This is a genomic window from Nonomuraea roseola, from assembly GCF_039535395.1.
In the GTDB taxonomy this organism is placed as follows: Bacteria; Actinomycetota; Actinomycetes; order Streptosporangiales; family Streptosporangiaceae; genus Nonomuraea; species Nonomuraea roseola.
Genome location: NZ_BAAAXC010000014.1, coordinates 165,512 through 280,357 on the forward strand (window position 1 = coordinate 165,512; position 114,846 = coordinate 280,357).

Sequence of the window (114,846 nt, forward strand, 5' to 3'; positions counted from 1 at the left end):
ACAACATCATGAACCCCGGCAAGTACCTCCTCGACCGCGCCTACCCCGACCAGGACGGCAGCCCATGACCCCCTCGCCCGGGCCTGCCGAGGTCCCTCCGCCGTACCGTGCCGAAACCGCAGCGATCGACGAGCCGTCAGACGAGGAGGAGTCGTGAGCTACCGCTACAGGGACGAGATGACCCCGCCGCCCCCCGAGCGCGCCTCCGAGGTGGCGGTGACCCGCTTCGAGCACGTCTACGAGGTGGATCCCGCGCTCATGACCGAGCACGTGACCCAGCAGACCTTCCCCAACTGGGACACTCTGCGCCTGGTCCGCTCCCGCGCCGGCCACCTGGCCTGGATGCACGCCCACTTCGCCGACAAGGTGGTCTCCGGCGAGGAGTTGCTCGATGACCTCGACCGATGACGGCAGGCTGGCCGACCTCGGCTACACCTCCGAGTTCCGCAGGGACATGAGCCTGTGGGCGAACTTCTCGCTCGGCTTCACCTACCTGTCCCCCGTCGTCGGGATCTACACGCTGTTCGCGGTCTCGCTGGCCACCGGCGGGCCGCCGATGATCTGGAGCCTGCTGATCGTCGGCGCCGGCCAGTTCCTGGTGGCGCTGGTGTTCGGGGAGATCGTCTCGCAGTACCCGCTGACCGGCGGCATCTACCCGTGGGCGCGGCGCCTGTGGGGGCGCAGGTGGGCGTGGATGACGGGCTGGGTCTACCTCGTCGCGCTGCTGGTGACCATCGCCAGCGTCGCGTACGGCGCCGGCCCCTACCTGTCGGCCTTCCTCGGCATCGAGGTGAGCACGACCAACACGATCATGTGCGCGCTGGTCATCCTGGCGGTCGCGGTGGCCGTCAACCTGGCGGGGACCAGGGTGCTGGCGATGGCGGCGATCATCGGGTTCACCGCCGAGCTGGTGGGGGCGCTGGCCGTGGGCGGCTGGCTGCTGCTGACCCAGCGCCGTCACGGGCTCGGCGTGCTGTTCGACTCGTTCGGGGCGGGCTCGGAGTCGGGCTACTTCGCCGCCTTCCTAGCCGCCGGACTGATCGGGATATTTCAGTACTACGGCTTCGAGGCCTGCGGGGACGTCGCCGAGGAGGTGCCCGACCCGACGCGGCGCATCCCGAAGGCCATGCGCATGACGATCTATGTGGGCGGGGCGGCTGCGACGTTCGTCTGCCTGGCCCTGCTGCTGGCCGTACCTGACTTCGGCGCGGTGATCTCCGGAGCGAGCGCCGACCCCGTCTCCGAGGTGCTCACCACCGCCTTCGGGCCCACCGGGCTGCGGGTGGTGCTCGGGGTGGTGCTGCTGTCGTTCCTGTCGTGCGCGCTGAGCCTGCAGGCGGCCGCCAGCCGGCTGCTCTACTCCTACGCGCGCGACGGCATGATCGTCGGCAGCGGGCCGCTGAGCAGGTTCTCGGCCGTACGGCACGTCCCGCCGTACGCGCTGCTGGTGGCCGCGGTCGTGCCCGCGCTCGTGGTCATGGGCTCCATCGTCTCGGAGGACGCCCTCGTAAAGATCATCTCGTTCGCGACGCTCGGCATCTACCTCGGCTTCCAGATGGTCGTGCTGGCCGCGCTGCGCGCGCGGCTGCGCGGCTGGCGCCCCTCGGGGCCCTTCACGCTGGGCGCCGCGGGCCTGGCGGTCAACGTCGGAGCGCTGGTGTACGGCGTGCTGGCCATCGTGAACATGATCTGGCCGAGGACCCCCGACGCTCCCTGGTACGACAACTGGCTGGTGGCGCTGTCCGGCCTGGTCGTCGTGGGCGTGGGAGCGCTGTACCTGTTCGCCGCCAGGCCCCACGAACACGGCGTGGCCCCCGCGGGCGACGCCATCCAGGAGGAGCGATGAAGTTCAGTTACGTGATGCTGCCGGACTATCCGCTGCAGGACTCTCTGTCGGCGATCAGGCTGGCCGACGAGCTCGGCTTCCACGCCTGCTACGCGGCGGACGAGACCTGGCACAAGGACCTGTGGCTGCTGTTCGCCGCGGCCTCGCAGCAGACCAGCAGGATCAGGTTCGGCCCGAGCGTCTCCTCCGTCGTGCTGCGCGAGCCCACGCTGATCGCGCAGGCCGCCGCCACCCTCGACGAGCTCAGCGGAGGACGCGCCGAGGTGGTCCTGTCCAGCGGCAACTTCGGGTTGCTGGCCCAGTACGGCATCGACTGGACGGTCACCAGGCCGCTGTCGCGCGTGAAGGAGGCCGCGCACGTCGTCCGCACGCTCCTGGACGAGGGCGCGATCACCTTCGAGGGCGAGTTCTTCAGGTACAACGGCCTGTTCACCTTCGCCAGGCCGGTGCAGGAGCACGTCCCTGTGAAGCTCGGCGCCATGCGCGGTCCCCGCTCCTTCCGCGCGGCCGGTGAGCTGTCGGACGGCGTGCACCACGCGCTCAGCTACACCCGCGAGGCCTACGACTACCTGGTCACGGAGTTCAGGGCGGGGGCGGAGAAGGCGGGCAAGGACTGGTCGTCGATGGACATCGGTGCCTGGGTCGTCTTCGCCACCGGGCCCGACTCGGCGGTGGCGAAGGAGGCCGCCCGCAGCATGGTCGGCCTGTACGCCTCCTCGATGCCGGACGAGCAGCTGGAGCGCAACGGGGTGGACCCGAGCGCGATGAAGCCGATCGTCGACGCGCTGGGGGCGGGCGATCTGGCGCGGGCGATCGAACTGACCACGCCCGAGCTGGGCGACCGCCTGTCGATCGCGGGCACGCCCGAGGAGTGCGTGGAGAAGATCAAGAGGGAGATCGAGCCTTCGGGAGTCAACCACATGATCCTGGCGGTGACGGACGCGACGCTGGTCAAGCAGTTCATGGGACGCGACCTGCCGGAGGTCTCCTCGGTGGAGACCCAGCTCCAGCTCATCCACGACCGCATCATGCCGTCGTTCACCTGAACAAGCACAGTCCGGCTTGAAGCCCGCCGCCGTGTGGGTGCGTTCCGAGCCCGCTCTGCGGTACGAGCACGTGGACGATCCGGGGCTTCGGCCAGGCCACAGAGGGTCCCTGCCGGGCGAGTGGGAGTGGACCAATGTGTGGGGCTCGAACGGCTTCTGTGGCGGGGCTTACAGCGCCTACCTCGACGAAATCGGCTGGCCATCTGTGTAGGGCCGCGCTGAGGGGGCAAGGACTCCGGATCCCGCAACCGAGAACGAGGAGGAGCCGTCGTGCTCACCTTGACACCCAATGCAGCTCAGGTCATCAAGGACCTGACCGCCCAGCAGGATGTGGAGGCCGCCGGCATCCGCATCTCCTCGCAGGGGGACGACCAGGGAGCCCTGGTGCTCAGCATGGCCACGGCGCCGGAGCCGACCGACGCGGTGGTGGAGGCCGAGGGAGCGAGGGTCTACCTCGACCCCGTGGCGGCCAGCGTGCTGGACGACAAGTCTCTCGACGCAGACACGGATGGGCAGGGTGGTGTCGCCTTCCACGTCACCGACTGACGCGCCTGTGAAAGAGTGCCCTCCTCCACGGGAGAGGCACTCTTTCCCTGCGCTCCCGGCTCGTTCCTGGCATCGAGCCGATGATCCACCCCGCGCCGACCCCTACGCGGGACGGCGTCGCCCACCGACCATCAACCTGACCCGCTGCCGCCCAGACCCGCTGACGCTTTGGACACCTGCCGCCCTGGACCGCTGACGCTCCGGACATCTGCCGCTCACCGATGCAGCCCTGGATATCTGGTGCCGTAGACGGCGGGCGACGGGATGGCTGGCGGCGAGACGATCGGGTGGGCTAGCGGTGGAGGAGGGCGGCGGCCTCGGCGGGCGAGGGCAGGCCCTCGACGTCGCCGTACACCTCGACGATGCGGCCCGCCAGCTCGCTTCCCACCCACGCGGCGCGCTCCGGACCCGCTCCGGCGAGTCGAGCGGCCAGATAGCCGCCCAGCAGCGCGTCGCCCGCGCCGACGGGGTCGCGCACCACCCGCGCGGCACTCGGCAGGTGGACGGGCGCTCCGTCCTCGCCCCGGCAGTGGACCCCGTCGGCCCCCGCCTTCACCACCACCTCGATCTCCTGCCCGGCCCCCGCCCCAGACCCGGTTCCGCCGGCCCGGGCGGCGGCGAAGACGGCGGCAGGGTCGGTGGTGCCGAAGAGGGGTTCGGCCTCGTCCTGTCCGAGAACCAGCAGATCGGTCAGCGGCAGCAGCTCGCGGACCGTCTCCAGCACCCGGTCCTGGTGACCGAGAGCCGGGCGGAGGTTCGGGTCGACGACCAGCATCGCCCCCGCCTCGCGCGCCCCCTCCGCCAGCGCCCGCACCAGCCGCTCGGGCCCCTCACCCAGCGCGATCGTGATGCCGCTGACCACGATCGCTCGGGGGCGGGTGGCCAGGATGGCGGCCGCGTCACCCTCGTCCATTCCCGCCGCCGCCGAACCGCTCCTGTAGTAGTGGACGCGCCTGGCCCCGTCCGGCCGTACCTCCTTGAAGAACACGCCCGTCGGACGTCCGGCGTCGCGGCCGACCAGGGAGGTGCCGACGCCGAGAGCGCGCGCGGCGTTCAGCACCCGCTCGCCGAACGGGTCGGCGCCCACGCGGGAGGCGAACCAGGCGGTGCCGCCGAGCCTGGCGACGGCCGCGCACACGTTCAGCTCGGCGCCGCCGACGTGCACGCCCATCCGCTCGGCGGTCGCCAGGTCCTCACCTTGGGCGGGCTGGAGCAGCACCATCGCCTCGCCGACCCCGACCACGTCCGGACGAATCACCAGGTTCTCCTTAGTTCGCGCTGACTTGATCGGCGACGATACCGCCTGCGTTTCCAATTGACAGTCTTGCAATATGTGCGAAAGCATCCCATATAGAGCAATCAAATCCCACGGAGGTGGCCCGGTGCGGGAGTTCAGATGGCGGCTGGCGGAGCGCGTGGTGGCCGACCGGGTGATCGGCATCATCCGCGCGCCGTCGGCCGACATGGCCATCTCGTATGGCGAGCGGCTCGCCTCCGCCGGGCTCGGGGCCATCGAGGTCTCCCTCTCGACGCCCTGCGCGCTGGGCGCGATCCGTACGCTCTCCTCCCGGGAGAGCGGCGCCCTGATCGGGGCGGGCACGGTGATCGACGCCCACCAGGCGGTGCTGGCCATCGAGGCGGGGGCGCGTTTCCTGGTGTGTCCCACTCTCAGCACCGAGGTGATCCGCGCGGGCAGCCGCCACGGAGTCCCCGTGGTGGCGGGCGCCGCGACCCCGACCGAGATCGTCGCCGCGCTGGAGGCAGGAGCCGACCTCGTGAAGCTGTTCCCCGCCTCTCAGAGCTCACCCAGGGCGCTGCGCGACCTGCTGCAGGCCCTGCCCCATGCCCCGGTCGTCCCCACGGGCGGGGTCACGGCCGCCACCGCGCCCGAGTGGATCGCGGCGGGGGCGGTGGCCGTGGGCATGGGCGGCGAGCTGACCAGGGGCGAGCCCGAGGACACCGAACCCCGCGTGCGGGCCCTGCTGGACTCACTCAAGTGACGAGGCGACGCCCCCGTCACCACCACCGAAGCCCTGCCCCCGCAAGACGCCCACTCGCAGCCGCCCGTGGAAGATCTGCACCTGAAAGCGGCGCCCGTGGAAGCTGCGCGGTCCGAAAGGCCGTTCGCTACCCCCAGGTGCAAGATCTACGCCCGGAAGGCGGCCGGTACGACGGGCCATACCGGCCTGACGATTCCTAGCCGAACAACTTGTTGACGTAACGCAGCTGCTCCTCACGCTGGAAGCCGCCGCCGCCCTCGTGGTTGTTCCACGGCCAGACGGTGATCTCCTTCGGCCCCTGCCAGTGGTTGTAGGCGGCGAACACCGTCGAGGGCGGGCACACGTCGTCCATCAACGCCACCGAGTACAGCGCGGACGTCTGCCCTCTGGCGGCGAAGTTCAGCCCGTCGAAGTACGACAGCGTGCGGAAGACGGCCTCCGCGCTGGGCCGCTGGCTGGCGAGGAAGCGGACGATCTCCTGGTAGGGGTCGCGTCCGGTGATCTCGACCGCCCTGCGGAAGTGGGTGAGGAACGGCACGTCGATCAGCGCGCCCTTCACCGAGGGACGCAGCGCCGCCACCGCCTGGGCGATGCCGCCGCCCTGGCTGCCGCCCGAGACCACGATCCTGTCGCCGTCGATGGCGGGGTGCCCTGCTGCGACCTCCACGGCCCTCACCGCGTCGGTGAAGACCCGGCGGTAGTAGTAGTCGTCGGGGTCGAGAATGCCCCTGGTCATCATGCCCGGCGCCTGCGGGGAGGCGCCGCCGTGCGGGTCGGCGGTGGCGCCGGGGCTGTGGAGGCTGTGCCCTCCCTGCCCGCGCGTGTCGACGACCAGCACCGCCAGGCCCGCCGACGGCCAGACCAGGTGATCGTGGACGAAGCCCCTGCCGCCCGAGTAGCCGATGTACTGCACCACGCACGGCACGGGGCCCTCGGCCGCACGTGGCACGAGCAGCCAGCCGTTGATCCGGTGGCCGCCCCATCCCGCGAAGGAGGTGTCATAGACGTCCACGGTGGCCAGCGGGATGTCGTGCGGCGTGAAGACAGGAGCGAGGTCGTGCTCGGCGGCCTCGGCCAGGGTGCGGCTCCAGAAGGCGTCGAAGTCGGCGGGCTCGTCCCTCTCGGGGCGGTATGCACGAAGCTGGTCGAGGGGGAGGTCGAACAGGGGCACAGGGTCTCCCAAAGGTCATATGACGGGCTCTGACATTTCACCCCATCCACCCGTGAAAGCGCTATCCCTCCCCTCCAGGATCCCGCCGTACGAGACAGGCGAAGCGCTACCCCGAGGTCAGGAACTGCGCCCCGGAGACGAAGACCTACGCATATGCCGCCATCCGGTCCTCCTCGCCCGCCGCCCCGCGATGGAGTCAGAGAACCCGGCCCACGGCGCCGTCGACGCGCAGCTTGGGCGCCTCGTCCAGCAGCGGCACCTGCGCTTCGTCCTCGTCGCCGAGGCGCCACTCCTGGACGGGCACGAGTCCTGGCCCGATCAGGTCGAAGCCCTCGAACAGCCTTTCCACCTGCTCCCGCGTCCGGAAGGTGGCCTGGGCAGGCGAGTTCGCCGTGGCCATGGTGAGCTGCGCGATCGCCTCGGGCGCGCTCTCGGCCATCGTGTGCGACAGCACCAGATGGCTGCCCGGCGACATCCGCTCCCTGAAGCTCGCCACGATCCCCGCGGGGTCCTCGCTGTCCAGGATGAAGTGCAGCACCGCCACCATCAGCACGCCGACCGGCTGGTCGAAGTCGATGAGACCGGTGACGTGCGGATCGTTCAGCACATCGTGAGGCTTGCGCACGTCGGCCTGGATGCTCGCCACGCCAGGTGTCCTGGCCAGCAGCACGTCGGCGTGCATCCGCACCACGGGGTCGTAGTCCACGTAGATCACCCGGCACGCGGGGCTCACCTGGCGGGCGATCTCATGAACGCTCGGAGAGGTCGGGATACCGGTGCCCAGGTCGATGAACTGCCGCACACCCTGCTCGGCCAGATGGCGCACCGCCCTGACCGTGAAAGCTCTGTTGGCCCTGGCGACCAGCCTGGTGTCGGGGGCGACGGAAAGAAGCCGGTCGGCGACGGCCCTGTCGACGGCGAGGTGGTCCTTGCCGCCGAGGAGGTAGTCGTACACCCGAGCGGAACTCGGCACCTTGGGATCAACACCTGGAGGAACCCGCTCCAGCTCGCTCAAGAGTGTCTCCTTACCTCATTCAACGTGATCGTCATGCTACCGGGCAGGGTCGGCGATCAGTCGGTGCCGCAGGGCCGTACGGCTAGCCGAAGGAGCGCACGAACGCGGTGACGGCCGGGCGGCGGTCGGCGGCGCGCCAGGCGATGGCCAGCCTGGCAGGCGACAGGCCTGAGACCGGACGGGCGACCAGCCCAGGGCGCCGGTACAGCTCCGCGTTGCCCTCCGAGAGCAGCACCAGCCCGAGCCCGGCCAGTACCGCCTCGAAGACGCCGTCGGGCGAGGCCGCCTCCGCCCCGACGATCGTTCCAGGACCACCGAGCCAGAACTCCCGCAGCGGCCCGGCCGTCTTGGGCAGCGCCACGAACGGCTCCCCGCGCAGCTCGGCGAAGTCGATCTCCTCCCTGGCGGCCAGCCGGTGGCTCTCCGGCATCGCGACGAAGCGCCGCTCGGTCGCCAGCACCCTGGTGGCCACCCCCTCGGGCGCGGGCAGCCACACGAAGGCGACGTCGGAGCTGCCGTCGGACAGTCCGGCGCTCGGGTCCTCCCAGCCGACCACGCGCAGCGACACCATCCAGCCCGGCATCTGCTCCCTGAACCGCCGCAGCGCCTCGGCCTGGATCCCGCGTCCGACGGCGGTCTGCAGGCCGATCACCAGGGTGCCGCTGGGGGCGGCCTGCCGTACCAGGTCGAGACCCTCGTCCCACCGGGCCAGCAGGTCGCGGGCGACAGGCAGCAGCGCCGTGCCCTGCCTGGTGAGCGCGAGGCCGCTCGGCACGCGGTCGAAGAGGACGAACCCGAGCTGCCGTTCCAGCGCTCTCAGCTGCTTGGACAGGGCGGGCTGCGACACGAAGAGCCGCTCGGCCGCCCTGGTGACGTTCAGCTCCTCGGCGGCCGCGACGAAGTACCGCAGCTCTCGCAGGTGGATCTCCATAACCACCGGTTATACCGACATGTCTTGGACGTGGCCACAGGGGGGCGCGCAGGATCGGGGGCATGAGAACTCTTGGCAAGCTCACCGTCCCCCCGATCGGGTTCGGCGCGATGGTGCTCTCTCCCGGCATCTACGGCGAGATCGACGACGACTGGGCGCTGGCCGCGCTGCGTCACGCTCTCGACGAGGGCGGCACCCACATCGACACCAGCGACGCCTACGGGCCGGACGGGCACAACGAGCGCCTGGTCGGTAGGGCGATCAAGGGCAGGAGGGACGAGGTCGTCGTGGCGACCAAGTTCGGCCTGGCCGTCCCTGAGGGGGTGGAGACCAGGTCCATCCCCGTGGGGTACGCCTTCGGCGAGCTGCGCGGCAACGCCGACCCCGCCCTGGTGCGCGGTTACGCCGAGCGCAGCCTGCGCAACCTCGACACCGACGTGATCGACCTGTACTACCTGCACTACCCCGACCCCGGCGTGCCGGTCGAGGACACCATGGGCGCGGTGGCCGAACTGGTGCGGGCGGGGTTGGTACGGCACGCGGGCCTGTCGAACGTGACAGCCGAGCAGTTGCGCAGCGCCCACGCCGTGCTGCCGATCGCGGCTGTGCAGGTGGAGTGGTCGATGTGGCGGCCGATCGATCCCGAGTTGCTGGCGGCGACGCGGGAGCTCGGCGTCGGTGTGGTGGCGTGGAGCCCGCTGGGCTCCGGCTTCCTCACGGGGAGCGTCTCGAAGCTGGAGGAGGGCGACTTCCGGCACCACGCGCCGCGCTTCGACGCCGCCAACCTGGCCGTGAACAACGACAGGTACGCGCCGATCAGGCGGCTGGCCACCGAGCTCGGCATCACCCCCGCCCAGCTGGCGCTGGCCTGGCTGCTGCACCAGGACGAGCACGTGGTGCCGATCCCCGGCAGCAGGACCCCCTCGCACATCAGCGAGAACCTGCAGACCTCGGGCATCGCGCTGCACCCCGACACGCTGAGGCGGCTGGACGAGGCGCTGTCCTCCTTCAAGGTGGAGGGAGGCACGCTGCTGTAGGCATGTAGGCATGCCCCCTCCCGAGAGGTGGCCACGCCCGCAGGGTCAACCCCCTGCGGGCGATGTCCATAGATATGCGGCACATCATCGGAAGTCGGATGGTGAGCGCCTGAACCTGGGCGTCATATCCCCCAAAAAGGGTCTTCGAGTAGGTTCGTGCGTGTGCTGTGGCCCGTGTGGCGTCGCCTCGCCCGGCGCGGCCTGCGTCTTGTGGGTCGCGCGCTGGCTGGCGCGGCCGTCCTGGTGCTCGCCCCCGTACTGGCCCTGGCCACCCTGGGCGGCCTCGCCAGCCTCACCGCCACGCCCGCCGTCCTGCTGGGCGCGGCCCTCGGCGTCTTCGCCTCGATCTTCTTCCTCGGGCTCCTGCTGCTCCTGCCCCGTCCCGCCTCCCGGCTCCCCCGCTGGCTGCGGGCGCTCGCCATCCTCGGCGTCGAGGCCCTGGTCGTCTGGCAGGTGGCCGCGGCCACCCTCGACCCTCTGCGGGACGCCCGGCCGCCACCGCCCGTCGCCGGCCAGCGGACCTGGGAGCTGTCCACGGGCTCCAGGCTCGCCTACGTCGTCAGGAAGCCGAAGCGGTCGCGAGGGCTGCCGCCCGTGGTGGTCCTGCACGGCGGCCCCGGCCGGGCCGACCTGGGCGGCGACTCGGCCTTCTTCGGCGCCCTCGCCGCCGACGGCCGTCCTGTCTATGTCTACGACCAGTTGGGGGCGGGCCGCTCGTCCCGGCTGGCCGACCCTGGCGGGTACGGCCTGACCAGGGACCTCGACGACCTCGAGGCGATCCGCCTGCGGCTGGGGGCCGACCGGCTCGTTCTGGTCGGCCACGCGGAGGGCGCGCTGCTGGCCGCCGCCTACCTGGCCCGCCACCCCGGCAACGTCGACAGGCTCGTCCTGTCGTCACCCGGGGGGCTGCGGCCTGCTCCGTCGGGCGCGGCGCTGGCCCGCCTGGACGCCGCCCAGAACCGGCGCCTGGCGCTGAGCCTGCTGCATCCGCGCGTTCTGGCGGCCTCCGCGCTCCTTCAGACGAACCCCGCCGCCGCCCACTCCGTCGTGGGCGACGCCGAGCTCGACGCCCGCCTGGCCGCCTACCACCGGCTGCTGGTTCCCGCCCGGCGCTGCGGATCGGGCGCCGCGTCCGCCGCCGCCACCGGCGCGTACGCCAACCTGGCGCGGCGCCCGATCCCCTCATGGATCGGTGAGGGCATCAGCGGCAGCCCGGCTCCCACCCTGATCGTCAAGGGCTCCTGCGACTACCAGAGCTGGTCGTCGGCCGCCGGCTACCGGGCGATCATGCCGGCCGCTCAGCTCGTGTACCTGCGCGGGGCGGGGCACGACGCCTACCGCGACCGGCCGGGACCGTACCTGGAGACCGTCCGCGCCTTCCTGGCCGGCCACCCCCTCAGGCCCCATACCGGCGAGCTCCCCCCTCCTGACTTCCAGGGCCCGCCCTGAGCCCCGCCGGCTCGTCACCTTCGCCGGCTTGGAGGGCGATCGGGCCCTGAACGCTACGCGTCTTGCACCGACCCCCAGCCGTTGTTCCAGATGTTGTCCCAGTCAGCCTTAACGATGATCTTGTACCGGTGAGTCAGCCCGCTGATGGTCTTGACGCAAGGCTTGGTCGTCTGGTCGCAGGAGAAGGACCCGACCGACACGTTGTTGATCGTGTCCCACACGGTGCCCTTAACATCCCCCGCGAGCTTGGCGATGATGTACCCCTTGGTGGCGGGGACGGAGCCGCTCGTGCAGGTGGCATCGCCATTGAGCCAGCAGGTGGAGCTTCCGGCGCTGGCCGGAGTCGCGGAGGCGGTCACGAGCGCCACCGCGATGGCTGCTGATGCGGCTGCGAAGTGTCTGAGCTTCATCGGGTCTCCTCACTCGAATGCGGCCAGTGGTGGCCGCACGGAAGTGAGCGCCAGGCTAGGAGCCGGCTGTTGAGTGGCCGTTGGGTGATCGTTGGGCGATCGGGTAACGCCCACTCGGGAACACGTGGACGGGCGGGGTGCGCTCCCTGCCAAGATCCACGAAAGCGAGTGCGCGGGCGTCCGGTTGGGCCCGAGGACAAAGAACGGCGGGCATCCGTCGTCCCGCAGGCCAAAGGGCGGCGCGGGTCGCATGGTGATACTGGCAGCATGGATCTCGAACGAGTCAAGCGCGAGGTATTCTCGCTGGTCAGCCCGCACACCCCCGGCCTGGCCGTCGGCGTGTACGTCGACGGCGCCGCGGTGCTGACGGTCGCCCAGGGGGCGGCGTGTGTGGAGTTCGGCGTGCCGGTCGACGAGCACACCCGGTTCGACATCGCCAGCGCGAGCAAGCAGTTCACGGCGGCGTGCGTGCTGCTGCTGGAGCGCGAAGGGAAATTGGGGCTCGACGACGACGTGCGGATGCACGTGCCTGAGCTGAGCCTGGAGACCCCGGTGACGCTGCGGCAGTGCCTGCAGCACACCGGCGGCCTGCCGGAGTGGTACTCGCTGCAGGCGCTGACGGGCGTGCCGCTGGCGGAGATGACCGAGCAGCGGCTGCTGGAGGTGCTCACGGGCATCCGCACGACGACGTTCGAGCCGGGCACGGCGTTCTCCTACTCCAACACCGGCTACGTGCTCGCGGCGGTCGTGATCAACCGCGTCACGAATTCGTCGCTGGCGGAGTTCGCGCGCAAGCGGCTCTTCGAGCCGCTGGGGATGGCGGATTCGCTGTTCCGTGACGACGCGTCGCTTCCGCTGGACAGGCTGGCGTACGGCTACGCCAACGCGCAGGGCGAGCCGCGCAGGGCCGACACCCAGGAGAGCGCGGTCGGCGACGGCGGACTGGTGACGAGCGTGGCGGGGCTGGCGCCGTGGTTCGGGTTCCTGGCCGACGGGCGGGTGCTCGGCACCGATCTGCGCGAGCGGCTGCTGGAGCGGGGGGTGCTGGCCGACGGCACGGTCCTGGCGTACGCGATGGGGATCTATCACGGCGAGGGCTGGTTCGCCCACGCGGGCGGCATGCACGGGTACCAGTCGAACCTGCTGTACCTGCCCGATCCGGGTGTCGGCATCGCGGTGCTGTCCAACCAGACGGCGATCAATCCGGTGAGGGTGTCGCACCGGCTGGCGCGGCTGCTGCTCGGCCAGGAGGAGCCGCCGAAGCCCGAGCCGAAGAGGCTGGCCGCGCCTGAGCGGCTGCACTGGCAGGATCCGGCCGAGGGCGGGACGCTCGTCCTCGCACCCGCTGACGAGGGCATCGTGATCGCCGGCCTGGGCGTGTTCACCGGCGGCGCCGACGGACGCTGGCACGGGACGGGCGACGCCGAGGGCGGCTGGGTGGAGATCGACGGCGACCGGCTGCTGCTCAGCGTCGGCCCCCTCTCGCGCCCCCCTGTCGTCTTCGACGCGGCCGAGCCGCCCTCGGACGCGCCGCTGCCCGACGGCGTCTACCGCAGCCGGGAGCTCGGCGTCGACGCCATCGTGAGCGACGGCGAGGTACGCATCGGCCGCGAGCTCAACCTGCCGGTGTCTGCCGCCCCTGGCGGAGCGTGGAAGGCCGGGCCGTTCACGCTCCGTATCCACGAGGGCGACCTGCTGGTGAGCGGCGGCGGCCTGCGCCGGACGCGCTTCGAGGGCTGATCGGCCCGCAGGACGAGACGGGGGCCGCCGGCTCTGGCTGCCGGGTTCTTGGCCTCCGTACCCGCCATGCCCTGATATTTCATACTTTCGTACCTAGCGCCCGCGATGGCGGGCAAGGGAGCCTAGCGCCATGCATGACCTGCTGCTTCGCGACGGGATCGTCCATGACGGGCTCGGAGGAGCGCCCCGGCACGCCGACGTCGCGATCGCCGACGGGCGCGTGGCCGCCGTCGGGCGCGACCTCGGCCCTGCCCGGCGCGTGATCGACGTCTCCGGCCTGCTCGTCAGCCCGGGCTTCGTCGACCCGCACAGCCACTCCGACACCGTTCCCTTCCTGGAGGAGCCACAGCCGTTCAAGCTCCTGCAGGGCGTGACCACCGAGATCGTGGGCAACTGCGGTTTCTCGTGCGGCCCTGTCGATCCTGAGTCAAGGAGCTTCCTGCCGGCCGAATTGGCCGGGGCGGCCTTCGCCACTCTCGGCGACTACCTGGACGCGGCCGAGGCGGCCGGGCCGAGCAACAACCTGGCCGTGCTGGCGGGGCACAACACGCTTCGCCTGGCCGCGGCCGGGATGAGCGCCGAGATCACGCCGGACCGGCTGGCGCGCATGTGCGAACTGGCCGCGCAGTCCTTCGAGGCGGGCGCGGTGGGGCTGTCGAGCGGCCTGGAGTACGTGCCTGGCGCCTACGCGGACCTGGAGGAGCTGGTCGCGCTCGCGCTGGTGGCCAAGCGCTGGGACCTGCCGTACGCCACGCACATGCGCAGCGAGAGCGAGGGCCTGGCCGACGCGCTCGACGAGGCGATCGCGGTGGCGAGGCGGGCGGGCGTCCGGCTGCAGGTCTCGCACTGCAAGGCCTCGGGGCGAGCGGTGCACGGCGCCTCCGCGATGGTGCTGGACAAGCTCGCCCAGGCCCGCCGCGCGGGCGTGGACGTGCGCGCGGACGTCTATCCCTACCTCGCCTTCGGCACCATGCTGGTCGCGGTGCTGCCCCCGATCGCGTGCGAGGGCGGCGAGCAGGCGCTGCTGGAGCGGCTGGGCGACCCGGCCGGGCGTGCGGCGCTGCGCGCACTCGCGGAAGACCCGGCCACCGGCACAGGCGTCGGCTTCTGGCGCGAGCTGCACCCCTCCGACGTGCAGATCCTCGTCCACAACGATCCAGGCATCGAGGGCAGGCGGCTGTCCGACCTCGGCGGCGACCCGTGGGAGGCGCTGTGCGACCTGGTCAGGCTGGACCCGCAGGCCTCGGGCGTCTTCCACACCATGCACGAGCGGGATCTGGCCGCCTTCCTGGCCGACCCGCTGATCTCCATCGGCTCCGACAACGGGCCTCCTGTCGGCCCCAACCATCCGCGCACGTTCGGGACCTTCCCCACCTATCTCGGCACCTACGTCGAGAAGGAGGACATGCCTGAGGCGATCCGCAAGCTCAGCTCCGCCGTCGCCGCCCAGTTCGGGCTGGCCGGGCGCGGCTGGCTGGGGCCGGGGGCGATCGCCGACCTCTGTGTCTTCGACCCCGTCACGATCGGCCACGCGGGCACCTACGAGAGCCCAGACGTGCGGCCCACCGGGGTCGAGCACGTCTTCATGGCGGGGCGCCAGGTGGTCGCGGGCGGGGAGTTCACCGGCGGCAGGCACGGCCGGATGCTCAGGCGGGGCGCCCGGTGACGGCGCGCGGACGGGTCACGCTCGGCGTGCTGATCGACAGCCTCGGCCCCGGCCTGGCGCGCCCGCTGGCGCTGCCGCACGGCAGGGAGCCGCTGGTGGGGACCCCGGTCATCTACGACCCCGAAGAGCCGCAGGCGGGGCTCGACGGTGCGGTCCTGCTGGTGACCGGCCGCCCGTCGGCCGAGATCCTGGCCCGCGCGGGCGAGAGCGGCGTGGCCGTCGTCGTGGTGAAGCCGGGCACCTGCGACGAGCAGGCGCTGGCCTCCGCGGCCAAGGCGGCGGGCACGGCGCTGCTCGCCGCGCCACCCGAACTGTCCTGGGGGCAGCTCTACACGCTCGTCGACGCCCTGCTCGCGGTGGTCGCCCCGGCCGGGGACCCGCGCGGCACCCGGGCGGCCGACCTGTTCGTGCTGGCCAACGAGGTGGCGGTCCGGGTGGGTGGCGCGGTGGCGATCGAGGATCTGGCGATGCGGGTGCTCGCCTACTCCACGGTCGAGGGCCAGCGCATCGACGAGCTGCGCAAGGAGGGCATCCTGGGCCGCCGGGTGCCCGAGCACCCGACCAACGCCGAGGAGTACGCGGCCGTGCTGCGCGCCGACGGGGTGGTCTGGAGCCACGAGCCGCGCGAGTACTACCCCCGTCTGGCCATCGCGGTCCGGGCGCACGGCGAGGTGCTCGGCACGATCTGGGCGGTGCAGGCGGAGGAGCCGCTGGCTCACGACGCCGCCGCGGTCCTCGAGGAGGCGGCCACCGCCGCGGCGCCGCACCTGGCGCGCATCAACCTGGCCGCCGACGAGGCGCGGCGCAGGCGCGACGAGTGCCTGGGCTGGCTGTTGCGCGGCATCGGCGCGGTCGACGAGCTGGCCACCTCCTTCGGCCTGCTGCCGCGCGAGCCGGTGACGGTCGTGACGCTGGGCCCCTACGCGGGCTCGGCCGACGCCTTCGCCGCGACGCACGCCGCCGACCTGCTGCGCACCGCGTTCGTGGCCTACCGGATCAGGGCCGCGACCGGCGTGGTCGACGGCCGCGCCCACGCGATCGTGGCGGCCGAGGCGTCCGCGACGTTGCTGCGCCGCATCATCGTGGACACGCTGGCCAGGGTGAGCGAGCGGCTGGGCGGCGGCTGGCGGGCCGGCATCGGCCGTACCGCCGCCTCCGTCGCCGCCGTGCCCGCCGGGGCGCGCCAGGCGGAGGAGGCGCTGCGCGCGGTCTGCGGGCCGTTCACCCAGGAGCTGGCCGGGTCGCACGAGGAGCTGTCGGCGGCGCTGTTCCTCATGGACGTGGAGGCCGCCCTGCGGCCCAAGCCCTCCCTGTCCGGTGAGCCTCTGGCGCTGGTCGCCGCGCACGACGCCAGGCACGGCACCCACTACGTGCACAGCCTGACCGTCTGGATCGGCGCCCACTACGACGTGCCCCGCGCGGCCGAACTGCTGTCGCTGCACCCCAACACACTGCGGTACCGGCTGCGCAGGATCGGCGAGCTGATCGCGCTGGACGATCCGGACACGCGGCTGGTGCTCGCCCTCCAGCTCAGGCTGAACGACGCCACAAAGCAGAGCGGATGAAGTTCGGCGTGGACGCCAACGCCCCGGACGGCGCGCGCCGCGATGCTGATGCCCATGGCCGAACACCTCACCATCCGTTCCCTCCACGGCACCGGGGCGCTGCGGCGTGCCGACCGACTGCTCCGCGAGATCTGGGGAACCAGACGCGGTGACGACCCGCCGATAGCCCTCGACCTGCTGTGCGCGTTCGCCCACACCGGCGGGTACGTGGGCGGCGCCTTCCTCGACGACGAACTCGTCGGGGTGGCGACGGGGTTCCTGGCGGCCGGCCACAGCCTGCACTCGCACGTCGCGGGCGTCGCCGAGAAGGCGCGCGGACGTGGCGTGGGCCGGGCGCTCAAGGAACACCAGCGGGACTGGGCGGCCGAGCACGGGCTCGTGGCCGTCTCGTGGACGTTCGACCCGCTGGTCCGGCGCAACGCCTTCTTCAACCTGACCCGTCTGGGCGCCGAGGTCGGCGCCTACCTGCCCGATTTCTACGGGCCGATGAGCGACGGCATCAACGACGGCGGGCCCTCCGACCGGCTCTTCGTCACCTGGCCGACCGCGCAGGCCGCTCCCCCGCCGGTCCAGGAGCGCGAGGGGGTGGTCGTGGTGGACGAGACGGGAGCCGTTAGGGACGCCGAGGGCGCGCCGCTACTGCGGTGCGCCACCCCTGCGGACGTCGAGGCGCTGCGCACGACGGACCCCGCCGCGGCCGGGAGGTGGCGGGCGGCGCTGGCGAGCGGGCTCGGCGGCGCGCTCGGCCGGGGATACCGGGTCACCGGGTTCACCCGCTCCGGCTGGTACCTGCTCGCCCGCGGGGGTGCCGCGTGAAGCTCGAAGCCGTCGAACTGCGCCAGGTCGCGCTGCCGCTGGTCAGCCCGTTCCGCACCTCGCTCGGCACGCAGACGGTTCGCACCGCGCTGCTCGTGCGGGTGCTCACCGACGAGGGCGAGGGCTGGGGCGAGTGCGCGGCCGAGGACGAGCCGACCTACAGCCCCGAACACCTAGCAGGGGCCGCCGACGTGATCAGGCGGTTCATGCTCCCCGCGCTGGCCCCGCTCGATCTGGATCCGGCGGCGGTCGGTACCGCGCTGCGGCACCTGCGCGGGCACCCGATGGCCAAGGCGGCCGTGGAGATGGCGGTGCTGGACTGCTGGCTGCGGGCCCGCCGCACGAGCCTGGCCGCCCACTTGGGAGGGGTACGGCAGCGCGTGCGCGTGGGCGTCTCCGTGGGCATCGCCGAGACCGTCGACGCGCTGCTGGACACGGTCGACCGGCATCTGACCGCCGGCTACGCCAGGATCAAGCTGAAGATCGAGCCCGGCTGGGACCTCGAGCCGGTCAGGGCGGTGCGCGAGACGTTCGGCGCCGGCGTGATGCTCACCGTCGACGCCAACACCGCCTACGAGCCGGGCGACCTCAGGCACCTGGCGAAACTCGACGCCTTCGGGCTCGCGCTGGTCGAGCAGCCCTTCGCCCCTGACGATCTGCACGCGCACGCGGCGCTCGCCGCCCGCATGGACACGCCGGTCTGCCTGGACGAGAGCATCACCAGCGCGCGCGACGCGGCCGAGGCCATCAGAAGGGGCGCCTGCTCGATCATCAACATCAAGCCCGGCCGGGTGGGCGGCTACCTGGAGGCGCGCCGCATCCATGACCTCGCCCAGGCGAACGGTGTGCCGGTCTGGTGCGGCGGCATGCTGGAGACAGGCCTGGGCCGGGCCGCCAACCTGGCGCTGGCCAGCCTTCCAGGATTCACGCTGCCGGGCGACATCTCCGCCACCGAGCGGTACTACCACCGCGACATCACCCGCCCGTTCGTGCTCGACGGCGGCGAACTGGCCGTTCCCGCCGAGCCCGGCCTCGGCGTGCTGCCCGAGGAAGCCGGCCTGGAGGCCTGCACGACGGTGGTGGACACGGTGAGCTGCGCCTTCTGAACGTGCCCTCGGCAGAGGGCGTGAAGAAGCGCAGGACCCGCACGGCGGTCGAGGTCGCCGTGCGGGTCCTGCGCTCCTTTGTGAGGACTAACGGCGGCCGTACAGGGCCATCCGGCTGATCATGGCGTCGGCGGCGAGGTGGTAGCAGACCGTCACGCAGCCCAGCACCTCCGTGGGCGTGGCGAAGGTGGCGGCGAGCGTCTTGTCGGCGATCCTGCGCACGCCGGGGATCTGCGCCCCCAGCTCGGCCGCGGGCGTGCTCGGCATGTCGATCTCCAGCTCGAGCACCTCGGGCAGTTGGAGCGGCGCCAGCTCCCCCGCCCCCCGTACGGTCTCCGCCGCCGCCTCCCTGATCAGCCGCCTGGCCTCGGCCGGCGAGAGGCTGTCCGCGGCGGTGTGCCCGTGCGCGACCTTGACGGCGACCGTACGCACCCCGGGGAAGGCCTTCTCCGCGACGCCGCAGATGACGTCGTCGCCGGTCAGCAACCCCACCGGGACGCCTACCGCGGCGGCCTGCAGCGCGTTGACCTCGGCCTCCGACACCGGACGCCCGTTGAGCCGCACCTCGTAGAAGTGCGAGGAGTAGGTGTGGGCGAGCACGCCTGGCGAGCCGGCCGCGGCGTGGTAGCCGAGGAACATGGCCACGTCGTGCTCGGCCGCGATGCCCTCGGCCATGCAGTCCAGCTTGGGGGTGCCGAAGATCAGCCGGGCGCGTGGGTCGAGCTCCTCGTGCAGCAGGTTGTCCATGGTGCCGTGGCTGTCGTTGACCAGGACGCTGTCGGCTCCGGCCGCGAAGGCGCCCTCGATGGCGGCGTTGGCCTCGGCGGTCATCAGCCGTTGCGATCGCGGATACCCGTGGCCGCCGCGGACGACCTGGTCCATGGTGGCGATGCCCGTGACGCCCTCCATGTCGATGGAGATGTAGACCCGCACCGGCTGCTCCCTTCCTTGGCTTTGCTTGGTCGCCGTCACAGGGTGTCACCCTGGGGGACGGCGGGCTTTGTCGTAGGGGCCGAAGCCGGGCGGCTGCCTTGGGCGTCCCGTACAGCGGAGGGGATCACGAGGGCGGCGCCGACGGCGAGCAGGCCGAGCAGTGCGGAGAGCAGGTAGGTCTCGACGAAGCTGCTCTCCGAGGGGACCCCGGCCACGGTGCCGGCCGCCAGCGCCATGCCGCCGAGCTGAGCCCCGAAGGTGCCGCCGATGCTCTTGGCGACGAAGACCACGCCGCTGACCCCGGCCGCCCGGTCGCCGGGGACGTCGGCGGCCACGACGTTGAGCCCGGAGGTGAGGCCGATGGAGCCGCCCAGCCCCAGGATCGTCACCCCGACCAGGATCTGCCACGGTGAGGAGTGCCAGAAGGCGAGCACGGCGGTGCCTGCCGAGACGAGCGCGCTGCCGAGCACCAGCACGGCGCGCCGTCCGAGCAGCCTGGTCATCGGCCCGACCAGTGGCGCGACCAGGGTGCCCGCGATGCCGAGCGGGAACATGTAGACCCCGATCCACAGGGTGTCGGCGCCCAGGCCGTACCCGGTCTCTACGGGCAGCGACAACATCATGGGCAGCGCGACCACCAGCCCGAAGGAGGCGAAGCCGAACGCGAACCCCATCGCGGTCACTCCCGCGGGTGAACGCCCCGCCAGCAGCCGCAGGTCCACGAGCGGGTCGGCGGTGCGGAGCTCGACGACCGTCCAGAGGCCCAGCGCCAGCGCCGCGCCCACGAACAGGGAGAGGGTGGCGGGAGCCGTCCAGCCCACGCTCGAGGAGGTGGTCAGGCCCAGCATGAGCAGGGTGAGCCCGACGCCGAGCAGCAGGCCACCTGCCCAGTCGACGCGTCCCGAGGCCGCGCGGGGCGTGGCGGGCACCGCCCGCCAGGCCCAGAGCGCGGCCACCAGCGCGCCGGCCAGCGTCAGGAAGAACAGCCACCGGTAGCCGAGCGCCGAGGTGAGCGGCCCCGCGAGGATAAGGCCGAGCGCGCTGGCCAGGGCGGCGACGCCGATGACCAAGCCGTTGCCGGTGGCGCCCCGCTCGGGTTCGAGGGTGTCGCGGAACAGCCCGACGGTCAGCGGCAGCATGCCCAGCCAGACGCCCTGCACCGCCTGGCCGGCGATCAGCACGAGCACATTGGGCGCCAGGCCGGAGACGAGGGCTCCTGCGCTGGTGATCGCCATCAGGGTGAGCAGCAGGGTGCGCTTGTCGTACATGTCGGCCAGGCGGCCGACGATCGGGGTGCTGACCGCCGAGCTGATCAGCCCGCCGGTGAAGATCCACGCGAGCTGGCCTGGCGAGGCGGACAGCTCCCGCTGAATGAGCGGAAGCGCTGGAGACAGCATGCTCTCCAGCAGCTGGAAGACGCCGATGAACAACACAGGCGCGCCGATGACGCCAAAGCCGGATCTAGGCATGGTGGGGCCTTTCGGGTGGGGGTGGTGTACGGTCGCGCGTTCCCCCGAACCCGCGACCTGGCTATGCCGGGCCGAGCACCCCTGGCGTGACCAGGGCCCGCGCGACGTCGGCGAAGTACTCCTCGGAGCTGCCGTGGACGCCGAGCACGACGGCCTGCCCGAGCCCGGACAGCAGCGCCTTGAGCGCGAGGGCCAGGCGCACGGCCTGCTCGCGCGTGACGGGCACGCCTGCGTGCTCCCTGCCGGTGAGGTGCTCGGCCAGCTGGGCCTGCGAGGCGTCGACCGCCGTGTTGAGCTTGGTCAGCAACTCGGCGTCGTTCAGCACGAGGTCCATCACGCGGATCTCGAACAGCAGCAGCGCGGCGGCCTCGGGGTCGGCCGACATCCGCCAGTACTGCCTGGCGATGGTGACGACGACCTCCTCCAGTGGCCGGCCAGGCGCGATCTCCTCGACCGGTCCGAGGTCGAGCGGGCCTGTGTAGTCGTCGATCATCGCGACCATCAGGCCGCTCTTGCCGCCGAACAGCGAGTAGACGGCCCCCGTGGTCAACCCGGCCAGTTCGGCGATGTCCTCCAGCTTCGCGTTCGCGCCCTCCCTTCCGACGACCTCGCGTGCCGCGTCGATCAGCGCGCGCTTGTTGGCGACCTTGCTTTCCGCCCTGGTCAGTCGCATGGCGTCGGGGTCTCCCTGTTCGAGGTTGGCGCAACGATAATCTAGATTATTAGAATAATCTAGATTATCTTTCCGGGCATGGACGTTGACCAGCACATGAACCGGGTCCCCGACTACGCCGCCTTCCCGACCGTGGACCAGATGCACGCCGAGCTCGACGAGCTCGCCGCCGCCCATCCCCACCTGGTACGGCTGCGCCGCATCGGCACCTCGCGCCTGGGCGAACCGCTGCGCGTGGCCACGATCGGCGCCGGCCCCCACGACGCGGTGATCATCGGCGGCCCCCACCCCAACGAGCCGATCGGCGCGCTCACCGTGAGCAGCCTGCTGCGCCGGCTCATCGACGACGCCTGGCTCCGCGAGGAGTTCGGCTACCGATGGCACCTCATCCCCTGCGTCGACCCCGACGGAGCCCGCCTCAACGAGGGCTGGTACGTCCGGCCGGGTGACCGCCGCGCCTACGCCGAGCACTTCTACCGCCCGTGCGAGGCCGACCAGGTCGAGTGGACCTTCCCGCTGACCGGCGAGGGTTACACCTTCGACCGCACGCTTCCTGAGACCGAGGCGCTGATGGGGCTGATGGACGAGGTCAGGCCCTCCTTCGTCTATTCGCTGCACAACGGCGAGCTCCAGGGCGCCTTCTACTACCTCAGCAGGAACGAGCCCGGCCTCGCCGCCGCCCTGACCGCCATCGCGGCAGGCCAGGGCCTGCCGCTGCACATGGGCCCGCCGGAGGTCCCGAGCGCGACCCAGATCGCCCCGGCGGCGTACGTGACACCGCGCGGCGCCGAGCTGGGAGAGATCTACGGCATCGGCGGCGGCAGCGTCGACTACGCCGACCGCTTCGACGCCCTGCACCTGGTGACCGAGCTCCCCTACTGGGCCGACCCCCGCGTCTCCGACGAGACCCCCACCGGCCAGACGTATGGTGAGGTGATCACGACCTATCTCTCCGGTCAGCGCGCTCTGATCGCCGAACTGAGGCAGTCCCTGGCGAAGGTCGACTCCGAGCTGACCGTGCGGTCACCCTTCCGCCGCGCCGTGGAGGACTTCCTCGGCACCCACGACGACTACATCTCCGAATGGGAGGACTTCCCCGGCGCCGACCGGCCCGCCACGGTAGCCGAGGTCATCGGCAAGGAGCAGCTCAAGCACAGCGTGCGGCTGAGGTACGGCGGGATGTGCCTGCGCCTGCTGGACGCCGAGCTCGCCGCGGGCAACCCTGCCCCGGCCATCCGGGCCGAACGCGCCCGGGTGAAGGCGCTCTTCGACGCCTGGTTCACCGAAGCCGAGAGCGACTTCTCCGCCACGCCTATCCCGATCCGCACCCTGGTCGCCGTCCAGCTCGGCGCCGCCCTGCTGGCAGCGGAGGCGGCCAAGGTGTCGCCGTCGCGCGGCGCGATCCCATCCCCCGCCCGGCGACTCGGCGCGATCCGGTGACCGGGTGCTCTCGACCGGCCCCGCCTTCCATGAGATCGCTCCTTAGCAGTCCCGCATCCGACGCAACGTAAGAGCAGCGGGGGCGCCAGACCGGGCGACTGCGCGCCCGTCGTCGTTTCGACGTGGCAGGCCAGCGCCGTTGGATGATCTGATCACGGGGTGTTCATGATGACCTTCTTACGGGAGTTCGAGTCCTGGTACTGGAGCTGCGACTTCGACGATGCCGCGCTGCAGGCCGCGGGCGTGGTCCGTGCGTTGGTTGACGGCTACATTTGTCCTGGGCTGTCGGGACGGGTCGAGCCAACATTGGTGGGGTTGTGCGCCAGATCAAGGACGTGAAGCTGGGTGATCACGTGTGCTTGGCGTTCGCCCACGAAGCCGAGCAGCGTGCCGTGGTGACCGCCTTCCTGGCCGATGGCCTGGAGGGCCGGGAGCGGGTGCTGTACTTCAGCGACGCGCCCGGCTCGGATCGGGTGCGGTCGTGGCTGGAGGAGGCCGGTGTGGACGTGGCCTCGGCCGGCGCCGCTCGCCGCCTGGAGTTCAGAACGGCTCAGGAGAGCTACGTCTCAGGGGGCCGTTTCGATCCGGACACGATGATCGAGATGCTGCGCCGTGAGGTCGACGCCAGCCTGGCGGCCGGCTGGGCCGGGCTGCGGGTCAGCGGGGAGATGAGCTGGGCGCTGGCCGGGCAGCCGGGCACCGAGCAGCTGGAGGACTACGAGCGACGCGTCACCGGTGTCTACGCCGTGGGCCGCGCCGTGGGCTTGTGCCAGTACGACGCACGGCTGTTCCCGGCCGAGCGGCTGAGCGGGCTGACCGACTGTCATCCCGAGCGGGCGCAGATGAACGCGCTGTTCGAGGCCGGCACGCTCAGCATCACGCCGACCTTCGACGCCGACGGCGCGCGCGTGCTGCGCGTGGCCGGCACCGTCGACCACAGCACCACCCCCACCTGGAGCGCCGCGCTGCAGCAGGCCGCCCGCGCGGGCGGCGACGTGCGAGTGGACATGGCCGAGCTGGAGTTCATCGACGTGGCGGGCATCCGCGAACTGGCCGCGGCGGCCTCGGCGCTGACCGAGGGAAGCAGCCTGCGCATCCGCCACCTGGCAGCCCGGCTGAGACAGATCATCACCCTGGTGGGCTGGGACGCGGTCCCCGGCCTGGTCATCGAGCAGGAGGCGGTGCGCGCATGAGCACCACCATCACCCCCGACACGCGCACTCCCTCAGCAGGGCTGATCCACCACGCGCTGATCTACGGCAGCGACCAGGAGTTCCTGGCCGCCACCATCCCCTTCTGCCTGGACGGCCTGGCCGCCGGAGACAGGGTGCTGGCGGTGACCACCGCTGCCAACATCGACCTGCTGACCGGCGCCCTGGACACCGCCGCCACCGAGGTGGAGTTCGTCGAGGCCGGCGACTGGTACCACGCCCCCGGCCGCACGCTGGCCGCCTACGGCCACTACGTCGACGACCACAAGCGGCGACATCCGCGCGTGCGCGTCATCGGCGAGCCGGTCTGGCACGGCCGAAGCCCGGCGGAACAAGCCGAATGGACGCGGTACGAGTCGGTGATCAACGCCGCGTTCGCCACCAGCCCGGCCTGGATCGTCTGCCCCTACGACGAGCGGGCGCTGCCCGAGCAGATCGTCGCCGACGCCCGCCGTACCCACCCCGACCTCATGTCGGGCCCCGCCTGGCACTCCAGCCCCGCCTACACCGACCCCGCCGCCTTCGCCTACGCCACCGACCACCTGCCGCTGTCGCCCGCGCCCGCAGGCACCGCCACGGACTTCGGCTTCGACGCCGACCTGCACCGGATGCGGCAGCGGCTGGCGACCCTGGCCACCGGCCTCGGCCTGGGAGCCGACCAGACCGAGCGGCTCATGCTGGCGGTCAACGAGGTCGCCACCAACGCCGTCGAGCACGGCGGCGGGCACGGCCGCATCCACATGTGGACCGACGGCGACATCGTCGTCTGCGACGTCACCGACCCCGGGCACCTCGACACCCCGATCCCCGGCTACCTGCCCCCCGACCCCACCGCCCCCCGCGGACACGGTCTGTGGGTGGTACGCCAGCTGTGCGAGCTCCTGGAAATCCGCACCGGCCGGCCCGGCACCCAGATCCGCCTGCACCTCTCGCGCGTCTGAACCCAACCTTCGGCCTTGTGCGTGCGCTCCGGGCGATCACCGGCGTGATGCGCGTATAGAGCGACGGCTATCAGGGCGGATGCCGGCCACAGTTCATGGCGGGCCGCCACCACTCCAGCTCCTACGACGGCCTGCTCACCGAAGGCTGACCGGACGCGGCCCCTGCACGCTCGCGAGTCCGTTGACGCCGTCAACAGTAGCCACCTCACGGTTTCGCATATGAACTCGGCGTGCAGGGCGACGAGTCGGCAACCGCTGATCGCGTCCCCAGGTTCAATCGGGAAAGTGACAGGCGACCTGACGTTTCTCGTGGATCCTCAGCACCGGATTCTCCTGCGCACAGAGTGGGGCCGCCTTCGGGCAGCGGGGATGAAAAGTACAGCCGGAGGGCGGGTTCGCCGGAGAGGGCAGATCTCCGCGCAGCACAATGCGCTCCCTCTTGCGCTCGATCTTCGGATCGGGCACGGGCACAGCCGAGAGCAGGGCCTTCGTATAAGGGTGCGCGGGATGCCGATAGATCTCGTGCTTGTCCCCGATCTCCACGATCCGGCCCAGATACATCACCGCGACCCTGTCGCTCACCCGGCGCACGACGGACAGATCGTGGGCGATGAAGACGTAGGTCAACCCGAGTTCGCGTTGCAGCTCCTCCATCAGGTTGACGATCTGCGCCTGCACGGAGACGTCCAGCGCCGACACCGGTTCGTCGGCGATGACCAGCTTGGGCCGGGTGGCCAGGGCCCGCGCGATGCCGATGCGCTGGGCCTGACCGCCGGAGAACTCGTGCGGGTAGCGGTCGATGTGCTCGGGGATCAGCCCGACCAGGTCCAGCAGTTCCTTCACCTTCGCACGCACCCCTGAGACGCCCTGGACGACCAGCGGGTTCGCGACGATCTGGCCGACGGTCTGCCGAGGGTTCAGCGACGAGTACGGATCCTGAAAAATCATCTGAAGGTCGCGGCGGAGCGGGCGCATCTCCCCCTGGCTCACGTGGGTGATGTCCCTGCCCTCGAAGGTGATCGAGCCGGCGGTGGGTTCCAGCAGCCGCACGATCATGCGGCCTGTCGTGGACTTGCCGCAGCCGGACTCGCCGACCAGGCCGAGCGTCTCGCCCTGCCGTACCTGGAAGGACACTCCGTCGACCGCCCGTACGGCGCGGTCGCGGCGGCGGGCGAAGGGGACTTTGAGGGGAAAGCTCATGCGCAGGTCGGACACCCGCAGCAGGTCGTCCATCAGGGGCTCCCAAGGTGACAGGCGGCGAGGTGGCCGGGAGAGGCCTGGGTGAGGAGCGGCAGGTCCCGCTCGCAGACCTCCATACGCTGCGGGCATCGGGGGTGGAACGGGCAGCCGGGCGGCGGCGCCAGCAACGACGGAGGGGAGCCGGGGATCGTGCGCATGGGGGTGTCGTCGTCTTCGTCCAGGCGGGGCAGCGAGTCGAGGAGCCCGCGGGTGTAAGGGTGCAGGGACCTGTCGAAGATCTCGTCGGCGGAGGCCTGCTCGGCGACGCGCCCGCCGTACATGACCAGCACCTCGTCGGCGACCCGCGCCACCACGCCGAGGTCGTGGGTGATCAGGACGACCGCGAGCCCGCGGTCGTCCTGGATCTTCTTGATCAGTTCGAGGATCTGAGCCTGCACGGTCACGTCGAGTGCGGTCGTCGGCTCGTCCGCGATGAGCAGGTCCGGCTCGCAGGCCAGGGCCATCGCGATCATCACCCGCTGGCGCATGCCGCCGGAGAACTGATGGGGGTAGTCCCCCATCCGGTCCCTCGGCGACGCGATGCCGACCTCGGCGAGCATCTCCATCGCGCGTGTCCTGGCGGCCCTGCGCGAGGCCCCGAAGTGGAGCCGGTAGGCCTCGGCGATCTGCTCGCCCACGGTGTAGTGAGGGTGGAGCGACGACAGCGGATCCTGGAAGATCATCGCCATTCGGCGGCCCCGCAGCCTGCGGAGGCTTTCCGGCGGGGCCCCCACGAGCTGTTGCCCGTCGAAGAGGATCTCGCCGGAGACCTCGGCGCCCCGATGCAGGCCCATGATGGCGAGGCTGGTGACCGACTTGCCGGAACCGGACTCTCCGACGATGCCGAGCGTGCGGCCTTTGTCCAGGCGGAAGCCGACGTTCTCGACCGCCCGCAGGCCCCCGAAGGCCACCCCGAGGTCCTTGATCTCAAGCAGCATGTCTCACCCTGGGGTCCACGATGCCGTAGAGCAGGTCCACGACCAGGTTGGCGATGACGATGAAGAACGCGGCGAGCAGCGTCGTGCCGAGCACCACCGGGTGGTCCTGGGCGGTGATGCTGTTCACGGTGAGCTTGCCGATGCCGGGCAGGCCGAAGATGGACTCGGTGATGATCGCGCCGCCCATGAGTCCGCCGAGGTCCATTCCGAAGATGGTCACGATCGGGGTGAGCGCGGCCCTGAGCCCGTGCTTGACCACGACGGTCCGCTCGTGCAGGCCCTTGGAGCGGGCGGTGCGGATGTACGGCTCGCCCATCGTCTCGATCATGGAGGAGCGGCTCTGCCTGGCGTACATGGCGGCGGACAGGATCGCCAGCGCGATCCAGGCGAGCACCAGGTTCTGTGCCCAGGTCAGCGGGCCTTCGCCGAACGGGGTGTAGCCCGGGTACGGCATCAGCTGCAGGAGCTGGACCACCACGTAGAGGAGCATCGGTCCGACGAAGTAGATGGGCAGGGCCGCCGCGGCGACGGTCGACACGACCAGCGTCCGGTCCAGCAGGGTGTCCTTTCGCAGGGCCGACACGACGCCGACGCTCAGCCCGCCGACCATCCAGAGCGTGGCGGCACCGACGGCCAGGGAGAAGGTCACGGGCAGGCTCTCCAGGAGAAGGTCCCAGACCGGCTGGCCGCTCTGCCAGGAGTAGCCGAGGCAGGGAAAGCCGCATTCGATCGCGTACTGGCCGGTGCCCAGGGTCCGTCCGGCGAAGATACCGGTCACGTAGTCGAAGAACTGGGCGGGAAGCGGCCGGTCCAGGCCCATCTGGTTGCGGATCTGGGCGATCCGCTCGGGGGAGCAGCTCTTGCCGCAGGCGGTGACGGCCGGGTCGGTGGGCAGCAGGTAGAAGATGGCGAAGGTCACCGCGCAGATCACCAGCAGGACGCCGGCGACCGCGGCCAGCCGGCGCGCGAGGTAAATGATCATTTGCGGGCGCCCTTGGGGTCGATGGCGTCCCTGAGCCCGTCACCCAGCAGGCTGAACCCCAACACGACGAGGAACAGGCACAGGCTGGGGATGACGAAGTACATCGGGTCGACCTGGTAGTACGTCACGGCGTTGGAGAGCATCTCCCCCCACGAGGGCGTCGGCGGCCGGATGCCGATACCGAGGAACGAGAGCGCCGCCTCGGCGCTGATCAGCCCGGGGACGAGCAGCGTCGCGTAGGCGATGATCGGTCCGGAGACGTTGGGCAGGATCTCCTTCAGCAGGATCCTGTGATCGCGGGCGCCGCTGGTCCTCGCCGCGTCCACGAACTCCCGTCGCTTGACCGAGAGCGTCTCGCCCCTGACGATGCGCGCGATTCCGGGCCAGCTGAAGAATCCGATGACCGCGATGAGCAGGACGATCCGGTCGACGTCCGGGGTCACCGCCATGATGGCGATCATGAAGATGAGACCGGGGAAGGACATCAGCAGGTCGATGAGCCGGCTGATCACCGTGTCGACCCAGCCTCCGAAGTAGCCGGCGGCGATGCCGAAGACCGTGCCGAGCACCATCACGACCGCCGCGCTGGTGAAGGCGATGAACAGGGAGACCCGGGCGCCCTGGACGATCCGGCTGAAGATGTCCCTGCCGCTGACCGGTTCGACGCCGAGCCAGTGCTCGGCTCCGATCCCGCCCAGGGCTCCTCTGGGCATCCCTGCGAGGTTGGCGTCGATGGCGGTCTTGTCGGGCTGGGCGGGATCCCAGCCGCTCAGGGTGGTGAGCAGCGGGGCCGCCAGGGCGACGACAAGGAAGAAGATCACGATACCGAGGCCGGTCATCGCGGCGCGGTTCGTGCGGAGACGGTCAAGGACGAGCCCCCACGGGGAACGCCCTGCCGGGGTGGCGGAGTCTCCCGCCGCCCCGGCCGTCTCCGCTGCGTCGAGCGGAGTCTTCATGCGTGTCCTCATGCTGGGAAGGCTCGCTATCGGGAAAGGCTTGGGTTCTTCAGGCCGATCACGCCGAGATCGGGGTTGCCCTCCCAGATCGGATGGCCTACGGCGCCCGCGACGTTCGAGCCGAACAGGTTGTTCTGTTTGGCCCACTGGTACGGCACGGCGGGTGACTTCGACATGATCAGGTCCTCGAGGCCGAGCCATGCCTTGTTCGCGGCCTCGGCGTCGGTCATCGCGTTGATCTCATCGATCTTGGCCATGACCTCCTTGTCCTTGAAGAAGGAGTTGTTGCCGCCGCCCGAGTTCTCTGTGATCGTGCGGCCGTCGAAGATGATCGGCAGGAAGGTCGAGCCCGACGGGTAGTCGGGGCACCAGCCACCGATCTGGATGTCCGGCGCCTTGGTGGGGTCACTGGTGATGCCCCCGACGGCCGAGGCCTCGACCAGGTCGATCTGCATGTCGATGCCGACCCGCTTGAGCGCGGTCTGGAGTGCCTCCGCTCCCGGCTTGCCGCCGGTGGACGTCACCAGTTTGATCTTCAGACCGCCGGCGATTCCGGCTTCGGCGAGCAGGGATTTGGCCTTCTCCACGTCTCCGGTCGGCGGGATGCGCAAGATGTCGCGCTTCACTCCGCCAGTGAGGCCGGGCGGCAGGATCGCGCCCGCGATCTCGGCGATCTGGGGGCCGCCCGACGCCGTCTGCAACGCCTCCTTGTCGACGGCGTACTGCACGGCCATGCGGACCTTCGGGTTGTCGAAGGGGGCGCGCGAGGTGTTCAAGTACAGCAGGCCCGTGCAGCCGTCCACCGAGCTGACCATCCGCTTCTGCACCTGCGGGTTGGACAGGACCCTGGGCAGGCTCGCGAGCGCGACGTCGACGTAGCCCACAGCCGAGCGGTCAGGACCCTGGTCGGCGATGAGCCGGGTGTCGATGGATCCGCCGCCCACCGTCTGCTTGACGACGATCCTGTCGGGGTAGGCCTTGCGCACGTCGTCGGTGGCCGGTTCCCAGTGCTCGTTGCGGACCAGGATCAGCTCGGCCTTGCGTTGATACTTCTCGATCTTGTAAGGACCCGAGGAGAAGGGGCGGCTGTCGTAGTCGACGCCCTTGTCCTGCGCCTGCGGCACCGGCGCGAACGTCGGCAGCGTCACCGTCTGGCCGAATTCCGCCACCGGACGCTTGAGCTTGAAGATGATCGTCTTGTCGTCCGGGGTCTCGATCGAGGACAGGTGCTCGCCCTTGAGCGGGCCCTTGTACTTCTCCCCTCCCGCGAGGTAGAGGATCGCGTAGTTCGGGCCGCCGGGAAGCTCCGGAGAAAATGAACGTTCAACGTTGTATTTGATGTCCTGGGCCTTGATGGGCGTTCCGTCCTCGTATTTCACGCCGACCTTGAGCGTGAACTTCCAGACCTTGCCTCCCTCGGAAGGCGTGCCGAGGTCGGTGGCCAGGTCGGGCACGATCTCCGCACTGCCGGCCCGGTAGGTGGTCAGCGTGCGATAGAGGAGCCGGGTGCCGAAGCCCATGTCCCGCATGGTCCAGTTGCGAGCGGGGTCGAGATGCACGAAGTCCTGGTTGGACAGGATGTAGAGGGTTCCGCCCTTGACCGGCCTCTCGCCGGATGTCGTGGTTCCCGCGGCGCTGTTCCTCTCCGGCGTTCCCCCGTCGGAACAGGCGGCTAGCCCGAGCATGAGCGCGGTGGCGAGTGCGAATAAGTGTCCGCCGCCCTTGGATTCAGCCATGTGTCACCCCAAGTGCATCGCTTGAACGATCCGAGTGACCCGTAACATAATAATGTGAAATAGCACTATCAAGGGGCGTTACCGACTCGTATCCTGCGGGCAATGGTGTCCGACTACTCAACCTTCACCCCCCTTTGCCAAATCATTAACATGTGACATATTACGCGCGACCACCCATGCGGCCGGAGATCCGGCCCATGACGGAAGGAACCCCCCGCGTGCGTAAGCTCACCGCCATGCTCGCAATCGGGCTGGCCGGAGCGGTCCTGGGCGCCTCGGCGCTGCCCGGGCTTGCCTCCGCCGATCCGACACCGACGCCCACCCCCTCCACGAAGGTCACCGTCACCCCGCCGGGCGAGGGACGTCACCAGGAGGACGTCCTCAACCCGATCGCCTTACAGGAACGCGCCTTACGCGACAAGGCCATGGAGCAGGTGCTCTCGAGCCCCAAGGCGAGCGCGCGAGCCTCCGGCGGGGTGAAGGTCGGCGACCAGTACGTCGAGCTCGCCCTCGAACGCAAGGACAAGATCTTCACCGTCCTCGCCGAGTTCGGCGACAAGATCGACAACCAGACGCTGCACAACGGCCAGATCCGTTACGGCGGTGTGCCCGGCCCGCTGCACAACCAGATCCCGAAACCACAGCGAGGCTACGACAACCACACCCTCTGGCAGCGGGACTTCAATCGGGCCTACTACCAGGACATCTACTTCAACGACGCCGAGGGCGCCAACTCTCTGCGCAACTTCTACCGGCTGCAGTCCTCGGGCCGCTATGACGTCGACGGCTACGTCTCCGACTGGGTGAAAGTCCCCTACAACGAGTCCCGGTACGGCACGCCGCGCTGTGACAGCGGCCTGGACTGCGACACGCCCCTGTTCGACTTCGTCAAGGACTCCGCCAACGCCTGGTACGACACCGAACGCGCCAAGGGCCGCAGCGTCGAGGACATCACGGCGGAGCTCAAGAGCTTCGACCAGTGGGACCGATACGACCACGACTTCGACGGGAACTTCGACGAGCCCGACGGCTACCTCGACCGTTTCCAGGTGATCCACGCCGGCGTCGACCAGACGTGGGGTGGGGGCGCGCAGGGCGCCGACGCGCTCTGGGCGGTCAGCCACGACGCCTACTGGAACCAGCGTGGGCACACGGGCCCCGCGGGCAACCTGCGCGGCGGCACCCAGATCGGCGACACCGGCATCTGGGTCGGCAAGTTCCTGACCGCGGGCGAGAACAGCGGCGTCGGCCTGATCGCCCACGAGTACGGCCACGACCTCGGCCTGCCCGACCTGTACGACGGCGGCGGCAGCAACAGCGTCGAGTTCTGGTCGCTCATGTCGAGCGGCTCCTACCTGGGCAAGAAGAACGGGCAGACCGGGGAGTTCCCCGGGGACCTGGACGCGTGGAGCAAGCTGCGGCTCGGCTGGCTCAGCCACGACAGGGCCAGGGCCGCCACCGCCTCCACCCACACCCTCGGGGTGAGCTCCTACAACACCGCCGATCCGCAGGCCGTCATCGTCGACCTGCCCCCGCACACGATCACCACCGAGCTGGTCGACCCCGCCCAGGGGTCCTTCCAGTGGTGGAGCGGCAAGGGCGACTACCTCGACGAGACGCTCACCCGCGAGCTCGACCTCACCGGGCTGACGACGCCCAGGCTCGACGCCAAGGTCTGGTACCAGATCGAGCAGGACTTCGACTACCTCTACGCCGAGGTCTCCGAGGACGGCCAAGTATGGCAACCGATCGGCGGCACCGTCGGCGGTGAGCCGATTCCCTCCGTCGACGGCGTCCCCGGGATCACCGGCCGCAGCGGCTGGACCGACCTCAGCCTTCCCCTGGACGCCTACGCGGGCAAGAAGATCCAGTTCCGGTTCCGCTACTTCACCGACACCAACACCGTCGAGAACGGTTTCCTCATCGACTCCATCAGCGGCGTCGTCCAGGACGACGTCGAGAGCGGCGACAACGACTGGACCGCCGTGGGCTTCAGCCGTACCGGAAAGACCGGGAAGAAGGACCACCCGCGCGCCTACATCGCCGAGAACCGGCGCTACGCCGGCTACGGCGCCTACCTCAAGACCGGTCCGTACAGCGCCGGCTTCTCCAACGACCCCGCGCGGCGGGAGATCTACGAGCGCTACCCGTACCAGGACGGCCTGCTCATCTGGCTGTGGGACACCGCCTACACCGACAACGCCACCCGTAACCACGTGGGCGAGGGCATGATCCTGCCGATCGACGCCCGTGCCGTACCGCTGCTCTGGAAGGACTACACCAGGGTCAACAGCCGGATCCAGGTGTTCGACTCGACCTTCGGACTGACCCCGACCGACCGGGTGGCGCTGCACAAGGACGGCGCGAAGACGATCTTCCCGTCGCTGCCTGGGGTTTCCTCCTTCAATGACCGCACCGGCGTCTACTGGTACAGCACCAACCCCCAGCAGGGCGTCATCCCGCCCGACACCAACACCAGGATCGACGTGGTGAAGGAAGCGAACAGGGGCCTGCGAACCACCATCAAGGTGGGTCCGGCCTCCTGAGAAACGCGGGTCCGCCGCGCGGAAGGGCACCCGCGCGGCGGATCCGGGCATCGACATCGGCCAGGACGACTTCAGTCACCTGGAGAGCGCCGAACACCGCCACCAACCGGACGATCAGATCGCGGATCTCAGAGCCGTTCTCACCCGTCGAGCGCCGCCGCCATGTGGTCGAGGTCGGCCAGGAGCTCGGCCAGGCGTCGCTCAGGGACGGCGTCGGTCACGCGCTGGTCGATGGCGTAGACGACGGAGCGTGCCGCCGCCAGGCGACGGTGACCCTCCTCGGTGAGGCGGGCCGGCAGGGCGCGACCGCGGTCGGTGGTGGCCGGCCGGGTGATGAGGCCGGCGTCCTGCAGTCCGCGAAGGACGACGTTCATGGACTGCCGCGTGACGAAGGTGCCGCGGGCCAGCTCGGCGTTGGACAGGCCGGGGCGCTGGTCGAGGAGTTCGAGGCAGGCATACTGCGGCACCGTCAGGCCGTGCTCCCGCAGCGCTCTGTCCATCGCGCCGCGCAGCGCCGCGGCGGCGCGCTTGAGGCGGTATCCCAGGCGCTCGGTCACGTCGTCGGCCGGTGGGGCCTGGCTGGAGGGAGTCCCATCATGCATGTCAGGAGTTTGACATGTAAGACCGGTGCCGTCTACTTTCGAGGCATGTCAAAGTCCTGACATAAAATCGATCGAGGAGTACTCATGACCGTCACCGTCAGCGGGCCGGACTTCGTCGCTCTGCAGGTGCGCGACGTCGAAGCGGCCGCCGTCTTCTACGAGAAGCAGCTCGGGCTGCGCAGAGCGCCTGCCTCGCCGCCCGGGGCCGTGGTCTTCGCCACCGAGCCGGTTCCTTTCGCCGTCCGCGAGCCGCTGCCGGGAGTGGATCTCGACACCGTCGAGCGGCCCGGCCTCGGGGTCGCCCTGTGGTTCCGCACCACTGACGCGCAGGCCCTGCACGACCAGCTCCTCGCCGCAGGGACCACCATCGTCAAGGCGCCCGAGGATGGTCCGTTCGGCAGGATGTTCACCTTCGTCGGCCCTGAGGGCTACACCATCACCGCCCACGAGGGCTGACCACCGGCCGCTCCGTCCGGTGGTGGGGGCAGGCTCCTCTGAACGGGACCCGCCCCCACGGCGTCAGGACAGCAGGCTGTCGCCGATCCATCCGCTCGGCGAGCAGCCCGGCGGAATGGCGAACACGGCCGAGCCGATCGGAGTGATCCATTCGTTGAGCAGGTCGGCCTCGGCGAGGTTGCGCTGGACGGGCACGAACTGATGGTCGATGTCCGCCTGGTAGGAGGCGAACAGCAAGCCGGAGTCGGATCTCCCGTCGGGAGCGAGTCCGTCGTCGTAGTTGTAGGGGCGGCGCAGGATCCGCATCCCCGGGTCGCTGACGTGGGCGCGCCTGATATGGGCGTACTCGGAGATGACGGGGAAGCCGAGCGCGTTGACCTTCTCGAAGTCAGGCTCGTCGCGCTCGGCCCTCCCTGTCAGCGGCGCCCCATCCGCCAGGCGGCGGCCGATGGTGAACTCCCTGGCCACCCGGTCGGCGGCGTCCCAGGTCTCGAGCTCCATCCTGATCCTGCGCAACACCAGCGTGGTGCCGCCACGCAGAGGCCCGTCGCGGATCCACACCGCCCGGTCCAGGTCGGCCGGGTTCACTGTGCCGTCCACCTGGCCCATCAGGTTGCGGTTGACCGTCCCCGAGGACTGCCGGAAACCCCGCTGGGTCCAGCGGACCCGGGTGAAAGAGCGCGCGTCCTTGACGATCATGCGGAGGGCGTGGGACACGGTGAGGTTGTCGTCGGCGCAGATCTGCACCAGCAGGTCACCGCCGCTCCACCGCTTCTGGAGCCGGTCGGTGGTGAAGGCGGGCAGCGCCTGCACGGGCGAGTCCAGCCCCGCCGCCCTGAACAGGCCGGGCCCGAACCCGAAGGTGACGGTCAGCCGAGCGGGCGTGAGCGCCAGCTCCGGCTCGGTGTCGGCCAGCGCGGGACGCCCCTGGGCGAGACGGCGGGCGTCGTCGGTGAGCAGCCGCAACAGCCGGACGATCGCCTCCTCGCGGGTCTTCGGAAGCAGGTCGAATCCCACGAAGACGGCGTGCGTCTGCGGCGTCGTGGCGATCCCGGCCTGGTGGAGCCCGTCGAACGGTTCGATGCGCGTGGTGAGGGTGGCCGCTCCACCAGGCGCCTGCTCGGAGGGCACGCCGCCGGTGAGGGCGCCGACCGCGGTGGCGGCTCCCCCCGCGAGCAGGCCCCGGCGGCTGATCCGGGGTGCGGCCATCAGCCGTTGCCCTCGCCCATCTTCGTGCCGGGCCGGTAGTCCTCCTTGCCGCCGGCGAAGTCCTTGCCGACCGCGGTGAACTCCAGGGTGCCGCCGTCCTTGAGGGTGAGGGTGAAGGCGATCTCCGCGCCGGGCTTCACCTCCTGGGCGACGTCCATCAGCATGATGTGATCGCCGCCCGGCTGGAGCTCGTGGGTGCCGCGAGGGGGGATCACGAAGCCGCCCTCCTTGGGGCGCATGACCATCTTCCCGCCGGACTCGACGACCTCGTGCAGCTCGATCTTCGGCGACAGCGGGGAGGAGCCGGAGACCACGGTCACCTCGGCGTCGGAGTTGTTGACCAGGGTGCCGAACGCGGCGCTCATGCCCTTCTTCGCGGTCTTCACCCAGGGATCGGTGATCGACACCGCGCCGGTCGCGGCGCTCGCGGCAGGCGCGGCCGCGCTGGCCGGAGCGGCCGCCGGCGCCGCGGGCGGCTGCTGGCCACCGCAACCGCCGAGCGTCAACGCGGCCAGGAGGACGGCGGAAGGAACGATACGGCGAGGGAACACAGGAATGCCTTTCTTCGCCCGTACGGCATGCCGAGGGCAGCCGCGACGGCACGGAGGTTGTCACGGGAGTTCGACCACCGGGCGGCGTCAGGCCGGCCCGATGCAGGCCCGCGCGCGAGCCAGGAAAAGAGAACGGCGCCGTCCGAGACCAGAAGGTCAGGCGGCGGTGACAACCTGAGGCGGGCCGCGCCTGCTGACCGCGTGGCGCAGGACGACCGGGCGCAGCTGACGCGGCTCGTCGGCGAAGACGACGGCGGCGGAGGCCGAAGAAGGCGTGAGGTACAGGACGAGGACCCGGCACACGCCGGCCGCCAGGCGCCGGAGCAGCCCCCACAACGCGGCCTCGCCGCGCGCCAGCCAGAGAGCGGTCAGCCCGACCGCCCAGCCGTGGACGACGAGCATGCCGATCCCCGGCACCAGCCCCTGGTGCAGGGGCAGGTGCCCTGCGGGCGCGGACGCGATCGGGGAACTCAGGGAGAACAGCAGATGCAGGACGGCCTGCAGAGCCCCGAGGAGCGGAAGAATCAGGCCGAGGGCGCGTTCGCGTCCCGACAGCGGCCATGCCGCCGCGAATGCCACCCCCAGCCCACCCGCCGCAGCGGGCACGGACAGCGCGCCCCCACCGAGCAGGTGAGCGAGCACGCCCAGCCCGAGACACGCCACGGCGAAGCTCGAGGCGCGAGTCAGGCGGAAGGGCAGGCCGGCGGACATGATGGGGATCATCATTCCAGATCGCTGCGGCGGTCGCCGGACGAGGTCCGCTGGGATCGGCTCTGGTGGGGATCTGGTAGCGTCCGCTGTGCACGTGACCGACTGAGGAGGTGAGACCCATTACCGCTGTATCAGGCTGGGTGCTCCCCTCCCCCATGGTTGTGCGGTCCATCTGACACAGGTGGCCCCCGGGAGTGCCCGCAGGCATCCCGAAAGGCAACACACCTGTGCGCATCACCTCGCAGACGACCTCCGACGGCGTCTCGGAACATCTCTTCACCCTCGACGACATCCCCGGCGTGATCTGGTCGCCCTCCGAGGGCACCGCCGGCCGTCCTCTGGTGCTACTGGGCCATGGCGGCGGCCAGCACAAGAAGGCAGAGGGCCTCGTGGCCCGCGCCCACCGCTATGTGAAGGACTGCGGCTTCGCCGTGGCGGCCATCGACGCGCCAGGGCACGGCGACCGGCCGAAGGTCGAGCGGCACGAGCGGCTCGTGGCGGACATCAGGCAACGAGTGACACAGGGCGAGGCCCTCGGCTCACACATCGCCCGCTACAACGTCGCGCTGGCCGAGCAGGCGGTTCCCGAGTGGCAGGCCACCCTGGACGCGCTCCGGGAGCTCGACCACGTCGGCGGGCCCGTGGGGTACTGGGGCGCCTCGATGGGTGGCGCGATCGGCGTGCCGCTCGTCGCCGCCGAACCGAGGATCACCGCCGCCGTCCTCGGCCTCACCGGCCACGAGAGCCTGACCGAGGCGGCGAGGCGGATCACCGTCCCTGTCGAGTTCCTGCTCCAGTGGGACGACGAGATGGTCCCGCGCGACGCCGGCCTCGCGCTGTTCGACGCCTTCGCCTCCCGCGAGAAGACGCTGCACGCCAACCCCGGCCGCCACGCGGGCGTACCCGCCTTCGAGCTGGACAGCTCAGCGCGCTTCTTCGCCCGCCACCTCCTGGAGGACGGCGGTCCCGCGGAGGTTGAGGAGTCGAGCGCCCGTCTCGACAGGTCCTGACGCCAGGGGTGTGGGGAATCGAACGATTCTCGACACCCCGTCCGGCCCCGCCCCTGTCGCGCGTGGTCGTGCAGGGCGGCGGCACAGCCGCCCTGCACTTCACCGCAAACCGGACATACCGCCCGGGCTCTCAGCCAATGCCTTGACTAGAAGTGAGCGTTCCCGCAGGTCAACGCCGTAACCGCGGCACCGTCGATTCACCCCTCAGACACCTGAACGGCGCACAAGAGTCACTCCATGCACTCAGGCTAAACTGGACAAACGACGGCACATGGGACGAATCAGTCAGCCAGCTTCCGAGCGACGCGACAGCCAGTCCAGCGCCCCGGGTATCACCGGACAGGTGAGGGCCATGAGCGATCCATCGGGAACACCGGAGCGCCCGCACGCCACGAAGAGCCCTGGATACCGACGCGCCGCGACTTCATCGTGCGAGCAGCGGGTCTGGGCGCGTTCGCAGGACTGGCCTTCGACCTCCCGCTCGCTCCCTACGCGGCACGTGCGTCCGTGGCCGGGAGCACCGGCGCGTTCCCGCAGCCCCCCGTAGCCCTGCGACACCGTCTGGGAGGGCTGGCCGGGATACGACACGAGCTGGTGGTGGATCCAGCCGCAGGTCAGCGAGATCAACTACCAGGCACAGTTCGACCGGATGCCCAACGTCCATTGGCGTCCCGTCCGAGTCATCGGCTTCAGTCCCGTCTCCGCGAAATATCGGATGTACGCCTCAGTCTGGGTGAAGGCCGACGGACGCTTCTGGGCTACGCGCCACGGCATCGACTCCAGGACGATGGACAACGAGGCCCAGCAGAAGAAACGCGAGGGGTACCGACTGGTATCCCTCGGAGGATTCTCGGCCGGTCACGGGAAGGACGCCGTACCGGCGTTCTGCCCGATCTGGGAGAAGCGCGAGGCGGGTCCCGTCATAACGAGCCTGGTGGCCGAACACCCAGGCCGACCGGCGCCAGGGGGAGGCGGTCTACTACGGCCAGGCCGGCGAGAATCCGTACGACGCGCAGGTGGCGCAGATGGACGCGCACGGGGGGCTGGCTGGCCACGGCCGTCGATCTGCTGCGTTTCGCCGTGCGCGTGGACGGCCTTCCCACCAGGCCCGACATCCTGGATCCCGGTTCGATCACCTACATGACCAAGCCGTCCGGGCTCTTCGGTTCGAACGGCTGTGCCGGCGGGTGGTTCACGAACACCGCAGGAACCTGGTGGCACCTCGGCAATCTGGTGGGAAGCGAAGCCGTCCTGGTACGCACCGCGGACGGCTTCTGCTGGGCGGCACTGATCAACACCAGGCGGCGGGATCCCGTCCATCAGAACACCGAGACAGGCCTCGACAACCTGATGTGGGCCATCCGCAACCAGGTGGACATCTGGGCCCCGGGACAGGACCTGTGACCCGCCGGCAGGTGGGTCGGTGCGTCGCCCGTGCAGACGCCGGCGTACCGGTCCTGGGCCTCACTCCTCGGCGTAGAGCAGCACGGGGGCGAGGTCGGGGCGCTTGGCGCTGCGGCCGTCCCCTGAGGACCTGCCGCGGATGCGGCGGTAGATCCACGGGCCGGCGAAGCCGGCGACCCAGCGGACCTCGGTCCCCGCGGTGCGCAGGCGGCCGCGCGGAGCGACCGGTACGAGCGGGGCCGACCAGGTGTCGTCGCTGCCCGGGAGCCCGAGGGCGTGCGCGAAGGCCGCGGCGATCCGGGCGTGTCCCAGCGGGCTGGCGTGCAGGCGGTCGGCGCTCCACATCCTGACGTCGGTGGCGAAGGCGTGCGGGAAGGTGTCGACCACCGTGACGTCATGGCGGGCGGCGGCCTCGCGGACGCGTTCGTTCAGCGCGAGCACGCGAGGCAGCAGCGGCCGGGCCAGGGGCGCGATCTTGCCGATGTCGGGGAAGGTCACCGTCAGGACGTGCGCGCCCGAGGCGGTGAGCGCGGCGAACATCTCCTCCAGGCTCGCGGCCACCGCGTCGGCGTCGAAGCCGGGCCTGATCAGGTCGTTCATCCCTGCTATCACCGTGGCCAGGTCGGGCCGCAACGCCAGCGCAGCGGGCAGCTGCTCGGCGAGGACCTGCGAGGCGAGGCGTCCCCTGACGCTCAGGTTGGCGTAGTGGAGGTCGGGGAAGGCCACGGCGAGATGTTCGGCGAGCCGGTCGGCCAGGCCGCGGTAGCCGCGGATCTCGTCGCCGTCGCCGAGTCCCTCGGTCTGGCTGTCGCCGAGCGCGACGTAACGCGTGAACGTCCTGGGCTGGGGCTCCGCGCTGTGGGTCATCGCTCCTCCTCGGGGTGGTTCGCCGTGCGGGAGCGGAGCAGGGCGGCGGTGGTCAGGCACCAGTCCCGCATCTCCCGCTCCAGCCGGCATCCTCCCAGGTAGGTCAGGTACGGGCCGATCCGTGGCGACGAGCGGAGGAACTCCTCCTCGTCCAGGCCACCGCGCAGCCTCCGCATGCCCTGCTCGAACAGGGCCAGCTTGGCGGTTGCCTCGACGGCCCGCTCGTCGAGCTGGGCCAGTACGGGGGCGGGGTCGAGATGGTCGACGGCCTGGACCTTCACCGCCAGGTCGTCGCGCATGGACAGCGGCTTGGACGTTGCCGCGGCGAAGGCGGCCAGCTCCTCCAGCCCCGCCTCGGTGACCGTGAAGACCCGCTTGTTCGGCCTGTCGAGCTGGATGACCTGTTGCCCGGAGATCATCCCGGCCTTCTCCAGCTTCGCCAGCTCGGTGTAGAGCTGCTGCGGCGAGGCGTACCAGAAGTTGGAGACGCCCACGTCGAAGATCTTCGCGAGCTGGTAGCCGGTGAACTCGCCGTCCAGCATCGCCGCCAGTACCGCATGTCGTAATGCCATGAAGCAGAACTATCTACTCAATTCCATGACTAGTCAACAAATGCCCCCTGTCGTTGACGCATAGGTAGGGCCTACTCACGACAAGTCACCGATGCGCGGCCATGGTGGGGTCCACAGTTTCCGGCTCCGTTCCAATGGGGGGTACGCAGCATGCGATGGGTTCGACTGTTAGTTGCGTCAATGCTGGCGCTGGCCGGGGCGACACTCTCGGGTGTCGCGCCGGCCCAGGCGGAGACCGTGGAGGTCACCGTCCACCTCTACCGGGTGGTGGAGTTGTCGTGTGATGAGGGCGCCGGCGAGGCGTGCGGCAACGACTACTACCCGAAGTCCGAGATCGATCATCAAGGTCTGGTCGACGGCAGGGACACGTACTGCTGCGCCCATGGCGGCGACTTCAGGACCAACTGGGTATTCAAGGCGACCGTCGACACCGGCCACAATCCCGTCCGGATCCAGATGCAGCTGTGGGATCAGGACGACCTCACGCAGGACGACCCGATCAGGTGGACGAAGGGCGGCAGCGCCTCCCTGGATCTCGATTTCAACCTGAACACCTGCGTGTTCACCGGCGGCGGGCTGACCACTCAGCAGGGCGCCAACCATCCGACGCTCGCGGGCGAGAGTGAAGGGACAGGGGAGGACTCGGCCCGCGGCTTCTTCACCATCACCACTCCTGGCTGCATGGAGCCCTCCCGCGACGCCGACAGCGACGGCGACGGCCTGATGAACAGCTGGGAGACCCAGGGGCGGGGCCTGGACGTCAACAACGACGACCCTGTCGACCTGGCTCTGGGCGAGGCGCCTTTCAACGCCGTGCCGTACCGCAAGGACCTGTTCGTCGAAGCCGACTACATGGAGGGGCACAAGCCGCAGGGCGGCGCGCTCGACGACGTGGTGCAGGCCTTCGCCAACGCGCCGGTCGATCCCCACCCCGACCCCGCGGATCCGACGAAGACCAAATTCCGTGGGATCGCGCTGCACGCCATGGAGGGCGAGCAGCTGCCGGAGGTCGAGAAAATCAAGTTCTCGACCTCGATCGACGGCGACCAGAACGACTTCAACGACTTCAAGAACGGCAACCCGGTCGTCAAGGAGCCCGGCAGGTGCTCGGGCCGCTTCGGCACCCCGGCCGACCGGTCCAGCCAGAACTGCGTCCACATCCTGGAGGCCCGCAAGCAGGCCTTCCGCTACATGATCTTCGCGCACACCTACGAGGAGAGCCCGAAGTCGTCCGGCAGGGCGGAGATCGATGTGGACACCCTCGTGGGCGGCAACGACTTCATCGTCACCGTCGGCTCGTGGGCCTCCTTCACCAACGTGGGAGGACGCAAGAGCGCGGAGGCCGCCACGTTCATGCACGAACTGGGGCACACGCTGGGCCTGGGGCACGGCGGCGACGACTCCGTCAACTGCAAGCCCAACTACCTCAGCGTGATGAACTACACCCTCCAGTTCGACACGCAGTACACCGCGAGGCCGCTCGACTACGCCAACGTGGCCAAGGGCACCGTCCTGCGCACCGAGCTCGACGAGGCGCACCTCGACGAGAACGACGGTGTGCACGGCACGCCCGACCCCGCCCGCACCCTCGTGTACGGCGTCGGCGGCAAGATCAGAACCGCCTCCGCGACCGACAAGCCCACCGACTGGAACGGCGTCAACGGCGACAAGGAGGATGACGTCTCCGCCGACATCAACCTCATCGAGGCCATCAAACCAGGCTGCGACGCCGGGACAGGGGACAGACTGCGCGGTCACAACGACTGGTCGCGCCTGCAGTACAACCCCCGCCTGCACACCGCCTTCTTCGGCGACGGTCCCCGGCTCAACCTGCCGGAGGAGCTGACGGAGGACAACATCAAAGCCATGTTCCAGAAGGCCGACCTGAAGGTCACCAAGACGGCCGACCAGGCCGAGGCGGTCGGCGGGGACACGATCGGCTACACGGTGGCGGTGACCAACCTCGGTCCCGGCACGGCCACCAGGCTCTCGCTCACCGACACGCTGCCCGACGGCACCAAGCAGCAGCGTTCGCTGCCCGACCTGGGCGACGACGACGTCAACACGATCACGCCGAAGTTCACCTACGAGGTGCCCTGCGACACGACCGACGGCACCGTGCTCACCAACAGCGTGACGGTGACGGGAACCGACACCGACGGCGTGCCCGACCCCACGCTCAGCGACAACACCGCCCAGGCCAGGACCACGGTGAGGGCCCCGGTGCTGACCGTGAGCCAGAAGGCCACGGCCACCGTCAACGCGGGCGAGGCCATCACCTACACCGTCACCTACGCCAACACCGGCGCAGGCGCCGCCTCGAAGGTCGCCGTCACCGCCACGCTTCCCGCGGGCGTCTACTACAGCACAGCCCTCGACCTGGGCGCCGGGCCGAAACCGGGCTCGGTGACGCTCAACGCGGACGGCACCAGGACGCTGGTCTGGAACCAGGAGGCGCTTCCCGCGCAGTCGGGTGAGAAGACCATCTCCTTCACGGCCAGGCCGACCCTGCTGGCGCTCGCCGGCACCAGCTACGCCGGCCAGGTCTCGGTGAGCTACCAGAACAGCACCGGCGCCTGCACCTTCGAGCCCGTCACGAGCTCGGCCACGACCACGGTGACGGTCGTGCCGCCCACGCGCGACCCGAAGTCCAAGGGGTTCTGGAAGAACCACGAGGACCTGTGGACGGGCGAGTTCCTGGCTCGGATCCAGGCCACCGACCAGCGCTACGACACCGACAGGAACGGGGCGATCTCCGCCTCCGAGGTCACCACGGCCTTCAGGGGGAACAACGCTCCCAAGTCCGTGCTCCTGGAGCATCTCCTGGGCACCTACTTCAACCTGGGCACGCGGCGGATCAACGCGGGCACGGGCATCACCTCGCCCGTGGCAAGCACCGTGCGGGACGCCGTCCTGTACGCGCACGGCACCCTGCTGCTGCCGGTCGACTCCGGCACAGCGGCGCGCTACAGCCAGACCATCGGCGTGCTGGACGACATCAACGCGAACACGATCGAAGTGTACTGACCGGGCTGGGCGCCTCCCGCGGTCCCGTGGGAGGCGCCCTCCAGGCAGCCATGAGCGCTCAGCGCCAGGCGGCGACGGCGTCGGACGTGTTCCGGCCGTCGTCGCTCGGCGTGATCTCGAGCGTCCCCTACCCGCCGGCCGACGACCGGGCACCCCCTGACCATCCTGCCGTCATCTCCGTGCCACCCAGGCGGTCTACCGTGCGCGCATGATGATCCGCAGGCTACTCGCGGGCGCGCTGGCCGTCCTGACGGGCGGTACGGTCGCCGTTGTGCTGTTCCAGTCCAATCCCGCTACGGCCGAGCGCCGTGCACAGGCCCCCATCGTGATCGGCCATCGTGGCGCCAGCGCCCACCGCCCCGAGCACACGCTGTTGTCGTACGAGGCCGCCATCGCCATGGGCGCCGACTACATCGAGCCCGACCTGGTCTCGACCAAGGACCACGTCCTGGTGGCCCGCCACGAGAACGAGATCTCCGGCACCACCGACGTGGCCTCCCGGCCCGAGTTCGCCGACCGGCGCGCCACCAAGACGATCGACGGCAGGCCGGTCACCGGTTGGTTCACCGAGGACTTCACCCTCGCCGAGCTCAAGACGCTGCGCGCCAAGGAACGCGTGCCCGACCTGCGCCCTGACAACGCCGCCTTCGACGGGCTGGCGGAGATCCCCACGTTCGAGGAGGTCGTCCGCCTCGCGCAGCGCCACGACGTGGGCGTCTACCCCGAGACCAAGCACCCGACCTACTTCGACTCCATCGGCCTGTCGCTGGAGGAGCCGCTGCTCGAGGTGCTGAACACCCACCGGGTGCGCAAGGCCTTCATCCAGTCGTTCGAGACCGCCAACCTGCGCGACCTGCGCGCCAAGACCAGGCTGCCGCTGGTCCAGCTGATCACCTGGGGTGGCGCGCCGTACGACTGGACGGCCGCCGGCGATCCGCGCACCTATGACGACATGGTCAAGCCGGAGGGTCTGCGTGAGGTGGCCGCGTACGCCGACGGGATCGGCGTGGACACCCGCCGCGTCGTGCCCGTGGGCCCGGACGGCAGGCTGCAGCAGCCGACCACGCTGATCGCCGACGCCCACCGCAGGCGGCTGCAGGTGCACGTCTGGACGGTCCGCAACGAGAACTCCCAGCTGCCCCTCGACCACCGGCTCGGCAACCCGGCCAGCCCGGTCTTCTCCAGGGCCACGGGCGACGTGATGGGCTGGCTGCGCAGGCTCGTGGAGCTCGGCATCGACGGGGCGTTCTGCGACGACCCCGGCATGGGCAGGGCCGTGATCACCCGGCAGGCCGTACGCCCAGGTGGGTGACCCACGGGCCGCCCGCCCAGGTGTGAGGAGAAGGCCTCGCCGGTCCCTGACCGGCGAGGCGCCCCGATGCCCGCCGCCGCAAGAACGCGGCGGATATCTTCACGCCTCTCCAACCCCTGAAGAAATCTTTGAACAGAATGATCAAAAGTATGGACAGACAGTTGAGGCCGGGTGAAAATCCGATCGTCAATCGAAGATCGCGGAGACGCCGGGCGGGTGACCCGTCCCGCGCGTAACCCCTGCTCACCATGGGCGAGGACGTATGCGGGTACTGCGTGGGCTGTTCACGGCGACACTGATCTTAGCGATCTCTCCTGCGGTGCCGGCCCAGGCTGGTGCCGTGCCGGAGCCACCTCCGAAGGCGGTCGAGGAGCAGTCGACGACCGAGGCGTCCGCGCTCGCGGCGGCGCGCCACACCGGCCGGCCGGTCGAGATCGAGTCCATGCGTACCGAGACCCGCCAGGTCTTCGCCAAGCCGGACGGCACCCTCGTCCTGGAGCACAACGTACGCCCTGTGCGCGTACGCCGGTCAGGCGGCTGGGTCCCCGTCGACACCACTCTCCGCCTCAACCCCGACGGCACGGTCAGCCCGGCCGCGGCGGCGGTCGGGCTGACCTTCTCCGGCGGCGGCGGCGCCCCGCTGGCCAGGCTGTCGCGCGGCGCCAAGTCCCTGGAACTCGGCTGGCAGGGCGCGCTGCCCAAGCCCACGCTGAAAGGCGACACCGCCACCTACGCCGAGGTCATGCCGGGCGTGGACCTCCAGGTCACAGCGGACGTGGACGGCTTCTCCCACGTCCTGGTGGTCAAGTCGCGAGCCGCCGCGGCGAGTATGACGGAGCTGACCTTCCCGCTGTCCGCCTCCGGCCTGTCGGTGAAGGCGGACAGGGCGGGCAACCTCGAGGCCACCGACAGGAACGAGGGCACGATCTTCATCGCGCCCACCCCGAAGATGTGGGACTCCGAGGGGATCACGAGCCCGCAGGCGCTCAAGGAAGGCCGCTCCCCCGAAGCCCGCGAGGCCGCGATGGGTGTGGAGCTGACGGGCAGGCAGCTGCGGCTCAAGCCGGACAGGAAGATGATGACGGACCCGAAGACCCGGTTCCCCGTCTATCTGGACCCGTACTTCTCCGCCGCGCGCAACGCCTGGACGGCGGTCTGGAGCAACTGGCCCAACTCCAACTACCTCAACTCCAGCGACGTCGCCAGGGTCGGCCACGTCGAGTCGCAGAAGAACCGCTCGTTCTACCAGATGAACACCGGCTCGACCATCCACGGCAAGCAGATCATCAAGGCGACGCTGCGCACGTACGAGACGTGGTCGTACTCGTGCAGCGCCCGCAAGGTCGAGGCCTGGGCGACCAACCCCATCAGCAAGAGCACCACCTGGAACAACCAGCCCACCTGGGCCAGGCTGCTCTCCACGGTGAACGTGGCCAAGGGCTGGGGCCCGGCCTGCCTGCCCGGTGGCGTCGAGTTCGACGTCACCTCGCAGGTCGTGGACGCCGCCGCCAAGAAGTGGCCCAACGTCACCATCGGCCTGCGCGCCACCAGCGAGACCGACGTGTACGCCTGGAAGAAGTTCAAGAACAACCCCAGCCTGGTCATCGAGTACAACTCGCTGCCCGGCGCCCCGGTGGCGGCCGACGTCTGGTCGGACCCGGGCGGCCCCTGCGTCTCCGGCGACGACCGGCCGATCATCAGCACCGCCGCACCGAAGCTGTGGGCCAAGCTGCGGGACACCGACAACTCCGTCCGCGGCCGCTTCGAGTGGTACAACGCCGCCGGGGTGAAGACGGGCGAGCACCTCACCCCCTTGGGTTCGTCTGGCGCCGCCTACTACGCGACGATCCCGGTGAGCCTCTACGCCGACGGCGCGCTGATCCGCTGGCGGACCCGCGCCGAGGACGGCAAGGCCACCAGCGCGTGGAGCCCCTGGTGCGAGGCCACCGTGGACGCCACGGCCCCCAGCAGGGAGCCCGCGGTCTCCTCGCCGCAGTACGCGGAGAACGGCTGGAGCGACGGGGTCGGTCTGCCCGGCACGTTCACCTTCGCCCCGAACGGCGTCTCCGACGTCGCCGCCTACGTCTGGGGCCTCGACTCCACGCCCAGGACGGAGGTCACCCCCGGCCAGGACGGCAGCGCCACCATCGCGCTGACGCCGCGCCACGACGGCCCCAACGTGCTGTCGGTCCGCAGCAAGGACCGCGCGGGCCAGCTCGGCCCCATCCGCACCTACGTCTTCAACGTCACCGCGGGCAAGGGCCCCAGCGGCCATTGGTCGCTGGACGAGGGCCAGGGCGACGTGGCGGCCGACACCGTGCAGGCCCACCCCGCGACGCTGTACGGAGCGGCGTGGACGTCCGGCAGGACCGGCACGGCGCTCAGACTGGCCAACGCCTACGCCCAGACCTCCGGCCCCGTCATCGACACCAGCCGCAACTTCACCGTCAGCGCCTGGGCCCGCCTGACCGGCACGGCCGCCTCCGCCACCGCCGTCACCCAGGAGGGCGGCAGGACGGGCGCGTTCTCGCTGCAGTACGCCAAGGCCAACGACCGCTGGGCGCTGACCGTGGCGGGCTCGGACGCGGACGGCGCGCCTGCGGTGCGCGCGCTGTCCACGGCCGCGCCGAGGCTGAACGAGTGGACCCACCTGACCGGCGTCTACGACTCGGCGGCCGGCCAGATCTCGCTCTACGTGAACGGCAGGCTGGAGGCCACGGTCGCCGTGACGCCGCCGTGGAGCGCCGCAGGTCCCCTGACGATCGGCAGGGGGAAGGTCAACGGGGCGGCTTCGGAGTACTGGCCAGGCGACGTCGACGAGGTGCGGGTCTACGGCCGCGCCATGTTCGCCGACGAGATCGCCGACCTGGTCAACAGCGCTGCCACGCTGGTCGGCCACTGGAAGCTGGATGAGGAGTCCGGCTTGTCGGCGGCCGACGCCTCGGGGCGGGCGACGGCCGCGACTCTCTCTGGAGCCGCCTCGTGGACGTCGGGCTGGCTGGACGGCGCGCTCGCGCTCGACGGCGTCAACGGTTACGCGCAGACGACCGCGCCCGTGGTCAACACCAGGACCGGGTTCACCGTGGCCGCCTGGGCCCAGCTCGACTACCTGCCCACCCGTGACACGACGGCCGTGGCCCAGCCGGGCAGCAGGGCCGCCGGGTTCCAGCTCGGCTTCGACAAGGAACAGGGACGGTGGACCCTCGGCATGGCCGCCGCCGACACCGACACCGCCGCTCTCGTCCGCACCCGCTCCGACGACATCCCCAACCCGCTGGAGTGGGCCCACATCGCAGGCGTGTACGACCCGCTGGCCGGTCAGCTCCGCGTCTACGTCAACGGCCGCCTGTCCACCACCACCGTCACCGACCACCTGAGCGCATGGAACGCCACCGGCCCGCTGCAACTGGGCCGGACCAGGACCGCGGGCACCTTCACCGGCTTCTGGCCGGGGGCGGTGGACGACGTCCGCGCCTATGACGGCGTCTTGAGCGCCGAGCACATCGCACAGCTAGCCGCCCAGTAACTCCCGCACCGCACCCCCGACTGGGAGAGGTTCATGGACCTGCCGGATGAGTTAGAGCTGCCCGAATCCCGCTGGAATCGCACTCCTCCGCCCGAAGAACCCGAGCTTCCCGACCCCTCATGGAACCGTTTCCAGGAGCCCAAGCGCGAGTCGCCCTGGCCCCGCAGGATCGCCACCACTCTCTCCGTCCTCCTGGTCGTGCAACTGGTGCAGGCCTTGCCCGCCTCGGCCGCCTCTCGCCCTGCCCCGTCCGTGCAGAAGGAGAAGCCGGTCAAGGGACAGGCGGTCCCCGTCCTTGCGCCGATGGCCGACCCCGTCCAGAAACAGGTGTGGAAGGCGCCGCCAAGGGTCGCCTGGCCCCGACCCCAGAAGGCCGAGCTGGGCGGCGGCGCCGCCACCCTGGCGGCCGGCTTCCCCGTGCAGCTGGCTCCCGGGCGAGGGGAGGCCAAAGCCGCAGCCGGAGCCGAGCCGGTGAGCGTGGAACTGCTCGACACCGACCTGCTCGGCATGGCGATGCGCGTCTCCCCCGGCCAGGGCGTCGCGGCCGCAGGGGCGGCGAAGAAGACCCGCCTGCAGATCGACTACTCGGGCTTCCGTTACGCCTACGGCGGCGACTACGGCGCCCGGCTGCGGATGGTCAAGGTGGACGAATGCGCGCTCGACGCGGCCGCCGCGAACTGCGCGGCGCCCGAGCCGGTGAAGAGCGAGAACGACGCCAAGGCCGGCACCCTGACCGCCGAGGTCGAGACAGGCGCGGTGTACGCGCTCACGGCCGCCGCCTCAGGGCAGTCGGGCGACCACTCGGCCACCTCCCTGTCCCCCTCCGCCGACTGGAGCGTCGGCACCCAGACCGGCGACTTCACGTGGGGCTACGACATGCGCACGCCGCCCGCGCTGGGTGGCGACGAGCCGGAGATCTCACTGGGCTACTCCTCGCAGAGCGTGGACGGCCGCACCGCCTCCACCAACAACCAGGCGTCATGGGCCGGTGACGGCTTCGAGCTCAACCCGGGCGGCTACATCGAGCGCCGCTACAAGTCCTGCATGATCGACGGCAAGAAGACCGGCGACCTGTGCTGGGACCAGGACAACGCCACCCTGTCGCTCGGCGGCTCCGCCGTCGAGCTGGTCAAGGACGCCACCACCAAGCAGTGGCGGCCCAAGCGCGACGACGGCACCCGCATCGAGTACCTCACAGGGGCCGCCAACGGCGACAACAACGGCGAGTACTGGCGCGTCACCACCTCCGACGGCACCCAGTACACCTTCGGCCTCAACCGCCTGCCCGGCTGGGTGACCGGCAAGCCGGAGACCAGGTCGGTCCAGACGGTGCCGGTGTTCGGCAACAACAGCGGCGAGCCCTGCTACTCAAGCACCCCTGCCAACGCCTGGTGCCAGCAGGCCTACCGGTGGAACCTCGACTACGCCGTGGACCCCCACGGAAACGCGACCACGTACTGGTACGAGCGCGAGACCAACCACTACGGCCGCAACTCCAAGCCTGAGCTGGGCACCCCGTACGTCCGTAACGCCTACCTCGCCCGCATCGACTACGGCTACCTGCAGGGCGAGCTGTTCACCAAGGCCCCTGCCTCCCGCGTGCTGTTCGAGGTGGCCGAGCGCTGCCTGCCCAGCGGCACCGTCACCTGCGCAGCCGACCAGCTCAAGAAGGAGACCGCAAGTCACTGGCCGGACGTCCCGTTCGACCAGATCTGCGACGCCGGAGTGAAGTGCGTCGACCGCACGACGCCGACGTTCTTCACCCGCAAGCGGCTGACCAAGGTCACCACGCAGGTCCGCAACGCCGCCGGCCAGTACTACGCGGTGGACTCCTGGGCGCTGACCCACCAGTTCCCCGCCACGGGCGACGGCCTCAGCCCGTCGCTGTGGCTGGCCTCGCTCCAGCAGACCGGCCACGTGGGCGGCACGATCACGCTGCCCAAGACCACCTTCATCGGCGTCCAGCTCCCCAACAGGGTGGACGCCACCGAGGGCCGCGCCCCGCTGGTCAAGTGGCGCGTCCAGTCGGTCGACAACGGGACCGGCGGCGAGCTGCGGGTCAACTACGCCCCCGCCGACTGCGCGCCAGGCGCGCTGCCTGCGGCTGACAAGAACACCAAGCGGTGCTTCCCGCAGCGCTGGACGCCGCAGAACGAGACCGAGGTCACCGACTGGTTCCACAAGTACGTGGTGTCGCAGACGATCGAGGTGGACCGCGTCGCGGCCTCGCCCAACGTGGTCACCAGCTACGAGTACCTGGACGGCGCCGCCTGGCACTACGCCGACAACATCCTCGTCAAGCCCGAGCACCGCACGTGGTCGGACTTCCGCGGGTTCGGCCGGGTACGGGTGCGTGAGGGCGACGGGCAGGACACCAAGCGCACGCTCACCGAGTTCCGGTACTTCCGCGGCATGCACGGCGACAAGCAGGCCGACGGCTCCAGGCGGAGCGTGCAGATCGAGGACTCCGAGGGCGGCAAGCTGGACGACCTCGACCAGTACTCCGGCTTCGAGCGCGAGGAGATCCTCTACGACGGCGACGGCGGGACCGTCCTGAAGGCGTCCGCCGAGCAGCCGTGGTCGGTGAAGACCGCGGAGTCGACGCAGGGCGGCGTCACCAAGGCCGCGCACGTGGTCGAGGCCAAGTCCATGGTCACCCGTACCGCGCTGCCGGGCGGCACCTGGCGGCGGACCGGCGAGGAGCGCTCCTACGACACCAGGGGCCTGCTCACGCAGGTGGAGGAGAAGGGCGACCTGGCCTCGCCCGACGACGACCAGTGCACGAGCTACACCTACGCCCGCAACGACGCGAGCTGGATGCTCGACTACCCCAGCCGCGTCCAGAAGATCGCCGCGAGCTGCGGCACCCCCGTGTCCACGCTGGCCGCCGGTGAGCTGATCTCCGACGAGAAGGTCCAGTACGACGGCAAGGCGTACGGCCAGGCACCGAGCAAGGGCGATGTGACCTCGGTCCAGCAGATCGTCTCGGGGGACGGCGCGACGATCACCGACAGCGCCCACACCTACGACGTGTACGGCCGCGAGACCAGCGAGACCGACGCCATCGGCACCAAGGCCGTGACCACCTACAGCCCGGCCACGGGCGCCCTTCCGACCGAGATCACCGAGACCAACCAGCTCGGCCACGTCGAGCGCACGATCCTCGAACCGGCCTGGGGCGAGCCCGTGGCCGAGGTCGACGCGAACAACCGCCGCATCGATCTGGAGTACGACGCGCTCGGCCGCCTGACCAAGGTCTGGCAGGCCGACCGCAACAAGACGGCGGGACAGTCGCCCAGCACCGAGTACTCCTACGTCATCCGCGCCGACGGCCCCAGCATCGTCACCACCAAGACGCTGCGCGCCGACGGCGGCTACACCGCCAGCCACGAGCTGTACGACGGCCTGACGCGCGAGCGCCAGACCCAGGAACCCGCGCCCAAGGACGACCAGACGCAGGATCCCGCGCTGCGTGACGGCCGCACGATCACCGACACCTTCTACAACTCCCTGGGCGAGCAGTCCAAGACCAACACCGGCTACTTCGCCACCGGGACGCCCTCCACCGACCTGCTGGCGGTGGCCGACACCGACGTGCCCACGCAGGTCGTGTCCGTCTTCGACGGGACGGGTGACGTCAACGCCCAGATCCTCAAGGCGAAGGGCGTGGAGAAGTACCGGGTCTCCTCCCGGCAGGAGGGCGACAGGGTCCACATGACGCCGCCCCCCGGCGGCACGGCGACCACCCGCATCGGTGACGCCGAGGACCGCCTGATCGAGTTGCGCCAGTACAAGGGCGCGACCCCGACCGGCGAGTACGAGTCCACCAAGTACAGCTACGACCACGCCGGACGGCTGTCCACGGTGACCGACTCGGCAGGCAACGTGTGGCGCCACCACTACGACCTGCGCGGCCGGGAGATCAAGACCGAGGACCCCGACAAGGGCGTCACGACGATGACGTACAACGACGCCGACGAGATCGTCAGCACCACCGATGCCCGCGGCAAGACCCTGTGGTACGTCTACGACGAACTGGGCCGCAAGAAGGAGATGCGCGAGAGCTCCGCGACCGGCCCGCTGCTCGCGGAGTGGAAGTACGACGCCCTGGCCAAGGGCCACATGAACGCCAGCATCCGGTACGTGGGCGGGCAGGCGTACAAGGCGGAGATCAACGCCGTCGACGCCGACTACCGGCCGCTGCGCGAGACCGTCACCGTCCCCGAGCGGGAGGGCAAGCTGGCGGGCTCGTACGTGCTCAACACCCGCTACACGCTCGACAACAAGGTCCAGTCCGTCAGCTTCCCCGCCGCGGGCGGCCTGGCGGAGGAGTCGGTCGTCTACAGCTACGACGAGCTGGGCCAGCCGACCAAGGTCACCGGCCTGTCGTCGTACGTGACCGCGACCCGCTACTCCAAGCTGGGCGAGACCCTGCAGTACGAGCTGGGCACCGGAGGCAAGAAGAGCTGGCTCACCTACACCCACGACGAGTCCACCCGCAGGCTGACCGGCATGCGACTGGACAGGGAGAGCGCAAGCGCGACCGACCTGGACCTCACCTACACCTACGACGCGGTCGGCAACATCACCAAGATCGGCGACAAGGGCGCGAGCGGTCAGGACACGCAGTGCTTCTCCTATGACCATCTGCGCCGACTGACCTCGGCCTGGACGGGCACCGACGACTGCGCCGCCGGCAGCCCCCAGCCGGACAGGATCGGCGGCGTGGCCCCGTACGCGGTCAGCTACGCCTACGACTCCACCGGCAACCGGACCAAGGAGACCAAGCACGGATGGGGCGGCGCGGCCGACGCGGTCCGCTCCTACACCTACCCGCAGGCGGGCGGAAAGCAGCCGCACGCGCTGCAGGCCGTCGGCGCGGACCTCTTCGAGTACGACGCCGCGGGCAACACCACCAGGCGCAAGGTCGCCGCCTCTGACCAGACCCTGGCCTGGGACGCCGAGGGCAACCTGGAGTCGGTGACGGAGGCGGGCAAGACGACGTCGTTCGTGTACGACGCCGACGGCAACCGGCTGCTCCGCAAGACGCCGACCGATGCCACGCTCTACGTCGACGACATGGAGCTGCGCTTCGACTTCGCCAAGGACGTCGTCGAGCAGACCCGCTACTACACCATCAACGACCAGCCCATCGCCGTACGCACGAACGACAACCAGGTCTACCTGCTGGCCAACGACCACCAGGGCACCGCGCAGGCCGCGGTGAACGCCGGCAACGGCGAGCTGGCCGTACGGAGGACGACGCCGTTCGGCGAGAACCGGGGCGCGCCCCCGCCATGGTGGCCGGGCCAGCGCGGATTCGTCGGAGGCACGCAGGATGCGACGACCGGGCTCATCCACCTCGGCGCCCGCGAGTACGACCCCGGTAACGGCCGCTTCCTGTCGGTGGACCCGGTCATCGACGATGTGGATCCGCAGCAGCTCAACGCCTACGCCTACGCCAACAACAGCCCCGTCACGATGAGCGACCCCGACGGGCAGTTGGTCTGGTTCGTGGTCGGTATCGGCGTCCGGATCGGGGCCCGCTACCTCGCCAAGAAGCTGGCCCAGCGCGCCCTCAGGCGAGAGGCGATCCGCCGTGCCAGGGAGGCGGCCAGGAAGCGGGCCCTGGAGGAGGCGAGGAAGCGAGCCTTGGAGGAGGCCAAGAAGCGGGCCAGGGAGGAGGCCAAGAAACGGGCGCTCGCCGAGGCGAAGAAGCGGCGGCTGGCGGCGGCCAGGAAGAAGGCGGCCGAGGCCGCCAGGAAGGCGCGGGAGGCGGCGGCCAAGCGACGGGCCGCGATGGCGGCCAGGAGAGAGGCGAGGAAGGCGGCTCGCGAGGCGGCGGCCAAGCGGCGGATGGCGCTGGCCTCTCAGCGGCGCAACCACCGGGCCGGCAGGATTCCCAGGGGAATTCAGCACGCGCGCTCGCGTCCGGCGAGCCGTCCCACCAGCCACAGGGCGACGCAGCGGCAGTCGCCGCCCAAGGCGAACCGGCAGCCGGCGCAGCCACGGCCGAGCCAGGTCTACCGGAACGACGGCTCGGTTCAGCCGACCCAGTCCTACACCGTCTACGGCAACGGCCGGATGTATCCGCAGGGCAGGCCACCGTCGAACCTGCCGCAGCGCGGCGGCTCCGGCCAGGGTCAGAAGCAGATCTTCAAGCCGGAGAAGTACGAGATCGAGACGAACAGGAGGGGCGCCGCGACCGCCGAGCTCGGCGCCCGAGGTCAGAAGATCGCGGACAACTTCGTCGATCTGTTCGACATCTGGTTCGGCGGACTCTGACGGCACCTCCTTCCGCTGAGCGCTGACCGGCGCGGGACCCTCGTGGTCTCGCGCCGGCGGCGTTTCACCGGGCACGCCCCTGACCCGGGTCTCTCATTCGGCCGGCACGTCGATCGACCGCAGGAAGCTCATCATGTTGAGCGGCGGTTGCTGCATGAGCCGCTCACGGAGCTCCGCGGCCGGCCCCTCCTCCACCGTCGGCTCCTGGGCCCGTTGCACGATCTTGAGGACCTTCAGCATGACGGCGACGGCGTGCTCGTCCCCGTGACCGTGCTCACCGTGATGATCATGCTCGCTCTCCGGCCAGTCGAAGGGCTCGGCCACGGCGACCCACTTGCCGGGTTTGAACCAGGCCACGCCCTTGTGGTCGATGCGCTCGATCTCCCCAGGGGCGATGGCTTCGTGGGCCTCGAACCAGTCCTGGATGCGGTTGTCCACCCAGCCGTGCAGGCGCCAGAACAGCGGGTTGAGGTGGGAGGAGTAGAAGTCCCCGAGATAGTCGTAGCTCGGGTCGTCCCATTTCTCGTCGAAGTCGAAGTCACCGCGCAGGGCGACCTTGCCCTGCGCGTCCCGCGGAATGGAGGCCCAGCGCATGTGCATCTGGTTGTGGATGGTGAACTCCAGAAGGTTGCCGAGAGCTCCCAGAGACAGGCGGGACAACTCCAGCGGTGAGGTGTAGGTGCGTTCCAGCGCCCTCATCGCGAAGCTGAGATAGTTCGGAGACTTCAGCAGCTTCATCGTCGGCCGGCTCGCTTCGGGGAACGTGGCCAGCAGCTCCGCATCGGCCGGCGGGACCATGAATCCGGAGCGGGCGGCGTCGTACTGCATGATCTTCTCACCTGGGCGGGCGGGATCGTCCTTCTCCAGGTACACGTATTGCGGTGCGTCAGCGCCGGGGATGGATCTCCAGCCGGGGATGACGGCGACGCCTGAGCGCTCGTAGATCTCGTTCACCATCCGGATCATCCGCCGGTGCATGAACAGGAAGTCCTCACCGGCGCCGTTGGCCAGATCGAGCCCCTTGTGGTTGGACGGCGGGCGCTCGATCCCCCAGCCCAGTTCGGTGATCTCCTTGCGGTGGACATCGGTGAGCGGGTCCCGCCAGACCGACCGGAGAAGGTGCCAGGTGGTGTGCCGCAGACGGTGGACCCGCGTGGTCAGCATCGACAGCGCCTCCGGCAGCAGCGCCACCCCCGGCACCTCCCTGGGAGCGGGGAAGTTGCGTTTGACCGCCACGAAGCTGGCCGTGACGCCCGCTCTGGCCAGGTTGGAGCCACTTCCGTGATCCTTGGCGCGGAGAACCGTGCCGGTGAGCGAGTGACGCTGCTCGACGCCCGCTTCCCAGGCGCGGGAGAGCACGCCGTCGTACTCGTAGTGGAAGTCCGCGACACCGGTCTTCGGACGTCCTTTGCCCGACATTCTGAACCGCGCGGTCGACCAGTCCAGGATCTCTCCCGCGATGTCCATGACATCCTTGCGATCCGCGCCGGGAGCGGCCGGGAAGGACAGCGTGCCGGTGATGGTCCTGTCCTGCTGCACCGAGAGATAGAGTTCGGCCTCCCCGAACCGGAGCTTGTTGAAGTCGTCAACCGGCGCCGGGTGGTTCAGGAAACTTCTGTAGGTGTAGTACCCAGTGAGGTCTTCAGCCTGCACGACCGCTCCTTGTCGATGGTCTGTTTCGGCGCTTCGGCGCTCGAGAGGAGCCGTCGGCAGCGCACCGCAGCAGGCAATGCCCGGCCCGTTCCTTCGCTTAACTCCGGCTACGGTCAAGCTCGTAGCAGAGTGTCACCGGTCCTGCGATCGGTCCCCGAATACGCTCGCCGGGTCGTCCCGGCGCATCTGCCTCGTCTGCGACGGCTGGTGGAGCGGTACGGGGAGTTCGGCGCGGACGGTGAAGCCGCCCTCTGGCCGGGGGTGGGCGCGTAGCCGTCCGCCCAGCTCCGTGACGCGCTCGCGCATCCCGGTCAGCCCGTTGCCTGGCGCAAGCACCTGGCCCGGCCTGGCCGTACCGTCGTCGTCGACCTGGAGGACCAGCTCACCGGGGTGGTACCCGATGTGGACCGACGCCGACGCGTCGCCCGCGTGCCTGGTGATGTTGGTGAGAGCCTCCTGGACGATGCGGTAGGCGGCGCGATCGACGTCCCCCGGCAGCGGCGTCGGCGCGCCGGTGACCGTCACTCTGGCGGGCAGGCCCGCGGAGCGGACCCTGGCTACCAGGTCGTCAAGGCGGTCCAGTCCGTGGCTCTTCGCATCGTCGGCGCTGTCGCGAAGCACCTCGAGGGTGGCGCGGAGTTCGCGCATCGCCTCGCCGCCGGCCTCCTGGATGGTCAGCAGCACCTCCGGCACCTCCATGCCGCGCTTGCGCGCCAGATGGACCGCCACCCCCGCCTGCACCTTGATGATCGAGATGCTGTGGGTGAGGGAATCGTGCAACTCCCTCGCGATCCGCAGTCGCTCCTCCCCCGCACGTCGGCGTGCCGCCTCCTCCCTGGTGCGTTCGGCTTCGGCGGCTCGCTCCTCGACCTGCCGCAGGTAGGCCTGCCGGTGCTTGCTCACGGTTCCCGCGACGGCCGCCGCGAGGAACCAGCCGACCAGCAGGACGGTGCGGTCGACGAGGTCCTGGGCGGGCTGCTCGGCGGTGACCATGCTGGCCGCCAGGGTGCCGCCCAGGAACACGACGCAGGCGACCACGAGGATCAGCCGATGACCGGCCCTGACCGCGGAGTAGAGCGCGACCAGGACGGGAAAGGCGGCCGGGGGTCCCGGGTTGGTCCGCACCGCGTAGAACAGCATGCAGGTGGTGGCGACGACCAGGGCCGTCATCGGCGCCCTGCGCCAGGCGACGAGCACGAGTGAGCCCGCCAGGACGGCCATGAGGTCCACGGCGTCGGTGTCGGAGGCGGACAGCGCGCCGACCATCAGCACAGCGGCGACCGCCACCGCGAGCGCCACGTCCGTCACGAGCGGCCGCCGTCCGCGCTCAGAGCTCATCCCCGCACAGTAGAGCCTGCGCACGTGCGTCTCGGCACGGGGTCAGGACCGGCGCTACTCCCCCGGTGGTAGTCCCGCGGAATCTGCTCCCCCTGGCGTACGGGAAGGAGCGACCCACGGAGGACGATCAGCGATCGTCGAGCGGCAACGATTTCCCCCTGACCCGCTCAATCCATGAAGACGATCACCACAGGAGACCTCACCGTGCTGCGGCCACCCATCCAGGCGTTCGCGCTGCTGTCCACGGGCTTGCTCTCGGGGGCGTTCGGCTACGGAGCCGTGAACGTGGCCTACGCGTTCAGGGTCGTGCCCCTCGACGTGCGCTTCACCTTCCATACGGCGCTGATGCAGGTCAATGGGGTCGTCATGCAGACAACGATGGCACTGGCGATCCTCTCCTCTGTCGTGCTCGCCATCGTCTCGCGTCGGCTTCCACGGTTTCTGGCCGCGGGCGCTGCGGTGCTCGCGCTGACCTCGTTCCTGGTCACCCGGTTCGGCAACGTCCCCATCAACGGCCTGATCAAGCGGTGGGCCGTCGGCCCCGTCCCCGCGGACCACGCGGCGATCCTTCAGCGGTGGGAGATGTTCCACGTCGTGCGGACCAGCGCCGCCTTCGTCGCGTTCCTCCTCATCGTCGTGGTGGTCGTCGCGGGCGACCGGCTCATGAAGTCCAGGACCGGCCCCGTCCCCGCCGTATGAGATTCATACCGAACCCACTCTCAGGAGACACTTCATGAACGCCGTACCACGACGGCTGTCGTCCCTCCTCGCCATCTCGCTGGCCACGCTGCTGGCCGGCTCCGGCATGGCGTCCGCGCAGACCCCCGCGACAGCGGGGGGTTGGACCGCGACCTGGACCGCCTCCCCCCAGCGCCCGGGTACGAACTTCACCCCGAACTGGTCCGAACAGGGCTTCACGAACCAGACGATCCGCCAGGTGGTCCGCATCAGCGCCGGAGGAGCGCGGGCCAGGATCCGGCTGTCCAACGCCTACGGCACCGCTCCGCTGAAGGTCTCCGGCGCCACCGTCGCCCGTACCGCGAGTGGCGCCGCCGTACAGCCCTCATCGCTACGGCAGCTCACCGTCAAGCGGGCCAGGGCCTTCACCATCCCCGCCGGAGCCGAACTCGCCACCGACCCGGTGACACTGGGCCTGTCCGATCTGGACTCCGTGACGGTCACGCTCTACCTCGCCGCGCCGACCGGCCCCGCGACCTACCATGCCCAGGCCATGGCGACCAGCTACCGGGCCGCGGGCGACCACCGCGCCGACAGCGGCGCCGGCGCCTTCGACCAGACCTCGCTGTCCTGGTACTACCTGAGCGGGGTGGACGTCATCGGCCGCGCCTCCCGCCAGGGCGCAGTGGTCGCCTTCGGCGACTCCCTCACCGACGGGTACGGCTCCAGCCCCGGCGCGGACAACCGCTACCCCGACGAACTGGCCGAGCGGCTGGCCGCCATGGGCAGGCCGCGCGCCGTCCTGAACCAGGGCATCGGCGGCAACCGGGTGACGGTCGACTCCGCGTGGCTCGGCGACAAGGCGACCTCCCGCTTCCGGCGAGACGTCCTGGGCCAGCCCGGCGTGCGGTCGGTCATCATCCTGGAGGGCATCAACGACATCGGGATGAGCGAGGCACCCTCCCCCATCGGCGCGCCGCCCACCGACGTCTCCGCCGACGAGATCATCGCCGGTCACCGCGCGCTGATCAGGCAGGCCCACGCCAGGGGCGTGCGAGCCATCGGCGCCACCCTGCCGCCGATGAAGGGCTCGCGGTACCACACCGCCCGCAGCGAGGCCAAGCGAGACGCGGTCAACACCTGGATCCGCACGTCGGGCGCGTACGACGCGGTGGTCGATCTCGACCGCGCGCTCGCCTCACGGCAGGATGAGGACCTGCTCGATCCCGCCTATGACTCCGGCGACCATCTGCACCTGAACGACGCCGGCTACCGCGCGGCCGCACATGCCGTCGACCCCACCGACCTGGGCTAGGAACGCTTCCTGACCCGCCAGGCCGGGTCGCATCTCACCTTCGGCCACGGGGCGCGCTACCGCATCGGCGCCCCGCCGGCCCGCATCGAACCGCAGCCTGTGTTCTCCCAGCTCATCACCCGCCTTCCGACGCCGCAGCCGATCAGCGTGTCCCTCTCCCGCACGCGACCGTCGTGCGGCTCGGGGTCGGCGTGGCCGGGGAGCACTCGGGCCACGCCGACTCCGCAACCGTCGATGAAGAGCTAGTAGACGTTCGCTCCAGCTGCGTTGAGCGCCTCGATCACCGGCTGGAAGAAGGTGGTGCCGCCGGTCGAGCAGTTGCCGCTGCCGCCCGAGGTCAGGCCGAGAGCGGTGGAGCCGGAGAACAGGGAGCCTCCGCTGTCACCCGGCTGGGCGCAGACGGTCGTCCTGATCATCTGGCGGACGGTGCCCTGCGGGTAGTTGACGGTGGCGTTCAGCGCGGTCACGGTGCCGCTCCTGACGCCTGTGGTGCTCCCGCTGCGCTGCACGGACTGGCCGACGTAGGCGTTGCCCGCGGTCGTGATGTCACGGGAGGAGGAGTTGTAGAGGTTGACGCCTCCCGGCTTGGCGATGCTCGTGTTGGTGTAGCGCACGACGCCGTAGTCGTTGCCGGGGAAGCTGCTTATGGTCCTGGTGCCCAGGACCACGGTACGGGCGGAGTTGGCGTACCAGGTGGCGCCGATGTTGGTGCAGTGACCCGCGGTCACGAAGTACGTCGTCGTTCCGCTGCGTACGTTGAAGCCGAGCGAGCAGCGTGACGAGCCGGTGTATATGGCGTCGCCGCCCTGGATGAAGAGGTTGAACGTGCCCGCCTCGCTCTCGGTCCGCACGGCCGGTCCGGCCGCGGCCCGCTCGGGGCTGGCGGCCGCCTCCTCGTCGTTGATCTGCTTGACGATGGACTCGATGCGCTGGCGCTGCCCCTGGTTGACGGATTCGTCGAACCAGACGACGACCTGGTTGCTCGCCGGGTCGACGGCCCACGCGGTGCCGGTGACCCGGGCCGCCCTGTCGAGCCTGCGCATGATCTTGTCGAGGTCGTCGGCGCTACGGGCGACCTTCTTGGGGATCGCGCCCGCGGCCACGACGGCCTGCGCGTCGGCGTCATCGGTGATCGTGACGACCAGCTTGCCCTGGGCGGGGTCGAAGTAGGAGCCGGCGTCGCGCGCGCCTAACGCCTCGTCGAGCGTGGTGGCGGCGACGGCCGCCGAGTCGGCGGCCTCCGGGGTCGGCGGGGTGGCCTGTGCGGCCATGGGGCTGATGAGGGTCGTGCCTGTGAGCAGGATCGCCGCGGTGACGATCAGTCCTGCGCGCCGGGGATGGATGCTCATGTGGGGAGCCTCCTGGGGGATGCCGGCCAGCCCCGCTGGCTGGCCTAGGGGCTGTCGAGAGGAGGGTTCGCCTCTCGGCAAACGCCAATATGAAGAACCCCGATCAACTACACAAGGCCCATTTACAAGATTTATCAGCTCTTGTCATGAAAGCGGAGCAGAAAACGATTGCCGTCATTGCGGCGAACAGGTGAGGCCCTCGGGATGGGTTTTCCCAGGAGCGCACATGTCCGCGGCCGGCTCGGCCCTCGGGTCGAAGACGCGGCCTGAGGACGTGTGGGCAGATGCCGGCGCCGTCCGGCGTTCCGACGGATCGGCCGCTGTCGCGACCTATACCCACCGGGGGTACTCTCTGCGTACAGGAAGGCGATGTGGGGAGATGATGATGATGGGCAACATGGTGAGCGTGACAGTCATCGAGACGTCGTCGCTGGGTGACCGCAGCTACTTGGCCACAGACGGTGACGTGGCGGTGGTCGTCGACCCGCAGAGGGACGTGGACCGGGTCCTCGCGCTGGCGAGCCGCCTCGGCGTGCGGATCACGCACGTGGTGGAGACGCACCTGCACAACGACTATGTCTCTGGAGGCCTGGAACTGGCGAGGCTCACCGGAGCCCGCTACGGGGTGGCGGCGGCCGATCGGCCCGCGTTCGAGCACGTGCCGCTGGCCGACGGGGACGTGGTCGAGGTCTCGCCGAGGCTGCGGCTGCGCGCGCTGGCCACGCCCGGACACACCTTCCACCACCTGTCCTACGTGCTGGAGAGCCACTCCGGGGTCGAGGGCGTGTTCACCGGTGGATCGCTGCTGTTCGGCACGACCGGCCGTACCGACCTGCTCGGTGAGCAGCACGCGGACTCGCTGGCCCGCCGGCAGCACACCTCCGTGCGCAAGCTCGCCGACTCCCTGCCAGGGGGCGCCGTCATATGGCCGACGCACGGATTCGGCAGTTTCTGCTCGGCCACGCAGTCCTCGGGTGACAGCTCGACCCTGGATCACGAGCGGCAGGTCAACCCGGCGCTGCGGCTGGCCGAGGACGAATTCGTCACCCAGACTCTCGCCGGACTCGACGCCTACCCTGCCTACTACGCCCACATGGGCGCGATCAACCTCGCGGGGCCCGCCCCGGTGGACCTGCGTCAGCCGTCTCCGGCCGACGCGAAGGAGCTGCGTGCCCGGCTGGAGGCCGGGGAGTGGGTGGTCGATCTGCGGCACCGCACCGCCTTCGCCGCCGCCCACCTGGCCGGGACGATCAGTCTCGGCCTCGACGGGTCGATGGCGACCTGGCTCGGCTGGCTCGTCGACAGGGGCGCACCTCTGTCGCTCGTCGGTGAGAGCCTCGAGCAGGTATCTCAAGCCCAGCGCGAGTTGGTCCGCATCGGGATCGACCGGGTGGCAGCCGCCGCGGCCGGCACGCCCGACGAACTCGTGACCGACTCCTCCCAGACGCGCTCGTTGACGACTGTCTCTTTCGCCGACCTGGCAGCCGCGATGCGCGGCGATCGGCGCGCTCCCGACGTGATCCTCGATGTACGGCTGGGCAACGAGTGGCGCGACTCCCATGTCGAGGGCGCGGTCCACGTGCCGCTGCCCGAGCTGGCCCACAGGGTGGACGAGATTGGGCCCGGAACGATCTGGGTCCATTGCGGCAGCGGCTATCGGGCCGCTGCGGCGGCGTCTCTGCTGGCCAGGGCGGGGCGGGAGGCTGTGCTCATCGATGACGCGTTCGCCGCCGCCGAGGGCGCCGGCGTCCCGTTGGCCAGGTGAGCTCGACCGTGGCGTACGGAGGTGGGCGGGCCTGAGTGCCCGCCCACTCAGGACAGGAAGAGTTCGATGACCGGCACCGGCGTGCCGGGCGGGCTCACCGGCAGCTCGAGGGTGAGGGTGCCGGACGGCTGCCCGCCCATCCGGGTGTTGTGTGCGGTCTGGCCCGGGTCGGTCGTGACCTGCCTGATCTCCGAGGCGTCGTTGAGCAGTTGGGCGTAGCGGACCTTGCCCGCCAGGCCAGGCAGATGGACGTGGCGCAGCGGCCAGCTGAACAGATGCAGGTAGAGCCTGTCACCGTTCTGGGTGAGGCGGCAGTCGGACGGGGCGGTGAACTCCGACGGCCCGCACCCGCGGATCGCGCGCTCGTGCAGGTCCATCCACGAGCCGATCTCCGCCAGTACGGCCGCCGCGTGGGGGTCGATCTCCCCGCGCCCGTTGGGGCCGACGTTGAGCAGCAGGTTGCCGCCCTTGGACACCCCGTCGACGAGCATCCTGATCAGCAGGTCAGCGCTCTTGTAGTCGAGGTTGTCCCGGTCGTAGCCCCAGCTGCCGTTCAGTGTCTGGCACGCCTCCCAGAGCTCGGCGAGAGGCCCCGATGGCTGGTACTGCTCGGGCGTGACGAAGTCGCCGGGGATGCCGAGCCTGTCGTTCACCAGGATGCCCGGCTGCAGTTCGCGCACCGTCGCGAGCAGCTCCTTCGACCCCCAGTCCTCGGGACCCTTGCCGCCCCACCACTCGGTGCGCGTGGAGTAGGAGAAGTCGAAGAACAGGTAGTCGATCGTGCCGTAGCGGGTGAGCAACTCGCTGACCTGGCCGTGCAGGTAGCGCCGGTATTCGGCGATGTCCCCGGCGGGGACGGACTGGGAGTCGCGCTGCGGATGGGTCCCGTCCACGGGGAAGGCGGGGTGGTGCCAGTCGATCAGCGAGTGGTAGAACCCGACCTTGAGGCCTTCGGCGCGGCACGCCTCGACGAAGGGCTCGACCAGGTCGCGCCCGTAGGGGGTGTTCGTCACCTTGTAGTCGGTCAGATCGCTGTCCCACAGGCAGAAGCCGTCGTGGTGCTTGGTCGTCAGCACGACGTAGCGCATGCCCGCGACCCTGGCGGTCCTGGCCCAGGCGGCAGGGTCGTATCGGTCGGGATCGAAGTGGTCGAAGTACGGCCGGTACTCGTCGTCGGTCATCCGCTCGCGCGTCTTGACCCACTCGTGCCGGGCGGCCAGCGAGTAGAGGCCCCAGTGCACGAACATGCCGAAACGATCATTGGTGAACCAGGTCATGAAGAATCATCCCTTGAGGGCGCCGGACGACAGCCCGTGCACGAAGGAGCGCTGGAAGAACAGAAAGACGATCACCGAGGGCAGCAGCGCGAGCAACGACGCCGCCATCACCACGCCGGGCGTGACGATCGGGTCGATCCGCAGGGTCCGCAGGGCCAAGGGCAGGGTGTAGGTCGAGGAGTCGCTGGCCACCAGCATCGGCAGCAGGTACTGGTCCCAGATCATGGTGAAGCCGAAGACCCCGATGACGCCCAGGGCCGGTCTGCACATCGGCAGGATGATCTGGGCGAAGATCCGGAACTCGCCGGCCCCGTCGATGCGTGCCGCCTCCTCGAGCTCTCGCGGCACGTCCTTCATGAACTCCGTCATGACCAGGATGGAGAACGCCCATGCGCCCAGCGGCACGATCATGCCGGCCAGGGTGCCGATGAGGTTGATGTGGAGCAGCGGCAGGTCCGACAGGATCAGCGACAGCGGGATCGCCAGGATCTCCTCCGGCAGCATGAGCGTGGCCAGGATGGCGACGAACACCAGGGTCATGAACGGGAACTTCTTGCGCGCCAGCGCGTAGGAGGCCAGCGTCGAGACCACCACCTGCAGCAGCAGTCCGAACCCCACCACGAAGAAGGAGTTCAGCAGGTATTTCAGCACGCCCTGGTCGACGGCGACCGTGAAGTTGTCCAGGGTAGGGCTGGAGGGCACGACGCTCAGCTGCGTCGGGTCCGACACGTGGTTGAAGGCGCTGACCAGCAGTGCCAGCAGCGGTCCCGCGAACACCACCAGGACCAGCGCGTGGATCACGAGCTTCACCAGCCGCCCGGCGGGTGTCGTGCTCTCCTTGAGGCCGAGGGCGGTCTCGCTGGCGGCGCTCATTCTCGCTCCCTTCGCCTGAGGATGGACACGACCACGGTCAGCAGCAGCGTGGCGAGGAACAGCAGGACCGCTCCCGCCGACGCGACGCCCAGCCGGTTCTGCTCCAGGCCCAGCTTGGTGATCAGGGTCATGACGACCTCGGTGGAACCGTTCGGGCCGCCGTTGGTCAGCAGGAACACCTCGGTGAAGACCCGCAGACCGCGGATCGCGGCCAGGATGAACAGGATGGAGAAGACCGACCTCAGGCCGGGCAGGGTCACGTGCAGCAGCCTGCGCGCCCGCGAGGCGCCGTCGACGGTCGCGGCCTCGTACAGGTCCCTGTTCACGCCCGCCAGCCCGGCCAGAAAGATCATCATGTCGTACGGCGCGCCGCGCCAGATGCCGGTCACGATGACCGAGGCCATCGAGGTGTGCGGGTCGTTGATGAACCCGGAAGGGCCGAGCCCCACCAGGCCGATGAGGGAGTTCAGCATGCCGTCGCCGGTCGGGTGGTACATGATCCGCCACAGTTCGGCGACGACCGCCATCGGCACGACGACCGGCAGGAAGGCGGCCGAGCGAATGAAGCTCAGCCGGTGGCTCTGCCCCTCCATCAGCAGCGCCAGGATCAGGCCGAGCAGCATCGAACCGGCCGTCTGGCACAGCGCCAGCAGAACGGTGTGCCAGGCGGCCTGTTGGAAGCCGTCAGAGGCGACGACCTTGGCGTAGTTGTCCCCGCCCACCCACTGGTTGCCCAGGAACGGCTGCACGTTCTGGAAGGACATCACCAGGGCGTTGCCCATCGGGACGAACTTGAAGTACAGGAACAGGATGAGCGCGGGGGTCAGGAACAACCACGGCACCCACCACCGCCCGCCCCGCCCGGAGAACCTGGGCGGGGTCGGATCAGGAGAGCCGGTGTCGACCGGCTTCAGCTGAGTGACAGTCATGACGCGGCGACGCCCTGCTCCGCCAGGATCTCGGCGAGCTTGGTGTCGAGCTTCTGCAGCTCCGCCTTCAGATCCAGGCTGCAGTCCGCGACCAGGGCGTTGACGGTCTCCGCCGTGGTCTGCCGCACCGGCGTCCAGTTGGGGAGCGACGGGGCGTAGTGGCCGGAGGCCTGGTAGATCTCGGCGAAGGTCTTCCAGCGGGGATCGGGGCGCACCTGGCTGATGTCGACGGACTTGTTGACGGGCAGCTGGACGATGTAGGCGGTGTCACCCTCCATGCCGACCTTCTGGCCCTCCGCCGAGGTCGCGAAGGCGGCGAAGGCGTCCTGCGCGGCGTTGTTCGGCGAGCCGGCCATCAGGTAGATCGCGCCGCCCTCGGCGAGCACGTCGGCGTTCTTGGCGCCCTTGGGCATGGGCACGACCTCGTACTTGTCCTTGCCGAGCGACTTGTCGTAACGGGGAAGCAGGTAGGGACCGACGACGTACATGCCGGTCTTGCCCGCTTCGAACGTCTCGTTGGTCGGCGGGGTGTCCATGGTGACGGCGCCGGGCTGGATGACCTTGTCCTTGCAGCCGAGGTCGCGGAACCACTGCATGGCCGCGGTGGACTCGGGGGTGGACATGGCAGGCTTGAACTTGCCGCCGCCCGCGTCGGCGACGAAGTCGCCACCGGCGGCCCAGAGGAAGTTGGAGAAGTACCACGACGCGTAGCCGCGCTTGGTCGACAGCGGCGCCGCCAGCCCGTAGGTGTCGTCCTTGCCGTTGCCGTCGGGGTCCTTCTCGGTGAACGCCTTGGCCATCGCGGTGAGATCGGCCCAGCTCTGCGGCGCCTGCAGGCCCAGCTTCTCCCGCCAGTCCTTGCGGATGAGCAGGGCGGTGGCCTGGGCGGAGTACGGCACGCTGTACTGCTTGCCGTCGATGGCCTTGCCTGAGGCGAGCCCGCGCTCGGTGAGGTCCTTGGCGCTGGCGAGCTTGCTGAGGTCGATCTCCCTGAGCAGACCCTGGCTCTGCATGGTGCCGAGCTGGGTGACGTCGTTCATGACGATGTCGGGCAGGTCCTTCTGGGCGGCCCGCTGCTGCATCTTCGTCTCGAAGTCGTCGAAGATCGCCGTCACCTTGACCTTGTGTCCCGTCGCCTTCTCGAACGCGGCCGCCAGCCTGACCGTGCCCTGTTCACCGGGCCCGCCGGGCGTGGTCCTGGTCCAGAGCTCCAGCGGAGCCTTGGCGTCCTGCTCGACGTTCGTTCCCGCTGCGCCTGACGAACATCCGGACAGCACCATCATGGAGACCAGAATCCATCGTGTCCTGTGTGTGGAAACTGTTCGCATATGTGGACGACTCCCTCTTCTTGGACGACGTTTTCCGGACCGTAACGGTGCGTACGTTCACAGGTCAATGCTCCGATGACTAGAAGCTCACTATTGATACCGATCGATCGTGCGGCAGGATGTCTGGCCATACATCCGATGAAAATGAGATCAAGGAGTGGGAGATGACCACAGCCTTGCTGGTCATGGAGGAACGCCGCCGGGCCGACGTCTACCCGGAAGAGGTGCTCCGAGAGCTGGCTGACCTGGTCCGATGGCAGCGGCCGCCCCTGACGCGGGAGCAGCTGGCGGCCGAGCCCGGCGTGCTGAACGAGGTGGAACTTCTGCTCACGGGGTGGGGTGCGCCGGTCCTCGACGCCGGCCTGCTGCGCCACGCGCCGCGGCTGCGCGCGGTGCTGGTGGCCGCGGGCTCCGTGCGCCCACTGACCACGCCGGAGTTCTGGGCACGGCAGATCCCGATCGTCTCCGCGGCGTCGGCCAACGCGATCCCGGTGGCGGAGTTCACGCTGGCCCAGATCCTGCTGGCGCTCAAGCAGTTCCACCGGATCTCCCGCGAGATCAAGGAGCGGGGGCGCTATCCGGACGCGGTGCGGGTCGCCGGCGCGTACGGGTCGAGGGTGGGGCTCCTCGGCCTCGGCGAGATCGGCCGCTTGGTAGCCTCCCACCTGCGCCGCTTCGACCTCGACGTGGTCGCCACCGACCCGGTGGCCGATCCCGCGGTCGCGGCGGGGCTCGGCGTGCGCCTGGTTCCGCTCGCCGAACTCTTCGACAGCTGCGAGGTCGTCAGCCTCCACGCGCCGCTCGTCGAGCAGACCGAGGGGCTGGTCGACGGCGAGCTCCTGGCCAGGCTCCGCCCCGGGGCGACGCTCATCAACACCGCCAGGGGAGCCGTGGTCGACGAGCCGTCCGTCATCGAAGTCCTGCAGCGGCGGCCCGACCTCACCGCGGTTCTCGACGTCACCTGGCCGGAGCCGCCGCCCTCGGGATCCCCGCTGTACGGCCTGCCCAACGTCGTGCTGACACCGCATCTGGCAGGGGCGATGGGCGCCGAACGCGCCCGGATGGGGGAACTGGTTCTGGCGGAGGTCCGCCGCCTGCTCACGGGAGCGCCGCTGCGCCACGCCGTGGACCCCGCCCTGGCGAGCCTGCGGGCGTGACGGCGTGGACCCGGCGCTCAGGGAGCATCTCCGGCGGCTGGACCTCGACCTGCTCATGGCAGGGCACGCCGACCCCGTCCCCGCCGACTGGGGGCGGTCGGCACGAAGTGACGGCTACAACCGCTTCTACCTCATCCTCGACGGCGTCGGGTCGATCACTTCGGACGGGGTCGAGTACCAGCCGAGGCCCGGCCAGCTCTACTTCCTGCCTGCCGGGTCCGCCCTGGGCTTCTCCAGCTCGCGGGAGCGTCCGCTGCGCAAGTACTGGGCGCACTTCACGGCCACCGTGGGGGAGCACGATCTGGCCACGCTCGTCACACTGCCCCGCGTCGTGGAGGTGGCCGAGCCGCCTGCCGTACAGGAGATGTTCGTGAGGTTGCTGGCGGCGGGCAAGGGGGCCGCGCAGGTGACCGGGCCCCTGCGGCAGCGCGCGATCCTCATGGAACTGACCGCCTACCTCGTGGAGCACGCCCCCCTGGGTTCGCTGCGGCCCCTGAGCGAGGGGCCGGGGCGGATTCTTGAGTACATCGACGCGCATCTGGACGAAGTGCTCACCGTCGGGCGGCTGGCGGAGGTCTTTCACTACAACCCGACGTACTTCATCACCTACTTCGCCCAGCTCTTCGGGGTCTCCCCCAACCAGTACATCCGGCAGCTGCGGGTCGAGCGGGTCAAGCAGGCCCTGATCCACTCGGAGCTGCGGATCGAGGAGATCGCCGGGACGGTCGGGTGGGAGGCCTCCTACCTTTCGCGCGTTTTCCGGCAGGTGACGTCGCTGACGCCGACTCATTACCGGGCCTTGCACCGAGCTTCCTGAGGATCGTCCTAGGAGTGCCCGAGCTTTGGCCATGCCAACGGAATGCGCTTTCCATACCTTGCCGATATGAACCGATTAGCAGCTCTTCTCACCGCGGCCGTCCTGCTGCTTCCCGCCGGCCCCGCTTTCGCGGATCGGGAAGTGCTCGTCTCGAACCCGGCCGAGCTGAACCGGGCGCTCGGCGCGGCCGTTTCCGGCGACACCATCGTGATGGCCGACGGCACCTGGCAGGACGCCGTCATCGGCCTCACCGCCCCCGGCCCCCTCACCCTCAGGGCGCAGACCCCCGGCAAGGTCCTGCTCACCGGCAGGTCCTCGCTGTCGCTGAACAGCCCCCACCTGACGGTGAGCGGCCTGACCTTCACCGGCGGCCAGGCTCCCGACGGCACCCAGTCGGTGATCACGTTCAACAGCGACCACGGCAGGGTCACCGACACCGCCGTCATCGACTTCAACCCCGCCGAGCCGCAGACCGCCTACTACTGGGTCTACTTCAAGGGCGGGCACAACCGGCTCGACCACAGCCTGCTGCGGGGCAAGAACCATCAGGAGCCGGTGGTCGGCAACGACAGAGGCCTGGCGGCCAAGTACAACGCGGTCGACCACACCCGGTTCGCCGATGTCCCCAACGTCGGCCGCAACGGCATGGAAGCGCTGCGGATCTGGGGCTACGGGCAGTGGGGCGAGCTCGGCACGCAGGAGGGCGCCTACTTCACCATCGAGCACAACCTCTTCGAGCACGTCGACGGCGACGACGAGATCATCTCGCTGAAGTCCAACCACAACACCGTCCGCTTCAACACGATCAAGCAGTCGAGCGGTGGCCTCGTGCTGCGCTACGGCAACCACAACAGGGTGGAGAACAACGTCATCCTGGGTGAGCGCTACCCGGCCAGCGAGGGCATCCGGGTCAGTGGGAACAACCACACCGTGCGCGGCAACTACGTGGCCGGGGTGTCCGGCTACGGGCTCAAGGTCACCAGCGGCGAGCACATGTTCGACGAGAACAACCAGCTCGACTACCTGACGCCCGGCTTCGTGCCGCAGAGGAACCCGCTCTCGCCGTACGGCTATCTCTTCCACTACGGCCAGGTGACCGACAGCGAGTTCACCGGCAACGTGTTCGTCGACAACGCCAAGAGCGACATGCACCTCGGCTGGTTCTACAAGAACCACTGGCCCGCCTACCAGATGGTGCTCCTGCCCGAGCGCAACACCTTCACCGGCAACCTCGTCCACAGGCCGAAGGGCGGGGTGGCCGTCATCACCTCCCCGCAGGAGACCGCGCCGCCGCTGGAGAAGTTCACCTTCGAGCCCAACACCTTCCGGGGCAACGTCGTCCACGGCGGCACCGTCGACGTCCACGCCCCCAACAGCTCCGAAGGCATCATCGTCCTCCCCCGCAGCCGCCAGGCCCCTCCCCCGCCGCCCCAGACCGCCGAGTCCGGCCCCACCTGGTCACGCTGAGCCGCGAATGCCGACTCGTCATCCGGCCCTGTCGAGCCGCGTGCCGGTTCCCCGCCACGACGCCGGCGGATCGACGGGTCCTGATCGGCGACGCGGTACATGGCATCGCCTGCGGTGCTGCACGAACGGCATCAGCGGTGCCACTTCCTGGGTGCAGGTGGGCCGGGTCCTCTCAGACATGCAGGGTGGGCCGGTAGATGAGCTCTTGGGTGTGGCCGTCGAGCGTCCGGCTCTCGATCAGCTCCAGGTCGAAGTCGGCCGCGCCCTGGAAGATCGGGTCCAGTCCGGTCTGTCCGGTGATCACAGGGAAGAGCGTGACCTGGACGCGGTCGACCAGGCCGGCGGCCATCAGCGCCCGGTTCATCGACAGGCTGCCGTGCGAGCGCAAGGGCACCTCGGACTCCTCCTTGAGCCGGGCGACGACATCGACGGCGTCACCGCTCACGACGGTCGCGTCCGGCCAGTCGAGGGGTCCTTCCAGCGTGGTCGACACCACTGTTGCCGGCAGGCTCCTCATCCGGGTGACCCATGGGTCATGTACCTCGGGCTCCTCGGCGTTCGAGGCCAGCATCCGCGTGAACATCCGATACGTGTTGGCCCCGAAGACCATCCGCTGCTCCTCGCCATGCAAGGCGAGGCGGTGGTCGAGCAGCTCGGGGCCTTGTTTGCCCCAGTAGCCAGTCCAGTTGCCGCTGGCGGCGCCGAAGCCGTCGAGGCTGGAAAAGACGTCGAAGGTGTAGGTAGCGGTCATGATGCTCTCCTCGAGTGCGGTGGAATCGGGTGTGGTTACAGACTGGACACCTCGGCGCAGCTCATCGCCGTTGGATTCCTGGAGGCTGGCCGCCGCGGACGCGGCCCCGAGACTTCAACGCCTCGGCCACCGTCCGGCGGGAAACGGAATACCTGCGTGCCGAGGCCCGCTGCGACAAGCCCTCCATTCGGGAGTCCCCCTGATCGCCGCGTGCTTCTCCACCTTGATCACCCGCGCCATCAGCGCCCCCTCGTGACGCCAAGCGCAGCGAGCATCCCACCACTACGCTCCGAGTGGCACCAGAACTGGCTGAACCGTCACCATCCGGCTACCCGGCGACACCCGCACTCACTCGCAACTGGTACCAGAACTCACGCGTGGACCCAGTCGACCTCGTCCGGCTGGCCCACGAGCCTGGAGGGAGGCGAACTCGCGCTCCGGCTCACCCCCCACAGGCCGTGTTGGATGGGCGCATGACATGGACTGCTGTCACACGACTTCGTCAGGCCGTCTCCCGAACTGAAGACACCACTCGTGACCGTACCGCCACGGGACTGCGCCCACAGGACGCCGACGACCTCGTGGGTACCTTCGCCCCGGACGGGGCACTCGGCTTCGACCCGTTCCCCTTCCTCCATGCCTTGCACGAGGCAGGCTCACATGCCGTCGTCATCGGCCAGGTCGCCGGCATCATGCACGGATCCACCGAACTGACCGGCGACCTCGACCTTCTGTGGGACGGCACGCCCGCGGAGGCCCGCGCCCTTCGCGAGGCCCTCGTCATCGCCGGGTGCACCGAGCCGCCCGACCTTGACCACCCCCAGGTGACCTATCAGGTGACCGGTGCCAGCGGAGACCTGTGCACGCCCGCCCTGTCCTGGGGCGGTCTCGATGTCACCGCAAGCCTGACCCGAGCCGTGCACGCGGACGACCCCTCCGGCTTCACGGTTCGCTACGCCGCACTCGACGACCTCGTCCGCATGCGGCGGGCCATCGGTCGGCCGAAGGACCACCGCCGCGCCGATGAACTCGAACGCCTGCGCACCTGACCGTCCCGGCCACGCGGGTGGGGGCGCAGGTGTGCAGGCACGCGTGCCATCTTGCCAGCGAGCCTTTCCAGCGACCGTCGACGTTGAACAGCGGTGCGCCGAGGAGCCGGCCAGGCCCTCAGCGGTGCGAGTGATCAAGACATGTCACAGGGCGATCCGCTGCAGGGTCCCCCCCCTTCGCGCCGGTGAAGACAAGGCTCCGCACGTCAGGGGGATACTCGACGGCCCAGAGCCCGAGCCCTGGGCTGACGCCCCGTGTGAGGGTGCCTGGAACCCTCCGCCCATCCCTGGTGACAGCCGTCACCCCGTGCACGTCGTCCTTGGCCACACCCAGCCAGACCTGCACGCCGCGAAGCTTGCCCTGCCGGCGGGCGAACTCCTTGGCGGCGAGAGGCGGGAATCCGGTGCAGGAGCTACCGTTCGGCCCGCTCTCGCAAAGGAAGAGCTCGTTCTTGCGGGGCGCGTCGCTCACCCACATCAGCAGCGGCGGCACGGAGGCGACCTTCCCCTTGGGGGGATACTTCTTCTTCAATTCCGCGAATCCCTTGTAGGTGGGCCGTGGCGTGGCCGTGACGGAGGGTGTGGCGGGCACGGCGACAGCGACGCCGTCCTGCCGCGGCGACGGGTGAACCGTCCCGACGGCCAGGACGGCCGCGACCGCCACCGCGGCCGTGGTCCCGGCGACGGCTGCACGATGACGTCTGCGCACGGCACGTCCTGCCGCCATGGCCTGGTTCGGGTCAACCGTGGTAGGCGGCTGCTCGTGCGTGGCCAGCGAGTCGAACATCTGCTTGACATCCATCAGTGGTCCTCCGTACGTGCGAGACGGGACTCCGGCGCGCCGAGCATCGAGCGCAGGGTGGCGAGGCCGCGGGCGGTCTGGCTCTTGACGGTTCCGGTGGAGCAGCCGAGCGCGTGGGCGGTCTGTTCCACGCTCAGGTCGCAGTGAAAGCGGAGTACGAGGGTGGCGCGTTGGCGCGGAGGGACGGCGGCGAGGGCGCGGTTGATGTCCATGGCCATGTCCCGGTCGCCGGTTTCGAACGGCTGGTGGGATATCGCGGACGTCAGCCGCACCCGGGAGAACCAGCCCCCTCGCTGTTCGGCGAGGAAGACGCGGATCAGCATCACCCGTACGTAGGCGTCGAGGTCATCGGCGGCTCGCGCCTGGCGCCATTTGACGTAGAGCCGCGTTATCGCCGTCTGCACCAGGTCATCGGCGCGGTGCCAGTCCTGGCACAGCGGGTAAGCGATCTTCCGCAACCAGGGCAGCCGGCCACTCACGTAGGCGGTGTACTCCTCGTCAAGGCTCATGGGTCTCCCAGTTCGATGGCTTCACATCCCAGAGGATGCTTCCGGCCCGGGCACCGGTTGCATGGGACGGGCAGGCTTGGGATCGTCGGGCGGCGGTCGGCAGCAGGCGCTACGTCGGGCCAACCGCTCCTGTGGAGCGGTTACGGGCTGTGCTGGATCGCCGCGTCGCCCGCGATGCGGCCGGCGAGGGTGAGCGCCATGACGTGGGGCAGGAGCAGCGCGGACTGTGACCGGCACGAGCGCTCTGCCTCTGAAGGTGCTGGGGAGCCGAATCCGCTTCCCGCTGCTCTGCGGTTCCGGTGACACGTGTCGCGGTGTGGAGCTGGTCCGCCCGCCACGTGGGTGGGCGGACCGTGGGCACGGGAGTCGGGAGGAGATCGCCGGCAGGCCTGACCCGGCCCGGAGATCAGGCCAGGGTACGGTTGATCGCGTTCAGCACGCTGGTGGCCATGGCCTGGTGGCCCGCAGCGTTGGGGTGCAGACCCGCGGAGTTCACGCCCTCCATCGGCTCCATCCACCGGGTTCCGGCGGGCTGGCACAGGTCGTGCCCGATCGAGGGTCGACGATCAGCGACGCAAGGCCTCAAACGTCTGGCAAAATCTCAGGGGTCTCCGGGGCAGCGCGGTGCCGCGTCCTCAAAAACCCGACCATTTTGACGACACCCGAGGCCGTTCTCCTGCTAAAATCCGCCGAATTTCGGCTCAGAGGGGGTCTCCTCGACGGCCTCGCCAACCGTGTCCGCGACGTTGACACGCGGTCAAGGGCGGGGGTTACCTGGGGTTGACAGCCCAGATCGCCGTGGACCGGCGACGGGTCGCGGTGCTGCCGGGAAACGAGACTTGATCTCCGGTGGGGGTGCCTATGGCAACCTACGAGTACCGCTGCGCCGATTGCGGGCGATTCGAGGTGCACCTGCCGATAGGCAGTGCTCCGGCGGTCGGCGACTGCCCCGGCTGTCACCGCGCGGCCCGTCGCGTCTTCTCCTCGCCCCATCTGACCAGGGTGCCCTCGACGCTGTCCGCCGCGCTCAGCCGGGAGGAGCAGAGCCAGGAAGCCCCCGAGGTCGTCACGAGCCTGCCTCCCGGGCAGCGCCGGCGGCCGGCGCATCCGGCGGTGTCACGCCTGCCCCGCCCTTGACCAACACAACAGTGTGTCCACGTGCGCTCGGACCGGCCACGCATGGAGATCCGCAGGGTCTGGACGCGGCCACGGATGGACGAGCCCGTGGACGATGCCGCCAATAGGAAACCACCCATCACAGGACACTAGGAGGCGCGTCGCTGATGGGAGCTGTCGGACTGCTTTACGTCGGCGCGGTGCTCTTCCTCAACGGGATGATGCTCCTGGGGAAGGTCGAGCCACGCGCGACGGCTATCTTCAATCTCTTCGTCGGAGCCCTGCAGGTGGTCACGCCCACCGTGCTGATCATCGCCAATCCGGGCAGGCCCGCCGAGATCCTCGGCGCGTCGGGCATCTACCTCTTCGGCTTCACCTACCTTTACGTCGGGATCAATCTGCTCGGCGGTTTCGACTCCACGGGAGTTGGCTACTTCTCCCTGTTCGTGGCCATCATGGCGCTCGGATACGCGTACGCGAACTTTCAGCTTCTCGGCGACCCCGCGTTCGGCGTCATCTGGCTCTACTGGTCCTACCTGTGGTTCCTCTTCTTCGTGTTGCTGGGCTTGAAACACGAACAGATCACCAGGTACACGGGCTGGGTCACAGCGATCCAGGGGTGGGTCACGGCGGCGATCCCGGCGTTCATGATCCTGACCGGCTACTGGCAGAACACGAACCTCATCGCGGTCATCCTCGCCGTCTTCGGCCTGGTGGTGTTCATCGGGCTGTGGCCGCTGACCCGAGGACGGGAACCCGCAGCAGCGGCACCGAGCCCGGGTGACGAGGCGGTGGGCGCCCGGGAGCACAGGCACCGCCCCCGCTGGACCTGACACCGAGACCCGAAGAGCTGGAGAGGCGGTGATGCGACGGCGGTCATGCCTGAGATTCAGCACGCATCTAAGAAGGACACTCATCATGCCGAACGTCGTATTCAGCATCGATCAGTCGATGTCGATGCGAGATCAGAAAATACCAGGGCATAACCGGTGGCACCCAGACATTCCTGTGGCCGACATGGTGCGCCCTGGGGACGAGTTCCGAGTCGAATGCAGGGAATGGACCGACGCCCAGATCGGCAACAACGACTCCGCGAACGACGTACGGGACGTCGACCTCAGTGTCGCGCACGTCCTGAGCGGGCCCATCGGGGTGGACGGAGCCGAGCCTGGCGACCTCCTGGTCGTCGACATCCTTGATCTCGGCCCTGTCCCACAACAGGTCGGCGGAGCGCCAGGCCAGGGGTGGGGGTACACCGGCGTATTCGCCAAGGCCAACGGCGGTGGATTCCTGACCGACTACTTCCCCGACGCCTACAAGGCGATCTGGGACTTCCACGGCCAGGTCGCCACATCCCGCCACCTGCCGGGTGTGCGCTACACCGGCATCACCCACCCCGGGCTGTTCGGCACCGCGCCGTCAGCGGATCTGCTCGCGACCTGGAACCGCAGGGAGCAGGCTCTCATCGACACAGATCCGCAGAGGGTGCCGCCGCTCGGCCTGCCACCGCTGCCCGAGAACGTCATCTCCGGCACGGCAAGCGGCGAGGTGGCACAGCGGATCGCCGCCGAGGGCGCCCGCACGGTTCCCGCGCGGGAGAACGGCGGCAACCACGACATCAAGAACTTCACCCGCGGAGCCAGGGTCTTCTACCCGGTTCACGTCAAGGACGCCAAACTTTCCGGAGGTGACCTGCACTTCAGCCAGGGTGACGGAGAGATCACCTTCTGCGGCGCGATCGAGATGGGCGGTTACATCGACTTCCACGTCGATCTCATCAAGGGCGGCATGGAGAAGTACGGTGTCATCACCAACCCGATCTTCATGCCCGGCAACGTCGAGCCGCGTTACTCCGAGTTCCTCTCGTTCATCGGGATCTCGGTCGACCCCGACACCGACACCAACTACTACCTCGACGCGACGGTGGCCTACCGCAGGGCCTGCCTCAACGCCGTCGAGTACCTCAAGAAGTGGGGCTACACCGGCGAACAGGCCTACCTGCTCCTCGGCTCGGCCCCGATCGAAGGGCGGGTCAGCGGGATCGTCGACATCCCCAACGCATGCTGCTCGCTCTACCTGCCCACCGCGATCTTCGACTTCGACGTACGTCCGACCATGGAGGGGCCGGTCAAGAAGGAACGCGGGCAGTGCGCGGTGACGAGCTGATCGCCACCGCATGACGGACCCGGTCACCGTGCCCGAAGCGGTGGCCGGGCTCTCGCACAAGGTTAATTTTTTGGCCTGTTTCTCATCAAGGTTCTCCGCGCGCCGCGATCGTGTTGTCGCGACGTGCGCCCCTCTCCTCATGGGCGATGCGGGTTGTCTGATGTGCCGCCGCGACTTCGCCTACGGTCAAGAACAAGACATCGAGTACGAAAAAGGCGCAAAACTTCGGTTACCCTTCGCGTATCTGTAATACCTGCCATGCCCCCTGGGCAACTCCCGAACAGGTGTGCGAGCCTGCCACTTCGAAGGGTTGATCGATGACAAACGACGCCGTGTGGGTCCGAAACGTGACGGGCATCCAGCTGCACCACACCACGGACCTCCAGGACGCCAGCCGATTCCTCGGCAATGCGGTGATGGCGCTGCGGGCCGCGCACGTACGCACCGGCGACGACCGGTACTCCGAGCTCGCCGCCCAGCTCAAGGCCATGGTGGCGGAGACGCGGACGTTGGAGACCCAGGCCAGGGCGCGCATGCACGGTCTCCACTCCGAGGACCCTGACCAGTTCGTCCGCTGCCGTGAAGGCGAAGAGCCGTGGCCCGACGAGATCCAGGCGGGTTTCGTTCCGCGCCACACCTGCAACGACCGGTGCCTGTATCACGATCACGACGTTCTCGACGCCATCATGCAGTGCATCTGCGGGCGTCCCCCGTGCCGGGCGTGCGCCATCGCCGGTACACCGTAGGGTGAACCGCCGCCGGGCGTGCCCGCCCGGCGGCTCCGAGCAGGTGATCGGCCGGAGGCTCAGGTCAACGGCAGCGGCGGTGGACCTCGTCCACCCGCTCGGTGATCCCGCGCCTGTCGAGGTGTTCCAGCAGCGGCACCGCGACCCTCCTGCTGGTGTCGAGGGCGCGCCTGGCCTCGCTGACGGTGAAGGGCTGCGGCAGCCGTCTCAGCAGCTCCGCCGCCCTGGCGTCCGCGCCGGGCAGCAGCACGACGCCTTCGGCCACGCGCAGCAGGCTCCCCGCCCGTACGGCCGCCGCCACCTCCCGGACGCCCAGCCCCAGCTGGGTCAGCCGCCAGGCCTCCGGCGCCTGGAAGGGATGGGCGGACAGCTCCGCCCTCAGCCGCTCGACAGCCCTGGCCACCGGCGTGGGCAGCCCGGAAGGCCGGGTGAGGATCCGGCCCCCTGCGACCGTGAACGGCGGCCGTACCAGCGCGGCGACCAGCCGCCGGTCGGGCAGGGCGAGCTCGTGCCTGGCCGCTTCGAGAGGCATGCCGGGATCCAGCGGGTGCTCGGCCGCATACCGCAGGGCCACCTCGGTCAGTCGCCTGGCCAGCTCCTCCCAATGCTCTGGGCAGGCGTACCAGTCGTCGCAGACCGGGTGTCCGCCGTGCTCCCCCACCATGGCGATCAGGTCGGCCGCTCGCAGCAGCCGATGGAGGCGCAGGGCGGAGGCCGCGTCCGGCGCGGCCGGCTCCAGCCGCGCGGCGCGCGCCCGCGCCGCGCCCCTGCGGCCGAGCGCCGGGGGGCGCACGTCGAGCACGCTCGCCCCTGCCAGCACCCGCACCTCGCTCCGGTCGCGGCCAGGGTCGCGCAGCAGCAGCACGTCTCCGAGGTGGAGCGGGAGCGGGGCGGCCAGGCGCAGCCGCACGATGCCGCCACCGAGCGGCCGCACCTCGCACGCCACCGCCGCCGACCCGATGTGCGCGGTGAGCCGCCTGGGCAGGCGCCGCTCCTCGCCGCCATCGTCCCCCGGTCCGCGGCCGGAGTCCCGGAGGGCTCCGACAGGCGAGATGCGGACGTCGACCAGGTCCGTGGAGGTCCATCGCCCGGGTGTGACCAGGGCCCGGCCTCGCTCGGGAAGGCCGCGGCCCCGCAGGTTCACCGCCACCCTGGCGACCCCGGTCACCGCGGACAGCGGCTCCTTGAGGGACTCCAGCGCCCGCACCCGTACCGGCTCGCCGCCGAGCGCCAGCTCGTCACCCACCGAGATCGTGCCCTCGGGCAGGGTCCCGGTCACGACCGTGCCGCTGCCGATCACGGTGAACACCCTGTCGATCCACAGCCGGACCGGCGCCTCAGGATCGGGCGAGGGCAGCCCTGCCACCAGCCGGTCCAGCGCCTCCCTCAGCTCGCCGAGCCCCTGACCGGTACGCCCGCTCACCCCCACCGCCTCGACGCCACCCGGCCCTGCCACATCCCCCGCTCCACCCAGCCCGGCGGCGGCCAGGCGGGTCCGTGCCTGCTCGATCGCCGGGCCGGGGTCGGCGAGGTCGGCGCGCGTCACCGCGAGCAGGCAGTGCCGTACGCCGAGGGCCTCCAGCGCCACCAGGTGCTCCTCGGACTGCGGCATCCAGCCCTCGTCGGCGGCCACCACGAACATGACGGCCGGCACGGGGCCGACCCCGGCCAGCATCGTGCCGAGGAACCGCTCGTGGCCGGGAACGTCCACGAAGGCGAGGCTCCGCCCCGAGGGCGAGGTCGTCCATGCGTAGCCCAGCTCGATCGTCAGCCCCCGCCGCCGCTCCTCCTCCAGCCGGTCGGGCTCCATCCCGGTGAGCGCCCGCACCAGCGTGGACTTGCCGTGATCGACGTGACCCGCCGTGGCGACGACGTGCATCAGCCGCTCGCCAGGAGGATCGCGCGGGCCACATCGCCGTCCCGGTCGCCGGGAACGGTGCGCAGGTCGAGCAGCAGCCGCCCGCCCTCGATCCGGCCGACGACCGGTGGATCGCCGGTTCGCAGCGGTACGGCGAGCCGCTCGGGCAGGCTCACGGCGGCGCTCGGCAGCGTGACGCCGGGAGCTCCCCCGCCCCCCACAGCGGCCTCGCTCGGCACGGCTCGCGCGTCGACCCCCGCACCGGCCAGCTTGCCGGCGAGCGCCGCGGCCCGTTCGCCGAGCGCCGCCGGATCGGCGTACAGCGCCTGTCGGACAGGGACGGCAGGACCCCTGAGAGTGGCCTCCAGTGCCGCCAGCGTCAGCTTGTCGACCCGCAGCGCGCGGGCGAGCGGGTGCCGTCTGCACCGTTCGACCAGGTCGCGGCGGCCGAGGAGGAGCCCTGCCTGCGGACCGCCGAGCAGCTTGTCGCCGCTGGCGGTCACGAGATCCGCCCCGGCCTCGAGCACGGTCGTCGCGTCCGGCTCGGCGGGCAGCAGCGGCTCGCGGGTGAGGAGGCCTGAGCCGATGTCGGCCACGACGGGCACGCCGAGCCCGGTCAGCTCCGACACCTCGGCGGAGCCGGTGAACCCCTCGATCCGGAAGTTGGACGGGTGCACCTTGAGCACGCATCCGGTCTCCGGTCCCACGGCCGCCGCGTAGTCGCGGTAGGAGGTGCGGTTGGTGGTGCCCACTTCGCGCAGCCGCGCCCCTGTGGAGACGAGCAGGTCGGGGATGCGGAACCCGTCGCCGATCTCCACCAGCTCGCCGCGGCTGATCAGGATCTCCCGGCCCGCGGCGAGCACGGTGGCCACCAGGACGAGCGCGGCGGCGTTGTTGTTGACGACGTGCACGTCCTCGGCGGCCGGCACGGCGCGGGTGAGCGCGTCCAGCGCGCCCCGCCCGCGACGGGCCCTGGCGCCGGTCCGAAGGTCGAACTCCACGTCGGCGGCGCCTGCCGCGGCCGCCATCGACTCGACCGCGGCGAGCGACAGCGGCGCCCTGCCGAGGTTGGTGTGGATCAGCACGCCGGTCGCGTTGATCACCGCGCGCAGGCTCGCGGCCTGTGGCGGGAGCGCCGCCACCGCCGCGTCCGCGACCTCCTCCGGGCCGATCTCGCCGAGTCGCGCCCGCTGCTGGGCCCGCGCCACCGCGTCCTTGACGACCGACCTGCCCAGCCGCCCGCCTGCCGCGACCAGCCGCGGGTCGGCGAGCACGGCGTCGGTACGTGGCACGTGCCTTCGTGGATCCACCCTTCGAAAATAGAGCGGAGGCGGACGGGAATCGAACCCGCCAGGCCGAGGACCTCGGCCTCGTCGGTTTTGAAGACCGCGGGGGCCACCAGGCGCCCACACGCCTCCAAGGGAGAACATACTCGCAGGTGGGTAGGGGCTGATGCGGCACACACCGTCGCGATCCACCTGAGGACGCCATGACACTCACCACCCGGCAGGGGCAGGGCACGGTCCGGCTGACGCAGTACGCGCACGGGGGCGGCTGCGCCTGTAAGATCCCGCCCGGCGAGCTGGAGGCCATCGTGGCGGGGCTTGTCAGCCGGCCCGTGGCCTCCCCCGCCGGCGAGTTGCTCATCGGTCTCGACGACGGGGACGACGCCGCGGTGGTCCGTGTCGACGGCGGCCGGGCGATCGTGGCCACCGCCGACTTCTTCACGCCCGTGGTGGACGACCCCTACGACTGGGGCCGCGTCGCGGGGGCCAATGCCCTGTCGGACGTCTACGCGGTGGGCGGGGAGCCGCTGGTGGCGGTCAACCTGCTCGGCTGGCCCAGGCAGACGCTGCCACTGGAGCTGGCGAAAGAGGTGCTGCGCGGCGGCCTGGACGCGGCGCGGGCCGCGGGCTGCCACGTCGCGGGGGGCCACAGCGTCGACGACCCGGAGCCGAAGTACGGCATGGCCGTCACCGGCCTGGCCGATCCTGAACGGCTGCTGCGCATCGGCGGCGGCAGGCCCGGCCTGCCGATCTCCCTCACCAAGCCGCTCGGCATCGGGGTGCTCAACACCCGGCACAAGGCGACCGGCGAGGTGTTCCCGCAGGCGGTCGCCGCGATGACCGCGCTGAACCGCGACGCCTCCAGGGCCGCGCTGGCCGCCGGAGCGGTGTGCGCCACGGACGTGACCGGGTTCGGCCTGCTGGGCCACCTCTACAAGCTGGCCAGGGCGAGCGGGGTCACGGCCGTGGTCGACGTGGCGGCCGTGCCGTATGTGGAAGGGGCCCGTGAGGCGGCGCGCGGCGGCTACGTCAGCGGCGGCACCCGACGCAACCTCGACTGGGTGCGTCCCTGCCTCGACCCCGGCCGCTTCGGCGAGGAGGACCTGCTGCTGCTCGCCGACGCCCAGACCTCCGGCGGCCTCCTGGTGGCCGGCGAGATCCCCGGCGCGCCGGTCATCGGAGAGCTCATCCCGCTCTCCGGCCCTCACCTGCGACTCCGCTGAACGCCAGAGGCGGAGGGTCAGGCGGGTCGCTCGCCGTCGAGGCGCTGTCTCTGGGGTACGACCGTGTACTTCGGGTCGGCGGCCGAGGCTCGGCCGGCCGCCAGTATGCCGAAGCGGGTGCACAGGGCGCCGGCCGTGAGGGCGAGACCGGACAGGGCGGTGACCGTACGGCTGCGCCCGGCGACCGCGGCGAGCAGCCCGCCGCAGGCCGTCAGCGCGCGGGCCGAGCGCATCAGGCGGCCCGCCCTCCCCTGCCGGTACGGCTCGCCGGCCGGCCCCAGCCTGCGCTCCATCACCACGCCCGACACGGTCTCCATGGCGGCCCCGAGCACCGCCACCGCACGGGCTGGCCCCGCCTCCGCACGGGGCGTCGCCAGCATGCCCATCGCCCCCGCGCTGGCCAGCGCGCTCCCCGCGAACAGGAACGGCAGCTCCCTGTACGCCTCGTGCCAGGCGGGCACGGCGGTGTCGGCGACCAGGACGGCGGTGTAGGTGGCGGTCAGCGGGCCTGTCACGCCCGTGGCGAGGACCGCCGCGTCACCCACGACGGGCAGGATCCCGGTCAGCTCGGACGAGGCGGCGACCGCCGACAGCCCGCCCTGGGCGGCGAGGATCCATGAGCCCACGCTCATCGGCGAGGTCGGTTTGAACACGCGCAGCATGTTGAGGAAGCGTTCGGGCCTGCCCAGCTCGGCGGCGAGGAGGCCGGCGCCGGCGGCAGCCCCGAGTGCCGCCGCGACCCGGGTGGTGCGCGCGAGCCGGTGGTGCCCGGTGAACCCCGCCACCACGGCCATCATCGACGAAACCCCGGACAGACCTCCCAGGTACAGATAGGTCGGCATGTGGGGTTCGTGCCAGATCGGAGCCTTGATCACCGGCCGCCCGTAGTACGAGCGGAACTCGGCCTCCGGCACCATCGACCGCTCCCGCGTCACCGCCGCCCCCCGTCACGGAATCCCGCGAAGGCCACCGCCACCGCCCCCGCCACGGACAGCGCCGCGGCCCCCGCCCAGCGCCACATGGACGGCAGGTCGCGGGTGGTCACGACCGGATCCGGGGGCAGGCCGTACACCTCGGGCTCGTCCAGCAGCAGGAAGAACGCCCCCGCGCCGCCCACCCCGTCGTCAGGGCTCTCGCCGTACAGCCGGGCCTCGGAGTGCCCGTCGGCGTGCAGGCGCTCCAGCCGGTCCTCGGCCCGCTCCCTGAGCTCGTCGAGCGGGCCGAACTGGATCGAGTCGGTCGGGCAGGCCTTGGCGCACGCAGGTTCGAGCCCTCCGCGCTGCCGGTCGTAGCACATCGTGCACTTCCAGGCCCGCCCGTCGCCCTCCCTGCGGTCGATCACCCCGAACGGGCAGGCCGGCACGCAGTAGCCGCAGCCGTTGCAGATGTCCTCCTGCACCACCACCGTGCCGAACTCGGTCCGGAACAGCGCACCGGTCGGACACACGTCCAGGCACGCGGCGTGGGTGCAGTGCTTGCACACGTCCGACGACATCAGCCAGCGATCCACGCCGCTGTCGCCCTCGTCCTCCTTCATCCGCACGGTGCGCGTCTGCTCGATGAAGGCCACGTGTCGCCAGGTGCTCGCCCCGAGCTGCCCGGTGTTGTCGTAGGAGGTCGCCTCGAACACGAACCCGTCGTCGGGCAGCTGGTTCCACTCCTTGCAGGCCACCTCGCAGGCCTTGCAGCCGATGCAGACGCTGGTGTCGGTGAAGAAGCCCATCCGCTCAGTCATGGCGGTACACCTCCAGCAGGTCGAGCGCCGCCCGGCCCCTCGGCCGCCTGCCGGGACGTACGTCGCAGGTCGCGGCCTTGCTCTCCTGGATGTAGACGTTCGGGTCGAGCACCAGCGGCAGCAGGTCGTTGGTGACGTCGCCGGTCACCAGGCCGCCGCCGCCCCACCCCCAGTGGTAGGGCAGGCCGATCTGATGGATCGTCCTGCCCTGGATCCGCAGCGGCCGGACCCTGCCGGTGACCAGCACCCTGGCCTCGATCACGCTGCGGCTGGTCACGATCGTGGCCCAGCCGCCGTTGACCAGCCCGAGCTCGGCGGCCAGCTGGGGGGACACCTCGCAGAACAGCTCGGGCTGCAACTCGGCGAGGTAGGCCAGCGGCCGGCTCATGGCGCCCGCCGTGTGGTGCTCGGTGAGCCGGTAGGTGGTCAGCACGTACGGGAAGCGCGGCGATTCTGGCGGGTTGTAGGGGCTTTCCCTGCGCGCGTAGATCCGGCGCGCGGGGTTGGACTGCCGGCCGTACAGCGGGTTGCGGACCGGCGACTCGTGCGGCTCGTAGTGGGCGGGGAGCGGCCCGTCGGCCAGACCCGCCGGCACGTACAGCCAGCCCTTCCCGTCGGACTGCATGATGAACGGGTCGGTCCCCGCCAGCGCGGCCTCGGCCTTGGCGCCTTCGGGCGGCACGTAGTCCGGCGGCTTGTTCCGCTCGAAGTCGGGCACGTCGTGCCCGGTCCACTCGCCGCGCTCCGCGTCCCACCAGATGTACGCCTTGCGCTCGCTCCACGGGCGGCCCTCGGGGTCGGCGGAGGCCCGGTTGTAGAGGATCCGCCTGTTGGCCGGCCATGCCCAGCCCCATTCGGGCGCCACGGGCGTCTGCTCCCTCCCTGGCCTGCGCCGGGCGGCGTGGTTGACCTCGCCTGCGTAGACGCCGCAGTAGATCCAGCAGCCGCACGCGGTGGACCCGTCGGGCCTGAGCTGGGCGGAGGACGACAGCGCCCGCCCGTCAGGGCCCACACCGTTGATCTCGCGGAGCACGGCCGTCGCCGAGGGGTCCCGGTGCTCGCCCTCCTCCGGGTAGTCCCATGTCAGCTCGCGCAGCGGCCTGTCGATCTCGTCCCCGGTCAGCCGCTCGCGAAGGAGCCTGCCGAGGTGGTAGTAGAACCACAGGTCGCTGCGGCGGTCGCCGACCGGGTCGAGCGCCTTCTCCCGCCACTGCAGGAGCCGCTGCGTGTTGGTGAAGGTGCCCTCCTTCTCCACGTGGCTCGCGGCGGGAAGGAAGAACACCTCGGTGGCGATGTCCTCGGTGCGCATCTCCCCGGTCTCGAGTTCCGGACCGTCCTTCCAGAACGTGGCCGTCTCCACCAGCGTCAGGTCGCGTACCACCAGCCAGTCGAGGTTGGCCAGGCCGAGTCGCTGGGCGCGGCCGCCGGAGGAGCCGACCGCGGGGTTCTCTCCCACCACGAAGTAGCCCTTCACCGTCCCGTCGATCTGGCCCATCACGGTGGTGTAGTGACCGTGGTCGCCGGTCAGGCGCGGCAGGTGGTCGAAGCAGAAGTCGTTCTCCTCGGTGGCCGCCTCTCCCCACCAGGCCTTGAGCAGGCTCACCAGGTAGGAGCGCCGGTTGCCCCAGAAGCCGGTCTCGCCGCCCTCGCGCTCCAGGTAGTCGTCCAGGTTCTCGTGCCGGTGGGCGTGGGGCATGGCCAGGTAGCCCGGCAGGATGTTGAACAGCGTCGGGATGTCGGTCGAGCCCTGGATGCTCGCGTGCCCGCGCAGCGCCAGGATGCCGCCGCCGGGACGGCCCATGTTGCCCAGCAGCAGTTGGAGGATCGCGGCGGTGCGGATGTACTGCGCGCCCACCGTGTGCTGGGTCCAGCCGACGGAGTACACCCACGCGGTGGTGCGCTCCCTGCCGGAGTTGGCGGTGATCGCGTCGGCGAGCTCGGCGAAGTCCTCCGGCGGGATGCCGCAGAGCCGCTCCACCAGCTCCGGGGTGTAGCGGGCGAAGTGCCGCCTGAGGATCTGGTAGACGCAGCGCGGGTGGCGCAGCGTCGGGTCCGTCGGCGGGCTGGGGTGCGCGGCGGCGCCGCCGGCGCCGTAGCGGTCCGCCCCCGCGGCCTTGGCGTGGTGCAGGCCGCCCTCCAGGGTCTCGCCCGGCGCCTGCTCGCCCGTGCTCTCGTACGACCAGCTCTTGGGGTCGTACGTACGCGTCTCGGGATCGAAGCCGGAGAACAGCCCGTCGAGATCCTCGGTGTCCCGGAAGTCCTCGGACACGAGGGTGGCGGCGTTGGTGTAGGCCAGCACGTACTCGCGGAAGTCCAGCTCGTTGGCGAGGACGTGGTTGATCAGGGCGCCGAGCAGCACGATGTCACTACCCGCGCGGATCGGCAGGTGGCGGTCGGCCAGCGCGCTGGTCCTGGTGAAGCGCGGGTCCACATGGAACACCTTCGCTCCCCGCGCCCTGGCCTCCACCACCCACTGGAAGCCCACCGGATGGCATTCGGCCATGTTGGAGCCCTGGATGACGATGCAGTCCGCACCAGCCAGGTCCTGCTGGAAGGTCGTCGCGCCGCCACGCCCGAAGCTGGTCCCCAGACCGGGGACGGTGGAGGAGTGTCAAATGCGCGCCTGGTTCTCCACCTGGATCGCGCCGAGGGCGGTGTAGAGCTTCTTCATCAGGTAGTTCTCTTCGTTGTCGAGCGTCGCCCCGCCCAGGCCGGCGATGCCCAGCGTGCGGCGCACGACCTTGCCCTCATGGGTCTGCTGCCAGGTGTCCCTTCGCGTCCTCAGCACCCGCTCGGCGATCATCTCCATCGCGGCGCCGAGGTCGAGCCGCTCCCACTCCGTGCCGTACGGCCTGCGGTACAACACGTGGGTCTGGCGGCCCGGATGGGTGACGAGCTGCTTGCTGGCCGAGCCCTTGGGGCACAGCCGGCCGCGCGAGATGGGCGAGTCGGGGTCGCCCTCGATCTGGCTGACCCGGCCGTCCTTGACGTAGACGAGCTGGCCGCAGCCGACGGCGCAGTAGGGGCAGACCGAGCGGGCGACCCTGTCGGCCTCCTCGGTGCGCGGCCTCAGGGCGTCGGTACGCGCCGAGCGCGCGGCGTCGCTCCTGCCGTCCTCTCCCTTGAGCTGCCGGAGCACCGGCCACCGGGAGAACCACCTCCCACCTGCCACAATGCGAATCCTGCCCCGGTCTGTCCGGCTTAACCGTAGGCGCGCAGCCGGAGGCCGGGGTGTCAGGCGGGTCGGCGGCGGTGGCGCTGGTAGTGACGCGCGCCCCTGGCCCGGTTGCCGCAGGCCGCTGAGCACCATTCCCTGCGGGGATGGTTCTTGAGGAAGTACAGGACGCATCCGGGGCCCTGGCAGGCGCGCAGCCGTAGCCGGTCGTCCTGGCCGAACAAGACGACGGCCTCCTCGGCGATCGCCGAGACGATGGCGGCAGCCGCCTGGCCGCTGGTGCGGGTATGCAGGGTGGGAGGGCCGCCGGGTGTCCAGACCAGCGCCGACCAGCGCGGCAGCGCGCCGGCGGCCTCGTTGACCGCGGTGACGGCGGCCTGCAGGTCGCTCGTCGCCGAAGCCGCCGCGGAGCGCGGATCACCGGTGGCCTCGGCGGCCAGCCGTCGCAGCGCATCGCGCAGGCGGACCAGCCGCTGGGTCAGGTGGTCGAGGTCGCCGGGCGCCAGGGCGTCGAGATCGGCGACGCTCAGGTGGTCCAGGCCAGGGGCGACGGCGCGCAGCCAGGCCATGGCGGCGGCGGGCTCGTCCAGCGCGTCATGAACGCCGTCACGGTCGGCCCAGACGGTGTTCATCAGCTCCACCGGCAATGCCTCGCCCAGAAGCGGCGCGCGTGTTCGCATGCCGTCACCCTACCGATCCCTCTAACGGTTGAAGTCGCATGCATCCGTTCGCGTCTTCGTCGGCGTCAGCTCTCTCAGTCCATGAACCCGGATGGTCTGGCCCAGGTGGCCCAGCGCAGCCCACGAGTCGGGTCTCGCGGCTCGCGACCGTGCTTTCGGCCGATTCAGTGCGCGGCGGCCGTGCATCGCCAGGGCGGGCCGGGCCTTCCGCAGGTCGTGCGGCCGTTCGGCAAGACCGTGGGGGCCGGCCGCCACACAGTCCGTTGATCTTTTCGGCATCGCCGGCGGCGGCCCTCTTGCGGACCTGCCGCGCCCGTGGTCATGCTCGGTTTCCCAGCACGAGTCGATCTCGGGAGGCGCGGTGCACACCAACGACCCCAGTGTCTCCCGCCGGAGCGGGCCGTGACGGTGACGGCGACACCTCCGGTGCGGCGAGCGAAGTCGGTCTCCGGGCGGGTGCGCACGCTGGCCGGGCTGTCCCTGGTGACGCTGACACTGCTGCTGGCCGCGATCCTGGGCGGCGCGGCGAGTACGGGCTCCGGCCTGCGCACCATCGGGCATGAGGCCGGGCCGCAGGTGCTCGCCACGACGGGCCTGCATCGGCAGATGTCGGAGATGGACGCGCTGGTGGCCGAGACCCTGCTGCTGGGCAGGGAGTACGGCCCGCAGCAGCAGGCCGACCTCACCAGCTACGACCAGCGGCGGCTGGAGATCTCCGAGAGCCTGCTCAAGGCCTACCGGCTGGCCCTGGACGACCCCGTCGAGCAGCGCACGGTCGAGTCGCTGATCGAGGGGCTGGGCCGCTACGAACGGCTGGCGGCCCAGGCACGGCTGCTGGACGTGCAGTCCGAGCACACCGCGGGACGGCCGCCCGACCACGTGGTCGAGGCCTATCAGAGGGCCACCGACCTCATGCACCGCGAACTGCTCCCCCAGGCCTACAACCTGACCCTGGAGACCGGGACGATCGTCAGGCGCGCGCACGACGCCGAGCGCTCGGCCACCTCGCTGGCCCGCACCGCCGTCATCGTCACCGGGCTGCTCGCGCTGGCCTGCCTGCTGGGTCTGCAGGCCTACCTGACCAGCAGGTTCCGCAGGGTCTTCGCGCCGGCCCTGGTGATCGCCACCGTGCTCACCGCGGCCGGCCTGGTGACCGGCACGGCCCTGCTCAACCGGCAGGGCCAGGCGCTGGAGGAGGCCAAGCGCCGCGGTTTCGACTCGGTGCTCACCCTGACCAGAGCTCGGGCGATCAGCAGGAGCATGCACGGGGACCAGAGCCGCTACCTGCTCGACCGCTTCCGCAAGGACACCTACGAACACACCTTCCTGGACAAGTCCCGGACCATCGCAGCCGTGGAGTCCACCAGCCTGCCCGACTACCAGAGCAAGCTGCGCGCGAACTTCCAGGGACTGCTCGGTGGTCTGACGCGCCAGGACCGCGAGCGACTCTTCGCCGTCTACCAGAGGTTCCAGCAGGCCGACGCGCGGATGCGGACCATGCGGGCCGAAGCGGCGATCAAGTTCTGGGACGGCGAGCTCACCCAGGCCTACGAGAGCTACGACAAGGTGCTGGAGGAGCTGGTCCGGCGGCACGAGTCCGACTTCGAGCGCGCCATCGACAGCGGCGACGGAGCCCTGGAGACGCTGTGGCGGTCGATCCCCGCCGGGCTGGCCGCCGGCGCCCTGCTCGTGCTGGTCGGTGTCTGGCCACGGCTCAGGGAGTACCGGTGAGAAGACTGCTGATCTGCCTGATGCTGCTGCTCACCGCCTGCGGCGCCGCGCGGCAGGAATCCGTCATGGACGACGACGAGCTCGTCGTCGCCATCCGCTCCGACGTCCCGCTGATCAGTTTCAAGGGGCAGGACGGCGCCTACGACGGCTTCAACATCGACGTGGCGAAGGACCTCGTCTTCCGGCTGGGCAAGCGGATCCGCTGGCTGGAGATCAAGGCAGGCGACCAGCTCACCGTGCTCACGGACGGGCGTGCCGACCTGGTCTTCGCCCACATGTCGGTCACCCCTGAGCGCAAGAAGGTGATCGACTTCGCCGGGCCGTACCACGTCGACTTCCAGGACATCGCGGTACGGCCGGCCGACAAGGGCGCCATCCGTGACGTCCGCGACCTGAAGGGCCGCAGGATCTGCTGGGTGCGCGGCACCAACATCGCCCAGCGGATCGTCGACGAGCGCCGGGTCGAGGCGATCGTCGTCCCGGCACCCGACTACAACGTCTGCCTGGAGATGATCGAGGACGGCAGGATCGACGCCATCTCCACCAACAGCCAGATCCTGGCGGGGCTGCTCACCAAGCCGGGCGTCGACCTGCACCTGGTCGGCGCGACTTTCAACGAGCAGCGCACGTCGATCGGCGTGCGCAAGGGCGACGTCGACGGCTGCGAGGAGCTCAACAGGGCCATTACCCGGATGTACCAGGACGGCACGGCGCACATGTTGCTGGACAAGTGGTTCGGCAAGTCGGGCATCGACCTGTCGGTGATCTCGGTCCCGCAGTTCGAGGGCTGCTCCTAGGCGGGCGGCCCAGCGATCTCCGCGCTGAACCTGTCGACGAGCGCCTGCTTGGCGCGCCCGGCGACCTCCACATCGTAGGAGACCAGCTTGACCGTCGCGGGGTCGGCCGCCTTGGAGTGCGCAGGCACCTTGGTGTTGGTGGGCAGGGCGTAGAACTTCACCAGCGGCCCCAGCCGCTGGGATGCTCCGCTCAGCGCCCAGTCGACGTACGTCCGCGCGCTGTCGGGGTTGTGCGCCCCGGCCAGCACGGCCAGGCCGCCGAGCTCGTAACCGGTGCCCTCCTGCGGGAAGGTCACCTCCAGGTTCGGATAGCCCTGTTCCTGGGCGGCGACGCAGTCGTGGGAGAAGACCACGCCGACCGCCGCCTCCTCCTTGGCCGCCTGCAGGGCGGCCGCGCTGCCGGAGGAGTTGTATCGCAGCACGTTCGGGTGGAGACCGCGCAGGTAGCCGAGCGCCGCGTCCTGATCGCCGCCGCTGAGCTCCACGTGCGTCCACAGAGCGGTGTAGGCGGTTCCCGAGGTGGCCGGATGGGCGATGGCGACGCTGCCGCGCAGCCGCTTGTCCAGCAGCTCCCGCCAGGAGCGGATCGGCTTCATGCCTCGCTTGGCCAGCTCCTTGGTGTTGTTGCAGAAGGCCAGCACGCCGGCGTAGATGCCGCTCCAGGCGTTCTCCGGATCAGCCCACTGCTGCCGGATCTCACCGGATTTCTCGGATTTGTACGGCTCCAGCAGGCCCTGGCTCTTGGCGGCCACGTAGGAGTCGGCCGGACCGCCGTGCCAGACGTCGAACTCCTGCCGCGCCCTGGCCGTCTTGATCCGCTCCAGCGCCTCTCCACTCGACAGCCGGACGAAGTCGGCCTCCACGCCGGTGGAGTCGGAGAACCTCTTGACCATCATCGCGCACCATTGCTCGCTCGCGCCGCACGCGACCGTGATCTTGTCCCGTCTCGGCGTCGAACATCCCGCGGCCAGCAGGACCGCTACCAATGCGATGGCCAACCGCCTCATTGACCCTCCAAGGGGTTCGCCGACATCCCGCCCGTGTGCCCGATCCCATTCGACACTCCGTCACGAGAGTCACGCAACCGATCTCCCCTGGCCGACCTCCCAGAGGAAGGTCGGCTCCAGGGGAGGCAGGTGATGACAGAGGGGACACCATTCGGGTGGGACACGTACATCCCCGGCCAGTCCGTGGTGATCGCGGGTCTGCGCGAGTCGCCCGGCGCTGCGCTCATTCGACGGGGATCGTCAGTCGCTCGCGTTCCGCGATGGCCTCGATCTCGGCCGGGGTGCCGGCCATGATCGTGCGCACATTCTCGGTGACCAGTTCCACCGGCCAGTCCCACCAGGCCTCGCGCCGCAGCCTCGCGACGTCGTCCGGCGCGAACCTGGCGCGGATGGCCTTGGCCGGGTTGCCGCCCACGATGGTGTACGGCGGGACGTCGCCGGTGACCAGGGCTCCTGCAGCGACGATCGCGCCGTCGCCGATCCGTACGCCACGATCAGCTGTGGCGTGAGCTTGCTCATCAGACTCCTCCGGCATCGAAGATGACGATCTTGCCACCTGCCCGTGAGAGAAGCGATCGAATGCCCCATCACCGCTTCAGGCATCCCGCGATGCGCAGAAGGCGGCCGCCGCCGAGACGTCGACCTGCCCGGCGAGCTCCCGGCTCGCCGCTGTGCCGGGCACCCGCGCTGAGCCGCTGGCCGGCCGGAAGCCAAGGCTATGAGGCCCCCGACCAGGCGCTCAGCGGGCCCGGCCGGCAGGTGCGCGCCCAGATCCGCGAGAGGAACGGCGGCGGGCAGGGCAGTGAGCACCACGACCAGCGCGGCGAAGAAACTTGGACACCCTGTTCGCGGAGATCGTCAAGCTGGAGCGGCTGAAGGCGACCGGGCCGCCGCCGGAGTCGTTCGACGGGTGTCGGAGAAGGTGGTAAGAGGGAGACGACGTGATCATCGCCTCCTGCAAGGGTGTGAAGGACTGGATGCCCCAGCCGGACGAACCAGTGGAGACAAAGGTGTTGGACGAGGACATCACAGAGCAGCAGGCCGGCATCGTCGCCCGGCTGATCCACCATACGCACACCCCACTCGCCGGCTCCGTGTACATCCGCGGAATTCTTCCGGCCCCGGCATCCGCGCCATCGGTGTGCGTGCTCCTCGGCCCCCCGAACGGATCAGTCGACGAACCAGACCAGATGGTCGGCTACGACATCCCCTTACGCGTCGACGACCACTACCTGACCGGCATGGACATCACCGGGATCCTCCGCACGATCTGCACAGGCAGCGGCCTCGACCCCGGCAGTCACGTCAGCGACGTGATGGGAATCCCCCTCATCACGGTGGATCCCCTGTCCGTCGCTCCCTCCGCACGCACACCCGAGGACAACGCCTACACGATCCTGCGCACCCTCGTGTGCCCCTGGACAGAAAGACGGCTTGATCCGCTGCTGCTCGGATTCCTCTTCCGCACCGCAGACACACTCCGGCTCTACCTGGCCTCCAGCAAAGTCCCGCAAGGCGTCGTCGCGGTGGACACGCGTCCATCAGGAGCCCTCACAGCGCTCTTGACCGCGCTTCCATCCCTCATCACCGAGACCCACCGCTACGCCGAACCCGATCCTCACTGCATCCGCCTGGTCGACCTCACCGACTGGTAGGAGCCACCTGCTCTGCTGCGGATCCAGACGCCCGCCGAACCGGGAGGAACGGTCGCTCGCGGTCGGTGGAGTGGAGCGAGAGGGTGCTTCCCGAACCTGTCGGCTCGGCTGAGCGGGCCGCCTCGACGCCCGAGGCCGGCGCCGACGGCGGGGCGCGGCTGCGCTGCCGCGTGGGTTCGTCTCCCGCCGCTCCGTCCTACGGCCGCTCGGGCGGCCTCGCCGAGTCCGCGGGGGTGTGCTCCCAGCGTTCGGCCAGCAGGGCGGGAGCGGGTGCGGTGCCGGGCAGCGGCGGATGGCCCGGGCGCAGGCCGTCGAGAGCGATGGCGATCATGCGCCTGCGGGCGTTGCGGGCCGCGTCGGCCAGGTCGGTACGGCCCTGCCGGTCGAGCTGCTCGATCAGAGGGGACTTGCCGAGCTGCTCGATCAGCAGCGAGATGTCCATGGCCGTGACGTCCGGCCTGAGCACTCCTGCGACGTGCGCGCGCTCGACCAGCTCTCGCATCAGCTCGTCGGACCTGGTGAACCTGGTCGCCATGTCGTCGGTGACGGCGATCGTGCCCGCCAGCGGCCCGAGCGAGCCGCCGCTGAACTCGACGCTGGCGTTGACGTAGTGGACGAGCCCCTCCCAGGGGTCGTCGTGCTCAAGGCCGCGTTCGGCGGCCTCGATCCACTGGTCGAGCGAGAGCGCGCACAGGTGCTGGAAGAGCTCGTCCTTGGAGCGGTAGCGGCGGTAGAGGCTGGCGACACCGACGCCCGCGCGCGCGGCGATGGTCGCCACCGACGCATGGGCTCCGTCCACGGCCAGGACCTTCTTGGTGGCATCGAGCAGGGCGTAGTCGTTGCGCTCTGCTTCGGCGTGCCGGGGCGCTTTGCGGGCCATGCCTCCACTGTAGCGCCTTGCGAAGCGATTCACTCCGTTATAGCTTTCAAACGAAGCGAATCGATCCGTTTGGAGTGGCGTCATGCGAGCCGTGGTGATGGAAGAGTTCGGGGAGCCCGAGGTCCTGAGGGTGCGACAGGTCGACGACCCTGTGCCGGGCCCGGGGCAGGTGCTCGTGGCGGTGGCCTACGCGAGCATCACCTTCGTCGAGACGCAGGTGCGCTCGGGCGAGGGGCCCTTCGGCAGGCCGCCGCTGCCGCGCGTGCCGGGCAACGGCGTGGGCGGCCGCATCCTCGCCGTCGGGCCCGAGGTGGATCCGGCCCTGGTGGGAGCCGTCGTGGTCACCACCACCGGCGGCGAGGGCGGCTACGCCGAGCTGGCGCTGGCGCGGGCACAGGAGGTGGTCCCCGTCCCCGCGGGGCTGGAGCTGGAGGACGCGGTCGCCCTGCTGGCAGACGGACGTACGGCGCTGCTGCTGCACCGGCAGGCGGAGGTCGGGCCGGGACAGCGGGTCCTCGTGGAGGCCGCGGCGGGAGGCGTGGGCAGCCTGCTCGTGCAGCTCGCCGCCGCCGAGGGGGCCCAGGTGATCGGCGCCGCCCGAGGAGCGGGCAAGGCGGGGCTGGTCACCTCGCTGGGCGCGGCGGCCTACGTCGACTACTCCCTGCCCGGCTGGCTGGAGCAGGTCATGGAGGCGACCGGGGGCGCGGGAGTCGATCTGGTCTTCGACGGCGTCGGCGGCCGGATCGGCACAGTGGCGGTGGGCGCGCTGCGTGAAGGCGGACGCGTGAGCGTCTACGGAGTGGCGAGCGGCGTGGAGGCCGACCTGGACGAGGAGGAGCTTCGCAGGCGCTCCATCGGCGTCATCGGCCTCACCTCCGCGCCGAGCCCGGCCATGACCCGTGCTCTCATCGCCGACGCGCTCGATCTGGCGGCAGGCGGGAGGCTGCGGCCTGTCATCGGGCAGACCTTCCCGCTCGACGAGGCCGCGGCCGCGCACCGGGCGATCGAAGCGCGGGCCACCACGGGCAAGACCCTGCTCATCCCAGGCGCCCATGTCCGCGGCTGAAGCGCCGGAGCTCCCGGTCAGAGCCGGAGCGCGGGAGTGGGCCGCTCTGGCGGTCCTGGGCGTCCCCGCCGTCCTGGTCATGATGAACATGTCGGTGCTCTACCTCGCGCTGCCCAGCCTGAGCGCCGAGCTGAGACCCGGCGGCGCCCAGCTGCTGTGGATCACCGACATCTACGGCTTCATGGTCGCAGGAGCGCTCGTCACCATGGGGACGCTCGGCGACCGTCTCGGGCACCGCAGGATCCTGCTGATCGGGTCCGTCCTCTTCGCCTGCGCCTCCGTTCTCGCCGCCTGCTCCACCAGCGCGGGCATGCTCATCGCGGCGCGGGCGGTCCAGGGCGTCGCCGCGGCCTGCCTGGCGCCGTCCTCGCTGGCGCTGATCGGCGCCCTGTTCCTCGACTCCAGGCAGCGCACCCTCGCCATCACGATCTGGATGACGGGCTTCATGGGCGGCGGCGCGCTCGGCCCGCTGATCGGGGGCGTGTTGCTGCACTTCTTCTGGTGGGGGGCGGTGTTCCTGCTCGCGGTTCCCGCCATGGCGCTGTTGCTGGTGACAGGGCCCTTCCTGATCCCCGAGTCGCGCGCCACGGCTGCTGGGCGGCTGGACGCGGCCAGTGTGGTCCTGTCACTCCTGACTCCCCTGGCGATCGTGTTCGGCATCAAGGAGCTCGCGGTCCACGGCTTCGCGCTGCCGTCCGCCGGGGTCCTGGCCGCCGGCCTGGTGATCGGCACGGTCTTCGTGCGCCGCCAGCGGCGGCTGGCCCACCCGCTGCTGGATCTGACGCTGTTCCGCATCCCCGCCTTCGCCGTGCCGGTCGGCGGCATGGTGCTCGTCGGCGTCCTGCTGTTCGGCACCAGCCTGCTCACCTCGCAGTACCTGCAACTGGTCCTCGGCTTCTCGCCGCTGGAGGCGGGCCTGTGGCAGCTGCCCACGGCGGTCACGGGCACCGTCGTGGCGCTGGTGGTCTCCGGCCTCACCGGCCGGATCCGCCCTGCCGTCCTCATGACGGCAGGAGCGGCCCTCTCCGTCGCGGGTCCTGTCCTGCTCACCCAGGCGGACGACAACCCCTTCGTCCTGGTGTGCGGCTCCGTCGCGCTCTTCGCGGGGCTGACCCCGTTCATGGCCCTGGGTACCAGCCTGGTGGTGGACGCGGCGCCGCCCGAACGCGCGGGGAGCGCCTCGGCGATCTCCGAGACCGGCGCCGAACTCGGCGGCGCGCTGGGCATCGCCGTCATGGGCAGCGTCGCCACCGGCGTCTACGGCGGTTACCTGACCGACCGCCTGCCCCCAGGGGTTCCGCCCGAGGTCGCCAGGGCCGCCCGCGAGACGTTGCCCGCCGCGCTCGAGGCCGCCCGGCGGCTTCCCGAGAGCATCGGCGTCCCGTTGGCCGGGGCCGCCAGGGAGGCCTTCACCCACAGCCTCCACGTCCACGCGCTCATCACGATCCCCCTGCTCGTCGCGCTGGCCCTGCTGACCCTGACCCTGCGGCGCACGACCCCGCGTTCGGCCGAAAGGACGCGATGATCATGCAAGCCGAGGTCTGCTTGTCCCGCCGCCGTCCGGGTTTCGCCTGGCCACGCCAGGTCAGTGATCAGGTAGGTCGCCCACACGCCGACATCCCGGCGCAGGAGGCGAGGGCGAACCCCAGGACGGCTGACGACAGGCTCGCTCAGTAGTCGGCGTAGATCTCGATCACATTGCCTTCGGGACCGCGAAGCCCCGTCACTCCGCGCGGCTCGGGTCACGGCGGGCGGCGGTCTCCTCCGGCTCCAAGGTGGGTGAAAAAATAGGACACAAGGTGTCAGGTTGGGGGTCGAGCATGGTGTCACCGGTCGGCGGTCGATGGCGGCCGCGGGCCGGGCCCTACGGATAGACAAGGACCTCCATGCGCGAAACGCCAGAAGAACTCAAAGAGCTCCAGGCCCTCCTCGATGCCTCCCTCTCCCGCTCCACCTCGCACCTCCGCTCGATCATCAACACCGAGCGCACGCTGACCGCGGAGCAGCTCACCCAGGTCCTTACCGGCATGTGCACCCTCGCCTTGTCCACCGTGACGGCGAAGGGCGAGCCCCGGATCAGCGGTGTGGACGGGCACTTCCTGCACGGAAAGTGGCACTTCGGCACGGCGCGTGACGCCGCCAAGGCCCGCCACCTCGCCGCCCGCCCCGCCGCCAGCGTCGCGCACATGCGCGGGGAGGACCTGGGCGTGTTCACGCACGGCACGGTGGAGATCCTCAACCCCCAGGACGGCGAGCCGGCCCCAGACTGGTCAGACCTGCTCGCGTATTTCAAGGACTTCTATGGCGACGACCTCTTCGACTGGGACAACGACGTGGTCTACTACCGGCTGCACCCGCACTGGATGACCGTCTACGCCCCCGATTTCGCGAAGCTCACCGCGGCTTCCCCGTCGTGATCCGCTACACAGGTCCTCATTGATGACGAGCGGCCGCGCTACGCATACGGGCGCGGCCGCCGCCCGCTGTGGACCGGATCCGTCCCGGCGCGGAGGCCGACACCTCCAGGCTCGGGCTCCTGCACGGCACCCCAACGCGCCGGGTCGGGGTGCCGACCCCCGCTGATCATCATGGCCGGGGTCGGCACCCCCTTCGCGTTTACTCGGCGGCTCCAGCGGACCGACGATCTTGGGGATCCAGCGGCCTGACGGCCCCGAGCGGACGGAAGGCGGGGCGAATGCCGCCGAGTCTGCCGGGCGGCGTCGGCTTGGGGTGGGTGGTCCGGTAGGTTACGGCGCGTCCCCCGCGGTGGTCTGCGGCCCAGAAGCGTCCTGCCGGAGCATCTTCAACGTCCTGGCGACAGTCGACTTATCCAGGCACGCCAGAAGCGCCCCGTGAGGGCAGCCGAAGGAGCCTTGAGCATGGCCGGCAGCACCTGCCGCCGCTTGGCGGGGGCCTGTCCGTCCATCGCGGGCAGCAAAACGGGCCGTCCATGGCGGACAACAAAAAGGGAAAGGAGAGCGCCCGCTCCTTTCCACTCTCAACGTATAGCGCACCGGGGGGCTTGCGGCAAGACCCCGGTCGTACTGCAGAATCGCCGACCGAGGCCAGAACCTGCGGAAATGGGGGACGCGAAGTGCGTGTGTTGTTGTCGGCGTATGGGTCGCGCGGGAGTGTGGAACCGATGGCGGGACTCGCGGTGGGGTTGCGGGCGCTCGGCGCGGAGGCGCGGATGTGCGCGCCGCCGGACGAGGAGTTCGCGGAGCTGCTGGCCGGAGCCGGTGTGCCGATGGTGCCGACAGGCCGGCCGGTGCGCCCGCTGGCGACCACGGTGACGCCGGGGTCGGCGGTGGGCCTGCCGCAGCGTGCGGCCGAGTTGATGGCCGCGCAGTTCGACACGGTCGCCGCGGCGGCCGAGGGATGTGATGCGCTGGTGGCGACCGGCCCGTTGCCGGCCACGGCCGGCGCGCGGTCGGTGGCCGAGAGATTGGGCATCCGCTACGTGCATGTGAGCCACCAGCCGGTCGTACTGCCGTCGCCGTACCGCCGACCGCCCGCGCGGCGGGGCCGGCCGTTGCCACCGGACGTGACCGACAACCGGGCGCTGTGGGACCTGGACGCCGAGATCGCGAATGCGATGTTCGGCGAGGTGCTCAACACCCATCGGGCGTCGATCGGCCTGCCGCCGGTGGACAACGTCCGCGACTACGCCTTCACCGACCGCCCGTGGCTGGCAACGGACCCGATCCTGTCGCCGTGGCAGCCGACGGATCTCGACGTGGTGCAGACAGGCGCGTGGATCCTGACCGACGAGCGCCCGCTCCCGGCCGGATTGGCGGCGTTCCTGGACGGCGGCACACCACCGGTGTACGTGGGCTTCGGCAGCACGTCCATGAGCGCCCCCAAGGAGTTCGCCCAGGTGGCCATCGAGGCGATCCGCGCGCAGGGCCGCCGCGTCCTCGTCGGCCGCGGCTGGGCCGGCCTGGACCTGATCGACGACGGGGACGACTGTTTCGCCGTCGGCGAGGTCAACCATCAGGCGCTGTTCCAACGGGTGGCCGCCGTCGTGCACCACGGCAGCGCGGGCACGACGACGACCGCCACCCGGGCCGGCGCGCCTCAGGTGGTGGTACCCCAGGGGGCGGACCAGCCGTACTGGGCGGGCCGGGTGGCCGAGCTCGGCATCGGCGCGGCGCACGACGGTCCCACTCCGGCCTTCGAGTCCCTGTCAGCCGCGCTGGAGGCGGCCCTGGCCCTCGAGACCCGCGCGCGAGCGGCCGCCGTGGCCGGCACGATCCGCGCCGACGGGGCGACGGTGGCCGCGACGCTGCTGCTGGACGCGGTCAGCCGCGCAAGGCCGCCCGTCTCCGCGTGAACCACACGTAGATCGTCAGAACACGAGTAACCGTCACCCCTGGCGGCTGGAACCGGTACGGATGTGGGGGCCATGTCAGACAGAGCGTCGCTCGTCATGGCCGCCAGGTTCGTCACACCGGTCCGGACGCCTCGCTGCGCGCAATGCTGCAGCCAGCGACCCTGTATCGGAGCCAAGCACGTGAATTTCCTGACCACCAGTGCGTTCGACCTTCCCGACCACCTCGCCCCGAAGGCCGACCCGGCGCTGATCGCCGGTGACGAACAGCACTTCGCGGCCATCGCGCAGACCCTGGAGGAGTCGATCGCCGACCTGTCGGACCGGCTGGAGGCCGAGCGTAAGGCGCCCGGCGGCGCGGGCCGGGCCGCGATGGACCGGGACATGCAGATCCACCGGCTGACCGCCCGGCTGCGCACACTACGGCGCTTCGGGTTGGACCTGTGCCTGGGGCACATGGTCGGCGCGGACGACGGCGAGCCCGTCTACATCGGACGGCTGGGCCTCACCGACAGCACCGGACGCCGGCTGCTGCTCGACTGGCGCTCGCCCGCGGCCGAGCCGTTCTTCGGAGCCACCCACGCCAACGCGATGGGGCTGGCGAGCCGCCGCCGGTATCGCTGGACCCGCGGCCGGATCAGCGACTACTGGGATGAGGTGTTCACCCCCGACGGGCTCGTCGGGCACGCCGCGCTCGATGACCAGTCGGCCTTCATCGCCAGCCTGGGCAGCAACCGGTCGGCCCGGATGCGTGACGTGCTCGGCACCATCCAGGCCGACCAGGACGCCATCATCCGGGCGGGATCCGGCGGCGCGCTGGTCGTCGACGGCGGCCCGGGCACCGGCAAGACGGTCGTGGCGCTGCACCGCTCGGCCTACCTGCTCTACTCCGACCCCCGCCTGGGTCATCACCGGGGCGGCGTGTTGTTCGTCGGTCCGCACCAGCCCTACCTGGCCTACGTCGCCGACGTCCTGCCCAGCCTCGGCGAGGAGGGCGTGCAGACCTGCACCCTGCGCGACCTGGTCGCCGAAGGAGCCGCGGCGGCGATCGAGACCGACCCGCAGGTGGAGCGTCTGAAGTCGTCGGCGCGCCTGGTCGAGGCGATCGAGCCGGCCGTCCGGTTCTATGAGAACCCGCCCACCAAGCCGATGACGGTCACGACCCCCTGGTCCGACATCCGGCTGAGCGCCGAGGACTGGGCCGAGGCGTTCGCGGCGCCCGATCCCGGCACGCCGCACAACGACGCGCGGAACCAGATCTGGGAGGAACTGCTCACGATCTTGTTGGACAAGCACGACGACGAGGAGGCTCCGGCGCACCTGCTGCGCAGGTCGCTGCTGCAGAACAGGGAGCTGCTCACCGTCTTCAACCGGGCGTGGCCGCTGCTCGAAGCGGCCGACCTGGTCGGTGACCTGTGGACGGTCCCCGCCTACCTGCGGTTGTGCGCCCCCTGGCTCACCCCCGAGGAGATCAAGGCGCTGCAGCGCGAGGACCCCCAGGCCTGGACGGTGTCGGACCTGCCGCTCCTTGACGCGGCCCGCCAGCGGCTCGGCGACCCGGGGGCGGCCCGACTCAAGCGCCGGCAGGACGCCGCTGTCGCCGCCGAACGCGAGCGCATGACGCAGGTCGTCGACCGCCTGCTCGATGCCGATGACGACGGTGAAGGGGTGGTGACGATGCTGCGCGGGCAGGACATCCGAGACGCCCTGGTCGACGAGACCGCATTGCCCGCCCTCGAACCGGACCTGCTGGCCGGCCCGTTCGCGCACATCGTCGTGGACGAGGCGCAGGAACTGACCGACGCGCAGTGGCAGATGCTGCTGCTGCGCTGCCCGTCGCGGAGCTTCACCATCGTCGGCGACCGCGCCCAGGCCAGGCACGGGTTCACCGAGTCGTGGCAGGAACGGCTCGAGCGGATCGGACTCGACCGCATCACCCTGGCCTCGCTGAGCGTCAACTACCGGACACCGGAGGAGATCATGACCGAAGCCGAGCCGGTCATCCGGGCCGCGCTGCCGGACGCCAACGTGCCGACCTCCATCCGCAGCAACGGCGTCCCCGTCACCCACGGATCCGCCTCCGAGCTGGGCTCGATCCTCGACACCTGGCTGGCCGCGCACGCCGACGGGACCGCCTGCGTGATCGGCGATCCGGCGTTCCGGGCGACCTCCCGCGTCCGGTCACTGACTCCGGAACTGGCCAAGGGGCTCGAGTTCGACCTGGTCGTCCTCATCGATCCGGAGGCGTTCGGCGAGGGGATCGAAGGAGCGGTCGACCGCTATGTCGCGATGACCCGAGCGACCCAGCAACTCGTCATCCTCACGAGCGGCTGACCTCGGCAGGACGCACGCCCGCTCCCGGCCGAGCCGGCGGCGTTCCTGGACGCCGGCGCACGTCGACGGTGTCGTCATGGCGAACCGTGTTCGGCACGTCGGCCCGGCGCCTGCGGGGGCGCTGCCACAGATGCGTGGTGCAGTCCTCCGTCGTCGCCGGGCACCCAGGGTCGCGGGGCGGCGGCTCCTGCACACGCCCGCTCTCAGTCGCCGGGCCGGCGGTGTGCGGCCAGCTCGGGTCCTGGCTCGCGCACCGCCAGCCAGTGCCGGAGCACACGACGAAACAGCTCCGGGTCCTCCGCGCTCCACACGTGATGCATCCTGGGCACCGTCCGCGCGACCGCCTTCGGCGCCCGGGAGGTCACCTCGGCCAGCGCTCGATGCACCGCCTTCGGCTCCCGCTCGCCCGCCAGCATCAGGATCGGTGTCTGTGAACGCCTCAGGCCCTCGAGGTCCGCGGCCGGCACACCTTCGTACACCTGGGTCAGCATGCGTCGCGCCGACACCCGGTCGATCCCCATGCCGGTCTCGACGAACGTGTCGACCGAATCATCGGGTAACCGGAACGCGCGCGCCATCACCCGCCAGTATGAGCGCGAACCCCACAACCCGATCTGCGCGACCCCCGACACCCTTGTCGTCGTCCCCACGCCCTGGAGCGGCGCACCGGTGAGCATCGCGCTCCTGACGAGATCGGGATGGCGTGCCACAAGAACAGTGCCGACCACGGCGCCGAGGGAGAGGCCTACGAGGTGCGCGCGTCCACCGTGGGCGCGTTCACGGATGATCGCCGCTGCCGAGTCGGCCACCTCGGCGACGGTCGTCCAGGGCTCAGCGTTCGACGCGCCGAAACCGGGCAGGTCCGGGATCAGGCTGATCGGGCAGCGACGCGGCCAGGTCGCGCCACATCCACCCCGCGACGTTGCCGCCGTGCAGGAACAGGAGAGTCTCGTCGGCGTCCTGATGTTCCTCGTGCACGAACATCACAGCGCCCCCTCGAGCTCGTCGAGCCAGCTGAGCTCGGCCTCGTGGTGCACGATGCCGTTGCGCAACGTCATCGCCCGCAGCCGCTCGGGGTACGTCGCCGTGGGCGCCTCAAGCGCTCGCAGCTCGTCGAGCCGTTGCCTCACCAGCGCCCTGCGCTCATCGACGAGTTTCCGTACGAGCTGGGGATCCTCGGCCCGACCGGCGAAGTAGACCCGTGCCAGGAACGCCTCGCGCGGCAACTCGGTGGGCGCGGGGGAGCGCAGCCAGGTGTCCAGTTCGGCGGAGCCCGCCTCGGTCAGCCGGTACTCATGCCGGTCCGGGCGTGAGCGCTGGCGGATGACGTGCTCGTTCAGCAGGCCGTCGGCGTGCAGGTTGCCGAGGGTGCGGTAGATCTGCGACCGATCAGCTGCCCAGAAATGCCGGGCCGTGTTGTCGAAGGCCTTCTTGAGGTCGTACCCGGTCATCGGCTTCAGGTCGAGGAGGCCGAGGATGGCATGCCTAAGGGACATGACACATAGTCTACATCACACCTATAGACGCGTCCGGGCCGCTGAGCCATGTGCCGTCGATCATGAGATCGCGCCCGGCGAGCTCGTTCACCTCGCGCCAGGCCTGCACCTGGAGCGGGACGACACGGAAGTAGGGGTAGGCGCCGCGCTGCTCGCGCGGGTCGAAGCCCGTCTTGGCGGCGAAGGCGTCGCCGACCTCGGCCGGGAGCTCGGCGGCGGGTATCACCTCGCGCACCTCGGCGTCGATCAGGACGACGTCGCGCGTGGGGCCGAGCGCGACTCGGACCTTGCCGGTGGCCTCCAGGAATCTGGCCGTCGGGTTGGTCCTGGCCGTGGAGATGAGCAGGGCCTGGCCGTCCCACAGGAACGACAGCGGCACCAGGTACGGCAGGCCGGCCGGATCGGCGGTGGCGAACCAGGCGTCGACGTCACGGTCGAGCCGGTCCAGGGTGTCGCGGATGCGCAGGGCGAGGGAGCGGGCGGGCGGGTTCACGGTGGTCAGGGTGGTGCTCATCGGTCAGCCCCAGGCCCCGGCGATCTGCCGCGTCGAGGCGTTGAGCCGGTTGAACAGGTTCGTCGCACCGATCATGAGGACCAGCGCGGCCAGTCCTCGCTCGTCGTAGTGCCTGGCCGCCTCGTCCCAGACCTGGTCAGGGACGGCGTCCTGCCGGTCGGCCAGCCGGGTCGTCGACTCGGCCAGGGCCAGCGCGGCCCGCTCGGCGTCGGTGAAGTACGGCGTCTCGCGCCAGGCCGACACCGCCCCCAGGCGCTCCTCGCTCTCCCCCGACTTCCTGGCGGTGCGTGACCCGCCGTCGACGCAGGCGCTGCAGCCGTTGACCTGGCTGACCCGCAGGTGCACCAGCTCCAGTGTGGTCTCAGGGACACCGCCCTGCTTGGCGACCTCCACGATCTTCATGAGTGGCCGCATCGCGCCGGACAGGACGGTGACGGGGTTCGGCATCCGAGGGTTCATGTTGTCCTCCTGAGTGAGTGGCTCGCATCTCCATGACGCCACGGGGGCACGGCGGCCCGCCACCGACCGCAGCCCGTCCGGGACGCGATCACCGTCTGGGCAGACGAGCTGACCTCGGGCGATACAGTGAGATCCAGTTGTCCCTGCACTGTCCCGGGACGGGACGCCCGAAGGATGGAGCATGAGCGAGGATCTCGCACGGCGCCTGCGCCAGGTCCGGGAGGCCGGCGGCCGCAGCCTGCGCGACCTGGAGCGCTCACTCCACGTGAGCAGCTCCTCGCTCTCGCGCTACCTGACCGGCCAGGCCGTGCCACCCTGGTCGGTGGTCGTGGGGCTCTGCCAGACCGCGGGCGTCGATCCCCGGCCGCTGCGGCCGCTGTGGGAGGCGGGCAAACGCGGCCCCAGGGTGGGTCCCGCCGTCACCGTGACCCGCAACGACCTGCCGTACGACATCAGCACGTTCACCGGACGGCAGGAGGAACTGGCCGCGGTGCTGACGGCCGCGCGCGCCGAGCGCGTGGTGGCCATCGACGGGATGGGCGGGGTCGGGAAGACCACCCTGGCCGTCCACGCGGCCCACCGGCTGACCTCCGACTACCCCGACGCGCAGCTCCACCTCGACCTGCACGGCTTCACTCCCGGCCGGGATCCCGTCGAGCCAGGCGAGGCGCTGCGGATCCTGCTGGCCGCGCTCGGCGTGCCGTCCGGGCGGATACCGGAGGCGGTGGAGGAGCGGGCCGCGCTGTGGCGGTCGGAGCTGGCCATGCGGCGCGCCGTCGTCGTGCTCGACAATGTCGCGGGCCAGGCACAGGTGCGGCCGCTCCTGCCGGGGGCCGGGTCCAGCATCGTCCTGATCACCAGCCGCAGGCGGCTGATCGGGCTCGGCGACGCCCACCCGGTCTCGCTCGACGTGCTCGGCCCGCGCGAGGCGGCCGACCTGTTCGGCGCGGCGCTCGGCGACGCGCGGGCGCAGGACTCGCCCGCGCTGGAGGAGGTGCTGCGCCGTTGCGGGCACCTGCCGCTGGTCCTCGGCGTGGCCGCCGCGCGCATGCGGCACCGCCCGGCCTGGACGCTGGAGACGCTGGCGGAGTACCTGCGCGAGGGCGACCTGGGCACCGCGGGGGTGCTGTCGATGTCGCTGCGCGATCTCGACGACGGGCAGCACCGCATGTTCCGCCTGCTCGGCCTGGCGCCCGGCGTGGACCTGAGCGTGCACGCCGCGGCCGCGCTCGCCGAGGTCTCGGTGAGTACGGCGCGCCGGCTCCTGGATGACCTGGTCGACGCCAGCCTGGTGCTGGAGAACGTGCCGGGCCGCTACCACCAGCACGACCTGCTGCGCGAGCTCGCCCGCGGGGCGGCCGAAGAGCGGGACGAGAAGCGCGTGGCGTTGACCCGGCTGCTCGACCACTACGTGAGAGCGGCGGCCACCGCCACGAACCTGCTCTACCCTTCAGGCGCGCACCTGCGGCCCGCCGTACCCGCAGGGGAGCCCTTCGCCCGCCCCGCCGACGCGCTGCGCTGGCTGGACGGCGAGCGCGCCAACCTCGTGACGGCGGGGACGTACGCCGCCGAGCAGGGCTGGCCTGAGCACGCGGTCCTGCTGGCGCGAATCCTCTACCCCTACCTCGACGGCCACGCCCACCACGCCGAGTCGCTCCCGCTGTACGGCAGGGCGCTGGAGGCCGCCCGCCATCTCGGAGACCGGGCTGGCGAGGTGCACCTGCTGAACGAGTGGATGTCGATGAACGCCCGCCAGGGCCGCTACGACCACGCCCACGACGACGCCAAGCACGTCAGGGATCTGGCCCGCGAGATCGGCGACCGGTACGGCGAGGCCAGAGCGCTGAACGCGCTGGGCGACATGCACTGGCGCGAGCGCGACGACCTGCGGGCGGAAGAGCGCTTCCGCGCCGCTCTTGAGCTGTTTCGCGAGGTGGACGCCGGCACCGACGTGGCCATCGTGCTGGGCAACCTGGGGCTGGTCGCCGGGCGGCAGGGCCGCTACGACGAGGCCGAGAGGGCGCTGCGGCAGGCGCTGGCGGGCTTCGCGGCGATCGGGCTGCCCGGCGGGCAGGGCACGATCCGCGCCAACCTGGGGCAGATCTGCCTGTGGCAGGGGCGCCCCGCGGAGGCGCTGGAGCACTACCGGGAGGCGCTGGAGCACCATCGTGGCCTCGACTATCCCAGCGGTGAGGCCGACGCGCTCAACGGCATGGGTGTCGCGGCGCGCCACCTGGGCGAGGTGACACAGGCGGTGGAGGACCACCGTGCGGCCCTCGCCATGGCAGTGGAGGCCGGCGACCCTGCCCGGCAGGGCGCCGCCCACGAAGGGCTGGCCCGCGCCCACCGCGAGCGCGGCGAGCGGGATCTGGCCCGCGAGCACGCCACCGGTGCGCTGGACGTCTACGTGCGCACGGGACTGCCCGAAGCCGACGACATGCGCGCCTTCCTCGCCGGCTGAGCATCGCCGCGATCTCGCGAGCCCACACGACAGCGGATGACGCGCGTGCCGTCCAGTCGAGCGCCCACGGGCACACCGTCTCACGGCCGGATCTCGTAGACCACGTTGAAGGACGTCTGCGCGGCCCGCCGGAATCGGGTGAAACCCGCGTCCGCGATCACCTCGCGGATCGCCGCCTCACCGGCCTGCGCGCCCAACGCGTACCCGCCCGGCTGGGACAGACCGTTGGGGACGCACAGGAACGTGGAGGCGCTGTAGTACAGCCGTCCCACCGGGTTGAAGTTCTCCTCGACCTTGTCGGAGGCGAACGGCTCCACCAGAAGCCACGTGCCGTCCTGAGCCAGCGCCTCCCGCACCCGCCGGGCCGCCCCGAGCGGGTCGCCCATGTCATGCAGGCAGTCGAACATCGTCACCAGGTCGTAGCCGGTCCCTGTGAAGGTCTGCGCGGTGGCCACCTCGAAGCTGACCCGGTCGGCGAGCCCGGCCTCCGCGGCCCCCTTGCGCGCCAGCGCGATCGAATCGGCGTGGTAGTCGGAGCCGACGACCGTGGTACGCGGATACGCCTCGGCGAGCAGGATCGACGACGAGCCGAGACCACAGCCGACGTCGGCGACCAGGGCCCCGGCCGTCAGCTTCGCCTCGACCCCCTCCAACGCGGGGATCCAGTTCGGGATCAGCTCGGCCACGTAGCCGGGCCGGTAGAACGCGTCGCACCCGACGAAGACGTCCTCGTCGTGCTCGTGCCAGCCGACGCCGGCACCGGTACGGAACGCCTCGGTGATGCGCGGTTCTGCGCGCAGCATCCCCAGAGAGATGAGGAAGGCCGTCGGCACGTTGGGACCGTTCGGGTCGGCCAGGCAGAACGCCTGCTCCTCGGTCAGCGAGAACCGGCCGGTCTCCGGTTCGTAGCTGACATATCCACCGGCGGCCTGTCCGCGCAGCCATTCGGTGAGGTAGCGCAGGTGGCACCCGGTGCGCTCGGCGAACTGCTCGGGTGTCGCGGGGCCCTCCGCGAGGGCGCGATAGAGGCCGAGCCGCTGGCCGATCACGACGGAGCCTGCGGCGTCGGTCGCCGCCAGGTCGCTCACGAACCGGCCCAGGAACTCGTTCACCTTCTCGTGGTCCATCTCTGGTCTCCCTCCTGTCGGACCGGGTGGCGCCGGTCACAACACAAGAGTCGGCCCGCTGCCTTTCACGGCCCTCGCACGGGCTATCGTCGTGCTAACAGGCCGAGTTCGTCCTCGTCACGGGAGTGTTGGACACGGGGGATGCCATGGCAGTCAGGAGCCTGCCGCCGCCGGTCCGGGTGGAGGTGCTGGGGCCGCTGCGGCTCCTCGTTGACGGCGCCCCTGTGGACGTATCCGGCCCGAAGCGGCGGGCGGTGCTCGCGCTGCTCGCGCTCGCCGAGGGCCGAATCGTCACGGTCGATCACCTCGTGGACGCGCTCTGGCCGTCGGAGGTTCCCGAATCCGGGCGTCAAGCGCTGCACAACCACGTGTCCCGGCTGCGTGGGCACCTCGGTCCTGCGGCGGCCCGGCTCGAGACACGGCATGACGGTTATCTGCTCGCGCTCGAGCGCGACGAACTGGACGTGGCACAGGCGCGAGCACTGCTCGCGACGGCGCGTACGACGGCGCAGCGGGACCCGGCCTGCGCGCTCTCCCTGCTGCAGGAGGCGCACGGGCTGTGGCGAGGGCCGGTTCTCGCCGACCTCTCCGACGTCGTGCCCATCGCCACCGCGGTCGAGGAGTACGCTCAGCTGCACCGCGAGGTGACCGACGCGCTGGTCGACAGCACCGTCGCCGCAGGACAGGCTGATGGGATCCTGGGCCTGGCCGCCGCGTCATCGGCCGCCGACCCGCTGCGGGAGCCCGCCGTCCTCCTGCTCATGCGGGCGCTGGCGGCGACCGGGCAGGCGCCGGAGGCCCTGCGCGTCGGACGGGAGTACCGGCGCAGGCTGGTCGAGGAGACGGGCCTCGATCCATCACCCGCCCTGGACGCCCTCGAGCGCGAGATCGTCGGCGGTGTCGCCGGTTCGGCGCCCAGCCGGCCCGAGGGGCCCGCCAGGCCGGCCACGCGGCTGATCGGCCGCGAGTCCCAGGTCGCGGCCCTGCATCGGCTGCTGGCGGCCGAGCGCCTGATCACGCTCGTGGGGCCAGGCGGCATCGGCAAGACCCGGGTCGCCCTGGAGGTCGCGTCGCAGAGCGGCACGGCGACGGTGCTGCTGCTGGCGCCGGTCACCGATCCCGCCGCCATCCCGCACGCGCTGGCGGCGGCCATGAACCTGAGGATCGACCAGGGTGACGTGCTGTCCGCCTGCGTCGCCGTGCTGGGCGACCGCCCCGGCCTGTTGATGATCGACAACTGTGAGCATCTGCTCGACGGCGTCAGGGACACGGTGGACGTGATCCTCTCCTCGTGTCCCAGAATCTCCTTGCTGACCACCAGCCGCGAACCTCTCGGCCTGACGGCCGAATACGTCTCACGGCTGGCGCCTCTTCCGCTGCCCCGCCCCGACCAGGACCCTTCGCGGGCTCCGTCCGTGGCGCTGTTCCTGGACCGGGCCCGGCGGGTCCGCCCCGGTCCACCACCGACGCCGGCGGAGCTGTGCACGGTCGCCGACATCGTGCACAGGCTCGACGGGATGCCGCTGGCCATCGAACTGGCGGCGGGCCGGCTGTCCACGCTGTCCCTCGCTGATCTGCGTGGCCGCCTGGACCGCTCGCTCGACCTGCTCGCCGGTGGCAGGCCCAGCGCGGATTCCCGGCACCGGACGCTGCGCGCGACCATCGAGTGGTCGTATCAGCTCCTCACCGACGACGAACGGCGGCTGTTCCGGCATCTGTCGGTCTTCCCCGACGGTGTCGACCTCGACACCGCCGAGCGGCTCGCCGCCGACCTGGGCCTGGAAAGTGATCCAGGAAGCGCGCTGGCCCGCCTCGTCGACGCCTCCATGATCGACGCCTCCTTCCAGGAGACCACCCGGTACCGCATGCTGGAGACGCTGAGGGCCTTCGGGCTGGACCGGCTCGCGGCGGCCGGCGAGGAGAAGGCCGCCGTCGAGCGCATGACCCGGTGGGCTGTCGAGCTGACCTCATGGATCGAGGCCACCATGACCACCGAGAGGGAGCCCGAGGCGGACGCCGTCCTGCGCCGGGAGCTGCCGAACCTGCGGGCCGCGTGGCGGCTGGTTCGCAGCCAGGGCTGTCTGGACGACGCCGCGGCGATGGTCATCACGCTGTTCGAGACGGTCGCCTACCGCGACCTGATCGAGCTTCGGGACTGGGCAGAGGAACTGGCCGGCGACCAGGGACTCACCGCCCACCCACGGGCCTGCGCCGTACTCGCGACCGCGGCGGAAGCCGCCTACCACCGCGGCGACTACCGCCAGGCCGACCGGCTCGCCCGCACAGGGCTGGAGAAGGCGGGCGACAGCGTCGGGTCATGGCACTGCCTGATGGTGCTGTCGGTGGCCGACCTGGCGCGCGGCGCCTACGACGACGTGGTCGAGCATTCCCTCGCCGCGACCGTTCTCGCCGGCCCGCACAGGGAGAGCCTGGGGATCGCCGCCCTCGCGACCGCCTACGCGGGCGATCCAGATGCGGCGCGACGACTGAACGAGCGGGGGCTGGCCGGCGCGGTGTCGCCCACGATGCTCTCGTGGGGCGCCTACGTCGCCGGGGAGATCGAGAGTCTCGCGGGCCACAGCGAACCGGCCGAGCGGCATTACATCCGTGCCATCGACCTGGCCCGCACCTCGGGCGCGACCTTTCTCGTCGGCGTCGCGACCGTCGGGCTCCTGTCGGTGCGCGCCTCCACGGGCCGTGTCCACGAGGCGCTGGGCGGCTACCGCGACGTCATCGAGTACTTCGCCCGCAACGGCAACTGGACTCATTTGTGGGTCACCCTGCGCAACCTCGCCGATCTGCTGCGCGGGCTCGGCGACGACGAGCCTGCGGCGATGATCGACGCCGCGGCGGGCCAGGCTCCCGACGCGCCGGCCGTGGACCGCTCCCACGGCGAACGCCCCGCGCACACCGTGGCCGCTCCGGCGACGCCGATCCCCAGCCGGGTCGCCGTCCTCGAGCTGGCTCGGCAGGCGATCGAGCGGAACCTCACTCGATCGTGACAGCCGTTGTGGGTGGCTCGGCGAACGACTCGTCTCCGACCCATGCCGTGAAACAGTCGACGCCCATGCCGGCGATGAGCTCGCCCGTCTGCGTCTCCTGCGCCGCCAGGGCACGGACTTTGCGGGCCGCCGTCCCCGCGTCCAGCACGAGGTCGACCGCCAGCAGGTGGGCCGGTGTCGTGATCGGGTATCCCGGCGGGAAGATGCCCAAGCTCTCGTTGAGCGCGCTCCAGCGCGGTGCCCGCCGCTCCGCGAACGTGGCGTACAGCAACCGCGCTCCGGACGGGGCGGCGCGGTCGAACGCCGCGGTGGTCCAGGCCGAGACCGCCTGATGGTCCGGGTGACCGGTGATGCCGTCAGGGCCGAAGGTGAGCACGGTGTCGGGCCGCACCCGCTCGATGACGTCGCACAGCCGCGCGACCGCGTCGGACCTGCGGACCTGCGCGCACTGCCCGTCCCGGTAGCCGAGCCAGTGGTGCTCGCCGACCCCGAGGATCTCCAGGCAGCGCGCCAGCTCGCGGGTGCGCGCCGCGGCGAGTCGATGCGGCGGCCACTCCACCGGGTCGCCCGTGCCGAGCTCGCCGCAGGTCGCGGTCACGCACACCACCCGCGATCCGCTGTCGCGAGCCATCGCCATCAAACCGCCGGACAGGTAGGCCTCGTCGTCAGGGTGCGCCCAGATCCCCAGGATGACGCCCAGTTCAGCGACATCGCACGCACGCTCGATCATGCCCGGACCTCCCTGGTGAGAATGCCGTGTACGGCCAGGCCGGCAGCACAGCAGGCGACGGCGATCACCCAGAGCCGGCCGACTCCGGCGGTGTCGACCACCAGGCCACCGGACAGCGCGCCTGCCGCGGACCCGAGATGGATCGCGGAGCTGTTCAGGGCGAGCAGCAGGGGCGCCGACCCCGCCCCCAGACCGATCAGGCGGTGCTGCTGTGCGGGAACGAACGCCCAGGCCGCGATCCCCCACGCGACCATGACCGCCGGCGACCCGGGCACCGTCGTCGCGACGTGCGGGAGCGCCGCGAAAGCCACAGCCAGTACGGCCACGGCCGGCAAGACCACCCGGCGAGGACCGCTCCGGTCGGCCGCGCTCCCGCCCCACCAGGTGCCCAGCATGCCTCCGATGCCGAACGCCCCGATCAACAGCCCGAGCCCGAGCGGCCCGGCCCCTGCCGCCACCAGCAGGGGAAGATAGGTGTACATGCTGTACGAGGCGGTCATCACCAGGAACGTCACGCCGAGCACTCCCACGACGGCAGGCGAACGCATCGGGCGCAGCCGCTCGCACACCGTGGCGCGCATCAGCGGGCCCGACCCTGCACGGGTGAGCAGCAGAGCGATCACGGTGGCCACGGCGAGCCCGGCGACCAGCCCGAACGCCGCCCGCCACGAGAGCATCGACGCCAGCGCCACACCCAGCGGAGCGCCCAGCACCATGGCGGTCGCCGTACCCCCCAAGATCACGCTCAGCGCCCGCCCGCGGTGGCTGGCCGGTACGGCCGCGACGGCCGCCGCGCAGGCGGCCGGCACATAGACCGACGCGGCAAGCGCTCCCAGCACCCGGGCGGCGAGGAGCGCGGGAAGCGCCGGCGCCACCGCCGACAGCACGCTCATGGTCCCGAACAGCCCCGCTGAGCCGATCAGCACCCGTCGCAGCGGCCACGACCCGAGCAGAGCGCTGAGCAGCACCGCGCCGATCGCATACGCCAGCGCGAACACCGTCACCGTCAGCCCCGCGGCGCCGACGGTGACACCGAGGTCATGTGAGATCCCGCTGAGTATCCCGGCCATCGCGAACATGTCGGTGCCGATCGCGAACGCGCCGATCCCGAGGGCGACGACCGAGAGCCACCTGCGCCGGTCCCGTTCCGGTAGGCGGGCTGTCCGGTCGAGCACCGCCGTGCTGACCACGTCATCGTCCATCTCGTCCTCCACGTTCGTCGCAATGCGATCGTCGGAGCACGGACTCGCAGCGCACTACCGCGGCGCTGTCACCGCCGATGGCACGTCCACGGCACGCAGGTTCCGGGTCGGCGGCGGGGGGCGCCTTCCGTCTGATCAGCTGGCGTGGAGGATCCGAAAGCGATCGGGTTCCGCCGGATCTCGATCGACGACCTGGATCGGCGTCCAAGCCCATTGCCACACGCTGATCCCTGGCGTGCGGGAGAACTGGATCTGCCCGCGGGTGCCTTCGACTGCGACGCGCGGCCAGGATGCGGCGATGCGCGCCCGGTCTCCGCCGTGAGAACGCAGCACCTCGGCGAGGACGGCGACCGTGTCGTAGCCCTCGAAGGCGACGAAGGAGGGCGCTTCGGTCAGCCGCTCACGGAGGGCCGTCTCGACTCGTGCGCCGAGTGGGCTGAGGCGCTCGGGCAGGTAGCGCAAGAACGGGATCGCGGCGCCGTCGTCGCCCAGTGACGTCGCCCATTCGGCGAACTCCGGTTGCCCGGCCGGAGCACCAATCATGATCTCGGCGAGGCGCTCGTCGTGGCGGACAGACTTGACGATCGACACTGCCGGCTCCGGGTGGCCGACCAGAAGAAGGAGGGCTGTCGCGCGATTGTCGACGAGTTCGTCGCACACGGCCGTGGGGGCGAGCGCGCGCATGTCGAGTTCGATGACGGTGGCGCCGCGTGGAGCGAGGTAGTCCCGCAGAATGCGGGCCCCAGACGCCCAGTAGACACTCGACTCGGTCGCTACGGCGATTCGACTGTGGCCGGCGCTGAGGAGGAAGTCTGCGTAGATCCGCCAGCCGTGGGACTGCGCAGGGGCGAGGCGCGCGACCCATTCCGTTGGCTGTTCGGTGAGCGCGTCGAGAACCGCTGACGAGCAGAGGAACGGCAGGCCGAGGGCGTCGGCCCTGGCGGCAGCGGCGCGAGCGACGACGCTGTGATACTCCCCCGCCAAGGCGGCCACGCCCAGGCGAGCCAATTCGTCCACGGCCGCCGCGGCCCTCTGTGGATCGGCTGCGGTGTCTCGGACCACCAGCTCGAGTGGTCTTCCGACGATCCCGCCGGCGTCATTGACTTCGCGAACGGCCAGCTCGAGTCCGGCGAGCAAGTGTTGGCCGGCCTGGACCCAGCCAGGCCGAGTCAGCGGGACGAGAGCGCCGATCTGGACGGCTGATTCGTCAGTCCGCTTCGCTCCAGGTGGCGATGGTGGCGTATTCATGCGTTGGCGTCTCCCGAGTGCCGATCCGGTGGCAGTCGCCCGGATCACAGAGTGAACGTCAGTGGCGCCGAGAGTAGCCGAGCCGAGAACGGCCAGCTTCGGCGCCCCGCCCCGTGGCCCTCAGCCGGCCCTCGCGCCACCGATCGAGCCTGAGGGCCTTCGGGCAGCTCTGCCGTAACAGGTCCTCCAGGAGTTGCCAGGGCTCCGCACGCGGCCCACGCCGAGAAACCTACGTTCCTATCTCCACTCCGTGGCGCACCAGGCATGGCGCCGGGTCTTCGGGTGGACCTGGCAGGCCTTGAAGTCGATCCGGTTGGCCGTCCACCGGAACCAGCCCTTGACGATCGGCCGCCGAGCCTGGATGGTGAGCGCCGCTAGCTGTTGCTGGCCATGACGTTGTCGTCGGTGGTGGTCACGGCTGAACTTCGTCAATCCGGCATGAGCGGTCGGATCTTGCCGCCAGTCGGTGACCGGAAGACGATATTGCTGTGACCAGCGGGAGAACCTCGGAGTGGCTAGAGACGGTCGGGCGCTTCGGAGCGGTCGGTGCCGTCGTCGCTGGCCTGTCCGGTTGTTGCGTCGGCCTAGTCGTGGGCCTCTTGGCCTATCCGCCCACCGCTTGGTTTGCGACGTTTGAACCAGGCGCGCTGAGCGGTGGCGCGATCGTGGGGGCAAGCGCTGGTGCGATCACCGCGTATTCGCGGGCCCTTACCGTTAACCCGCGAACTCCACGCGGCATTTCCGGATGTATCCCGAATCCGGATGTATCCCGAAACATTGGTGATGCTCGGTACAGTCGTGCGGCCTGCGAACAGCGGTGCCGCA

At 70.4% G+C, this 114,846-nt stretch carries 95 protein-coding genes, 1 tRNA gene and 1 pseudogene (1 of these 97 running past the window's edge); 48 read left to right on the forward strand and 49 right to left on the reverse strand.

Going from position 1 to position 114,846, the window contains the following annotated elements:
• The 5 genes from ABFX55_RS19095 to ABFX55_RS19115 form a co-directional block, all read left to right on the forward strand.
• Positions 1-68: the 3' portion of an FAD-binding oxidoreductase gene (locus ABFX55_RS19095; protein WP_346122815.1), read on the forward strand. 1,441 nt of this gene lie to the left of the window's left edge; only the last 68 of its 1,509 coding nucleotides appear in the window; its start codon lies off the left edge, out of view; the stop codon is at positions 66-68.
• Positions 69-153: 85 nt separating this feature from the next.
• A complete protein-coding gene (locus tag ABFX55_RS19100) occupies positions 154-408 on the forward strand; it encodes a hypothetical protein (protein ID WP_312895397.1) in 255 nt (84 codons plus the stop codon).
• A complete protein-coding gene (locus ABFX55_RS19105; protein WP_346122817.1) occupies positions 392-1,846 on the forward strand; it encodes an APC family permease in 1,455 nt (484 codons plus the stop codon). Before ABFX55_RS19100 ends, ABFX55_RS19105 begins: the two co-directional genes overlap by 17 nt.
• A complete protein-coding gene (locus tag ABFX55_RS19110) occupies positions 1,843-2,892 on the forward strand; it encodes an LLM class flavin-dependent oxidoreductase (RefSeq protein WP_346122819.1) in 1,050 nt (349 codons plus the stop codon). The genes ABFX55_RS19105 and ABFX55_RS19110 overlap by 4 nt, the downstream gene beginning before the upstream one ends.
• Positions 2,893-3,162: 270 nt before the next feature.
• The gene (locus tag ABFX55_RS19115) at positions 3,163-3,438 is read left to right on the forward strand and encodes a HesB/IscA family protein (RefSeq protein WP_346122821.1); all 276 of its coding nucleotides are present in this window, start codon (positions 3,163-3,165) and stop codon (positions 3,436-3,438) included.
• Positions 3,439-3,730: 292 nt separating this feature from the next.
• Here ABFX55_RS19115 and ABFX55_RS19120 read toward each other — a convergent pair whose 3' ends face one another.
• Positions 3,731-4,696, reverse strand: a complete 966-nt coding sequence (locus ABFX55_RS19120) for a sugar kinase (RefSeq protein ID WP_346122823.1) — start codon at positions 4,694-4,696, stop codon at positions 3,731-3,733.
• Between the two features lie 124 nt (positions 4,697-4,820).
• Between ABFX55_RS19120 and ABFX55_RS19125 the strand changes: the two genes are divergently transcribed.
• A complete protein-coding gene (locus ABFX55_RS19125; protein WP_346122825.1) occupies positions 4,821-5,438 on the forward strand; it encodes a bifunctional 4-hydroxy-2-oxoglutarate aldolase/2-dehydro-3-deoxy-phosphogluconate aldolase in 618 nt (205 codons plus the stop codon).
• 196 nt (positions 5,439-5,634) lie between these two features.
• On the opposite strand, the gene ABFX55_RS19130 is transcribed toward ABFX55_RS19125, so the two are convergent.
• The 3 genes from ABFX55_RS19130 to ABFX55_RS19140 all read right to left on the reverse strand — a co-directional run bounded on the left by ABFX55_RS19130 (position 5,635) and on the right by ABFX55_RS19140 (position 8,555).
• Positions 5,635-6,609, reverse strand: a complete 975-nt coding sequence (locus tag ABFX55_RS19130; protein WP_346122827.1) for an acetylxylan esterase — start codon at positions 6,607-6,609, stop codon at positions 5,635-5,637.
• Between the two features lie 196 nt (positions 6,610-6,805).
• Positions 6,806-7,624 (reverse strand): SAM-dependent methyltransferase, encoded by an 819-nt coding sequence (locus tag ABFX55_RS19135; protein ID WP_346122829.1) that lies wholly within the window; start codon positions 7,622-7,624, stop codon positions 6,806-6,808.
• Positions 7,625-7,706: 82 nt separating this feature from the next.
• Positions 7,707-8,555, reverse strand: coding sequence for a LysR family transcriptional regulator (locus tag ABFX55_RS19140; RefSeq protein WP_346122831.1), 849 nt, complete (start codon positions 8,553-8,555; stop codon positions 7,707-7,709).
• 62 nt (positions 8,556-8,617) lie between these two features.
• Here ABFX55_RS19140 and ABFX55_RS19145 point away from each other — a divergent pair, with 62 nt between their 5' ends.
• Together ABFX55_RS19145 and ABFX55_RS19150 are read left to right on the forward strand one after the other, a co-directional pair.
• Positions 8,618-9,592 (forward strand): aldo/keto reductase, encoded by a 975-nt coding sequence (locus ABFX55_RS19145; RefSeq protein ID WP_346122833.1) that lies wholly within the window; start codon positions 8,618-8,620, stop codon positions 9,590-9,592.
• A 156-nt stretch (positions 9,593-9,748) separates the two neighbouring features.
• Entirely contained in the window at positions 9,749-11,041 is a 1,293-nt protein-coding gene (locus ABFX55_RS19150; RefSeq protein ID WP_346122835.1) for an alpha/beta fold hydrolase, read from the forward strand.
• A gap of 53 nt (positions 11,042-11,094) precedes the next feature.
• Here the strand turns inward: ABFX55_RS19150 and ABFX55_RS19155 are convergent, their stop codons facing one another.
• Complete coding sequence (locus ABFX55_RS19155; RefSeq protein WP_346122837.1) at positions 11,095-11,451, reverse strand: hypothetical protein; 357 nt, start codon at positions 11,449-11,451, stop codon at positions 11,095-11,097.
• Between the two features lie 267 nt (positions 11,452-11,718).
• On the opposite strand from ABFX55_RS19155, the gene ABFX55_RS19160 reads away from it, so the two are divergent.
• The 5 genes from ABFX55_RS19160 (at position 11,719) to menC (ending at position 18,344) form a co-directional block, all read left to right on the forward strand.
• Positions 11,719-13,191 (forward strand): serine hydrolase domain-containing protein, encoded by a 1,473-nt coding sequence (locus ABFX55_RS19160; RefSeq protein ID WP_346122839.1) that lies wholly within the window; start codon positions 11,719-11,721, stop codon positions 13,189-13,191.
• 130 nt (positions 13,192-13,321) lie between these two features.
• The gene (locus tag ABFX55_RS19165; protein ID WP_346122841.1) at positions 13,322-14,857 is read left to right on the forward strand and encodes an N-acyl-D-amino-acid deacylase family protein; all 1,536 of its coding nucleotides are present in this window, start codon (positions 13,322-13,324) and stop codon (positions 14,855-14,857) included.
• On the forward strand, positions 14,854-16,422 hold the full coding sequence (locus ABFX55_RS19170) for a PucR family transcriptional regulator (protein ID WP_346122842.1): 1,569 nt from the start codon (positions 14,854-14,856) through the stop codon (positions 16,420-16,422). Before ABFX55_RS19165 ends, ABFX55_RS19170 begins: the two co-directional genes overlap by 4 nt.
• A 54-nt stretch (positions 16,423-16,476) precedes the next feature.
• Positions 16,477-17,238, forward strand: coding sequence for a GNAT family N-acetyltransferase (locus tag ABFX55_RS19175; RefSeq protein ID WP_346122844.1), 762 nt, complete (start codon positions 16,477-16,479; stop codon positions 17,236-17,238).
• The gene (gene menC / locus ABFX55_RS19180) at positions 17,235-18,344 is read left to right on the forward strand and encodes an o-succinylbenzoate synthase (protein ID WP_346122846.1); all 1,110 of its coding nucleotides are present in this window, start codon (positions 17,235-17,237) and stop codon (positions 18,342-18,344) included. Before ABFX55_RS19175 ends, menC begins: the two co-directional genes overlap by 4 nt.
• Before the next feature lie 87 nt (positions 18,345-18,431).
• Here menC and ABFX55_RS19185 read toward each other — a convergent pair whose 3' ends face one another.
• From ABFX55_RS19185 to ABFX55_RS19195, 3 genes are all read right to left on the reverse strand, one after another.
• Entirely contained in the window at positions 18,432-19,277 is an 846-nt protein-coding gene (locus tag ABFX55_RS19185) for a M55 family metallopeptidase (protein WP_346122848.1), read from the reverse strand.
• A gap of 35 nt (positions 19,278-19,312) precedes the next feature.
• Positions 19,313-20,746: an MFS transporter gene (locus ABFX55_RS19190; RefSeq protein ID WP_346122850.1), complete on the reverse strand. Its 1,434-nt coding sequence runs from the start codon at positions 20,744-20,746 to the stop codon at positions 19,313-19,315.
• 61 nt (positions 20,747-20,807) lie between these two features.
• Positions 20,808-21,419, reverse strand: coding sequence for a TetR/AcrR family transcriptional regulator (locus tag ABFX55_RS19195; RefSeq protein ID WP_346122851.1), 612 nt, complete (start codon positions 21,417-21,419; stop codon positions 20,808-20,810).
• 78 nt (positions 21,420-21,497) lie between these two features.
• On the opposite strand from ABFX55_RS19195, the gene ABFX55_RS19200 reads away from it, so the two are divergent.
• From ABFX55_RS19200 to ABFX55_RS19210, 3 genes are all read left to right on the forward strand, one after another.
• Positions 21,498-22,859: a M14 family zinc carboxypeptidase gene (locus ABFX55_RS19200; RefSeq protein ID WP_346122853.1), complete on the forward strand. Its 1,362-nt coding sequence runs from the start codon at positions 21,498-21,500 to the stop codon at positions 22,857-22,859.
• Positions 22,860-23,176: 317 nt separating this feature from the next.
• Positions 23,177-24,052 (forward strand): MEDS domain-containing protein, encoded by an 876-nt coding sequence (locus ABFX55_RS19205; protein WP_346122855.1) that lies wholly within the window; start codon positions 23,177-23,179, stop codon positions 24,050-24,052.
• A complete protein-coding gene (locus ABFX55_RS19210; protein ID WP_346122857.1) occupies positions 24,049-25,011 on the forward strand; it encodes an anti-sigma factor RsbA family regulatory protein in 963 nt (320 codons plus the stop codon). Before ABFX55_RS19205 ends, ABFX55_RS19210 begins: the two co-directional genes overlap by 4 nt.
• Before the next feature lie 273 nt (positions 25,012-25,284).
• Here the strand turns inward: ABFX55_RS19210 and ABFX55_RS19215 are convergent, their stop codons facing one another.
• Genes ABFX55_RS19215 through ABFX55_RS19235 form a run of 5 tightly spaced genes read right to left on the reverse strand, consistent with a single transcriptional unit; the run spans position 25,285 to position 30,862 of the window.
• Positions 25,285-26,244, reverse strand: a complete 960-nt coding sequence (locus ABFX55_RS19215; protein ID WP_346122858.1) for an ABC transporter ATP-binding protein — start codon at positions 26,242-26,244, stop codon at positions 25,285-25,287.
• Positions 26,244-27,188, reverse strand: coding sequence for an ABC transporter ATP-binding protein (locus tag ABFX55_RS19220; RefSeq protein ID WP_346122859.1), 945 nt, complete (start codon positions 27,186-27,188; stop codon positions 26,244-26,246). Before ABFX55_RS19220 ends, ABFX55_RS19215 begins: the two co-directional genes overlap by 1 nt.
• On the reverse strand, positions 27,178-28,170 hold the full coding sequence (locus ABFX55_RS19225) for an ABC transporter permease (protein ID WP_346122861.1): 993 nt from the start codon (positions 28,168-28,170) through the stop codon (positions 27,178-27,180). Before ABFX55_RS19225 ends, ABFX55_RS19220 begins: the two co-directional genes overlap by 11 nt.
• On the reverse strand, positions 28,167-29,138 hold the full coding sequence (locus tag ABFX55_RS19230) for an ABC transporter permease (protein WP_346122863.1): 972 nt from the start codon (positions 29,136-29,138) through the stop codon (positions 28,167-28,169). Before ABFX55_RS19230 ends, ABFX55_RS19225 begins: the two co-directional genes overlap by 4 nt.
• A 14-nt stretch (positions 29,139-29,152) precedes the next feature.
• Positions 29,153-30,862 carry an ABC transporter substrate-binding protein gene (locus ABFX55_RS19235; protein WP_346122865.1) on the reverse strand — a complete coding sequence of 570 codons (1,710 nt, stop codon included), beginning with the start codon at positions 30,860-30,862 and terminating at the stop codon, positions 29,153-29,155.
• A gap of 218 nt (positions 30,863-31,080) precedes the next feature.
• On the opposite strand from ABFX55_RS19235, the gene ABFX55_RS19240 reads away from it, so the two are divergent.
• A complete protein-coding gene (locus ABFX55_RS19240) occupies positions 31,081-33,408 on the forward strand; it encodes an immune inhibitor A domain-containing protein (RefSeq protein WP_346122867.1) in 2,328 nt (775 codons plus the stop codon).
• A gap of 140 nt (positions 33,409-33,548) precedes the next feature.
• On the opposite strand, the gene ABFX55_RS19245 is transcribed toward ABFX55_RS19240, so the two are convergent.
• Entirely contained in the window at positions 33,549-34,010 is a 462-nt protein-coding gene (locus ABFX55_RS19245) for a MarR family winged helix-turn-helix transcriptional regulator (RefSeq protein ID WP_346122869.1), read from the reverse strand.
• Positions 34,011-34,094: 84 nt separating this feature from the next.
• Between ABFX55_RS19245 and ABFX55_RS19250 the strand changes: the two genes are divergently transcribed.
• Positions 34,095-34,466 (forward strand): VOC family protein, encoded by a 372-nt coding sequence (locus ABFX55_RS19250; protein ID WP_346122871.1) that lies wholly within the window; start codon positions 34,095-34,097, stop codon positions 34,464-34,466.
• A gap of 63 nt (positions 34,467-34,529) precedes the next feature.
• Here the strand turns inward: ABFX55_RS19250 and ABFX55_RS19255 are convergent, their stop codons facing one another.
• The 3 genes from ABFX55_RS19255 to ABFX55_RS19265 all read right to left on the reverse strand — a co-directional run bounded on the left by ABFX55_RS19255 (position 34,530) and on the right by ABFX55_RS19265 (position 36,937).
• Entirely contained in the window at positions 34,530-35,675 is a 1,146-nt protein-coding gene (locus tag ABFX55_RS19255) for a Dyp-type peroxidase (protein ID WP_346122873.1), read from the reverse strand.
• Complete coding sequence (locus ABFX55_RS19260) at positions 35,675-36,226, reverse strand: copper chaperone PCu(A)C (RefSeq protein ID WP_346122875.1); 552 nt, start codon at positions 36,224-36,226, stop codon at positions 35,675-35,677. Before ABFX55_RS19260 ends, ABFX55_RS19255 begins: the two co-directional genes overlap by 1 nt.
• Positions 36,227-36,382: 156 nt before the next feature.
• Positions 36,383-36,937 carry an MFS transporter gene (locus ABFX55_RS19265; protein WP_346122877.1) on the reverse strand — a complete coding sequence of 185 codons (555 nt, stop codon included), beginning with the start codon at positions 36,935-36,937 and terminating at the stop codon, positions 36,383-36,385.
• Between the two features lie 227 nt (positions 36,938-37,164).
• On the opposite strand from ABFX55_RS19265, the gene ABFX55_RS19270 reads away from it, so the two are divergent.
• The 3 genes from ABFX55_RS19270 to ABFX55_RS19275 all read left to right on the forward strand — a co-directional run bounded on the left by ABFX55_RS19270 (position 37,165) and on the right by ABFX55_RS19275 (position 39,351).
• On the forward strand, positions 37,165-37,947 hold the full coding sequence (locus tag ABFX55_RS19270) for a dienelactone hydrolase family protein (RefSeq protein ID WP_346122878.1): 783 nt from the start codon (positions 37,165-37,167) through the stop codon (positions 37,945-37,947).
• A 715-nt stretch (positions 37,948-38,662) separates the two neighbouring features.
• Entirely contained in the window at positions 38,663-39,091 is a 429-nt protein-coding gene (locus ABFX55_RS49850; RefSeq protein ID WP_379478983.1) for a hypothetical protein, read from the forward strand.
• Positions 39,034-39,351, forward strand: coding sequence for a hypothetical protein (locus ABFX55_RS19275; RefSeq protein WP_346122880.1), 318 nt, complete (start codon positions 39,034-39,036; stop codon positions 39,349-39,351). Before ABFX55_RS49850 ends, ABFX55_RS19275 begins: the two co-directional genes overlap by 58 nt.
• 60 nt (positions 39,352-39,411) lie before the next feature.
• Here the strand turns inward: ABFX55_RS19275 and ABFX55_RS19280 are convergent, their stop codons facing one another.
• Positions 39,412-40,218, reverse strand: coding sequence for an SGNH/GDSL hydrolase family protein (locus ABFX55_RS19280; RefSeq protein ID WP_346122881.1), 807 nt, complete (start codon positions 40,216-40,218; stop codon positions 39,412-39,414).
• Positions 40,215-40,790, reverse strand: coding sequence for a PadR family transcriptional regulator (locus ABFX55_RS19285; RefSeq protein ID WP_346122883.1), 576 nt, complete (start codon positions 40,788-40,790; stop codon positions 40,215-40,217). Before ABFX55_RS19285 ends, ABFX55_RS19280 begins: the two co-directional genes overlap by 4 nt.
• 180 nt (positions 40,791-40,970) lie before the next feature.
• Between ABFX55_RS19285 and ABFX55_RS19290 the strand changes: the two genes are divergently transcribed.
• The 4 genes from ABFX55_RS19290 to ABFX55_RS19305 all read left to right on the forward strand — a co-directional run bounded on the left by ABFX55_RS19290 (position 40,971) and on the right by ABFX55_RS19305 (position 54,940).
• Positions 40,971-43,817 carry a DUF11 domain-containing protein gene (locus ABFX55_RS19290; RefSeq protein WP_346122885.1) on the forward strand — a complete coding sequence of 949 codons (2,847 nt, stop codon included), beginning with the start codon at positions 40,971-40,973 and terminating at the stop codon, positions 43,815-43,817.
• Between the two features lie 208 nt (positions 43,818-44,025).
• Positions 44,026-45,129 carry a glycerophosphodiester phosphodiesterase gene (locus ABFX55_RS19295; RefSeq protein ID WP_346122887.1) on the forward strand — a complete coding sequence of 368 codons (1,104 nt, stop codon included), beginning with the start codon at positions 44,026-44,028 and terminating at the stop codon, positions 45,127-45,129.
• A gap of 340 nt (positions 45,130-45,469) precedes the next feature.
• The gene (locus ABFX55_RS19300) at positions 45,470-48,655 is read left to right on the forward strand and encodes a LamG-like jellyroll fold domain-containing protein (protein ID WP_346122889.1); all 3,186 of its coding nucleotides are present in this window, start codon (positions 45,470-45,472) and stop codon (positions 48,653-48,655) included.
• Positions 48,656-48,688: 33 nt separating this feature from the next.
• The gene (locus ABFX55_RS19305; protein WP_346122891.1) at positions 48,689-54,940 is read left to right on the forward strand and encodes an RHS repeat-associated core domain-containing protein; all 6,252 of its coding nucleotides are present in this window, start codon (positions 48,689-48,691) and stop codon (positions 54,938-54,940) included.
• Between the two features lie 93 nt (positions 54,941-55,033).
• Here ABFX55_RS19305 and ABFX55_RS19310 read toward each other — a convergent pair whose 3' ends face one another.
• Together ABFX55_RS19310 and ABFX55_RS19315 are read right to left on the reverse strand one after the other, a co-directional pair.
• Entirely contained in the window at positions 55,034-56,593 is a 1,560-nt protein-coding gene (locus ABFX55_RS19310) for a hypothetical protein (protein ID WP_346122893.1), read from the reverse strand.
• Between the two features lie 132 nt (positions 56,594-56,725).
• Positions 56,726-57,931 carry a sensor histidine kinase gene (locus ABFX55_RS19315; protein ID WP_346122895.1) on the reverse strand — a complete coding sequence of 402 codons (1,206 nt, stop codon included), beginning with the start codon at positions 57,929-57,931 and terminating at the stop codon, positions 56,726-56,728.
• Positions 57,932-58,105: 174 nt separating this feature from the next.
• On the opposite strand from ABFX55_RS19315, the gene ABFX55_RS19320 reads away from it, so the two are divergent.
• Entirely contained in the window at positions 58,106-58,630 is a 525-nt protein-coding gene (locus ABFX55_RS19320) for an anthrone oxygenase family protein (protein WP_346122897.1), read from the forward strand.
• Between the two features lie 34 nt (positions 58,631-58,664).
• On the forward strand, positions 58,665-59,924 hold the full coding sequence (locus ABFX55_RS19325; protein WP_346122899.1) for an SGNH/GDSL hydrolase family protein: 1,260 nt from the start codon (positions 58,665-58,667) through the stop codon (positions 59,922-59,924).
• Between the two features lie 56 nt (positions 59,925-59,980).
• On the opposite strand, the gene ABFX55_RS19330 is transcribed toward ABFX55_RS19325, so the two are convergent.
• Together ABFX55_RS19330 and ABFX55_RS19335 are read right to left on the reverse strand one after the other, a co-directional pair.
• Complete coding sequence (locus tag ABFX55_RS19330; RefSeq protein ID WP_346122901.1) at positions 59,981-60,139, reverse strand: hypothetical protein; 159 nt, start codon at positions 60,137-60,139, stop codon at positions 59,981-59,983.
• A 27-nt stretch (positions 60,140-60,166) separates the two neighbouring features.
• Positions 60,167-61,273 (reverse strand): S1 family peptidase, encoded by a 1,107-nt coding sequence (locus ABFX55_RS19335; protein ID WP_346122903.1) that lies wholly within the window; start codon positions 61,271-61,273, stop codon positions 60,167-60,169.
• Positions 61,274-61,670: 397 nt separating this feature from the next.
• Here ABFX55_RS19335 and ABFX55_RS19340 point away from each other — a divergent pair, with 397 nt between their 5' ends.
• Positions 61,671-63,038: an MBL fold metallo-hydrolase gene (locus ABFX55_RS19340; RefSeq protein ID WP_346122905.1), complete on the forward strand. Its 1,368-nt coding sequence runs from the start codon at positions 61,671-61,673 to the stop codon at positions 63,036-63,038.
• A gap of 47 nt (positions 63,039-63,085) precedes the next feature.
• Here ABFX55_RS19340 and ABFX55_RS19345 read toward each other — a convergent pair whose 3' ends face one another.
• Genes ABFX55_RS19345 through ABFX55_RS19360 form a run of 4 tightly spaced genes read right to left on the reverse strand, consistent with a single transcriptional unit; the run spans position 63,086 to position 67,400 of the window.
• The gene (locus ABFX55_RS19345) at positions 63,086-64,315 is read right to left on the reverse strand and encodes an alpha-L-fucosidase (protein ID WP_346122907.1); all 1,230 of its coding nucleotides are present in this window, start codon (positions 64,313-64,315) and stop codon (positions 63,086-63,088) included.
• A gap of 6 nt (positions 64,316-64,321) precedes the next feature.
• A complete protein-coding gene (locus tag ABFX55_RS19350) occupies positions 64,322-65,188 on the reverse strand; it encodes a carbohydrate ABC transporter permease (RefSeq protein ID WP_183645133.1) in 867 nt (288 codons plus the stop codon).
• On the reverse strand, positions 65,185-66,117 hold the full coding sequence (locus ABFX55_RS19355) for a carbohydrate ABC transporter permease (RefSeq protein ID WP_346122909.1): 933 nt from the start codon (positions 66,115-66,117) through the stop codon (positions 65,185-65,187). Before ABFX55_RS19355 ends, ABFX55_RS19350 begins: the two co-directional genes overlap by 4 nt.
• Complete coding sequence (locus ABFX55_RS19360) at positions 66,114-67,400, reverse strand: sugar ABC transporter substrate-binding protein (RefSeq protein ID WP_346122910.1); 1,287 nt, start codon at positions 67,398-67,400, stop codon at positions 66,114-66,116. Before ABFX55_RS19360 ends, ABFX55_RS19355 begins: the two co-directional genes overlap by 4 nt.
• Before the next feature lie 209 nt (positions 67,401-67,609).
• Here ABFX55_RS19360 and ABFX55_RS19365 point away from each other — a divergent pair, with 209 nt between their 5' ends.
• The 3 genes from ABFX55_RS19365 to ABFX55_RS19375 all read left to right on the forward strand — a co-directional run bounded on the left by ABFX55_RS19365 (position 67,610) and on the right by ABFX55_RS19375 (position 70,886).
• Complete coding sequence (locus tag ABFX55_RS19365) at positions 67,610-68,602, forward strand: hydroxyacid dehydrogenase (RefSeq protein ID WP_346122912.1); 993 nt, start codon at positions 67,610-67,612, stop codon at positions 68,600-68,602.
• Between the two features lie 4 nt (positions 68,603-68,606).
• On the forward strand, positions 68,607-69,419 hold the full coding sequence (locus tag ABFX55_RS19370; RefSeq protein WP_346122914.1) for an AraC family transcriptional regulator: 813 nt from the start codon (positions 68,607-68,609) through the stop codon (positions 69,417-69,419).
• 66 nt (positions 69,420-69,485) lie between these two features.
• Positions 69,486-70,886, forward strand: coding sequence for a polysaccharide lyase 6 family protein (locus ABFX55_RS19375; RefSeq protein WP_346122916.1), 1,401 nt, complete (start codon positions 69,486-69,488; stop codon positions 70,884-70,886).
• A 172-nt stretch (positions 70,887-71,058) separates the two neighbouring features.
• On the opposite strand, the gene ABFX55_RS19380 is transcribed toward ABFX55_RS19375, so the two are convergent.
• Positions 71,059-71,637: a dihydrofolate reductase family protein gene (locus ABFX55_RS19380; RefSeq protein WP_346122918.1), complete on the reverse strand. Its 579-nt coding sequence runs from the start codon at positions 71,635-71,637 to the stop codon at positions 71,059-71,061.
• Positions 71,638-72,110: 473 nt separating this feature from the next.
• Between ABFX55_RS19380 and ABFX55_RS19385 the strand changes: the two genes are divergently transcribed.
• Positions 72,111-72,686, forward strand: coding sequence for a hypothetical protein (locus tag ABFX55_RS19385; protein ID WP_346122919.1), 576 nt, complete (start codon positions 72,111-72,113; stop codon positions 72,684-72,686).
• A 118-nt stretch (positions 72,687-72,804) separates the two neighbouring features.
• On the opposite strand, the gene ABFX55_RS19390 is transcribed toward ABFX55_RS19385, so the two are convergent.
• Positions 72,805-73,488: a hypothetical protein gene (locus ABFX55_RS19390; RefSeq protein WP_346122921.1), complete on the reverse strand. Its 684-nt coding sequence runs from the start codon at positions 73,486-73,488 to the stop codon at positions 72,805-72,807.
• Positions 73,488-73,997: a SigE family RNA polymerase sigma factor gene (locus ABFX55_RS19395; protein WP_346122923.1), complete on the reverse strand. Its 510-nt coding sequence runs from the start codon at positions 73,995-73,997 to the stop codon at positions 73,488-73,490. Before ABFX55_RS19395 ends, ABFX55_RS19390 begins: the two co-directional genes overlap by 1 nt.
• Before the next feature lie 861 nt (positions 73,998-74,858).
• Here ABFX55_RS19395 and ABFX55_RS19400 point away from each other — a divergent pair.
• The 5 genes from ABFX55_RS19400 to ABFX55_RS19420 all read left to right on the forward strand — a co-directional run bounded on the left by ABFX55_RS19400 (position 74,859) and on the right by ABFX55_RS19420 (position 78,025).
• Entirely contained in the window at positions 74,859-75,134 is a 276-nt protein-coding gene (locus tag ABFX55_RS19400; RefSeq protein ID WP_346122925.1) for an FmdB family zinc ribbon protein, read from the forward strand.
• A gap of 146 nt (positions 75,135-75,280) precedes the next feature.
• Complete coding sequence (locus ABFX55_RS19405) at positions 75,281-75,946, forward strand: AmiS/UreI family transporter (RefSeq protein ID WP_346122927.1); 666 nt, start codon at positions 75,281-75,283, stop codon at positions 75,944-75,946.
• An 85-nt stretch (positions 75,947-76,031) separates the two neighbouring features.
• Positions 76,032-77,279 carry a formamidase gene (gene fmdA, locus ABFX55_RS19410; protein WP_346122929.1) on the forward strand — a complete coding sequence of 416 codons (1,248 nt, stop codon included), beginning with the start codon at positions 76,032-76,034 and terminating at the stop codon, positions 77,277-77,279.
• 10 nt (positions 77,280-77,289) lie between these two features.
• Complete coding sequence (locus ABFX55_RS19415) at positions 77,290-77,529, forward strand: hypothetical protein (protein ID WP_346122931.1); 240 nt, start codon at positions 77,290-77,292, stop codon at positions 77,527-77,529.
• A gap of 67 nt (positions 77,530-77,596) precedes the next feature.
• On the forward strand, positions 77,597-78,025 hold the full coding sequence (locus tag ABFX55_RS19420) for a hypothetical protein (RefSeq protein WP_346122933.1): 429 nt from the start codon (positions 77,597-77,599) through the stop codon (positions 78,023-78,025).
• Positions 78,026-78,089: 64 nt separating this feature from the next.
• Here the strand turns inward: ABFX55_RS19420 and ABFX55_RS19425 are convergent, their stop codons facing one another.
• The 3 genes from ABFX55_RS19425 to ABFX55_RS19435 form a co-directional block, all read right to left on the reverse strand.
• Complete coding sequence (locus tag ABFX55_RS19425) at positions 78,090-79,904, reverse strand: SelB domain-containing protein (protein WP_346122935.1); 1,815 nt, start codon at positions 79,902-79,904, stop codon at positions 78,090-78,092.
• Positions 79,904-81,193 carry an L-seryl-tRNA(Sec) selenium transferase gene (gene selA / locus ABFX55_RS19430; RefSeq protein WP_346122937.1) on the reverse strand — a complete coding sequence of 430 codons (1,290 nt, stop codon included), beginning with the start codon at positions 81,191-81,193 and terminating at the stop codon, positions 79,904-79,906. The genes ABFX55_RS19425 and selA overlap by 1 nt, the downstream gene beginning before the upstream one ends.
• Positions 81,194-81,208: 15 nt before the next feature.
• A tRNA-Sec gene (locus tag ABFX55_RS19435) sits at positions 81,209-81,301 on the reverse strand.
• 71 nt (positions 81,302-81,372) lie between these two features.
• Here ABFX55_RS19435 and selD point away from each other — a divergent pair.
• Positions 81,373-82,392: a selenide, water dikinase SelD gene (gene selD, locus ABFX55_RS19440; protein ID WP_346122939.1), complete on the forward strand. Its 1,020-nt coding sequence runs from the start codon at positions 81,373-81,375 to the stop codon at positions 82,390-82,392.
• 17 nt (positions 82,393-82,409) lie between these two features.
• Here the strand turns inward: selD and nrfD are convergent, their stop codons facing one another.
• The 4 genes from nrfD to ABFX55_RS19460 all read right to left on the reverse strand — a co-directional run bounded on the left by nrfD (position 82,410) and on the right by ABFX55_RS19460 (position 87,982).
• Complete coding sequence (gene nrfD, locus ABFX55_RS19445; protein WP_346122941.1) at positions 82,410-83,327, reverse strand: NrfD/PsrC family molybdoenzyme membrane anchor subunit; 918 nt, start codon at positions 83,325-83,327, stop codon at positions 82,410-82,412.
• The gene (locus tag ABFX55_RS19450; protein ID WP_346122943.1) at positions 83,324-84,127 is read right to left on the reverse strand and encodes a 4Fe-4S dicluster domain-containing protein; all 804 of its coding nucleotides are present in this window, start codon (positions 84,125-84,127) and stop codon (positions 83,324-83,326) included. Before ABFX55_RS19450 ends, nrfD begins: the two co-directional genes overlap by 4 nt.
• Positions 84,120-87,299 carry a formate dehydrogenase gene (gene fdh / locus ABFX55_RS19455; RefSeq protein ID WP_346122945.1) on the reverse strand — a complete coding sequence of 1,060 codons (3,180 nt, stop codon included), beginning with the start codon at positions 87,297-87,299 and terminating at the stop codon, positions 84,120-84,122. The genes ABFX55_RS19450 and fdh overlap by 8 nt, the downstream gene beginning before the upstream one ends.
• 62 nt (positions 87,300-87,361) lie before the next feature.
• On the reverse strand, positions 87,362-87,982 hold the full coding sequence (locus ABFX55_RS19460; protein WP_346122947.1) for a CGNR zinc finger domain-containing protein: 621 nt from the start codon (positions 87,980-87,982) through the stop codon (positions 87,362-87,364).
• 402 nt (positions 87,983-88,384) lie between these two features.
• Between ABFX55_RS19460 and ABFX55_RS19465 the strand changes: the two genes are divergently transcribed.
• Both ABFX55_RS19465 and ABFX55_RS19470 read left to right on the forward strand, forming a co-directional pair.
• The gene (locus ABFX55_RS19465) at positions 88,385-89,713 is read left to right on the forward strand and encodes a hypothetical protein (protein ID WP_346122949.1); all 1,329 of its coding nucleotides are present in this window, start codon (positions 88,385-88,387) and stop codon (positions 89,711-89,713) included.
• Positions 89,710-90,510: a substrate-binding periplasmic protein gene (locus ABFX55_RS19470; protein ID WP_346122951.1), complete on the forward strand. Its 801-nt coding sequence runs from the start codon at positions 89,710-89,712 to the stop codon at positions 90,508-90,510. Before ABFX55_RS19465 ends, ABFX55_RS19470 begins: the two co-directional genes overlap by 4 nt.
• On the opposite strand, the gene ABFX55_RS19475 is transcribed toward ABFX55_RS19470, so the two are convergent.
• Positions 90,507-91,517 (reverse strand): ABC transporter substrate-binding protein, encoded by a 1,011-nt coding sequence (locus ABFX55_RS19475; protein ID WP_346122953.1) that lies wholly within the window; start codon positions 91,515-91,517, stop codon positions 90,507-90,509. The two genes, ABFX55_RS19470 and ABFX55_RS19475, sit on opposite strands and share 4 nt — an antisense overlap.
• Before the next feature lie 375 nt (positions 91,518-91,892).
• A pseudogene (locus ABFX55_RS49855) lies at positions 91,893-92,007 on the reverse strand (antibiotic acetyltransferase); the annotation flags it as partial.
• Between the two features lie 451 nt (positions 92,008-92,458).
• Between ABFX55_RS49855 and ABFX55_RS19485 the strand changes: the two are divergent.
• Positions 92,459-93,172 carry a hypothetical protein gene (locus ABFX55_RS19485; protein ID WP_346122955.1) on the forward strand — a complete coding sequence of 238 codons (714 nt, stop codon included), beginning with the start codon at positions 92,459-92,461 and terminating at the stop codon, positions 93,170-93,172.
• 196 nt (positions 93,173-93,368) lie between these two features.
• Here the strand turns inward: ABFX55_RS19485 and ABFX55_RS19490 are convergent, their stop codons facing one another.
• The gene (locus tag ABFX55_RS19490) at positions 93,369-94,052 is read right to left on the reverse strand and encodes a TetR/AcrR family transcriptional regulator (RefSeq protein WP_346122957.1); all 684 of its coding nucleotides are present in this window, start codon (positions 94,050-94,052) and stop codon (positions 93,369-93,371) included.
• An 82-nt stretch (positions 94,053-94,134) separates the two neighbouring features.
• Here ABFX55_RS19490 and ABFX55_RS19495 point away from each other — a divergent pair, with 82 nt between their 5' ends.
• From ABFX55_RS19495 to helR, 5 genes are all read left to right on the forward strand, one after another.
• Positions 94,135-95,118: a zinc-binding dehydrogenase gene (locus ABFX55_RS19495; protein ID WP_346122959.1), complete on the forward strand. Its 984-nt coding sequence runs from the start codon at positions 94,135-94,137 to the stop codon at positions 95,116-95,118.
• Positions 95,105-96,643, forward strand: coding sequence for an MFS transporter (locus ABFX55_RS19500; protein WP_346122961.1), 1,539 nt, complete (start codon positions 95,105-95,107; stop codon positions 96,641-96,643). Before ABFX55_RS19495 ends, ABFX55_RS19500 begins: the two co-directional genes overlap by 14 nt.
• Positions 96,644-97,004: 361 nt before the next feature.
• Complete coding sequence (locus ABFX55_RS19505) at positions 97,005-97,535, forward strand: pyridoxamine 5'-phosphate oxidase family protein (RefSeq protein WP_346122963.1); 531 nt, start codon at positions 97,005-97,007, stop codon at positions 97,533-97,535.
• 725 nt (positions 97,536-98,260) lie between these two features.
• Positions 98,261-99,451, forward strand: a complete 1,191-nt coding sequence (locus tag ABFX55_RS19510) for a glycosyltransferase (RefSeq protein ID WP_346122965.1) — start codon at positions 98,261-98,263, stop codon at positions 99,449-99,451.
• 180 nt (positions 99,452-99,631) lie between these two features.
• Positions 99,632-101,782: an RNA polymerase recycling motor ATPase HelR gene (helR, locus tag ABFX55_RS19515; protein WP_346122967.1), complete on the forward strand. Its 2,151-nt coding sequence runs from the start codon at positions 99,632-99,634 to the stop codon at positions 101,780-101,782.
• 203 nt (positions 101,783-101,985) lie between these two features.
• On the opposite strand, the gene ABFX55_RS19520 is transcribed toward helR, so the two are convergent.
• From ABFX55_RS19520 to ABFX55_RS19540, 5 genes are read right to left on the reverse strand one after another with little or no spacing between them, the layout of a single operon-like run.
• A complete protein-coding gene (locus ABFX55_RS19520; protein WP_346124095.1) occupies positions 101,986-102,660 on the reverse strand; it encodes an alpha/beta fold hydrolase in 675 nt (224 codons plus the stop codon).
• Positions 102,614-102,769, reverse strand: coding sequence for a hypothetical protein (locus ABFX55_RS19525; RefSeq protein ID WP_346122969.1), 156 nt, complete (start codon positions 102,767-102,769; stop codon positions 102,614-102,616). The genes ABFX55_RS19520 and ABFX55_RS19525 overlap by 47 nt, the downstream gene beginning before the upstream one ends.
• Positions 102,766-103,278 carry a PadR family transcriptional regulator gene (locus ABFX55_RS19530; RefSeq protein WP_346122971.1) on the reverse strand — a complete coding sequence of 171 codons (513 nt, stop codon included), beginning with the start codon at positions 103,276-103,278 and terminating at the stop codon, positions 102,766-102,768. Before ABFX55_RS19530 ends, ABFX55_RS19525 begins: the two co-directional genes overlap by 4 nt.
• Before the next feature lie 10 nt (positions 103,279-103,288).
• Complete coding sequence (locus ABFX55_RS19535; RefSeq protein ID WP_346122973.1) at positions 103,289-103,792, reverse strand: pyridoxamine 5'-phosphate oxidase family protein; 504 nt, start codon at positions 103,790-103,792, stop codon at positions 103,289-103,291.
• 3 nt (positions 103,793-103,795) lie between these two features.
• Positions 103,796-104,251 carry a carboxymuconolactone decarboxylase family protein gene (locus ABFX55_RS19540; protein ID WP_346122975.1) on the reverse strand — a complete coding sequence of 152 codons (456 nt, stop codon included), beginning with the start codon at positions 104,249-104,251 and terminating at the stop codon, positions 103,796-103,798.
• A gap of 181 nt (positions 104,252-104,432) precedes the next feature.
• Between ABFX55_RS19540 and ABFX55_RS19545 the strand changes: the two genes are divergently transcribed.
• Positions 104,433-106,712, forward strand: coding sequence for an ATP-binding protein (locus ABFX55_RS19545; protein WP_346122977.1), 2,280 nt, complete (start codon positions 104,433-104,435; stop codon positions 106,710-106,712).
• Between the two features lie 80 nt (positions 106,713-106,792).
• Here the strand turns inward: ABFX55_RS19545 and ABFX55_RS19550 are convergent, their stop codons facing one another.
• Complete coding sequence (locus tag ABFX55_RS19550) at positions 106,793-107,839, reverse strand: class I SAM-dependent methyltransferase (protein WP_346122979.1); 1,047 nt, start codon at positions 107,837-107,839, stop codon at positions 106,793-106,795.
• A 146-nt stretch (positions 107,840-107,985) separates the two neighbouring features.
• On the opposite strand from ABFX55_RS19550, the gene ABFX55_RS19555 reads away from it, so the two are divergent.
• Positions 107,986-110,841, forward strand: coding sequence for an AfsR/SARP family transcriptional regulator (locus tag ABFX55_RS19555; RefSeq protein ID WP_346122981.1), 2,856 nt, complete (start codon positions 107,986-107,988; stop codon positions 110,839-110,841).
• Here ABFX55_RS19555 and ABFX55_RS19560 read toward each other — a convergent pair.
• The 3 genes from ABFX55_RS19560 to ABFX55_RS19570 form a co-directional block, all read right to left on the reverse strand.
• Complete coding sequence (locus ABFX55_RS19560) at positions 110,828-111,571, reverse strand: PIG-L deacetylase family protein (RefSeq protein WP_346122983.1); 744 nt, start codon at positions 111,569-111,571, stop codon at positions 110,828-110,830. The genes ABFX55_RS19555 and ABFX55_RS19560 overlap by 14 nt on opposite strands.
• The gene (locus tag ABFX55_RS19565; RefSeq protein ID WP_346122985.1) at positions 111,568-112,773 is read right to left on the reverse strand and encodes an MFS transporter; all 1,206 of its coding nucleotides are present in this window, start codon (positions 112,771-112,773) and stop codon (positions 111,568-111,570) included. Before ABFX55_RS19565 ends, ABFX55_RS19560 begins: the two co-directional genes overlap by 4 nt.
• Before the next feature lie 135 nt (positions 112,774-112,908).
• Complete coding sequence (locus ABFX55_RS19570; protein WP_346122987.1) at positions 112,909-114,021, reverse strand: ABC transporter substrate-binding protein; 1,113 nt, start codon at positions 114,019-114,021, stop codon at positions 112,909-112,911.
• Positions 114,022-114,846 lie beyond the last annotated feature (825 nt).

Bases quoted from the DNA above. Each gene is read 5' to 3' on its own strand.
- ABFX55_RS19105 (WP_346122817.1), top strand. From the start codon at position 392: ATGACCTCGACCGATGACGGCAGGCTGGCCGACCTCGGCTACACCTCC.
- ABFX55_RS19110 (WP_346122819.1), top strand. From the start codon at position 1,843: ATGAAGTTCAGTTACGTGATGCTGCCGGACTATCCGCTGCAGGACTCT.
- ABFX55_RS19140 (WP_346122831.1), bottom strand. From the start codon at position 8,555: ATGGAGATCCACCTGCGAGAGCTGCGGTACTTCGTCGCGGCCGCCGAG.
- ABFX55_RS19145 (WP_346122833.1), top strand. From the start codon at position 8,618: ATGAGAACTCTTGGCAAGCTCACCGTCCCCCCGATCGGGTTCGGCGCG.
- ABFX55_RS19155 (WP_346122837.1), bottom strand. From the start codon at position 11,451: ATGAAGCTCAGACACTTCGCAGCCGCATCAGCAGCCATCGCGGTGGCG.
- ABFX55_RS19160 (WP_346122839.1), top strand. From the start codon at position 11,719: ATGGATCTCGAACGAGTCAAGCGCGAGGTATTCTCGCTGGTCAGCCCG.
- ABFX55_RS19165 (WP_346122841.1), top strand. From the start codon at position 13,322: ATGCATGACCTGCTGCTTCGCGACGGGATCGTCCATGACGGGCTCGGA.
- ABFX55_RS19175 (WP_346122844.1), top strand. From the start codon at position 16,477: ATGGCCGAACACCTCACCATCCGTTCCCTCCACGGCACCGGGGCGCTG.
- ABFX55_RS19190 (WP_346122850.1), bottom strand. From the start codon at position 20,746: ATGCCTAGATCCGGCTTTGGCGTCATCGGCGCGCCTGTGTTGTTCATC.
- ABFX55_RS19195 (WP_346122851.1), bottom strand. From the start codon at position 21,419: ATGCGACTGACCAGGGCGGAAAGCAAGGTCGCCAACAAGCGCGCGCTG.
- ABFX55_RS19200 (WP_346122853.1), top strand. From the start codon at position 21,498: ATGGACGTTGACCAGCACATGAACCGGGTCCCCGACTACGCCGCCTTC.
- ABFX55_RS19210 (WP_346122857.1), top strand. From the start codon at position 24,049: ATGAGCACCACCATCACCCCCGACACGCGCACTCCCTCAGCAGGGCTG.
- ABFX55_RS19215 (WP_346122858.1), bottom strand. From the start codon at position 26,244: ATGGACGACCTGCTGCGGGTGTCCGACCTGCGCATGAGCTTTCCCCTC.
- ABFX55_RS19220 (WP_346122859.1), bottom strand. From the start codon at position 27,188: ATGCTGCTTGAGATCAAGGACCTCGGGGTGGCCTTCGGGGGCCTGCGG.
- ABFX55_RS19225 (WP_346122861.1), bottom strand. From the start codon at position 28,170: ATGATCATTTACCTCGCGCGCCGGCTGGCCGCGGTCGCCGGCGTCCTG.
- ABFX55_RS19230 (WP_346122863.1), bottom strand. From the start codon at position 29,138: ATGAGGACACGCATGAAGACTCCGCTCGACGCAGCGGAGACGGCCGGG.
- ABFX55_RS19235 (WP_346122865.1), bottom strand. From the start codon at position 30,862: ATGGCTGAATCCAAGGGCGGCGGACACTTATTCGCACTCGCCACCGCG.
- ABFX55_RS19245 (WP_346122869.1), bottom strand. From the start codon at position 34,010: ATGCATGATGGGACTCCCTCCAGCCAGGCCCCACCGGCCGACGACGTG.
- ABFX55_RS19250 (WP_346122871.1), top strand. From the start codon at position 34,095: ATGACCGTCACCGTCAGCGGGCCGGACTTCGTCGCTCTGCAGGTGCGC.
- ABFX55_RS19255 (WP_346122873.1), bottom strand. From the start codon at position 35,675: ATGGCCGCACCCCGGATCAGCCGCCGGGGCCTGCTCGCGGGGGGAGCC.
- ABFX55_RS19265 (WP_346122877.1), bottom strand. From the start codon at position 36,937: ATGTCCGCCGGCCTGCCCTTCCGCCTGACTCGCGCCTCGAGCTTCGCC.
- ABFX55_RS49850 (WP_379478983.1), top strand. From the start codon at position 38,663: ATGTACGCCTCAGTCTGGGTGAAGGCCGACGGACGCTTCTGGGCTACG.
- ABFX55_RS19280 (WP_346122881.1), bottom strand. From the start codon at position 40,218: ATGACCCACAGCGCGGAGCCCCAGCCCAGGACGTTCACGCGTTACGTC.
- ABFX55_RS19285 (WP_346122883.1), bottom strand. From the start codon at position 40,790: ATGGCATTACGACATGCGGTACTGGCGGCGATGCTGGACGGCGAGTTC.
- ABFX55_RS19290 (WP_346122885.1), top strand. From the start codon at position 40,971: ATGCTGGCGCTGGCCGGGGCGACACTCTCGGGTGTCGCGCCGGCCCAG.
- ABFX55_RS19295 (WP_346122887.1), top strand. From the start codon at position 44,026: ATGATGATCCGCAGGCTACTCGCGGGCGCGCTGGCCGTCCTGACGGGC.
- ABFX55_RS19305 (WP_346122891.1), top strand. From the start codon at position 48,689: ATGGACCTGCCGGATGAGTTAGAGCTGCCCGAATCCCGCTGGAATCGC.
- ABFX55_RS19315 (WP_346122895.1), bottom strand. From the start codon at position 57,931: ATGAGCTCTGAGCGCGGACGGCGGCCGCTCGTGACGGACGTGGCGCTC.
- ABFX55_RS19320 (WP_346122897.1), top strand. From the start codon at position 58,106: ATGAAGACGATCACCACAGGAGACCTCACCGTGCTGCGGCCACCCATC.
- ABFX55_RS19325 (WP_346122899.1), top strand. From the start codon at position 58,665: ATGAACGCCGTACCACGACGGCTGTCGTCCCTCCTCGCCATCTCGCTG.
- ABFX55_RS19335 (WP_346122903.1), bottom strand. From the start codon at position 61,273: ATGAGCATCCATCCCCGGCGCGCAGGACTGATCGTCACCGCGGCGATC.
- ABFX55_RS19340 (WP_346122905.1), top strand. From the start codon at position 61,671: ATGGTGAGCGTGACAGTCATCGAGACGTCGTCGCTGGGTGACCGCAGC.
- ABFX55_RS19345 (WP_346122907.1), bottom strand. From the start codon at position 64,315: ATGACCTGGTTCACCAATGATCGTTTCGGCATGTTCGTGCACTGGGGC.
- ABFX55_RS19350 (WP_183645133.1), bottom strand. From the start codon at position 65,188: ATGAGCGCCGCCAGCGAGACCGCCCTCGGCCTCAAGGAGAGCACGACA.
- ABFX55_RS19355 (WP_346122909.1), bottom strand. From the start codon at position 66,117: ATGACTGTCACTCAGCTGAAGCCGGTCGACACCGGCTCTCCTGATCCG.
- ABFX55_RS19360 (WP_346122910.1), bottom strand. From the start codon at position 67,400: ATGATGGTGCTGTCCGGATGTTCGTCAGGCGCAGCGGGAACGAACGTC.
- ABFX55_RS19365 (WP_346122912.1), top strand. From the start codon at position 67,610: ATGACCACAGCCTTGCTGGTCATGGAGGAACGCCGCCGGGCCGACGTC.
- ABFX55_RS19375 (WP_346122916.1), top strand. From the start codon at position 69,486: ATGAACCGATTAGCAGCTCTTCTCACCGCGGCCGTCCTGCTGCTTCCC.
- ABFX55_RS19380 (WP_346122918.1), bottom strand. From the start codon at position 71,637: ATGACCGCTACCTACACCTTCGACGTCTTTTCCAGCCTCGACGGCTTC.
- ABFX55_RS19385 (WP_346122919.1), top strand. From the start codon at position 72,111: ATGACATGGACTGCTGTCACACGACTTCGTCAGGCCGTCTCCCGAACT.
- ABFX55_RS19390 (WP_346122921.1), bottom strand. From the start codon at position 73,488: ATGGATGTCAAGCAGATGTTCGACTCGCTGGCCACGCACGAGCAGCCG.
- ABFX55_RS19395 (WP_346122923.1), bottom strand. From the start codon at position 73,997: ATGAGCCTTGACGAGGAGTACACCGCCTACGTGAGTGGCCGGCTGCCC.
- ABFX55_RS19400 (WP_346122925.1), top strand. From the start codon at position 74,859: ATGGCAACCTACGAGTACCGCTGCGCCGATTGCGGGCGATTCGAGGTG.
- ABFX55_RS19405 (WP_346122927.1), top strand. From the start codon at position 75,281: ATGGGAGCTGTCGGACTGCTTTACGTCGGCGCGGTGCTCTTCCTCAAC.
- fmdA (WP_346122929.1), top strand. From the start codon at position 76,032: ATGCCGAACGTCGTATTCAGCATCGATCAGTCGATGTCGATGCGAGAT.
- ABFX55_RS19415 (WP_346122931.1), top strand. From the start codon at position 77,290: ATGACGGACCCGGTCACCGTGCCCGAAGCGGTGGCCGGGCTCTCGCAC.
- ABFX55_RS19420 (WP_346122933.1), top strand. From the start codon at position 77,597: ATGACAAACGACGCCGTGTGGGTCCGAAACGTGACGGGCATCCAGCTG.
- ABFX55_RS19425 (WP_346122935.1), bottom strand. From the start codon at position 79,904: ATGCACGTCGTCGCCACGGCGGGTCACGTCGATCACGGCAAGTCCACG.
- selD (WP_346122939.1), top strand. From the start codon at position 81,373: ATGACACTCACCACCCGGCAGGGGCAGGGCACGGTCCGGCTGACGCAG.
- ABFX55_RS19450 (WP_346122943.1), bottom strand. From the start codon at position 84,127: ATGACTGAGCGGATGGGCTTCTTCACCGACACCAGCGTCTGCATCGGC.
- ABFX55_RS19460 (WP_346122947.1), bottom strand. From the start codon at position 87,982: ATGCGAACACGCGCGCCGCTTCTGGGCGAGGCATTGCCGGTGGAGCTG.
- ABFX55_RS19475 (WP_346122953.1), bottom strand. From the start codon at position 91,517: ATGAGGCGGTTGGCCATCGCATTGGTAGCGGTCCTGCTGGCCGCGGGA.
- ABFX55_RS19490 (WP_346122957.1), bottom strand. From the start codon at position 94,052: ATGGCCCGCAAAGCGCCCCGGCACGCCGAAGCAGAGCGCAACGACTAC.
- ABFX55_RS19495 (WP_346122959.1), top strand. From the start codon at position 94,135: ATGCGAGCCGTGGTGATGGAAGAGTTCGGGGAGCCCGAGGTCCTGAGG.
- ABFX55_RS19500 (WP_346122961.1), top strand. From the start codon at position 95,105: ATGTCCGCGGCTGAAGCGCCGGAGCTCCCGGTCAGAGCCGGAGCGCGG.
- ABFX55_RS19505 (WP_346122963.1), top strand. From the start codon at position 97,005: ATGCGCGAAACGCCAGAAGAACTCAAAGAGCTCCAGGCCCTCCTCGAT.
- ABFX55_RS19510 (WP_346122965.1), top strand. From the start codon at position 98,261: ATGGCGGGACTCGCGGTGGGGTTGCGGGCGCTCGGCGCGGAGGCGCGG.
- ABFX55_RS19530 (WP_346122971.1), bottom strand. From the start codon at position 103,278: ATGTCCCTTAGGCATGCCATCCTCGGCCTCCTCGACCTGAAGCCGATG.
- ABFX55_RS19535 (WP_346122973.1), bottom strand. From the start codon at position 103,792: ATGAGCACCACCCTGACCACCGTGAACCCGCCCGCCCGCTCCCTCGCC.
- ABFX55_RS19540 (WP_346122975.1), bottom strand. From the start codon at position 104,251: ATGAACCCTCGGATGCCGAACCCCGTCACCGTCCTGTCCGGCGCGATG.
- ABFX55_RS19545 (WP_346122977.1), top strand. From the start codon at position 104,433: ATGAGCGAGGATCTCGCACGGCGCCTGCGCCAGGTCCGGGAGGCCGGC.
- ABFX55_RS19550 (WP_346122979.1), bottom strand. From the start codon at position 107,839: ATGGACCACGAGAAGGTGAACGAGTTCCTGGGCCGGTTCGTGAGCGAC.
- ABFX55_RS19555 (WP_346122981.1), top strand. From the start codon at position 107,986: ATGGCAGTCAGGAGCCTGCCGCCGCCGGTCCGGGTGGAGGTGCTGGGG.
- ABFX55_RS19560 (WP_346122983.1), bottom strand. From the start codon at position 111,571: ATGATCGAGCGTGCGTGCGATGTCGCTGAACTGGGCGTCATCCTGGGG.
- ABFX55_RS19565 (WP_346122985.1), bottom strand. From the start codon at position 112,773: ATGGACGATGACGTGGTCAGCACGGCGGTGCTCGACCGGACAGCCCGC.
- ABFX55_RS19570 (WP_346122987.1), bottom strand. From the start codon at position 114,021: ATGAATACGCCACCATCGCCACCTGGAGCGAAGCGGACTGACGAATCA.